Genomic DNA, 109,089 nt, shown 5'->3' with positions numbered 1-109,089 from the left:
GATGTAGCCGGAGAACTTCCTGGGCGCACCGTCCTCCGGGACCATCGAGAAGGTCGCATCGCAGTTCAGATACTCGGCGCGCCCCAACTGTTGCGGATGAGTCAGGTCGATACACACCTCGGTGGGCTCACCGATCTTCTCGGTCGCCTCGAACGACACGACCGACAGTTGTGCCGCGCTATCGGTGCCCGGCACGTCCAAAAAATACTGCTGTCCCCCGGAATCGCTGTCACGCTGGATATAAACGTCTTCGCTTCGTCGTACAGGCTTGCCATATTCTTATCGATCCCCTCAGCTGATCATCACTGCTTCACAACGGTTATGCGCGGCAAATATGCATGTTGCACAAACGATAGTTATTTGGGGAAGTAACGATACGCCCCTTCATCCTTTCGATGAAGGAGCCAAAGCGGTAACGTGGGTTGTCTGTTGTTTTTAATCAAACGCTGACAATCATTAACCATCAATTCTGTTTTTGAGATGTCCGTTATGTCAAGCATTCTGAATCAAGCGATGTTTGAATATCCTGCTGGGATTGACTGGTTGATCCGCAAGCTTGGCGCGCGCGGGATCGAATTGCGCTTCGCCGAGCTGAAGGACCCCGTGCGCGACAAGCTCAGACGCTTCGAAATGATGGATCTGCTTCAGAACGCGCAATTCCATCCGACGATAGGCAGTGCAGTCGACGACCATCTCGGCGACCAAGCAGTCGACACCGGCCCGGCGCCGTCGAACAAAACGTGACCGGCGACGGCAATTCGCTTGCGCCAGCACTCACTGCGCCGCTTGTTGCCACCGCAGGACGGGATGCGTTCCGCCAGCCGGCATCACCCAGGTTCCGGTCGGGCTGAAATCCCAGGTCGGTCCAAAGCTCGACGCCGTGCTCATCTGAGCGGTGCTGAGCCCGTTTGCGGCAGGCGCCGGCGTGCCGCTGTATACGCCCTCGGTCGCGGTGCTGGTCTGCACGTCCCAGAAAACGTTATTCGCGATCGTTCCGCCATTGTTAAGGGCGATGCCCCCCTTGATCTGCGGATACGCGTGCGAGTCCAGCGGCGACGCGGCGAAGGATTCGCTGACCGTACCATTGTTGGTCCCGACGAGGCCGCCGAGGTAAGTCATCGAGGCGACGCCCGTCGCGTAGGATTGCGTGATCGTTCCGTTGTTCGTGGTGACGAGGAGGCCGCCATTGGAACGCGAACCGCCGCTCGCCGCGCCATCCACGAATGACTGGACGATCAGGCCGTTGTTGACGACGGCGAGACCGCCGAGTGCCTCCAGCCCCGTAAAACCCGCACTGCTCGACGAACGCTCGATAGTGCCGTCGTTGCGAGCGACGAAGCCGCCCGCGCCTGATCCGGCAAAGTACTGCACCGATACGCCGGACGTATGCGAGTTCGTGATGAGCCCCTGGTTTACGCCCGCGATGATCCCGACCGGACCCGAGACGGAGCCATTCGCATAGGCGTTCTCGACGCTCAGGTTGCGCACCACGCCCGTCGGACCGATCGTCGCGAACAGTCCGAGGTTGATCTGCGAATCGCCGGCGGCCTGAAGATTCACGCGCCGAATCGCGTGGCCCATGCCGTCGAACTGGCCGGTGAACGCTGCGTTGGCCGGACCGCCGACGCCGTTGAACTGCCTTGCCGTCGTCGAGAAATCGATGTCCTTGGCGAGCGCATACACGCCCGAGAGATCGCTCGACACCTTCTCCATATCCGCCCTGGAACTGATGAGCCGATAAGCGGTGAACTGCGACAGCAGGCCGCTGAATGGCGCGGCAGTCCACGACGGATTGCCGCTCACCGTTCCGGCCGTAAAAGTGCCGTTCATTTCATAGAGCGCGGAAACGACGCCCGTTCCCCGCGACCAGTCGATGGTGCCGCGACTCGCGACGCTGCCGCCGTTATCGATGCCGTGCGAATCGGCGCGCAGGGTCAGATTGCCCGCGCCGGTGTTCGCAAGCGTCGCGAGCGGACCGAGCGTCACGTCATGAAAGGCGTTGAGCGTCAGCGATGCGTCGCCGGTCCAGCGAACGGCCGCGCCGAGGTTGATGTCGCCGCTTGCGCCGTTGGCGCCCGTCGCGTTCACCATGATCGACGTGCCGCCCGACAGATTGCGTGCGAGCGTGGCCGAGTTCAGCGGTCCGGCGTTGAACTCGGGCGCGCTGACGTTCCATAGCGCCGCATCGATCACGGCGTCGTCGAGATGCAGCGTGTTGCCCGTCGTGATCACCGTGCCGCCGTTTCCATTCGCATCCGACGCCTTGACGCTCGAATGCACGTGCGCCGTGCCGCGGTCGGCGACGAGCCACACTTTGCCGTCGCGCGTCTCGGTGCCGGTCGCGCGCACATCGCCGTTGCGGCCGGCGAGCGCGAAGACGTTGCCATCGGCGGCGCGCAGGTCGATCTGCGCGGCCTCGATGCTGCCCTTGTTCACGACATCGCCGCGCGTACCTGGCTGGACGAAGACCTGCGGGCCGCTCGCCGAATCTCTCAGCAACACCTGATTGCCCGTGGCGAGTTCCGCCGATCCCGTCGGCGCATTGATGCTGCCATCGTTCTCGACGAGCTTGCGGGAAATGAGAAAGACGTCGCCGCCGGTCGAACTGATCTTGCCCAGATTGACGACGACGCCATCGCTAGAACCGGCGAGACTGAGCGGACCGCCGCTCATGAAGTTGTCGTTGCCGATGTCGAGCGTCGATGCGACGAAGCGGCCGCCCGTGGTGACGACGCCGCTCGGGCCCACCACGACGCCTTGCGGGTTGATGAGATAAAAGCTGCCCGTGGCAACGAGCTGGCCGTTGATCAGCGAGCGATCGGTGCCGGTGACGCGGCTGAGCGTCGCGCCCGTGCCGTTGTTCACGTTGACGGTGTTGCCGTTGCCGATCGAGAAGCCGCGCCAGTCGATCACGGCGCGCGGCGTGCTCTGCGTGATGTCGACGCCGTTGCTGCGCGTCGCGATCGAACCCGCGCCCGCGATGAACTGCCCGCCTTGAGGAAGCGGTCCGGCTGCGAACGCGCTCGCGCCTGTCGTCGAGAGAAACAGCGCGAGGACGGCAACGCGTATCGACGGGCGGTGCCGGAAGAACAGAGGCTTTGTCGAGCGTGACTGCACGGTCGCAGGATGGTGACGGCATTGCACGAAATATTCCTCCGCATGGTTCTTCCTACATTCTCGGGAACGATGTCTTTCCCTGCCGGGTTCCGAGCAGTATGACCGCATTCGGCGGAGACCGAAAATGCGTCCGCGCGTTCGGAGCCGTTTAGAAATCCGAACGCCCGTGCTGCGAGATTCGGCTGGCATCGATACGGAGCGCCGCGATCACTTCGCTTCGAGCAGCGCTTTCAGCGTGTTCAGATCGCGGAAGACCCATTGGGCATCGGCGGCGAATTTGTCGTCGCTCATTCCCGGCACGCGAAACAGCGTGAACAGCACTTCGGTGCCCGTGCCGTTTGCAACCGTGCGCATCGGCACGCGGACTTCGGTGCCGTCGTGTAATTCGACAACGTGATCGAGTACGCCGAATGCATTGCGTTCAGTGAAGCGAACAATGACCGGACCGTTCTCGCCTTCGAAACGCCACACGGTTCCTTCGTTGCCGAGCGGCTTGCCCAGACCCGATGCCCACCGCGCGAACGACGCAGGCTGCGACATGAACTCATACACGTCCTGCGGACTGCGCTGGATCGAGATGCTGATCGTTTTCGATTCGGCTGGTTGCACCGTGATGTCTCCGTGTATCGCTCGCAACGCGTGGGAAGTGGTCACGATAGCACTACGCGATTAATACACGCCCGCGACGCCCGCCGGCCGATGTTTGAAGCGTCGATGTACCCAATAGTACTGCTCCGGATTTTTCAGGACTTGCGTCTCGAGAAACGCATTCATTCGACGCGTGTCGACCGCATCGCTCCCCGACGGAAAATCCTCCAGTGGCGCGAAGACGGTCAACTTGTATCCGCGGTAATCCGGTAACACCTCGGTCACGAACGGCACCACGCGCGCGCGCCCGAGCCTTGCAAGTCGCGCGACGGAAGTGAGTGTGCAGGCGGGAACGCCAAAGAACGGGACGAACACGGAGTTGTCGATGCCGTGATCCATGTCCGCCGCGAGCATGACGGGCTTGCCCGAGCGCAGTGTCTCGACGATCTTTCGCGCGCTCGTCGAGCGTTCGATCATTTCCGCGCCGAACCTGCTGCGTTGTCGTTTTGCGAGGTCGCACATGCGCACGTTCGACATGCGTGTGTACAACGAGGCGGCAGGCTGGCTCGTCGAGTACACGATGCAGCCGACTTCAATCGCCACGAAGTGAAAGCCCATGAAAATGGTAGGCGGAGCATTCTTGTCGTTGAGGTCGATCGCGCTGTCGATCTCGACGAGCCCTTTCATCGACTGCGCGCTGCCGAACCACTGGATACCTCGTTCGAGATAGCTGCGCACGACATGGCGAAAGTGGTTCCTCGCGAGTTCGTCGTATTCGCGTTCGGTCTTGGTCGGGAAACAGAGGCGCAGATTGACGAGCACGATATGTTTGCGGCGGCTCGGAATCCGGTACAGGGCGGCCCCGAGGCCGCTGCCGAGTCTCGCGACCAGGCCATAAGGAAGCACGGAGAAAAGCCGTAGCAGCGCTACCATGAGCGCAAAACCGATTCGGTCCAAGAGTTTTTCTCCTGACGAACCGTCGAATTGCGCCGCCAGGGGCGCTTTCCGTAGACGGTTCCTGTCGTAGTTGTCGATGCCCGAAACCCGACGTCCTTCCGCGAGTCATGCAGAAGCAGATGAGTAATGGAACCGGGAAATGAGTGGTGGACGCCGGACGGCGATGTGCGCGGGCACACGCACCATTGGCCTGAGTGGAAGCATGCCGATCGTAATTCGTCGGCCTCTTCAGGCTACTACATCTTGCAGGCAGCGGCCATGAAAAATCGTCGGGCCTTGCCTGTCTCGCGATTCGTCTACGATCGCGATTACCCTGATCCGTCAGTCGATAAGGAGACAAGCATGAGCGAGCCGGACCTGAGCACTATCTATCGACGCTACCTCGATTGCCTGAACGAGCGCGACTGGGCGTCGCTCGGTCAGTTTGTCGAGGACGACGTCAGTCACAACGGCCGGCCGATCGGTCTGTTAGGCTATCGCGACATGCTGGAACGGGATGTCTTCGACATCCCCGACTTGCGCTTCGAAATCGAACTGCTCGCGACCGAACCGCCTTTGCTCGCGAGCCGTCTGCGGTTTGACTGCACGCCCCGACACGATTTCCTCGGATTGCGAATCGACGGAAAACGGATCGCCTTCGCGGAGAATGTGTTCTATCTGTTTCGCGGCGCAAAGATCGCGCAGGTTTGGTCGGTGATAGACAAGGCGGCGATCGAAGCGCAATTATAGTCTGCCGCGTCGCGCTCGCCCGTCGCATTCAACTGCTAGCGACAAGCGAAGCACGCGGACGCTGCGGCACACCGTTCCTCGTGAGCGCCGCGAGCGTGAGGATGCTGTTGCACAGTTCGCGCAGCGGCACGGGCTTTACCAGAAAATTCCACACGCGCAGGCGCATCGCCCAGATCGCGATCGACATCGAATTGCGTCCCGCGATCACGAGGACCGGCAGCGCCGGGTGCTCGCGACGCACGCGCGTGAGTGCATCGATGCCCTGCGCGCTCGGCTCGTCGAACTCGAAACAGACGAATGCCGGCATGCGGCTCGCTATCGCGTTCGACACGTCGTCCGGATCGTCGACGAAGTGAATGTCGAATGCACCGTCGAGCGTTTCGGCGAGCGACGCTTCGGCGTGACGCGTCAGGTCCACCCACACGAAACCATAGTACGGCGATGCACTCGCTGGATCGAACGAATGTGACATGAGCGATGTCCTCCGGGCTTTCACGCAGACTTGCCATGCCTGTACTCTGGGCGATCCGGCGCCGGCGAAACACCCCGCTTGGGACGGGGCGAAGCCCCTGCAGGCGAAGGGAGCCGGATGAGGTATCGTGTGACGTGAACCTTGCCGCAAGCGCAAGATCGCAAAACATCATTTCGATTGACCTCACCGCTATGACCATCGCCCTGCACACCTGGAACACGCCGAACGGCCGCAAGATCAGCGTTGCACTTGAAGAAATGGAATTGCCGTACACGGTCAAAACCGTGAACATTTCGAAGGGCGAGCAACACGCGCCCGAGTTCCTGCGAATCAGTCCGAACAACCGCATTCCCGCGATCGTCGATCCGAACGGCCCCGACGGTCAGCCGATCAGCGTCTTCGAATCGGGGGCAATCCTGCTCTATCTCGGCGAGAAGACCGGCCGGTTCCTGCCAGCGAGCCTGCGCGAGCGCGTGCCTGTGCTCGAATGGCTGATGTGGCAGATGGGCGGCTTCGGTCCGATGCCGGGACAGGTGCATCACTTCCGCCTGGTCGAAGCGGAAAGCGACCGGCGCTATGGCCTCAAACGCTATTCGGACGAAACGCGCCGCCTTTATGGCGTGCTGGACCGCCGTCTCGCGGAAGTGGAATACGTGGCGGGCGCGCTGTCGGTCGCGGATTTCGCGATTCTCGGCTGGGCGTGGCGTCATGAGCGTCATCAGGTTTCGCTCGACGATTTCCCGAACGTGAAGCGCTGGTACAAGGCGCTGTTTGAGCGCCCCGGCGTGCAGCGCGGCTTCGGCGTCAAGCTCGACGACGCCTGATCGTAAACCTTCGTTCGCCGGCGTGAGCGCTCAACGCTCCGGGCGCGTGCGCGGCACATCGGCGACGGCCACCAGTTCGCGATCGACGAGTTCGAACTCCAGCGGCTTGTCGGCCGGCATCGACTTTTTCGCGGCGAATTCCTTGCCGGCCTCGCTCAGATAGCGCATCTCGGCTTCGTAGTAGCGCAGGATGGAATCGTCCATGTGGTTCCTTCTTCGATTACAGCGCCACGGCGCGCGCGGGATCGAGCACCGTCAGCTCGCCTTGCAACTGTTCGGCGCGGCGGGCGAGCGCGGGTTTGTCGGCGTCTTTACGCGTCATCGCGGCCTTCAGCACGCGCAGCAGGTGATGTTTCACTTCGAAGGTCAGCGCCGGTTCCCAGCGCGCAAGGCCGAAGTGACCAGTCGCGTCGTTCAGGTCGGTCAAGAGATGCAGCGCGATGTCGGGCTTGCCGCCGTGATCGGCGACGCGCGCCATCAGCCAGCGCTGCAAGAACCGCTGCCGGTCCGACTGGATACCGGGCAGCGTCGCGAGCCACGCGTAAGCCGCGTCGAGCCCCTGACTCGCGAGGAGATCGCGCGCCTGCGCTTCCATCTCGACCCAGCCGTTCGCATCGTCTTCGTCGCCCGACACTGGCAGCGGCGCGAGCGTCTCGCCCGCCTCCAGATCGCGAACCACGGCGTGACGCGCGATCCAGTCGAGCGTGGCGTCGTCGGCGAATGGCGTGCCGTCGCTGTACGCGAGGCGTTCGATGCCGTTCAGACGTTCGAGCAGCAGCGCGAAATCGGTGCGCAGCACGTCGCGCCATTCCGTGTACGGCGCGCCCGCGTGATCGAGCGCGGTGTGCTGGAAGAATTGCAGGTCGAACCAGAGATGATTTGCGCCCTCGGTGAACGCGCCCTCGACGCGCTCCAGCAACTCGTGCCACTGCTTTTGCAGCACGAGGCGCCGAAACTGCTGCCGCAACTCGGCGCGCGGCGCGGGCAGACGCGTACGCGACTGAGCATCGGCGGGCGGCAGATCGTGGACCGTATCCCAGCGCACGCAGCGAATCAGACGCGCGGCGGGCAGATAACCATTGTCCTGCGCGCGCAGATAGTGCGCCATCGTGCGCGTCTGCTCGAGCAGATCGCGCGTCGAGACGATCGGCGCCGCGCCGCCTTGGGCGCTCGAAAGCGGCGCCGCGGGTGCGCTCGACGACGGCTGCACCGGCTGAGTATCCGACTCGAAGCGCGAAATGAGCGGCTGAAGGTTCGGACGCGCGGCTTCGGTCCACTCGCTCGTGCGCGTGACGAGCAGATTGAGCGCCGCCATCGCTCGTTCGAGATCGGCGGGCGTGAACGACGCGTGCGAATCGCCCGAAGCGTCTGCATCGACGCTCGCCAACTGATCGATCATGCGCGACGTCGCGAGCCAGTCGAGCGCGCCCTTCTTCGCTTCGGGACGCGCGGGCAGCAACGCCTCGCCAAAACCTTCGACGAGCGCGGCGGTCAGTTCGAGGCCATCGGCGAAACCCGCCGTTCCGTCCTGCCGGAGCCGAGCGAACGCGTAGTAAGCAGCGAGCCGCAGATCCTTCCCGGTCTCCTTGAGCAACTGCTCGCAGGAGCGCGCGACCAGCGCATCGTCGATGCCGGAGAGCTTCGCGAGTTCGTCCTTGATCGCGAAGAACGCGTCTTCATAGCCCGGATCGCGGCCGATGCCGTTCGCACCGGGAAGCGGCTCCAGCCAGGCGGACCAGGAGCCGATGCGTTCGCGCATCAGATCATCCGGATCGCGCGCGCCGAAAAGTGACTTGAGAAAAGTGGAGAAAAGATTCATTCGAACTCCGACGCGGCGTTGCGCGGCAAGGGCATTGCGGCATGCTTCGCCGCTTCGATTGCCGCTGGGGGCAGCGGCGGCGGATTGGGTCCTTGACCCGGCGCGCCCTTCGCGACGGCGCCGCTCAGGAGGACGCGCGCCGGCAAGGTGAAGTGGCGCAGTTGCAGCGCGCCGAGCGGACCGGCGCCCGCTTCGCGTTGCAACTGCAGTTGCAACGCGAGCGGCTTTTGCGGCGCGCGCGGCAGCGTTTCATCTCTGGAAGTCGCGCGGCTGCTCGACGCCGGATTCGCCTCGGCGACGGACACGATCGTCGCCGACGGATCCGCGCTCCAGTCCTCCCTGACGCTGCGCGGATGAGGCGGTGCGACCAGTGCGCTCGATCACTTCGCGTTGCGCGGTCTGTTCGAAGCGAAACCAGATGCCTTCGCCGGCGGCGACTCGCTTGATGAACGCCAAAGCCGATTCGCTGTACTGCGTCGTGTGCTCGCGACTCTGATACTCCGATGATCTCGGTTGATCGAACGCGGTGACGATGCCCTTGGGAACGGGCGCGCCGGCGCCTTCGCCAAGCGCGCAATCAGTTCCGCAGGCAATCCCGCGCTCACATCGATCGGTTCGATAGCGAACTTCGCCGACTTGCCGAGTTCATCCGCCACGGGAATCGTAGCCCGCGTACTAGTGAACTCGATGGCGAGCCGATACGTCTCGCTGATCGCCTTGCGTCCCTCGAACGCAAAGCGCCGTCCCACGCCTGCATGCGTACATGCAGACAGAACGGCGCTTGTATCAGTTCTTCGCCTTCGGCATCTGCGACACCAGCGACAAACCGATATCCATCCCTTCCACCTGGAAGTGCGGAATGATGAAAAGCTTGATGCGGAAGAAGCCGGGGTTGTCCTCGATGTCTTCCACGGTCACCTTCGCCTCGCGCAGCGGATGCGATGCCTGCAGGTCATCGCCCGGATCGGTCATCTCGGTGACGAGGTTCTTGATCCAGTTGTTCAGTTCCATCTCGAGCAGACGACGGTCCTTGGTCGTGCCGATGTTCTCGCGCTGGATCAGTTTCAGGTAATGCGCGATGCGCGACAGCAGGAAGATGTACGGCAGACGCGCGTTGATGCGGCTGTTCGCGGTCGCTTCCTTCGTGTCGTAGAGCGCGGGCTTCTGCGCCGAGTTCGCCGAGAAAAAGCACGCGAAGTCGTGGTTCTTGTAGAACGACAGCGGAATGAAGCCGAGATTGGCGAACTCGAACTCACGCGTCTCGGGGATCAGCACTTCGGTCGGAATCTTCGGCTGATAGCCGGTGCCGAGGTCATACAGATGCACCGGCAGATCGTCCACTTTGCCGCCCGCCTGCGGCCCGCGAATCTGCACGCACCAGCCGTTTTTGATGAAGCTGTTCACCATGTTCGCAGCAAACGCGAACGACGCATTGACCCACAGATAGCGGTTGTGGTCCGTGCCCTTGACCGCTTCCTGATAGTTGAAGCCGCGCACCGGCGTCGTGTCGGGACCATAGGGCAGACGGCCGAGCACGCGCGGCATCGTCAGGCCGATATAGCGCGCGTCGTCGGTATCGCGGAAGCTCTTCCACTTGATGTACTCCGCGCGATCGAAGTAGTTGCCGATATCCTGGATCGCGGCGACTTCTTCCATCGTCTCCTTGCCGAAGAACTTCGGACCGACCGAGCCCATGAAAGGCATATGCGCCGACGCCGCGACCTTGGAAATATTGCGCAGCAGCGCAATGTCCTGCGGCGAGTTGGCGAACTCGAAGTTCGAGATGATCGAACCGATCGGCTGGCCGCCTGGTGTGTCCTATTCCTGAATGTACGTGTGGCGATACAGGCCGCTCTGGATCACTTCTGGCGTGTCCTCGAAGTCCTGCTGCAGGGCTTCCTTCGAGCAGTCGAGCACTTCGATCCGGATGTTCTTGCGGAAGTCGGTGCGATCGACGAGGAATTTGAGCCCGCGCCACGCCGATTCGATCTGCTGGAACTGTTCCGAATGCATCACCGCATCGAGTTGGCGGCTGATCTTCTGGTCGAGCGTGTCGATATGAAAATCTAGCAGCGACTTGTCGAGACGGTCCACCGGCCGGCTCGCCTCGTCGACCATCTTCAGGAACACGCTCACCGCGCGCGAGAGACGTTCATCGCTCGGCGCTTCAGCGAGCGCATCGTTGTCCTGGAAAGCTTCGAGCGGACGCGCGCTTTCGACGGGTTTCAGGTTGATCTTCTCGAAGAGCGTCGCGTAGACGCTGCGGCCATCCTGCTCGAGCGTGGTCGTGATCGTTTCGGCGGTAGCGGCGCCGGACTGCCGGGTTTCGTTGCGTGCCATGGTCTTCCTGTCTTGCGTGCGTTGTACCTGCTGGATTGAATGAGCGGTGAATGCGCGCTCAGGCATGACCTACCGGCGGCATGCTGCTCGTGCCGATCTTCTCCAGATCCGCACGCAGGCGCTCCGACAACGCCGGGTTCTTGACGATCTTTTCCAGTTCGCGGCGGAACGTGCTGTTGTCGAGCAGATTCGATTTGAGGTCGCGCAGCAGATTGCGCGTGGCGAGCAGCGCCTGCAGCTCGGGAATTTGACGCGCCACCTGTTCAGGCTCGAAGTCCTTCATCGACTTGAAGTTCAGCGCCACGGTGGTGTCCGAGCCGTCACCGGCCAGCGTGTTTTCCACGTTGATCCGGGCCTGCGGATTCAGTTCGGCCAGCACCGCATCGAAGTTGATCTTGTTGACATCGACTTTCTTGCGATCGGCGAGCGCGCCGGTTGCCTGGCCCGCGCTGTAATCGCCCATGACCAGCAGTTTGAGCGGCAACTCGACGCGCTTTTGCGCGCCGCCCGTATGTAGATCCAAAGAGATATTAACGCGGGACTTCGGAATCTCTTTCTGAAAGCTTTCAGACATGGCTTTGCTCTTTCCTATATCGATGGTTTAAACGACACGCAGGCGTCATCATCACGAACCATAGCCGTGCCCAGTGAAAGGACTCAGGTTGTGAGTGATCCGGAAGTCGGCCCGCTTACTTGAATTTATTGTTACGCCCCTTTTTCTTTTATTAGAGCAGGCGTGACAAACGGTCGTCAAGCGCTAAAAATAGAGATTTTATTGAGATGCGTGACGGATTATTTTCGAGATATTGAAGCTGAATAGATGGCCCGCTCTTAAAAGCGGCGCTCAGGCCCGCGCTCCCCTGCAACGCCAACGAATCAATGACAAGACTTCGAGAAAAAAATAGATACGTCTTAAGAATTCTCGGAAGAACGGCCTTTCATCTACGCGCGGGATGATTAACGAGATAAGTTGCGATTCGAGCCGCCTCCATTCGAAATTATCTCAATAATAGACGCGACACTTCGGTTCGTGTTTAATACAACGATTATTCGATAAACCAAAAGATAACCACGAATCGTTATGCGGACTTTCAAGCCGCTTTGGCATGAGGGATTGATTCTCACGCCCCAGCATTTTCAACAGCAGGAACGATGGCTCAATGTCGCGCAACGGCAATTCGCGTCGCTTGCTATTGCCGAGCCCTGGGGAATCATCGAGGTTGAACTCGATGAAGACGCGCTCGCCGCCGGCCGGCTCTCGCTTTCGCGTTTGAAACTGCGCCTGACCGACGGCACGCTGATCGATTCGTCGGCGATGGATGTGCTGTCGTGCCCGCGCGACCTGACGCGCGATCTTCCATCCGACGTGCAAAGCGTGACGATCCTCGCCGCTCTGCCACTTCTGAACGCCGACGGCAGCAACTGCCGCTTCGACGATGAAACGCCGTCGCGCCCGCGCCGCTACTTCCGCGAGTTCGTCGAAGTGCCCGATCTGAACGGCACAGGTGTCGAGGAACGCTCGGTCGAGCGGCACGCGGTGCATCTCCTGTTCGATTTCGAGCCGCACGCGGATCACGTCGTGTGTCCGATCGCTCGGCTGGTGCGCGGCGTGCGGGGTCAGTTCGAGGTCGACCGCGCGTTCGTGCCGCCGTGTCTCACGCTCGCCGCGCATGAACGCCATCAGGAGCGCATCGCGCGGCTCTCGGACATTCTGCTCGCGAAAAGCACGGCGCTTGCCGCCCGGCGCAGCGAACGCGTCGACCAGATCGCCGAGTTCGGTGTCGCCGACGTATCGCTCTTCGGGCTGCTTCACTGTATTCACACGCACTGGCCGAAGCTGGCGTTTCTCGGCACGCATCCGAATCAGCCGCCCGAGCGTCTCTACGACGTGCTCGCCACGCTGGCCGGCGCGTTGATGACCTTTTCGACCGGCACGTCGCTCGCCGCGATCCCGCCGTACGAGCACGCGAAACAGGAAGAAATTTTCAGTGCGCTCGAAGCGCTGATCCGCGATCTGCTCGATGCAATCATTCCGTCGCGCGTCATCCCGATCGGACTCACGCACAAGAGCGCGACCCTCTGGGCCGGTCAGTTCAAGGACGAGTGGCTGCTCGAAGGCGCGGACTACTACCTTTCGGTGTATGCGGCGCTGCCGGCGTTTCAGCTCATCGAACAGATTCCGAAGCTCTGCAAGATCGGTTCGCCCGACGATATCGAGCACATCGTCAATTCGGCGCTCGCGGGCATTCCGCTGAAGGCCGTGCAGCGCGTGCCCGCGGCCATTCCTGTGCGCCTGGAAAACCAGTACTTCGCGCTCGATGCAAGCGATCCGGCGCATGCGCGCATGCTCGCCGCGCGCGCTTGCCAGCTTTATTTGCCGCCGTCGGTGCCGGAAGCGTCGCTCGAACTGTATGCGGTGCTGACGTCATGAGCGAGACAGACACGATGCTCACCGATACCCCGACGATGCGCGCATTGCTGCGCGGTACGGCGCTTCAGGTGTCGCAACTGACGCAGGGTGGAACCAACGAAAACGTGCCCGACTTGCGCCGACGTTGCCTGCAACTGGTCCACGACTTCGACGCTGCCCTGGAAGCCCGGCAGGTTCCACACGACGTAAAGGAAGACGCGATCCATGCGCAATGCGGGCTGCTGGATGAAATGGCGATGAAGTATCTTCCCGCCGACGGACGCTCGCAATGGGATGAATTTCCGCTGCAAGTCGAATGTGCGGGCAACCACAATGCTGGCGAACAGGTGTACGAGCGGCTTGCGGCGCGCATGCGCGAAACGCCGTGCAACCTCGAACTGCTGGAGTGTTACGCCGCTATCCTCGGACTCGGATTCCGCGGGCGCTACGCGCGCGACGAGAACGAACGCGAGCGCGCGGCGCTCATCAAGGCGCTCAATGCGCAGATCGCGAAGGCGCGGCCGGCGCGCCAGCCGACCTTCATCGTCAATAGCGGCGGCAGCAGTCGCTTCGACCGGCTGCGGCAAGTGTCGCCGTGGGCGCTCGCGGGCACCGCGTGCGTCGTCGCGGGGCTGATCTGGTTGGCGTGGCGGCACTCGCTCGACGCGCAACTGGCGCATCTTCTTGCCTCCAAAACGTGATGCGCGACATGAGCTTATTGAGCACCGGCCGTTTCGCGCGGTATCCGTTTTGCACGCTGGTCGCGTTCGCCGCGCTGCTCGCGGCCAGTGTCGTGCTCGCGGTGCTGCCGTTGACCCGCGGCGTCGCGTGGAGCCTGGCGATCGCCGCGTGCGCGACAGGCGCGGCGTTGATCGCGTGGCACACGCTGCGCATGCGGCGCGCGCAGGAGCAGAACGCCGCGACGTTATCGGCGCTCGGCCGGTCCACTGCCCTAAGCAACCTGCCGATCGAACTTCGCGCGCGCATGCCGCTCGTGATCGTGCTCGGCGATGCGCTCGAACGCATCTTCGCGAACGGACGCAACCTGCATGTCGGCGCCGGCGCGATCTGGCTGCGCGCGGACCGGCCGCAGAAACTCGCTGAACTCGCGCTCGCGCTCAAGGCGTGGCGCGGCGATCGTCCGCCAGACGGTGTCGTGCTCACGCTCACGCCCGACGCTCACACGCACGAATCGCTCACGCAGACGCTGCGCGTGCACCGGCAGGCGCTCAGCGACACCGCGCGTCTGCTCTCCACGCCCGTGCCGGGTTATGTCGCTGTTTATCAGCGGCTCACGCAAGACAGCGGCAGTCCGACGCCCGCCGATGCGCAGTGGTTCGGCCTGTCGTCGTCGGCGATGCTGCGTGATGCGCGTTCGTTCGACGCCGTCATGCAAGCCGCCGACGACGCCGCGCGCGAGCAAGTCGGCGAGCGGCCGGAGCGTCGCGCGGCGGGTCTCGCGGCGCTTATCGGCTGGACCTGGCAGGTCGTCAACGACGCATTGCAGGAACGCCGCCAGCCGTCGTCGCCGTGGCCGCTGCACGGGGCAGCATGGATCGACTGCGGTCCGGCTGCGAATGCTGCGTCGCCCTGGCAGGCGCATCTGCGCTCGCTCACGCGTCTGTCCGCTTTGGCGCTCGCCGAATCGCCGGCGCCCTGGCCGCTGCCCGAACCGCTCGTCGATGCCTGTCCGAAGCGTGCTTATGTATCGCCGCTTCTGCGCGGATTCGCCCACGCCATCGCGATTCTCGCCTGCGCCGGCGCGCTCGCGAGCTGGGGCGCGGCGAAGAACAATCAGACGCTGATGACTCAGGTCGACGAGGATCTCGCGCGCTTTGCGAGCCTGCCCGCCGATCACGATGCCGCGCGCCGCCCGGCCCTCGCCGCGCTCACGGCCGACCGCGACCAGCTCGACCGCTACGAGCGCACCGGCGTGCCGCTGCGTCTGGGTTTCGGCATGTATCACGGGGCCGCGCTGCTGCCGCCGCTCAATCGGGCGATCGCGTCGTATCAGCCGCCGCCTCCGCCACCGGCCATCATCACGCTCGACAGCATGTCGCTCTTCGACAGCGGCCGCGCCCAGCTCAAGCCCGGTTCGACCCGCGCGCTCGTCGGCGCGCTGGAGATGATCAAGGCGCATCCGGGCAAGCGAATCCTCGTGGCCGGTCACACCGACAACGTCGGCGACAGCGCGGGCAACCAGCGCCTCTCGGTCGCTCGCGCGGGCGCCGTGCGCGACTGGCTGATGGAAGCCGCCGCGACGCCCGAATCGGCGTTCGCGATCCAGGGCTACGGCGACACGCGCCCGATCGCCGGCAACGACTCGGCCGAAGGCCGCGCGCGTAACCGCCGTGTCGAAATCACGCTCGTTCCGGACGATTCCGGAAACTGAATCCGTCCCGGAGCAGAGGGCTTCGGGGCTTTTGCTGCAACCCACCAAGGAGAAAAAGAAATGGCTATTCCGGCATATATGTGGATCAAGGACGATGGCGGCGCCGACATCAAAGGCTCCGTCACGGTCAATGGCCGCGAAGGAAGCGTCGAGATCGTCGAGTTCGAGCACGGCGTCAACATCCCGACCGACAACAACACCGGCAAGCTGACCGGCACGCGCGTGCACGCGCCGATCACGTTCACGAAGGAAACGGACGCCTCGACGCCGTATCTCTACAAGGCGGTGACGAGCGGCCAGACGCTGAAATCGATCGAGATCAAGTGGTACAAGATCGACGACGCCGGCAAGGAAAAGGAATACTTCAACACGAAGCTGGATAACGTGAAGGTCGTCGCGGTCAAGCCGAAGATGCTCGACATCAAGAACCCGGCGTTCGAGAAGCACAACCACCTCGAAGACATCGAACTGCGTTACGAGAAGATCACCTGGTCGTACAAGGACGGCAACATCATCCACGCCGACAGCTGGAACGAGCGCTCGTAATTCGTTTCCTTCGATGCTGGCACGCGTCCGGTTGAATCCCCTTCAGCCGAGTGCCAGCGCGTTTGTCAGTCCGCCTCGCGGACTGACGCTTCTAATTCCCTCTTCGTCATGACCCAACGCGACCTTTCCCCGTTCCTGCGCCGTCTCAACGATCATTGCGCGCGCGCGCTCGCCGATGCGGCGAGCCTCTGCGAAACGCGCGCTCACCGGGACATCGAGGTCGAGCACTGGCTCATCAAGCTGCTCGAACTCGGCGACGGAGATCTCGTCGCGATCGTGCGCCGCTATGAACTCGACGTCGACGCGATCTGGAGCGGTCTGCTCGCCGCGATCGACCGTTTCCCGCACGAGATGCGCGGCAAGCCGGCTTTGTCGCAACGGCTCGGGACGTGGATTGAAGCAGCGTGGATGCGCGCGTCGCTCGAAGAAGGCGCGACGTCGATCCGCTCGGCTCATCTTTTCGCGGCGCTCGCCGACGCGCCGCATCTTCTGCGCGCGCCCGATGCGTGGCCGCTGCTCTCCGTCTCCGCGACGCAGATCGACCGGCTGCGCGCGGAACTCGACCGCGTGTCGGTGGAAGCGCCGCAGATCGACGGCAACGGCGACCGCGACGAAGTTGTGTCAACTCCGCGTGAGCCGGAACGGCAGGCGCCTAACGTCACGCATCGCAACGAATCCGAAGCACTGCGGCGTTTCACCATCGACATCACGCAAAAGGCGCGTGACGGCAAGATCGACCCTGTATTCGGACGGGACGTCGAGATCCGGCAGATGGTCGATATTCTCGCGCGGCGCCGCAAGAACAATCCGATTCTCGTCGGCGATCCGGGCGTCGGCAAGACCGCACTGGTCGAAGGACTCGCGCTCAGGATCGCGGAAGGCGACGTGCCCACGGCGATTCGCAACGTGAGCGTGCTCACGCTCGACCTCGGTCTTCTGCAAGCGGGCGCGGGCGTCAAGGGCGAATTCGAGCAGCGTCTGAAGAACGTGATCGAAGCCGTCCAGCAATCGACGACGCCGATCCTGCTCTTCATCGACGAAGCGCACACGCTGATCGGCGCGGGCAACACGGCGGGCGGCGCGGATGCCGCGAACCTGCTGAAACCCGCGCTCGCACGCGGCGAGCTGCGCACGATTGCGGCGACGACATGGTCCGAATACAAGCAATACTTCGAGCGCGACGCCGCGCTCGAACGGCGCTTCCAGATGGTCAAGGTCGACGAACCCGACGACGAGCGCGCGTGCCTGATGCTGCGCGGCCTGAAGGAACGCTATGCGTCACACCACGGCGTGCATATCACCGATGCGGCGGTCGGCGCGGCCGTGCGCCTGTCGCGCCGTTATCTGACCGGGCGCCAGTTGCCCGACAAGGCCGTCGATCTGCTCGACACCGCCGCGGCGCGCGTCAGGATGAGCATGGACGCGACGCCGATCGCGATTTCGACCTGCATCGCCGAACGTGCGGCGCTCGACGTCGAACGCACGGCACTCGTCCAGGATCAGGGCGCGACGGCCGCCGACATGAGCGAGCGGCTCGCCGCCATCGACGCGCGCCTCGGGGCGCTCGCGCTCGAACTCGCGCGGCTCGAACGCGAGTACGCCGAGCAGAAGGCCGCGACCGAAACGCTGCTCGCGCGCCGCGAGGAATGGCGCGCGGCCACGGACGAATCGACGCGTCGCGAACTGAAGCAGGCGATCGGGGCCGCGCACGCGATCATCGCGGAACATGGCGTGGACGCGCTGATCCACGCGGAAGTCGACGAAGCGGCGATCGCCCGCGTGATCGCCGACTGGACGGGCGTCCCGGCGGGCAGCCTGCTCTCCGACGAACTGGCGACGCTGCTCGATCTGGAGACGCAACTTGGCCGCGTCGTGGTCGGACAGGACGACGCGCTCGCCGCGCTCGGCAAGAGTCTGCGTGCCGCGAAGGCCGGCCTCAAGTCGGAGGAAGCGCCGCTCGGCGTGTTCCTGCTCGTGGGGCCGTCGGGCGTCGGCAAGACGGAAACCGCGCGCACGCTCGCCGATCTGATGTTCGGCGGCGAGCGCGCGCTCGTCACGATCAATCTGTCCGAGTATCAGGAAGCGCATACCGTGTCGCAACTGAAGGGCTCGCCGCCGGGCTATGTCGGTTACGGGCAAGGCGGTGTGTTGACCGAAGCCGTGCGTCAGCGCCCCTATTCCGTGATCCTGCTCGATGAAGTCGAAAAGGCGCATCGCGATGTGCTGAATCTGTTCTATCAAGTGTTCGATCGCGGGTTCATGCGCGACGGCGAAGGGCGCGTGATCGATTTCCGCAACACCGTGATCCTGATGACGTCGAACCTCGGCAGCGATGAGATCATGGCCGCGACGGACGCGGTCAGCGACGCTGGCGGCGAAGTGACCAATGGCATGCTGATGGAAACCATCCGTCCGTTGCTCGTCGAGCACTTTCAGCCGGCGCTGCTCGCGCGCTTCCAGACGGTCGTTTATCGGCCGCTTTCGGCTGACGCGATGGCGTCGATCGTGCGGATGAAGCTCGACAAGGTGAAGAAGCGCATCGAACGGCGCTTCGACGTGCCGCTCGTCTGCGACGACGCGCTCGTCGCGGAACTCGTGCGCGCCTGCCGTCTGCCGGATTCCGGCGCGCGCAACATCGACAGTCTGCTCGATCAGCAAATCCTGCCGGTGCTCGCGCGCGAACTGCTGGCGCGCGCGGCAAGTCAGCAGAAGAGCGCGGCCGTCCGGCTGTCGTACTCGGATGACGAAGGCATCGCCGTCGAATTCGACGAAGCAGGCAACACGCAATGACGACGGGCCCGTCGCTCTACGACATGCTGCTCGGCCACATCGACGGCATGTCGCTCTACGCTCACGACAACAACACGCTCGAAATCCTGAGCGTGCTGGAAAACGTGAGGCGCATTTTGAACACGCGCGCGGGCACGCTCAAGCATCTGCCGAATTATGGGCTGCCGGATCTGAGCACGATTTATCGAAATCTGCCGGCGTCGGCGCATCAATTGAAGGCGCAGGTGGAAGCGACGCTGCTCATCTACGAGCCGCGCATTCGTGCGATCGATCTCGACGTGCTGCCGCCCGAGAACGGCATGTTGATCAGCCATGAGATGACCTGTCATCTGCGGAAGCACGGCTCGTGCGCTTTGGGACGCACTACGAGCCGCATGGGCGCACAAGGGTGGAATGGCGGCGGCGTGGCGATGCGGAGTGAGCGACGCACTTCGCGTCGCTGCGCCAGGCAACTTCAATGATCTAAACACTTCCTCACACGTATCCGCCCGAACGCCCACGCCGTGTCCCTGCATTGGCGCCGCACCCTCAACCGCGCGTAATATTGAGCACCACGACCCGACCGCCAATATAAAAGCCGAAAAGGGAGACACCATGAGCACCGGCATGTACGAAACAGGCCTCGACAAAACCGCCGCCAACTTCGCGGCCCTGACGCCACTCACGTTCATCGAGCGCACCGCGGCCGTCTATCCGACGCTCCCCGCCATCGTGCACGGCGCCATCCGCCGCAACTGGGCCGAGACCTACGCGCGCGCGCGGCGTCTCGCGTCGGCGTTGAACGCGCGCGGCATCGGCGCGGGCGACACGGTCGCGGCGATGCTCCCGAACATCCCCGAAATGGTGGAGTCGCACTTCGGCATTCCGATGGCGGGCGCCGTGCTCAATACGCTCAACACGCGGCTCGACGCCAATACGCTCGCGTTCATGCTCGCACACGGCGAGGCGAAAGCGGTGTTGATCGACCGCGAATTCTCGGCGGTGATGCGCGAGGCGCTCGCGCAGCTCGACCACCCGCTCCTCGTGATCGACATCGACGACAGCGAATACACCGGAGCGGGCGAGCGCATCGGCGAGATCGACTACGAGAGTCTGCTCGCAAGCGGCGACCCGGCGTCCCCATGGTCGCCGCCGTCGGACGAATGGAACGCGATCTGCCTGAACTACACATCGGGGACAACCGGCAATCCGAAAGGCGTCGTCTATCACCATCGCGGCGCCTACACGAACGCGGTGAGCAACATCCTCGAATGGGACATGCCGAAGCACGCCGTGTACTTGTGGACGCTGCCGATGTTCCATTGCAACGGCTGGTGCTTTCCGTGGACGGTCGCCGCGCGCGCGGGCGTGAACGTGTGCCTGCGCCGCGTCGACGCGAAGGCCATCTTCGACCTGATCCGCAGCGAACGCGTCACGCACTATTGCGGCGCGCCGATCGTGCAGAACCTGCTCGTCAATGCGCCCGATTCGATGAAGGAAGGCATCGCGCATCGCGTGCACGCGATGGTCGCGGGCGCCGCGCCGCCCGCCGCGATGATCGAAGGGATGGAGCGGCTCGGCTTCGAGCTGACGCACGTCTACGGTCTCACCGAAGTGTATGGACCGGCCGCCGTGTGCGCGCAGCAGGACGCGTGGCGCGCGCTCGATATCGGCGAACGTGCGCGCCTGAACGCGCGGCAGGGCGTGCGCTATCACCTGCAGGACGCGGTCTCCGTGCTCGATCCGCTCACGATGCAGCCCGTGACTGCCGACGGCGAGACCATCGGCGAAATCATGTTTCGCGGCAACATCACGATGAAAGGCTATCTGAAGAACGCGGCCGCAACCGAGGAAGCGTTTTGCGGCGGCTGGTTTCATACGGGCGATCTCGCGGTCGCGTATCCCGACGGCTACGTGCGCATCAAGGACCGCAGCAAGGACATCATCATCTCCGGCGGCGAGAACATTTCGAGCATCGAAGTGGAGGACGTGCTGTACCGGCATCCGGCGGTGCTCGCGGTGGCCGTCGTCGCGAAACCGGACGCGCGCTGGGGCGAGACGCCCTGCGCGTTCGTCGAACTCAAGGCGGGCGCCAACGTGAGCGCCGACGACCTGATCGCGCATTGCAAGAAGCATCTCGCGGGCTTCAAGGTGCCGCGCGCGATCGAGTTCTGTGAACTGCCGAAAACGTCGACGGGCAAGATCCAGAAGTTCGAGTTGAGAAAGCGCGCGGGATCGGTGACGGCCATCGACGTCTGACGGAGCGAAGACATGAGCGAAGCACCTTTGATCGTCGAGCGGGACGCATACGGGCTGCCCGGCGTCCTCTGCATCACGCTGAACCGGCCGGGCGCGTTCAATGCGTTGTCGGAAGCAATGCTCGACGCGTTGCAGCGCGCGCTCGATGAAGCGTCGGAGTCGGACGCGCGCGTGGTCGTGATCGCCGGCAGCGGGCGCCCGTTCTGCGCGGGGCATGATCTGAAGGAGATGCGCGCGGCGCCGTCGCTCGACTACTATCGGGCGCTTTTCGCGCGCTGCTCGCAGATGATGCTGACCATCCAGCGCATGCCGCAGCCGGTGATCGCGCGCGTGCACGGCATCGCGACGGCCGCCGGTTGCCAGCTCGTCGCGATGTGCGATCTCGCCGTGGCCGCGAGCGACGCGCGCTTCGCCGCTTCGGGCGTCAACTACGGCCTGTTTTGCGCGACGCCGAGCGTGCCGCTCTCACGCAACCTGTCGCGCAAGGCGGCATTCGAAATGCTCGTGACCGGCGACTTCATCGATGCGAACACCGCCCTCGAACGTGGCCTCGTCAATCGCGTCGCCGAGCCCGATCGACTCGACCATGCCACGCGCGCGCTCGCGGCAAGCATCTGCGACAAGCCGCGCGCGGCGATTGCGGCAGGCAAGGGCCTCTTCTACCGGCAACTCGAAGCGGGCATCGAAAGCGCGTACCAGCTCGCCGGCGAGACGATGGCGTGCAACATGATGGACGACGCCGCGCTCGAAGGCACGCAGGCATTCATCGACAAGCGCGCGCCGAACTGGCGCAAGCCGTGACGGCGCTGCTTAACCCATCGTGAGCACGACCCGAAAGCGCGCCGCGCCGCTCATCATGCGGTCGTAGGCTTCGGGCGCACGCGCAAGCGGGAATTCCTCGATCATCGGCTTCACGCCCGAAAGCGCGCTGAAGTCGAGCGTGTCCTGCGAATCGGCCGACGTCCCCGACGGCCAGCCCTGCACCGAATGCCGCCCCATGATGAACTGGGCGATCGGCACCTCGACCGGCTCCTGTCCGATTCCGACCATGATCATCTTGCCGTTCAGCCCGAGGCCGCCGAGCGCCGCGCTCATCGCCTTGCCGCTCGTCGCCGTCGCGAGGATCACCTTCGCGCCGCCGAGCGCGGTGAGCGATTCGGCGACGTTCTCCGCGCTGCTGTCGATGTAGTGATGCGCGCCCAGTTCGGTTGCGAGCGGCGCCTTGTCCTTGCCGCGCGCGATGGCGACGGTCCGAAAGCCCATCTTCCTCGCGAACTGCACGCCGAGGTGCCCGAGCCCGCCGATGCCGAGAATCGCGACGACCTCGCCCGCGCGCGCTCCGCTGTTGCGCAGCGCGTTGAACGTCGTGATGCCGGCGCAGAGAAGCGGGGCGGCATCGACGTCGGAGAGATCGTCGGGGATACGGGCGAGCGCCTGCACGGGCGCGACCATGTAGTTCGCGTAGCCGCCGTCGTAGCTGATGCCGGGCACTAGCGCGCGCTGGCAAAGCACGAAGTCGCCGCGCCGGCAGTGATCGCAATGGCCGCAGTGACCGCCATGCCAGCCGACGCCCACGCGCTGTCCGACCTTCCACTCGTCGACCTCGTCACCGACCGCATCGACGACGCCCGCGATCTCGTGTCCCGGCACGCGCGGATACTGCAGACCGGGCCACTGGCCTTCCTTGGTCAGCGAATCGCTGTGACAGATGCCGCACGCCTGCACCTTGATCCGAACTTGCCCCGGCCCCGGCTCGGGCACATCGCGCTCGACCAGTTGCAGCGGGCCGCCCGCTTCCGTCACTTCCACGGCTTTCATCTTTGCCATCGCGTGTCTCCGGTGATCGGTGAATTCTGAAATTTACCACCGCGGAGATTTGCAGGCAGCGACCGCTCAGTCGCCCGCCGACTCCACCGGATGCCGTTCCAGCCACGCCCATTCGTCGTCGTCGAAGAGACGCGAGCGCGTGAGAAAGCGCAGGCCCGTGGGCCGTTCCAGCGAAAACATGCCGCCGTTGCCCTTCACGCAATCGATGATCAATTGCGTGTGCTGCCAGTATTCGAATTGCGATTCGCTCATGTAGAACGGCACGCCCGCAATCGTGCCGAGCTTCACGTCCGAGCCGCCGACCATGAACTCGCTGGCCGGAAACATCATCGGCGCGCTGCCGTCGCAGCAGCCGCCCGATTGATGGAACAGCACTTCGCCGTGTTGCGCTCTGAGCTGCTCGATCAACGCGATAGCCGCAGGCGTCGCGATGACTCGCTCGATGTCCTCTTTATTCATGGCGCGATCCTCTTAGACGAGCGGCCGTTCAAGGCCGCTCGCGTCGCTCGAAAAGCTTAGAAGAACCCAAGCGGCTTCTGGCTATAGCTCACCAGCAGGTTTTTCGTCTGCTGATAGTGGTCGAGCATCATCTTGTGATTCTCCCGACCAATACCCGACTGCTTGTAGCCGCCAAACGCCGCATGCGCCGGATACGCGTGATAGCAGTTGGTCCACACGCGTCCCGCCTGAATGTCGCGGCCGAAGCGATACGCACGCGTGCCGTCGCGCGTCCACACGCCTGCGCCCAAGCCGTAGAGCGTGTCGTTGGCGATCTCGAGCGCTTCCTCTTCGTTCTTGAAAGTCGTCACCGAGACCACCGGCCCGAAGATTTCCTCCTGGAAGATGCGCATCTTGTTGTGGCCGCGAAACACGGTCGGCTTCACGTAATAGCCGTTTTGCAATTCGCCGTCGAGTGTATTGCGCTCGCCGCCGATCAGGCACTCCGCACCTTCCTGCTTGCCGAGATCGATGTACGACAGGATCTTTTCCAGTTGCTCCTGCGAGGCCTGCGCACCGATCATCGTCTTCGAATCGAGCGGATGCCCCTGACTGATCGCCGCGACGCGCTTCAACGCGCGCTCCATGAAACGGTCGTAAATCTTCTCCTCGACCAGCACACGCGACGGACACGTGCACACTTCGCCCTGATTGAGCGCGAACATCGCGAAGCCTTCGAGCGCCTTGTCGAAGAAGCTGTCGTCTTCGTTCATCACGTCGGCGAAGAAGATGTTCGGGCTCTTGCCGCCGAGTTCGAGCGTCACCGGAATCAGGTTCTGGCTCGCGTACTGCATGATGAGACGCCCGGTCGTGGTCTCGCCGGTGAAGGCGATCTTCGCGATGCGCTTGTTCGATGCAAGCGGCTTGCCCGCTTCGAGTCCGAAGCCATTGACCACGTTTAGCACGCCGGGCGGCAGCAGATCTTCGATCAGCTCCATCACGACGAGCAGCGACGCCGGCGTCTGCTCGGCCGGCTTGAGCACCACGCAGTTGCCGGCGGCGAGCGCGGGCGCGAGCTTCCAGGTCGCCATCAGGATCGGGAAATTCCACGGGATGATCTGACCGACCACACCGAGCGGCTCGTGGAAGTGATACGCGACGGTGTCGTCGTCGATCTGCGAGAGCGAGCCTTCCTGCGCACGCGCACAACTCGCGAAGTAGCGGAAGTGGTCGATGGCGAGTGGAATGTCGGCGGCCATCGTCTCGCGCAGCGGCTTGCCGTTGTCGATGGTTTCGGCCACCGCGATGCGCGTGAGATTCGCCTCGATGCGGTCCGCGATCTTGTTCAGGATGTTCGCGCGCTCGGTCGCGGAGGTCTTGCCCCACGACGCCTTCGCCTTATGCGCGGCATCGAGTGCGAGTTCGATGTCGGCTTCGCGCGAACGCGGAATCGACGTGAACGGCTCGCCGGTGATGGGCGAAACGTTGTCGAAGTACTCGCCGCCTAACGGCGCGACCCACTTGCCGCCGATGAAATTGCCATATTGCTTCTTGAACGGGTAATCGGTCGTCAGGAACTGCATCTCGGCGTGATTCATGTGTGCTCCTCGCATATCGTTTGAGTGACCGGCCCGGTCTAACCGTGCCGTACCGGCCACCCACGCTTGCGAGTTCCATGCCATCCGCCGCTTGCCGCGCCGGCGCGGGTTGCGCGCGTTAGCACGGCCCGCGCGCTGTCATCTTCTGGCGCAGTGTGTCGAAACGGAACAGGCCATCTTATTCTTCCGTTTTCGCGAGACGCTCGATCATCGCGATGCCCGCAGCCGGATTGAGCGCCTTATATCCGCTGATGACGTAGAGATAGACATCGCGCGGCGTTTCCTTTGTTGGCGACTCCGTGACGGTTTCGAGCCCCTCGGGCACGCCGCCCAACGCCCACACGCGTGCGCGTTCCGTCCACAGATCGAGTTGCTTCTTCGGATAGCCCTGCCGATGCTTCTCCTCGGTGCCCATGATGCGCGCGTAGACGAAAGGCGCCGTCGGGTCCGCGATCTGCGGATACTTCGAATCGCCCGCCATCACGATCGCGACGCCGTACTTGCGTGCGAGCGCGACGAAGGTCTTGTCGCGAAAACTCTCGTGCCGCACTTCGACCGCATGCCGAATCGCGCGGCCTTCGACGCTCTTCGGCAACAACGCGAGGAAGCCCTCAAAGTCCTCGGCGTCGAACTGCTTGGTCGGCGCGAACTGCCAGTTCACGGGTCCGAGCTTGTCCTTCAGTTCCAGCACCCCGCTCGCGAAGAACCGTTCGATCGAGTCGCCTGCCTCCGAGAGCACGCGCCGGTTCGTCGCGAAGCGCGGCGCCTTGAGCGAGAACACGAAATCGTCGGGAGTTTCGTCATGCCATTTCACGAAGCTGGCGGGTTTCTGCGATCCATAGAAAGTGCCGTTAATTTCGATGCTGTTCAGCTGGCGGCTCGCGTATTCGAGTTCGCGCTTTTGCGTGAGCCCTTCTGGATAGAACGTTCCGCGCCACGGCTCGAAGGTCCATCCGCCGATGCCGATTCTGATTTGTGCCTTCTTTTTTCCGGTTGCCATCGATGATCGCTCGCTCAGACATGAGATGCGCTCAAGTTTAAGGAATAGGCGCAACCGTGTCAGCGACGCTTTGGCGCCGTGCTCGCTGTCCTGCGCAAAATTCTCAACTGACTGAAAAACTTAGCGCCCTGCTTAAGCGACGCGCGCGGACACAAGGCCATCAGGCATGACGTTGCCGCCTACGCGCAAGGTGGCATGCGCGATGCTTTGACTCGGATAATCCCTAAACGGACCGCGACGCACCGCAGCGGCCGGGCAAGCCCACGGAGCCGTGCCATGCACAGAACCATCGAACCTCACGATCTCGACCACGTCGATTTATCGCACTATCAGGTGATTCAGGTTTCGGACGGCCACCACAGCGTCGTCATCTGGGAAGGGCCGTTGCCGCTCGGCGATTTGCGAGCGGGCGAAGTGCGCCCGTCGCTCACCGATTCCGCGTCCACGCTGACAATAAGCGTCCCCAATCCGCTCGACGCCGGACGCCGCCGGGACATCTGCCAGCATGTGTGGTCGCGGGTGACGGGGCGGCGGGCGGCCGCGCAAGGTGCGCTCCCGCGCGCGCGGCAAGGTTGAAGGCACGACGCGCGTGTCGAAGACAAAAACGAACGACCGCGCGACAAAAATCTTGGCAGGCAGGACGGAATGACTAAACTCTAGATCAATTCGTTTCGAGCCAGGATTCGCGGATGACCACACGAGCCCACGTGGCGGCGAAGAAGACAAAGCCGCAAACCCGCCCGATCGTCCTCGCTTTGTTCCTTGCCTTCGCGTCATCTGCGTACGCCGAGCGCGTCTGGATCGTCGCCGGACCGAGCGATTCCAGCGTCTCGGGCATCGCGAAGAAGGCCGAACCGCTCTACCGGTCGGTGCCCGATGGCTTCGTCATCCAGACCGCCGACTGCGGCGACAAGCAAAACGCATTCATGTGGGTCGGCGCGACGGCCAACGCCGACAAGCCCGCGCTCGCGGCGCGCCTGCGCATCCGGCAGACCGTGCCCGACGCCTACATGCGGCTCTGCGACGTCCGGCCCGGATCGCTGGTCGCGCTGCGCATGAGCGTCGTCGACCGGTCGATCGGACTCTTGCCCGACAACGCCGCCAACTGGGAGGCGGGCGACCGTCTATCGCTGCTGCGTCCGCTGCCGGACGGGCGCAGTCTCGTCATCGTCCGATATTTCGCCAACGACCCGAGCGATCCGTTCGGCGGCAAACGCGAACGCGTCGTGCTGGTCAACCGCGGCGGCAAGCGCGTCGCGCTGGACAACGACTGCGTCAATCCATCGGACGCGATTGCGCAGCACGGCTATGTCGCCTTCGAGTGCGTGCGGGGCCTCGCCTCGGACAACGTGGTCCACGGCGTCGCGGTCTTCGACGATTCGGGCGCGAAGCTCTTCGAAGCAGGCCGCTGCCGCGATCCGAAGTGGGCCGGCGAGCGGGTGCTAACGTGCGATTCCGAAGTCGTGGACGAAAACGGGCAGTTGCAACTCCGCCGGAAGCGCGTCGCCGTGCCGAGCGGCAAGGAATTGATGTAGCGGAGCGCTGCCTGCAACGATCGGCTCGGTCGTTGCACGAAACTGCCGCTTTTGCTATCGATGACGAAGCGACGAGCGGCCACGGCGCGCCGTTTTGGTTTCCTATAATCGAATCATCGGCGTTCCTGCGGCGGGAGTTCGCGCAGTGCCCGCTCTCGGCCACGCTCCACATTGCGCGGAGGTCTCACATGAAGCTGGAACGCCTCAAACCGGAAGCCACGCCGGAACAGCGGCTCGTCGTGCGCAACAAGTTGCGCGTGCTGCTCGCCGCCATCGGCACGCTCGCCGCGGTGGTCGGCATCGGCATCGCGGTCAACGGATTGCTCGAATTCAACGAGAGAAAAGTGATCATCGGAGCATGCGTGATCGTGTTCTCGACAGTCATGTATATCGTGATGCTCTCCCGGGCCAGCTAGCGCGCGATCCATCATGGCGTGAGGTATTACGGGGCGCAGCGAGGACGCGGATTTCATCTCCGGTTCGCCCGGTTTTCCCGCCGTTATTCATCGAAGAACGCCTTGATTGAGGCACTTTTATCATCAATCGACGCATATCAGGGAAAACGCCAACAGGCATTTCCCTGCCCTTTCGGGCCGGCGCGACGCCGCGACTTTATGTCACAATGCCATATATTTCATACGGTATCGCACCGCCCTTTTCGCCGATTCGATCTCCCAAGATGCGCCCCGTACTCGCTCGCTGGATCGCCAGTTTCGTCCCTTCGCCGGTTGCCGTGAAATGGCCCGAGCGCCTGCGCTCGGGCCTCGGCGCGCTGCTCGGCATCGCCTTCACGGGCGGCTCCATGCTGTTGCTGCTCGGCCCCTCGGCGAACATTCCGCTCCTGGTCGCGCCGATGGGCGCCTCGGCCGTACTGCTCTTCGCGGTGCCGGCCAGTCCGCTCGCGCAACCGTGGTCGATCATCGGCGGGAATCTGGTTTCCGCGACGGTCGGCGTCGCCTGCGCGACCTTGATCGCCGACCCCATCGACGCCGCCGCGCTCGCCGTCGCCATCGCGATCTGCGCGATGTTCGCGCTGCGCTGCGTGCATCCGCCCTCGGGCGCGGTCGCGCTCACCGCCGTGCTGGGCGGCCCGTCGATCCACTCGCTCGGCTTTCGTTTCGTGCTGGAACCCATTGCGCTGCAATCGTTCGCGTTGCTCACGGCGGCGATCGTGTTCCATGCGCTGACGGGCCATCGCTATCCGCACGCCGCCGGACAAAGCGCCGCGAAGGCGCAGGCCGCCGGCCACCCGCCCGCGAATCCGGGCTTCACGCGCGCCGATCTCGACGCCGTGCTCGCGCGGCGCGGCGAATTGCTCGACATCGATCCGGCGGACCTGGAATCGGTCGTCAACGAGGCGCAGATGCGGGCGTACGTCCGCACCTTCGACGAACTGACCTGCGCAGACATCATGTCGCATCCGGTCGCGTCCATCTTCGCGACGACGACGGCCGCCACCGCCTCCGATCTGCTGAGCCGGCGCGCGGTGAAGGCGTTGCCGGTCGTCGATACGACTCAGCGCGTGATCGGCATCGTCACGCGCGCAGACCTGATGCAATACGGTTCCGGCAGCGCGCTCTCGGCCCTGTTCCGCCTGCCGGCGCGCTGGCTCGCGAGCGACGACGAGGCGACCCGCACCGCCGGCGCGCTGATGACAACCGACGTCTGCACGATCACTGCAGCAACGCCCATCACCGAACTCGTGCCGATCTTCGCGAATTTCGGCCATCACCATATTCCGGTGCTCGACGCCGAGGAAAGGCTCGTCGGGATGATCACCCAGGCCGACGTGATCGCAGGCCTCTACCGGCAGACTCAGCAGCAAAGCAGACAGGCCGCCTGAAGCGCACGGCGTCGTCACGGCGCCTCTTCTGCGTCCATTCATATCATGTTGTGATACATTTACCGTTTGCACTTTTCAAGGCATCACGATGAAAGAACTCGTCCGCGCGCCGGCCCGCAGTCTGGCGAAGAAGGACTTCGAACAGCTATCCGAGTTTCGCTATCAGATGCGGCGCTTCGAGCGCTTCTCGGAGAACGCCGCGCAGGGCGAGGGCATCACGCCTTTGCAGTATCTGCTGCTCCTGCATATTCGCGGCTACCCCGGCCGAGACTGGGCAACCGTCGGCGAACTGGCCGAGCGCCTGCAGGCGCAGCATCACGGCGTCGTCGCGCTGGTGTCGCGCTGCGAGGCGCTCGGGCTCGTCAGGCGCCAAGTCAGCGAAACGGATCGCCGGCAGGTGGAAGTGCATCTGGAAAAGCCCGGCGAGAAAGTGCTGGCAAGGCTGGCCGAATTACATCGCGCGGAGTTGAAGTCGCTGCAGGGCGCTTTCCGCGTGCCGCAGATCGATTATTAGACCGCCATGAGCCTCCATTCGACAAAACGCGACTTCGCCGCCAACGCGCGACTTCCCGGCATTTCGGCGCTCGCTGCGCTGATCGGCGGCGTCAGCACGCTCGCGGCGTTCGTGCTGCTCAGCGTCATCCATCTGTTCACGAACCTCTTTTTCTTCGGCAGCTTTTCGTTCGCCGACCGCTCGCCCGCCAGCAACACGCTCGGACTCTGGGTGCTCGTCGTGCCGGTCGCGGGCGGACTCATCGTCGGGCTGATGGCGCGCTACGGCTCGGAAAAGATTCGCGGACACGGCATTCCCGAAGCGATCGAGGCCATTTTGTTCGGCAAGAGCCGGATGTCGCCGAAGGTGGCGGTCTTGAAGCCGCTGTCGTCCGGCATCGTGATCGGCAGCGGCGGGCCGTTCGGCGCCGAAGGTCCGATCATCATGACGGGCGGCGCGCTCGGCTCGCTGATCGCGCAGTGCGTGAAGCTCACGTCGGCCGAGCGCAAGACGCTGCTCGTCGCGGGCGCCGCCGCCGGCATGACCGCGGTGTTCGGCACGCCGGTCGCGGCGGTGCTGCTCGCGGTCGAACTGCTGCTCTTCGAATGGCGTCCGCGCAGTTTCCTGCCGGTCGCGCTGGCGTGCGCGGTCGCGGGCTTCGCGCGGGTCGCGTTTTTCGGACAGGGACCGCTCTTTCCGCTCGTCACCGCGCCGCCGGACGGGCTCTCGCTCGTGTCGTGCGTCGTCGCGGGGTTGCTTTCCGGCGCGCTGGCCTCGGGACTTTCCGCCGCGCTCTACAAGACCGAAGACCTGTTCGGTAAGCTCCCGATCCACTGGATGTGGTGGCCCGCGCTCGGTGGCGTGGTCGTCGGCATCGGCGGATACATCGAGCCGCGCGCGCTCGGCGTCGGCTACGACGTGATCGGCGATTTGCTGCACGGGCACGTCGCGTTGCAGATCGCCGTGGCGATTCTGGCGGTGAAGGCCGTGATGTGGGTCGTCGCGCTCGGCTCGGGGACGTCGGGCGGCGTGCTCGCGCCGCTCCTGATGCTCGGCGCCGGGCTCGGCACGGTGCTCGCGCCCGTGCTGCCGGGCGGCGAACCGGCGCTCTGGCCGCTCGTCTGCATGGCCGCGACGCTCGGCGCCACACTCGGCGCGCCGCTCACCGCGATCGTCTTCGCGTTCGGCCTCACGCACGACGTCAACGCGCTGCTGCCGCTGCTCGCCGCGACGCTCGTCGCGCACGGCTTCGCGACCGTCGTCATAAAGCGCTCGATCATGACCGAGAAGATCGCGCGGCGCGGTTATCACATTTATCGGGAATACGGCGTCGATCCGCTCGAACGGCATCACGTGGACGAGGTGATGTCGACGGCGGTTCAGACGATCGACGCTGACCTCACGGTCCGCGACGCGCTCGCGCAATACTTCGACGCGGGTCAGACGCATCGCGCGTATCCGGCGGTGCGCGATGGCGCGGTGCTGGGCATCGTCGAGCGCGGCATGCTCGACGACGATCCCGATGCCACCGTCGCCGATTTGCTGCGTGGCCGGACACCGGTCGTCGCGCTGCCGCACGAGAACTGCCGGCTCGTCGCGACCCGGCTCGCCGTGCACGGACTGGAGCGGCTGCCGGTCGTCGCGGACAACGGCACGCGACGTCTGGTTGGCATCGTGGCGCGCAGCGATCTCGTCAAGCCGTCGCTCGCTCACTTCGACGAGGAACACAAACGCGAGCGGTTCCGGCGCATCGCCGTGCCGGCGCTCGCTCGCCGCAGACGCTTCCCGCGCGCCTGAGCGGGAAGAACGCCACGCCCTTTCGGGCGGATGCGGCGCTTGATGCGCCGCAAGACAAGCTGTCCGTGCTTTTTGTCCGCGACGCGACTACCCTCTTGTCAGCCGCGCGCGGCATTCAACGCACGAATCGACGTGCGTCCCGGATTTAACTTCCGTGCCTGCCGCGCGTGGGGATTTCCCTCCTTTACGCGCGACCGACCGTGGTATTAAATAAATCAACTTGATTTATTTAATCAGAAAGCCAACGGTCCAGACCCGGAGGAACCGCGTGAGAAGTCCCCACATCGGCCAGGGCAGCAATTCGGCCAACGTGCGTCGCTATAACGAGCGCCTGCTGTTGCAGGCGCTGCGCCGCACTGAGCCCGCCTCGAAAGCCGACCTCGCGCGCCACGCGAATCTGACCAGCACGGCGGTCGGCAGCATCATCGAGTCGCTGAACAAGGCGGGCCTGATCGAATTTTCGGGACGGCGCCTCGACGGCCAGCGCGGCCAGCCCGCCTCGCTCATCAAGCTCGATCCACGCGGCGCGTTCGGTATCGGCGTGCGGCTCAATCGCACGAGTCTCGAAACCGTGCTGGTCAATTTCGCCGGTGCCGTGCTGGCGCGCGCTTCCTACGACATGGTGCTGCCGCATCCGGACGAAGTCCTCGCGATCCTTCAGCGCGACATCGAAACACTGCTGAAGCACCTGAGCCCGGGCGAGCGCGAACGGCTCGCGGGTGTCGGCCTCGCGCAACCCTTCAATCTCGGCAGCTGGCTGCGCGAACTCGGCTTGCCGACCGACACCTTCCGCGCCTGGGACGAAATCAACTTCCCCGCCGAACTCGGCCGCGCGCTGGGGCTGCCGGTGTTCAACGAAAACGACGGCAACTCGGCCGCCATCGCCGAACTGTTCTACGGCTACGGCCGCCATTGCGACGACTTCATCTATCTGTTCCTCGGCTCGGCGATCGGCGCGGGAATCGCGGTCGACGGCGACTGTCTGCGCGGCGTGTCCGGCAACGCGGGCGACATCGCCGTGATGCCGGTCGCGCCGAGCCGCCTGCCGTCGGCGCCGCAACCGGCCAGGCAATGGGACATCCTGATCTCGCGCGCGTCGCTGAACGCGCTCGCGCGGCACCTTCGCTACTGCGGCGAGGCGGTCGAAACGCGTGCCGATCTCGAAGCCTGCATCGCGCGTCGCGTTCCGGCGATCGACGAGTGGATCGACGATTGCGTCGACGCCCTCGCGCCGGCGCTGCGTTCGATGCTTTGCGTGCTCGACGTGCCGGTGGTCGTGCTCGACGCCGACGTGGACGCGGGCCTGCTCGACACGCTGATCGAACGTCTGCGCGCCACGATGGCGGCCAACGCGCCCGAATCGCGCGGTGTGCCGGTGCTCGCACGCGGCTCGTTCGGCCGCGACGCGGGCGCGATCGGCGCGGCCACGCTGCCGATGTTCTTCAATTTTTCTCCGCGCGCGGGGATTCTCAAGGGCGCCGGCGCCCATACGAACGAGGTGAGTCATGTCCAGTCCTGAGTCGAGGTCCGATGCGAGGCCCGATGCACGGCCCGCGCTGCTCGAAATGCGCGGCATCAGCAAAACGTTTCCGGGGGTCCGCGCGCTCGACAACGTGCGCCTCACGGTGCATCCGGGCGAAGTGCACTCGCTGATGGGCGAAAACGGCGCCGGCAAATCGACGCTGATGAAGATCCTGTCGGGCGCCTATCAGGCCGACGCGGGCGGGCAGATCCTGATCGAAGGCAAGACGGTCGTGATCGACGGGCCGCTCGCCGCCAAAGACCTCGGCATCGCGGTGATCTACCAGGAACTGAGCCTCGCGCCGAATCTCTCGGTGGCGGAAAACATCCACGCGGGACGCGAACTGCGGCGCGGCCTCGGCCTCGTCGACCGGCCCGCGATGGAGCGCGGCTGCGAGGACGTGCTCAAGCGCCTCGGCGCCACGTTCAAGCCGCATACGCTCGTCGGCGATTTGTCGATTGCCGAGCAGCAGCTGGTCGAGATCGCCCGCGCGGTGCACGCGAAAGCGCGCATCCTCGTGATGGACGAACCGACGACGCCGCTTTCGTCGCGCGAAACCGACCGTCTCTTCGAGCTAATCCGCCAGTTGCGCCAGGAAGGTCTCGCGATCATCTACATCAGTCACCGGATGGCGGAGATCTATGAACTGTCCGACCGCGTGTCGGTGCTGCGCGACGGCGGCTACGTCGGCACGCTCGAACGCGCGGACCTGTCGGCGGAAAGCCTCGTGAAGATGATGGTCGGACGCGACATCTCCGGCTTCTACAAGAAGGAACACGCGCCTTACGATCCGGGCAAAATCGTGCTCCAGGTGCGCGACGTCGCCGACGCGGGACGCGTGCGCGGCTGCAGCCTCGACCTGCATTCGGGCGAAGTGCTCGGCATCGCGGGACTGGTCGGCGCCGGGCGCACCGAGCTCGCGCGGCTCATCTACGGCGCGGAGCCGCGCACGCGCGGCGAGATCACCGTCGACGGCAAGAAGCTCAACCCGCGCACACCGCGCGACTCGATCGATGCCGGCCTCGTCTATCTCACCGAAGACCGCAAGGGCCAGGGCCTTTTTCTCGACATGAGCGTGCGCGACAACATCAACGTGTCGGTCGCGGGACGCGACGCCCGCATGGGCGTGCTCGATCTGGCGCGCGGCGCGACGCGCGCACGCGATGCGATCTCCTCGCTGACGATCCGCGTGCCGAGCCCGAAAGTGAACGCGGGCGCGCTCTCCGGCGGCAACCAGCAGAAGGTGCTGCTCTCGCGGCTGCTCGAAACCAAGCCGCGCGTGCTGATCCTCGACGAACCGACGCGCGGCGTCGACATCGGCGCGAAGTCGGAGATTTATCGAATCATCAACGAACTGGCGAAGACCGGCGTCGGCATCATCATCATTTCGAGCGAACTGCCGGAAGTGATCGGCACAGCGGACCGCGTGCTCGTCATGCGCGAAGGCGAACTGGCCGGCGAACTCGGCGGCTACAGCGGCAAACCGATCACGCAGGAAGCGATCATCGAACTCGCCACCGGGTCACGCCCGGCGCTCGGCGAGGCAGCCTGACACACACACAGCGGCACACATAGAGACATCTTCGGAGGACGACATGAGCAAGACCATCAAGCATGAGGGCGACGCGCCCGGCATCGCGGAGGGACAGAGCCCGTCCCAGCGGCAATCGCGCATCGAGCACAAGGAGCGCATGCAGACGCTGATGCGCACGGCCGGCATGCTGCCCGTGCTGATTTTGCTGTGCATCGCGTTCGGCGTCGTGACCGATGGCTTCTTCAGCCTGCAGAACATGTCGATCGTCGCGCAGCAGGCCGCGATCAACGTTGTGCTCGCGGCGGGCATGACCTTCGTGATCCTGACGGGCGGCATCGACCTGTCGGTGGGGTCGGTGCTGGCGGCGTCCGCGGTGACCGCGCTCATCGCGTCGAACATTCCGGGCTGGGGCTGGCTCGGCATTCCGGCGGCGCTCGCCGTGGGGCTCGTGTTCGGCCTCGTCAACGGCGCGCTGATCGCGCTCTTGCGGCTGCCGCCGTTCATCGTCACGCTCGGCTCGCTGACCGCGGTCCGCGGCATCGCGCGCCTCATCGGCCACGATACGACGATCTTCAACCCGCAACTTTCGTTCGCGTTCATCGGCAACGACACGGTGCTGGGCGTGCCCTGGCTCGTGATCATCGCGATCGCCGTGGTGATCGTGTCGTGGTTCATCCTGCGACGCACGGTGCTCGGCCTGCGCATCTATTCGGTCGGCGGCAATCCGGAAGCGGCGCGCCTGTCGGGCATCAAGGTGTGGGGCATCCAGATGTTCGTCTATGCTGCATCGGGCGTGCTCGCCGGACTGGGCGCGGTGATGTCGGCGGCGCGGCTCTATGCGGCGAACGGCTTGCAGCTCGGCCAGTCATACGAACTCGATGCGATCGCCGCGGTCATTCTCGGCGGCACGAGCTTCGTGGGCGGCGTCGGGTCGATCGTCGGGACGCTGGTGGGCGCGCTGATCATCGCGGTGCTGACCAACGGCCTCGTGCTGCTCGGCGTGTCGGACATCTGGCAGTACATCATCAAGGGCCTCGTCATCATCGGCGCGGTGGCACTCGACCGCTATCGCCAGCGCGGCTCGGCACGCACGTAATCCAAACGCTTTTTTACCTGCACGGCGGCGTGCGGGAACATGCAGGTCCGCTTGTTCCCGCCAACACCAATGGACCACCTGGAGACATAAAAATGTTCAAGCAAAAAGTCGCATATGCGAGCATCGCGCTGGCCCTCTCGTGCGGCCTCGCCGTTCCGGCACACGCGGCCGACAAGGAACTGAAGTCGGTCGGCATTACGGTCGGCTCGCTCGGCAATCCGTACTTCGTGACCATTTCGAAGGGCGCCGAAGCGAAGGCCAAGCAGATCAATCCGAACGTGAAAGTGCAGGCGGTGTCGGCGGATTACGACATGAACAAGCAGTTCACGCAGATCGACAACTTCATCTCGGCGCACGTCGACCTCATCCTGCTGAACGCCGCCGACCCGAAGGCGATCGAGCCGGCGGTGAAGAAGGCGCGCGCGGCGGGCATCGTGGTGATCGCCGTCGACGTCGCCGCCGCCGGCGCCGATGCGACCGTGCAGACGAACAACGTGCAGGCGGGGCAGCTCGCGTGCGACTTCCTGTCGAAGAAGATCAACGGCAAAGGCAACGTGGTGATCGAAAACGGGCCGCAGGTGTCGGCCGTGATCGACCGCGTGAAGGGCTGCAAGGAAGTGCTCGCGAAGTCGCCGGGCATCAAGATCCTCTCCGAGGATCAGGACGCGAAAGGCTCGCGTGAAGGCGGCATGAACGCGATGCAGGGTTATCTCACGCGCTTCCCGAAGATCGACGGACTGTTCGCGATCAACGATCCGCAAGCGGTGGGCAGCGATCTGGCGGCCAAGCAACTGCATCGCAAGGATATGGTGATCACGTCGGTGGACGGCGCGCCCGACATCGAAACGGCGCTCAAAAGCGATACGCTGATCCAGGCATCGGCGAGCCAGGACCCGTGGAAGATGGCGCAGACGGCGGTGGAAGTGGGGTATGGAATCATGAACGGCAAGAAACCGGCTGATCCGATGATCCAGATGCCGTCGACGCTGATTACGCGCGAGAACGTGGGGAGTTACAAGGGGTGGTCGTCGGCGCGGTAAGCGATCCGTCCAGCCGCCCGAAAGCGCTCGCCGTAACGGCGAGCGCTTTTGTTATGTCCAAAGCCGCGCCACCTCCCCTTGCGCGCCGCCCACCGGATCGCGCTCCGGAAACGGCAGCGCTTCCATCCTGCGAAGCTCGTCGTCATCGAGCGCATCGCGCCGGATGTCCCACTGTTGTCCAGGCGGATACGCGCCCACCACCTGGAAGCGGCCTTCGCTCGCGAGCAGGCAGTGCCCGGTCCCGGCGGGCAGCACGAGCGCGTCGCCCGCCTGCACGCCGATGATCCGTCCCCCCGGCCCGCCAATGATGAGTTGCGCGCGCCCGGTCGCAATGCCGAGCGCTTCATGCGCGGTCGAATGGTAGTGGTGGTAGTCGAAAACGCTGTCGCGCCATTGCGGCGGCCAGCCGTTGTGGGCGAACAACGCCTCGAAGCGCTCGGCGCCGCCGGACTGGCCGCCGTCGATCACGCCGCGGTAAAGCAGCACCGGCAGACGCCGGTTGTTCGGCACCCAGCCGTTTCGGTCGAGCATGAAGGGTTCACAACGCGAATCGACCGCATGCAGATGTTCCGTTTCGTAAGTCATCGGTTTTCTCCTGAAGCCTTCTGACAATTACGCAAACCCCGTTCCTGTCGCGCACCTGCATCGGGCAATTTCCCGTCACCCGCTTCGTTTGCCTCCGTGCGAAAATTCGAAGGTTCGGCCGTCACGGGCCGGCCGCGTTCGGGGCAGCGCGGCCGTCGCGTTCGAGCGAGCGGTTCAGGACGGCAGCAACGCCAAGCGTGTCGAGGAGAAACGCGTCGATGAAACCAGACAACCAGATGAGGAACGCGGGACCGGCCGGCGCCACCGCGAGCTTTCTCGCGGGCGGCGGCGAGATGGGCGCGCTGATCCGCGCGCACGACTGGAACGCGACGCCGCTCGGCGTCCCCGAAACCTGGCCGCAAAGCCTGAAGACGGCCATCCGCATCATGCTGACTTCGCGCCAGCCGATCTGGATCGGCTGGGGCCGCGACCTCATCTTTTTCTACAACGACCCTTACAAGTCGATCATCGGAGGCAAGCACCCGGCCGCGCTTGGACAGCCGACCGAAGTCGTCTGGCGCGAAATCTGGTCCGACATCGCGCCGTTGCTCGCGACCGCGCTGGCGGGCGTCGAAGGCACGTTCGTCGAGCAGAAGCTGCTCATCATGGAGCGCAACGGCTTCCCCGAGGAGACGTACTACACGTTCTCCTACAGCCCGGTTCCCGACGACGACGGCAGCATCGGCGGCATCATCTGCGCGAACAGCGACGACACCGCGCGCGTCCTCGGCGAACGGCAACTGACGCTGCTGCGCGAACTCGCCGCCGCAACGCCCGACGCGCACACATGGCGCGAGGCGTGCTCGCTCGCCACTCGTGCGCTCGCGACCAATCCGCACGACCTGCCCTTCGCGCTGCTCTACACCGCCGAGCCGGGCGAAGCGCACGTCTCGCTCGTCTGCGCGAGCGGCATCGGCACGGACCATCCGGCGGCGCCCGCGTCGATGGACGCGAGCGCCGCGCCGCCCTGGCCCTTCGACGAAGCGTTGCGCACCCAGTCGCCCGTGCTCGTCGACGATCTCGCGGCGAAGTTCGGCGCCGCGCTTCCGACCGGCGCCTGGACCATCCCGCCACGCCAGGCGCTCGTGCTGCCGATCCTCGCCGCGGGCGAAACGGGCCGCGCGGGCGTGCTGATCGCGGCGCTCAACCCCTGCCGTCTCTTCGACGACGGCTACCGCGCGTTCATGAATCTGGTCGCCGGTCAGATCGGCGCGGCGATCGGCTATGCGCACGCCTACGAGGAAGAGCGGCGCCGCGCCGAAGCGCTCTCGGAAATCGACCGCGCGAAGACCGCGTTCTTTTCCAACATCAGCCACGAATTCCGCACGCCGCTCACGCTGATGCTCGGCCCGCTCGAAGAACTGCTCGCGAAGCCGGACACGCCCGGCAGCACGGATCGCGAACTGGTCGAACTCACGCATCGCAACGGCTTGCGGCTGCTGAAGCTCGTCAACGCGCTGCTCGATTTCTCGCGCATCGAAGCGGGCCGCATGCAGATCCACAAGCAGCCCACGGACATCGGCGCATTCACCGCCGATCTCGCGTCGCTCTTTCGTTCGGCGATCGAGTCGGCGGGCATGCAGCTCGTGATCGATCTCGACGACGAAGGCGGCCGTCCCATCGTCGATCTGGATCGCGAGATGTGGGAAAAGGTCGTGATGAACCTGCTCTCGAACGCGTACAAGTTCACGTTCGCGGGCGCGATCACGGTCGCCATGAGGAAGACGGCCGACGGCGGCGTCGAAGTGAGCGTGGCGGATACGGGCATCGGCGTCGCGGAGGACGAACTGCCGCGCCTCTTCGAGCGCTTTCACCGCGTCGCGGGCGCGAAGGGACGCTCGGTCGAAGGCAGCGGCATCGGGCTCGCGATGGTGCAGGAACTGGTGCGGCTGCATGGCGGCACGATCGACGTCGAGAGCCGGCCCGGCGCCGGTTCGCGCTTCGCCGTCACGCTGCCGCAGGGCGCGCCGGGCGCGGCCCACGCCGATTCCACCGCCGCGACGAGCCGCAACGCGCAGGCCTACGTCGACGCCGCCGTGCGCTGGAATCCGGAAGCGGCCGAAAGCGTCGCCGCGGACGCCGCTGCGGCCCCGCAGGCGAACGAGGCGGCGCCCGCGCGCGTGCTCGTCGTCGACGACAACGCCGACCTGCGCGATTACATGAAGCGCATTCTGAGCGCGGCGGGCCATCGGGTCGAGCTCGCCGTCGATGGTGAGGCGGCGCTCGAGGCCGCGCGCGCGACGCAGCCGGAGATCGTCGTGTCGGACGTGATGATGCCGCGCCTCGACGGCTTCGGCCTGTTGCGCGAGCTGCGCGCGGACGCGCGGTTGCGCGAGACGCCGGTCCTGCTGTTGTCGGCGCGCGCGGGCGAGGAGGCGCGCGTGAGCGGCCTCGAATCCGGCGCCGACGACTATCTGACGAAACCCTTTTCCGCGCGCGAATTGCTCGCGCGCGTCGCGAGCAATCTGCAACTCGCGCGGCTGCGGCGCGAAACGGAGCAGAAGCTGCGCGAGGATTCGCGCACGCTCGAAGTGCTGAATCGCGTGGGTCAGGCGGTGGCCGCCGAACTCGATCTGAACCGCGCCGTGCAGACCGTCACCGATGCCGCGACCGAGCTGACCGGCGCCGCGTTCGGTTCGTTCTTCTACAACGTGCTCGACGAAGCGGGCGGCAGCTACATGCTGTACACGCTCTCGGGCGTGCCGAAAGATGCCTTCTCGAAGTTCCCGATGCCGCGCAACACGGCCGTCTTCGCGCCGACCTTCGAAGGCGCCGGCATCGTCCGCTCCGACGACATCACGACAGACCCGCGCTACGGCCACAACGCGCCGCACCGCGGCATGCCGCACGGACATCTCGCGGTGCGCAGCTATCTCGCCGCACCGGTCGTCTCGCGCAATGGCGAAGTGCTCGGCGGCCTCTTCTTCGGCCATCCGGAGCCCGGAATATTCACCGAGCGCGCGGAGAGGATCGTCGTCGGGATTGCGGCGCAGGCCGCCATCGCGATCGACAACGCGCGTCTTTATCAGGCCGCGCAAAACGAGATTGCCGAACGCACGAAGACGCAGGACGCGCTGCGCGATCTGAACGAAACACTCGAGCGCCGTGTGATCGAAGCCGTCGCGGACCGCGACCGTCTCTGGGAACTGAGCGAGGATCTGCTCGTCGTCGCGGGGCTCGACGGCAGGCTGCAACGCGTGAGCCCGTCGTGGTCGCGCCTGCTCGGACACAATCCCGCGTGGCTGCTCACGCGCTCGTACCTCGACCTCGTGCATCCCGACGACATTCCCGCCGTGCGCGAGCATCTCGAACGGCTGCGCGCGAACGGCGCGCCGGTGCGGCACGAAAGCCGCCTGCGCCGCATCGATCATTCGTGGCGCTGGGTCGCGTGGACGCTGTCGATCGATCCTTCGACGGAGCGCATCCACGGCGTCGGACGCGATGTCACGTCCGATCGCGAAACCACCGAAGCGCTGCGTCACGCCGAAGAGGCGCTGCGCATGGCGCAGAAGATGGAGGCGATCGGCAAGCTGACGGGCGGCGTCGCGCACGATTTCAACAACCTGCTGCAGGTGATCGGCGGCAATTTGCAACTGCTCGCGAAGGACGTCGCGGGGTCGGACAAGCCCGAGCAGCGCGTGCGCAACGCGCTCGCGGGCGTGGCGCGCGGCGCGAATCTCGCGTCGCAACTGCTCGCATTCGGCAGGCGCCAGCCGCTCGCGCCGAAGGTCGTGAATCTCGGGCGCTTCGTGCGCGGCCTCGACGACATGTTCCGCCGCGCGCTCGGCGATGGCATCGAAATCGAGACGATCGTCTCGGGCGGGTTGTGGAATACGCTCGTCGATCCGTTCCAGGTGGAGAACGCGCTGCTCAATCTCGCGATCAACGCCCGCGACGCGATGAGCGGCCACGGTCGCCTGACGATCGAAGCAGGCAACGCCGCGCTCGACGACGCCTACGCGAAGCGCAACGCCGACGTGATTCCCGGCCAGTATGTGATGCTGGCCGTCACGGATACGGGCTCGGGCATGTCGCCGGAAGTGCGCGAGCGCGTGTTCGAACCGTTCTTCACGACCAAGCCCGAAGGTCAGGGAACGGGCCTGGGACTCTCGATGGTCTACGGCTTCGTCAAGCAGTCGGGTGGGCATGTGAAGGTCTATAGCGAGCCCGACCACGGCACGACGATCCGCATCTATCTGCCGCGCGTGCGTCAGGAAGAAGACCTGGAGACGAATGTCGACGCCGGGCCCGCGAAGGGCGGCACGGAGACGATCCTCGTCGCAGAGGACGACGAGGAAGTGCGCACGACGGTCGTCGAATTGCTGTCGGACCTCGGCTACCGCGTACTGCGGGCAAAAGATGCGCAGAGTGCGCTGGCGATCGTCGAGAGCGGCGTGCCGATCGACCTGCTGTTCACCGACGTCGTGATGCCCGGGCCGCTGCGCAGCACCGAACTCGCGCGCAAGACGCGCGAGCGGCTGCCGACGGTGGCCGTGCTGTTCACCTCGGGCTATACGGACAACGCCATCGTGCATTCGGGCCGGCTCGACGAGGGCATCGAGCTGCTCAGCAAGCCTTACACGCACGAAGCGCTCGCACGCAAGGTGCGCCATGTGCTGACGATTACGCGTCAGCAACTCGCGCAAGCGTCGCCCGTGGCGGACGAAACCGGGCAAGGAAGCACACTTTTCGCGCCCGACAGCTTGCGCGGCCTGCGCATTCTGCTCGTCGAAGACGACGACCTCGTGCGCGCGAGCACCGCCGAGTTGCTCGCGACGTTCGGGCTGAACATCGTCGAGGCAAACTCGGAGACCGAAGCGATGCGCATTCTGGGCAGTCAGGCCATCGACGTGATGCTGACCGACATCGGCCTCGGCAGCGCTTCGGGAATCGATCTCGCGATCGCGGCACGCCGGCTCGATGCGACGCTCGGCGTGATTTTCATCAGCGGCCGGGATCTGGTGCTGGCGCCCGACGAGCGGCAGGCGCTCGCAGGCGCGCAGCACTTGCGCAAGCCGTATGACCCGCGCGACCTGATCGATGCGCTGAAAGCCTGCGTGCGGGCAGGTTGATCGCCGGTTGATTGTCAGGCGAATGCATGCCGCGCCGCCGGCGGCGTTTCATCGGCGCTGGAGCCGCCGGTTTCGCCTTTAGTGCGAGAAGTCGCTTGCATGGAGCACGATCGGCGCACGCCTGTCGCGCAGCATTTTTCGCTCGACGGCGGCCGCGATTCGTTTGCGCCCGTCCATGTAGGCCTTCAGGAGCCGGGCGTCGGTCGCGCCGACGGGCGTCCAGAAGTGCTCTTCGAGCGCGTCCCGCGTGATCGCGCACTGGACCGTTTCGCCGTGCGCGACCGCCATGAAAAGGACCATTTTTCCGTCTGACGAGACGCTTGCCTCTGCCGTAAGTGTGCTTTCCATGATCGCGCTTCATGTCTGCCGACCGGCGCCGGACCATCCGGACGCCTCGCGTCGAATCTGCTCACAGCGAAATAATAGCGCCCAAACGCAATCGGCGCCGGCACGCCTTCTTGCAACGACGCCGCCGGTCATTGTAGGGGCCGCGACAATGCCGGAGTGCGATGCGCAAGCTTAATCGCATAAGCCTGCGAATGAATAAGCGGTTCACTTCAATACGTCGGCGGATGGCTAGCATACGGCTAGCGTCATATGATCCGCCGAATCCGATAAAGCTTTCGCTTGCCCTGCCCTAGCGCTTATCGTCTTTAAACGGACCCGTGCGATCCAAAACGACAACGCCTCATACGGAATTTTCCTGCTTTTAGTAACTTTGCTTGTTCGATGCGGCCAAAACCTTCGCTAAACCCGCTAAAGATGGCATAGTGCGAGCAATACCTTCTTTAGGAGATAAATATGGCCTCACTCGATCAGCTTTACCAACGAATAGCGCGTCTACAAAAGCAAGCAGAAAGCATCGTTGCAAAGAAGGCTCAATCGGTACTCGATGACATCCGCGCAATGATGGAACGCCACGGCTTGACCACCGCCGATATCGAAGCGCATGGGACGAAAGGCAAGGCTACGCGCAAGACCGCGTCCAGGAAGACTCGTGTAGCCGCGAAGAGCAAGGTTCAGGGCAAGCTGCCGCCCAAGTACATGAACCCCAAGACCGGCGAAACGTGGAGCGGGCATGCGCGTCCTCCTGCGTGGATCAAGGACGTGAAGGATCGCACCAAGTTCCTGATCGATGGCGCTGCGGGCCAAGCGGCCCCGTCAGCCAAAAAGCCGGCGGCCAAGAAAGCCTCGGCGAAGAAGACCCAGGCCGCGAGTCGCAAGACAGCGGCGAAGAAGTCTGCGACGGGTGTCAAGGCAGCCGCCAAACGCAAGGGTGTCGCGTCGACCAAGACCGCGACACGCCGCCTGCGTGCAAAGCCGGTGGTTGTCGACGGAGCGGCTGAACAGGCGCCTGCCGCCGCCGCTTGACGAAGCGTGGTCGAGTCTTGCCGAGGGTGTCCGCGGCAAGACGTCGGGTGTTTAAGCCAAGCGTGATGCTTAAGGAGCCCAAGTCATCGGATGGCGGCATTCGCACGCAAGCAAGCGTGACGCGCCTTTGAAGTGACAACTCCACGAAGTCGAAGCCATCGGCGATTAAGAAAGCAACATGATCGCTCGCGGTTTCACGACATCCGAAAACGCAATCGATGACTTCGTTCCAGTCCTTGCCCTTGCCCCTGCCGTCAGGCTGCCCTGCGGACCTTGCCGTGTGGCGCATCGACATCGCGCTCGACGCTCCATTCGACGATTCAACTTTCCCCTCTCTCTCGGACACCGAACGTTCGCGCGCGCGCTCGTTTCATCGACGTGAGGATGCCTTGCGTTTCGCCACCGTCCGCGCGGCATTGCGCGAAATCCTGGCCGACGCGACGGGCCTGAGCGCAGCCGACGTCGCCATCGTAGAAGGCCGGAACCGCCGCCCGGCGCTAGGGCTGGCAAGCCAACACGCGCGCGAACCGGCCATCGATTTCAACGTCTCGCACTCGGGCGCGCATGGCCTGATCGCGCTGGCATCGGGAAAGCGGGTCGGCGTGGATATTGAACAATGCGCCATTCATTTCGACTGGCGCACCGTCGCGGACATCGCGCTGAGTCCCAGCGAACGCGCGCATATCGAGCGGCTCGAACGCGCCGCGCAGAACGCCGCGTTCTACGAGATCTGGGTAATGAAGGAGGCGGTTTTGAAGGCCCACGGCGCCGGGCTGACGGAAGGCATGCAGCACGTTTCGACGCTCGGCGGGCCGCGCGAAGGCATCGCCATCGGCGACGCCTTCCTGCAAACCGCCACGCTTGCCGCACCGCCGGGTTATGCGGCTGCGCTCGCGTGGTCGGCCTGACGCATCAGAACCTGAAGTCGCTGAAGAACTTCTCGCGTTCGATCACGGTAAGCGCCGCGCGCTTGTGCGGGAAGTCAAATTCCTTGAGCGTATAAAAGCCCATGCGATGCATGTACGCGATGTGCCGCACGTGATCGACGCGCGGTTCGCCGACGAGCCGCTCGGTGCGCGGATCGTCGACGAACATGTAGTGCAGCACGCCGCTCCACCATGCCTTGAGCTTGCCGGCGCTCTGGAATTGCGGATCGCCGATCAAAAGATGCAGGCCGCGATCGAAATCGCCCGCGTCGTAGAACGGGCCGAGCCGGTCCTCCTTTGCCCAATAAAATTCGAAATAGCCGAAGGGCTTTCCGTCGAAATAACCGATCATCGGATGCATGTGCGGATCGTCGCGACGCTCGGCCAGATACGCCTTGTGTTCGGCGCGCGTGCCCTTCTGGTCCCAGAAGTACGCGACGCGATCCAGGTTCTGCCACTCGCTGAAGACGTCGGCGTCCGCTTCCGGATCGGCGGTACGCAAGCTGAATGTCATCCCGATCTGCGGGAAGAAGCGCTCGTAGATCGTGCCTTCGGCGTTGCCCGGCCGCACGGGATGACGCCGGCCGTTCGTCTCGGTGTAACGCAGCGGCGTGTCGCCCGACGCGCGCGCTTTGAGCCACGGGCGCGGCAGCTGCCAGAACGTCCTGCGCGAAGTCGTGACGAGCAGTTCTCCGTCTTGCTGCGCGGCCCGGTCGATCACGCCTTCGGCCTTCGCGCGCGCGACGAATGCGTCGATGGTTTGAGCGTCGGCGCTTGCAAGCGGCATCGCGAGCGTCGCACGCTGGCGGTCGGTCTCGCCGCAAAACAGCTCGGCGAGCGCGGGCAGAAGCGCGTCGGGCGCGAGGTCCGGCCGCCACACAGCAAGCGTGCGATCGGGCGGTTCGATGACGGCGCAAGCCGCCGTCATCTCGGGATCGAAGCGAATGTTCATCGTCATGTCTCCGGCGTGTGGCTGGGTGGTGGAAGGCGCGATCGTCAGATCGACGCTTTCACGAAACTCTCGGCCATCGTGGCGAGCCCGCCTTCCAGCGCGGGAAAAAGGCTTTGCTGGAAATTGTTCCAGCGCAGTTCGAGGATCGTGTCGTTCACGTCGATGGGCGTTGCCAGCACATCGAAGATGACTTCGCCCGAATCGATGCCGTTGTCGACGTAATGGAACGACGCGCCCGTCCGGTCGACGGGCGGCACCGGGCGCGTCTCGCCGGTCGTCCAGTCGACGACCTTGCGGCCGCGCGCGCCATGCAGCGCATCGAGCGTCGCGTAGGCGCCGCGCCGTTCGTAGCGCGAGCCGAGCCGCGTCACGCCCGGATGGATATTCGCGATCCGCCGATGAAACGGCGCACCTGGCCGTACCAGTTCATCGAGAATCACGAGCAGGCCGTCGAGCACGACGAAATCCGCATCGAGTTCGACCAGCTTCGCGAGCAGGCGCCGCTCGAACGCGCTCTTTTGCGCCGGACGCTCGGACGAATCCAGCGGCAACCGCCGGTAGGTCGAAGGAATCGCGTGCAGCAGACTCGTCACCGGCCGGCCCTCTACCGCGAGATGCGGCGGATGGATCCACGGCTTGCCCGGCTGGCAAGCGAAACCGTATTCGCCGAGCTTCGCGCGGTCCGTGGCCGATCCTTCGTCGTCGTCGTAGATGACGCCTTCCAGAGAATAGGATTCGCCGAGTTCCGTCTCGTTGAGCTGCTCGACGAGGAATTCGAGCGGCGATTTCATGTAACGCAGGCCGCCTTTGTATTCGATGTCCTGTCCCGCCCGATCGGCGGCGGCGTTACGCAGGGACAGGATGTAGACCAGTTTTATCTTCGTCATGGATGAAGGTGCGTAGGGTGAGCGCGTCACCAGTTGTAGCGGGCGCTGGCGATCACGGTGCGCGGATTGCCGTAGAAGCACGCCGAGGTCGACTGGCAACCTGTCACGAAGGTGCGATCGAAAATATTCGAAGCGTTCACGGCAAAGCGCCAGTGACGCATGTCGTAGTGAACGGCCGCGTCGTACACCGTGTAGCTCGGCACGTAGAGCGAGTTGTCGGCGGCGCCGGCGAGGCCGCTCTGATAGCGGATGCCCGCGCCGAATCCCAGGCCTTCGAGCGGACCCGCGTGCCAGGTCCAGTCGGCCCAGAGCGACGCCATCTGGTGCGGCAGCGGAATCGAGACCGGCCACTTGTCAAGCGTGACGTCGTTCGCGCGGATGTTCTTCACGTCCTGATACACGTAGGCGGCGATCACCGAGAAGTTGCGCGTCACGTTGCCGACCGCGCTCAGTTCGATGCCGCGCGAGCGCACTTCGCCGGTCTGCACGGAGAACGTGCCGGTCGGGTCGGTGGGATCGGGCGTGAGGACGTTCGTCTGGTTGATCTGGTAGATCGCCGCGTTGAGCATCAGGTTCTTGCCCGCCGGCTGCCAGCGCAGGCCCGCCTCGATCTGCCTGCCTTTGGTCGGCGCGGGCAGACCGCCGTCGGCCATCTTCACGCCGATGATCGGATTGAACGACGTCGAATAGCTGATGTACGGCGAGAGCCCGTAATCGCCCAGATAAGTCAGTCCGACGCGCCCGGTGAACGCGCTGTCGTTCTGCTTCTGCTGCGTGCCGCGGATGACGTCATCCTGCTTCGTATCGCTCCAGTCCTCGCGACCGCCGATCGTCAGCATCCAGCGGTTCCACTTGATCTGATCCTGCGCGTAGAGGCCGAAGGAATCGAGCGTCGAGCGCGTGTTGGTCTGGCCGAACGAACCCGGGCCGCTGAAGATCGCGGTCGACACTGGCGTATAGACCGGGTTGTACATGTTGAGGCTCGGCCCCTGCGCGAGCCATTCGCTGTCGGTCGAATTCTGGCGGTTGTACTCGAAGCCGAGCAGGACCGTATGCTCGACCGGCCCGGTGCCGAAGCGCGCCTGCGCCTGGTTGTCGATGTCGAAGCGGCTGTAGTTCGGCTGGAAGAGCCCGGCATAGCGCGCGAGCGTCTGCTCGGTCGGATCGCTCGGATCGAGGCCGGCGCCCCAGACCGCGCCGTTGTCGAGCGAGAGATGCATCCAGCGCGTGTTCTGGCGGAATGTCCAGACCGGATCGAACTTGTGCTCGAACTGATAGCCGACCGACCACTCCTTCTTCCGATAGTACGAATAGGTCGGGTCGCCGGTGTACAGGTTCTCCGAGATCCGGCCGTTCGGATTGGGCAGCACGGTGCCTTCGGCGGGCAGGAAGTTGTTCGACGCGTCGCCCCAGTCCTGCAGATAGCTCGCGGCCACCGTCAGCGACGTGCTCGCGTTCGGCTGCCACCTGACTGACGGCGCGATCGAAAAACGCTGTTCCGCGTGCGGCCCGGTGAGCGAATTGCCGTCGCGACCGACCGCGAGCACGCGATACGACAGCGTGCCGTCCTTATCGATCGTGTCGCCGATATCGAACTGCACCTGCTTTCGCGCATAGTTGCCGAGCTGCATGCCGACTTCGCGGATACGCTCGCCGTTCGCAAGCTTGCTCTGCACGTCGACGATCGCGCCCGGATCGCCCTGGCCGTACAGCACGGAAGTCGGCCCGCGCAGGATCGTGATGCTGTCGATCATGTACGGATCGACGCGCCAGCTCGCCAGATTGAGTGTGTTCGGCACCTGCAGGCCGTCGACGAACACGGTCGGCGTGAAGCCGCGCAGCGCCGAATACCAGTCGGAGCGCACGTCCGCGCCATACGACGAGAAGCCCGGAATGTAGCGCAGCGCTTCGTTGATGCTGGTCGCGCCAGTTTCCTCGATCTGCGCCGACGTAACGACGTTGATGGTCTGCGGAATTTCGTTGATCGGCGTATCGGTTTTTGTGCCCGTGCTGCTGCGGCGCGCAACGAGACCGACCGTGCCGTCGCCCTCGGCGGCCGCGTTGACCCTGACCGCGGGTAGCGTGGCTTCTTGCGTAGTCGCTTGTGGTGCTTCCTGCGCCAGCGCGCGATCCATCGCGGCGGCGCAGAACGCCACGCCCGCCGCCGCCGCGATCGCGGTCCGGCGCATCCCTGTTCCCCACATCATTATTGTTCTCTCCAGGCTGCATGCGGCCAGCGGCCGCTATCTCATCGACAACATCAAAGAGCGAAGGCCACGCGGCCGCCGCTCACCCCGTTCTTTTTCGTATCCGCCGGCTGGCCGCCGGCGTGCTTGTCCGCCGCCTGTTGCGCGAGCGACGCGACGATCTCGTCCGAGCGCATCGCCAGCACCGAGAGCAAGGTGTCCGACAGTCCGTGGCTGTCCTCGCAGCAGCCTTGCAGGTAGATGCGCGGCTTGAACTGCGCGGGCGTCGCGAGCCGGTAGTCGCGGCCGACGCTCTGCGTGGCGAGCGCGTCGCCGAGATGCGGCGCAAGGCCCTCAAGCAGCGCGAGATGCGTGTCCCGCCGATAACCCGTCGCGAGCACGAGCGCATCGAAGCGCTCGGCGCGCGCGTGGCCGCTCAGACGATCGCGCATCGTCAGTTCGATCTGACCGTTCGCCGTGCGCACGGCGCCTTCGATGGCGGTGTTCGCCAGCAGGCGATGCCGCACGTCATCGGAGACCGTCTGCAAGTACAGCATTTCGTAGATCTGCTCGATCAGCGGACGATCGACGACCGCGTAGTTCGTATCGCGGAACCCTTCGATCAGCGCGCGCCTAGCGTCCTGCGACTGCGAATACACGACGTCGGTATAGGCCGGGCTGAAGATTTCGTTGACGAACGGTGTGTCGTCGGCGGGCTTGAGCGCGCTCGACCGGATGACGAGGCTCGCATCGACGTGGGGAAAGCGGCGCGCGAGATCGGCGAACACTTCCGCCGCGCTCTGTCCCGCACCGATCACGGCGACGCGCTTCGCGCCGCCATCCGGCTTGCCGACCACACGCTCGATCGAATTCAGATAGCCCGACGAATGAATCACGTTATGCGGCCCGAGCGCCGCGAACGCCTCCGGCACCTGCGCCGCGCCGCCGATGCCGACCGACAGCGCGCGTGTCACCCGCTGCCACTCGCGTCCCTCGCCATCTTGCGACAGGACGCGCAACGCGGCGATCTCGCCGCTCGCGCCCGCTTCCATGACCGGCTCGATCGCGGTGACGGTCTGGCCGTAGTGGACGCGCTCCTCGAACGCATCCGCGACCCAGTTCAGGTAGTCGTGAAACTCGACGCGGGTCGGATAGAAGTTCTTCAGGTTCACGAATTCGTTCAGGCGGCCGCGCTCGAACAGGTAGTTGATGAACGTGAAGCGGCTGGTCGGGTCGCGCTGCGTGACGAGGTCCTTCAGGAAGGAAATCTGCATCCGGCAATCGTCGAGCAACATGCCGCGATGCCAGCCGAATTCCGCCTGCCGCTCGACGAAGCAATGCGCGAGATTCGCCGTGCCCGCCTCTTCGGCAAGCCGCACGGCAAGCGATAGATTCGACGGCCCGAAGCCGATGCCGATCAGATCGAATACTGTTTCTCTCTTCATGTCTCAGGTCTCTGTCAGGTGTCTCAGGAGTTATTGGTTGATGGCCGGCACGTCGCGCGTCCCGTCCGCGAGAAGCTTCTGGTGAGCGAGCCGCCTGCCGAGGCCGGCGAAATGCGGCGCCGCGAAGACATCGTCGATCGCGATGGCGAAGCCCGCCTTGTGCGCCGCATCGACGAAGCGCACGACGTCGAACGACGTGGCGCCTGCTTCGAACAGATCGTCGTGAAGGGACGGGTTTGTGTCCTCGAAGAGATCGCACCAGAGCGCCGCGAGCGCTTCGGCCGTATGCACGGCGTCGGCTTCGTCGGCTTTGTCGGGAAGCGGCGCTGGCTCGTCTGCTGTCGCGACGAAGCGCGCCTCGGCCGCGCCGAGCGCTTCATGCGGCGCATCGACGAACTGCGCGACGGCCTGCAGATAGCGCTCGGCCAGCGCCTCGGCGAAGACGCTGTCGACCCGTTCGTTCGCATACGAGAACGCGCCGGTCACGCGCCCGTCCGGATGCTCGACGATGTCGAGTTCCAGCTCGAACACCACGCGATGCCGCACGTCGTTGAACTCGCCGAGCGCGAGGCCCGCCCAGTCGCGGCCGGCAGCGCCTGTCGGGCGCAGATAGTTGAACATCACCTGAAAGAGCGGATTGCCGCCGCCCGTGCGCGGCGCACCGAGCGCGGCGACGACCTCGGCAAACGGCACGTCCGCGTGCGCGTAGGCGGCGAGCGCGGCGTCGCGCACGGCGTTGAGGATCGCCGCCGGCGAATCCTCGCGCGCGATTCGCGTGCGCACGACGACCGCGTTGATGAAAAGCCCGAACGCATGGCGCGCGGCGTCGCCCGTCAGTTCGCGCGTCGAGGCGAGCACGCCGACGGGCTGGTCGTCCGCGCCCGTCGTCCGATAGAGCGCGAGGTTGAGCGCGGCGTGCAGGAGCATCGGCAGCGTCGCGTGCGCGTCGAGCGAGATCGCGCGGGCGCGGCGCACGAGCGCGTCGTCGAATTCGAACGCGATGCGGCTCGCGGACCATCGGGGCTTCGCAGCGCGACCGGCCGCCGGCGCTGGCAACGCGGTCGCGGGCAGGTCCGTGAGCGCCTCGCGCCAGAACGCGAGCCGCGCGGGCGGCGCCGTCGCGGGCAGCACCGGAAGGTCGGCGGACGGCGTCGGCTTTGCCAGCGCGGCGCCGGATGCCAGCTCGACATAGGTCGCGCGAATGTCGTCGAGCCAGAGATCGATCGAATGCCCGTCCGACACGATGTGATGCACGACGAGCGAAAGCACGTGATCGTCGTCGGCCAGGCGGATCAGGCGCGCGCGCCAGAGCGGCGTCGCGGCACCCAGATCGAACGGGGCGAGAGCGTCGTCGTCGGTGAGTTCCGTCGCGTGTGCGAGACGTGCGGCTTCGTCGCGCTCGGCAGACAAATCGACGACCGTCAGTTCGAACGGCGCGACCGGCGCGATGCGCTGGCCCGGCAACGATCCGGCGCGCTCGACGAAGCGCGTTCGCAAAGCCGGATGACGCGCGGCGGCCTGCGCGAACCCTTCGCGCAGCGCATCGGCGGCGAGCGGACCGCGCAGCCGCAGCGCGACCGGAATGTTGTACGCGGCGCTCGCAGGCTGCGCGCGCCAGAGGAACCACAAGCCGAGTTGCGCGGCGGAGAGCGGCAGGACGCCTTGCGCGTCGGGCACGAGCGCGGGCATCGCTGCATCCGGCGCGATTTCGCTCGCCTGCGAGCGCGCCACGCGCTGCGCGTAAAGCGCCAGCACCGGCGCTTCGAACAGCGTGCGCACGGGCACGTCGCGCCCGACTTCTTCCGCGACGCGCGTCGCCACGCGCACGGCCGCGAGCGAATGCCCGCCGAGTTCGAAGAAATGATCCGCGCGGCCGACGCGGCCGATATCGAGCACATCGCGCCAGATTTTGGCGAGCGCCGCTTCCGTGCCAGGCGCGGGCGCCTCGTACACGCGCTCGCGGCGCGCGGGCGCCGGCAACGCCGCGCGGTCGACCTTGCTGTTCGCGTTGCGCGGCAACGCGTCGAGCACGACGATATGCGCGGGCACCATGTAGTCGGGCAGCGTGCGGCGCAGATGCGCGTCGAGTTCGGCGGCATCGGCTGCGTTGCCGCTTTTCGCGCGCTCGCGCGCCGCGTCGGTCAGCTCCACATACGCGACGAGCGCCGCCTGCGCGCCCTTGCCGTGCACGACAGCGACGGCTTCGCGCACGTCGTCGTGGGCCGCCAGTTGCGCCTCGATCTCGCCGAGCTCGATGCGCAGCCCGCGCAGCTTCACCTGATGATCGACACGTCCGATGAAGTCGAACACGCCGTCCGCGCGCCGCCTGACGAGATCGCCGGTGCGATACAGACGCGCGCCCGGCACGCCGTATGGATCGGGCACGAAGCGCTCGGCGGTCATGGCGGGCCGGTCGAGATAGCCGCGCGCGACGCCGACGCCCTCGCCGCCCAGATACAACTCGCCCGTCACGCCGACGGGCAGCGGATGGAGCCGCGCGTCGAGCACGTGCGCCGTGCGCGCGCCGACCAGCGTGCCGATCGGCAGATAGGCGCTGTCGGCGAGTGTCGCGGGATCGTCGCCGGGATGGAACATCCAGAGCATCGGCGTGATGACGGTCTCGGTCGGCCCGTAGCCGTTGACGATGCGCGCGTTCGGGAACGCGCGGCGCATCAGCGCGAACGCTTCGCGCGAGGTCGCTTCGCCGCCGACGGTGAGCGAGCGCAGCGTCGGCGGCGCGCCGTGCGCGAGCGCCCATTCGGCGAGTTGCGTCGCGCAGCCGGGCGGGACGTAGGTCATCGTCACGCCCTCGCGCGCCATCAGGCGGCAGGTCAGCGCGGGCGGCCAGAGCGTGTCGGCGGTAATCGTGACCGCCGCGCCCGAGATGTACTGCGAGAACCAGCCTTCGTGCGCGCCGTCGAAATTGACCGACTGGAACAGCAGGAACACGTCGTTCTCGGTTGCGCCATAGCGCTCGGCGATCGCGACGCAATGCAGCGCGAACGAGCCATGATCGACGATCACGCCCTTCGGCTTGCCCGTCGAACCCGACGTGTAGATGGCGTAAGCAGCCTGCGTCGGCGCGACGGCGGGGAGGTCGACGGCGGACGTGGCGTCGTCGTCGAAGAGGCGTTCGTCGTCGATGAGCCAGACGCGCGCGTTGTCGGGCACGGGCAGCGCAGCGAGGCTCGTGCGCTCGGTGACGATATGGACGATGCGGGCGTCGTCGAGAATTTGCGCGAGGCGTTCGCGCGGATGGCTCGGGTCGAGCGGCACGAACGCGCCGCCCGACTTCAGCGCGGCGATCAATCCGACGAGCAGATCGACCGAGCGTCCGAGCGCCACGCCGACGCGCATTTCGGCGCTCACACCCGCATCGACGAGACGCTGCGCGATGCGCGTCGCGCGCGCATCGACTTCGCCGCGCGTGAGCGAGCGGTCGCTATCCGCGACGCCGCGCGCCTCCGGCCGCGCCCGCGCGTGCCGCGCGATGCGCTCGTGCACCGGCACGAACGCCGGCACGTCGGCGGGCGCGTTGCGGTTCCACGCATCGAGCTGCACGCGTTCGTCGTGCGGCAGCCATTGCAGATCGCCGACGAGTGCCTCGGGCGCATCGAGCGCATTTACCAGCAGTTCGACAAAGCGCGTCGCGAGCCGCGCGACAGCGTCGGCGTCGAAGAGATCGAGCGCGTAAATGAAGGCCGCGTCGATCGAACCGTCCGCGCGCTCCTCGAAATTCGCGGTGAGATCGAACTTCGCGAACGGCGTGCCGGACGGCAGTTCGGTCGCGCGGACGTCAGCAAACGACGGCAGCGCACGCCGCGCGCCGAACGCGGCCATCACCTGAAACAGCGGATGATGACTCGCGCTGCGCACGACGCCGAGCGCCTCGACGACCTGCTCGAACGGCACGTCCTGATGCGATTGCGCGTCGATGAGCGTCTGCTGGGCCGCATCGACCAGCGTCGCGAACGGCGCGTTCGAATCCACGCGCGTCGCGAGCGTCAGCGTGTTGACGAAAAAGCCGATCAGGCCCGCGGTCTCGCCGCGCTCCCGGTTCGCGGACGGCACGCCGATCTGGATAGGCGATTCGCCCGACGCGCGCGCGAGCAGCGCGTCGAGCGTGGCGAGCAAGACGGCGAACGGCGTCGCGCGCCGCGCGTTGGCGAACGCCCGCACGCGGACGGCGAGCCCGGCGTCGAGCGTGAAGACGTGGCGCGCGCCGCGTGCGCTGCGCTGCGCGGGACGCGGCGCGGCGCCGGGCAGCATCAGCACGTCGCGCGCGGGGTCGAGTTGCGCGCGCCAGAATTCGAGCTGGCGGTCGCGCTCGCCCGCGTCGAGCCAGCGGCGCTGCCAAAGCGCGTAGTCGGCGTACTGAATCGGCAGCGGCGCGAGCGAAACGGCCTCGCCCTTCGCATACGCGCGATAGAACGACGCCAGTTCCGCCAGCGCGATGTCGGCGGACCAGCCGTCCGAGACGATGTGATGCGTCGTGAGCGAAAGCCAGTGCGTCGTCGCGTCGAGGCGGATCAGGTGCGCGCGCATCAACGGCGCGTGCGCGAGGTCGAAGGGCCGCGCTTCGTCGGCGAGCGCGAGTGCGCTCGCGCGCGCCTCACGCGCGGACGCCGGCAACTGGCTCACATCCACGGCATGCCACGCACAGCGCATCGGCGCGTGGACCGTTTGCAGCACGCCGTCGGCGCCCTCCGCGAACGTCGTGCGCAGCGCCTCGTGACGCGCGATCAGCGCATCGCACGAGGCGCGCAGCGCGTGGGCGTCGAGCGCGCCGGTCAGCCGCATCCGCTCGGTGATGTGATACGCCGCCGGCTCGTCGATCATGCGCGCGTGCAGCCACAGCCGCGTCTGCGCGAACGAGGCCGGCACGCTCGCGGCGCGCTCGGCGCGCGGCGGAATCGGCAGCAGGCAAAAGTCGATGCCCGCTTCGTCGAGCCTCGTCAGGAACACCTTGCGTTGCGGCTCGGGCAACTGCGCGAAGCGCGTCGCGAGCGTCAGCAGGTCGGGTTTTGCAGTCGTCATCGTCCGTCCTAATCCATTTCCAGTTCGCCGAGCAGCGCGTCGATCGCACTCGCGGTGTCTTGCGCGCGCTTGCCGCCGCATTCCGCCAGCGCCCGGTCGATGGCCGCGGCGCAGCGCTCGAGCGTGCGTTCGTCGAAGAGCGCGCGCAGCGGCAGCATCAGCGACCAGTGCAGGTTCGCCTGCGCGTTGGCCTGCGTGGCGAGCAGCGAATGGCCGCCGAGCGCGAAGAAATCGTCGTCGCGGCTCACTGTTTCGACGCGCAGCACGCGCTGCCAGATCGCGGCGAGTTCGCGTTCGGTCGGCGTGCGCGGCGCATCGACCGTCTTCGTTTCGCGCGACGGCGCGGGCAACGCATTGCGATCGCACTTGCCGTTCGGCGTGACGGGCAGCGCGTCCAGTTCGACCAGCTGCGCGGGCACCATGTACGCGGGCAATTGCGCACGCAGCGCGGCGAAGAGCGCCGGAACGTCGAGCGCGCTCTGCGCACCGCGCGCGACGTAGCCAATCAGTTGCTCCTCGCGCACGATCACGACCGCGTCGTGAACGCCTTCGGCCGCGCGCAGCAACGCTTCGATTTCGCCGGGTTCGATGCGCTGGCCGCGCAGCTTCACTTGCGTGTCGATCCGGCCGAGGTAGTCGAGCGCGCCGTCGCTGCGCCGGCGCGCCAGATCGCCCGTGCGATAAAGACGCGCGCCCGGCACGAACGGGTCCGGCATGAAGCGCTCGGCGGTCAGCGCGGCGCGGCCGAGATAACCGCGCGCGAGTCCCACGCCGCCGAGATACAGCTCGCCCGTCGCGCCCGGCGGCACCGGATGCAGCGCTGCATCGAGCACATGCAGCTGGAGATTCGCGATCGGATGGCCGATGGGCAACGAGGCCGCGTCGGCATCGCTCGCGTCGCAGGTCCAGTGCGACACGTCGATGGCCGCTTCGGTCGGGCCGTAGAGGTTGTACAGGCGCGCGTTCGGCAGCACGGTTGCGACGCGCGCGGCCAGTTCGGGCGCGAGCGCCTCGCCGCTCGCGACGATCCGCTCGATGCTCGCGCAGCGCGCGGCGGCGCCGAACTCGTCGAGATGCGCGACGAACGCCGCCAGCATCGACGGCACGAAATGCAGCGTGGTCACGCGCTGCGCCTCGATGACGGCGACGAGACGCGCCGGGTCGCGGTGATCGCCCGGTGCCGCGATGGCGAGCTTCGCGCCCGTTGCGAGCGGCCAGACGAACTCCCACACCGAGACGTCGAAACCGAACGGCGTCTTGTGCAGCACGACGTCGTCGTTCGTCAGCCGGTAGGCGTCCTGCATCCACGCGATGCGGTTCGCCAGCGCGCCGTGCGTGTTGCCCGCGCCTTTCGGCTTGCCGGTCGAACCGGACGTGTAGATCAGGTAGGCAAGCTGCTGCGCGTTCACGTCGATGGGCGCGTCGAGCGTCGCGCCGCTTCGCATCAGATCGTCGATATCGAAGACGCGCACGTCCTCGCGGGGCGTCGCCGCTTCCACGCGCGGGCGCACATGCGGCTGCGTCAGGACGACGGCGGGCTTCGCGTCGCCGAGCAGGTAGGCGATCCGCTCCGCCGGATAATCCGGATCGATCGGCAGATAGGCCGCGCCCGCCTTCAACACGCCGAAGAGCGCGACGACCATCTCGAACGAGCGCTCGACGCAGAGCGCCACCGCCGTGTCCGGCTTCACGCCGAGCGCGACGAGCGCGGCCGCGACGCGGTCCGCGTGCGCATCGAGTTCGGCGTAGCGCATCTGCTGCACGGCGCCGCTGGCGTCGATGAATTCGAGCGCGACGGCTTGCGGCGTGGCCCGCGCGGCTTGTTCGAACTGTCGATGCAGCGCGGCTTGCTGCGCGGCGGGCCATTCGCGCGCGGTCGCGTTGTAGCGCCCGGCGTCAGCGGTCGCGAGGGAGATCGTGCCGAGCGGCGCGTCGGGGTTCGCGACGAACGCATCGAGACACGCCGCCAGCGCGCGATGCAGCACGGCCACGCGCGTTTCGTCGATACGCATGGCGTCGTAACCGTAGTCGATCGTCATCGCGTCACCGGCTTCGATCACGAGCGTCAGCGCGAAGTCGGTCGCTTCGATGTTGCGCAAATCGCGCATCTTCAGCGCGCGCTCGTCGCGGCCCGCCCACGCTTCGTCGACCGGATAGTTTTCGAAGACGACGAGCGTGTCGAACAGCGCGCCGCCGCCCTGCCCCGCCCAGCGCTGGATTTCCGCGAGCGGCGTATGCGCGTGCTCGGCCGCGGCCGCGTTGTCGCTCTGCAATTCGCGCAGCCACGCGCTCGCCGCGCGCTGCGGCAGCGGCGCCGTGATGACCGGCAGCGTATTGATGAACAGCCCGAGCACGGCATCCGCGTCGGGCAGCGAATCCGGACGGCCCGCCACCGTCGCGCCGAACGCGACCGACAGCCGATGCGTCGCGCGTTGCAGCGCGAGCGCCCATGCGCCCTGCACCAGCGTGTTGACCGTCACGCGCAGACGGCGGGCGGTGTCGGTTACGCGGGCGAGCGTCGCGGCGTCGATGGTCGCGCGCCAGGTGCGGTTCTGCGCCTGCGACGCATCCGCGTCGCGTTGTGCGACGAGCGTCGGTTCGTCGAGGCGCGCGAGGCGTTCGAGCCAGAACGCCTCGTCGGCGTCGGTATCGCGGGCGGCCAGCCACGCGATGAAGTCGCGATAGCGCGTCTTCGCGGGCAGCGCGAACGGCTGCGCGCGCGGCGGCTCGATGTAGTCGCGCAGCACCTCGGCGAACAGCCGCGCCGTGCTCCAGCCGTCGAGCAGCAAATGATGCCGCGTCCAGACGAGACGCCATGCGTCGTCCGTCAGGCGGATCAGCGTGACGCGCATCAGCGGCGGCGCGGCAAGGTCGAAGCCCTGCGCGCGGTCGGCAGCGAGCCAGGTGTCGAGCGCTGTCGAAAGATCGGTTTGCCGGTCGCGCCAGTCGAGCACCTCGAACGGCATGCGCGCCTGCCGGTGGACGATCTGCATCGGCGCGGCTTCGTCGGGCGTGAAGCCGGTGCGCAGGATGTCGTGGCGCGGCACGGCGGCATCGAACGCGGCGTGCAGACGCTCGACATCCGGCGCGACGAGCGTCGCCACGAGCTGGTTCACATACGTGGACTGCTCCGGCGCGAAGAGCGAATGGAACAGGATGCCCTGCTGCATCGGCGAGAGCGGATAAATGTCGTCGATGACGCGCAGGTCGAGCGGCACGCGCTCCAGCGCGGCCTGCGTCAGACCGGCCTTGCGGGCGAGCGGATAGTCGCCCGGCGTGGCGCCGGCGCCAGCCTTCGCGAGACGCGCGGCGCACGCCGCCGCGATCTCGCCGAGCGCCTTCGCGAAGCGCGCGGCCAGCGCTTCGATCGTCGCGCGGTCGAACTGCGTCGCGGCATAGACCCAATGCAGCTTCAGCGTGCGCGGGCCGTCGGCGTCGAGATAGGCGTGAATCGCGAGCGCATTGCCGAGCGGCCCTTCAGGGTCGCGCTCGCAGCCAGCACCGCCGAAGCGCGGCACGAGCGCGGCGTCGCGCGGCGCATCGAACTGGCCGAGATAGTTGAACGTCACGCGCGGCCGCGTCACGCGAGACAGCGCGGCGCGCGTCGCGTCGTCGCCGTAATGGCGCAGCACGCCGAAGCCGAGGCCCTTGTGCGGCACCGCGCGCAACGCGTCCTTGACGGCCGCGAGCGTGCCGGCAGGCAAAGCCTCGACGGGCAGCGCCACCGGAAAGTGGCTCGTCAGCCAGCCGGGCGTGCGGCTCGCGTCGACGTCGTCGAAGAGCGCTTCGCGGCCGTGCCCTTCGAGTTCGAGACGGCACGCGCCGCGCTTGGCATGCGCGCCGAGCGCATGCGCGAGCGCCGCGATCAGCAATTCGACGGTCTGCGTCCGGTACGCCGCGTTCGCCTCGCTAAGCGCGGCGCGCGTGAGATCGACGCCGAGCGTCTGTTCGACGACCGCCGCGTCGGCGTTGGTCGCCGGCGCTTGCGGATGGTCGAGCGGGAGGTCGTCGCCTTCTGCGAGCGACGTCCAATAAGACGATTCGTGCGCAAACGGCGACTGCGGATCGCGCGCCGCGCGGGCGAGCCGCGCGGCCCAGTCCTGTACACGGGTGCCCGTTGGCGAGAGACGCACGGAACGTCGCTCGCAGGCGGCGCGGTAGGCGCTGTCGAGGTCGTCGAGCAGCACGCGCCACGACACGCCATCCACGATCAAATGATGCATCGCGAGATACAGCTTCGTGCACCCGTCCGGCAGCGCCGCCGCCAGCGCGCAGACGAGCGGGCCGCGCGTGATGTCGAGCGTGCGCTGCAAGACGTCGAACTGCGCGAGCGCGTCGGCTTCGTCGCGTGCGCTGACTGCCGTCAGCGGCAGCGTCTCGAACGGCTTTGGCACCTGAACGACGCGCCACGTATCGCTGAATTCGAAGCGCTGACTAAAGACGTCGTGATGCATGAGGAGCGCGTCGAACGCGCGCGCGAAGGCATCGAGGTCGAACGGCGCCGCCGTATCGAATTCGATCGACTGGTTCCAGTGACCGCGCTTCGGCACGTCGAGCGCGAAGAAGCGCAGTTGAGCCGGCGTGAGCGTCGTCGATTCAGCCGTTTTCGACACGGCCGGCGCGCGCGGCGCCGCCACATCCGTCGACGTGGCGACGAGCGCGAGTTGCGCGATGGTCGGACCGTCGAAGAGCTGCTTCGGCGTGAAGCGAAGACCGCGCTTGCGCAGCCGCGCGATCACCTGAAGCACGAGAATCGAGTCGCCACCGAGTTCGAAGAAATCGTCGTCGCGGCCGACCTGCTCCGCCTTCAGCACGTCCTTCCAGACCGCCGCGATCGCTTCCTCGGACGCGCCGCGCGGCGCATCACCGGACGACCGGACGGACGCGGGCGCCGCCGCGATCGCGCGCAACGCGGCGCGGTCAATCTTGCCGTTGGCCGTCACGGGCAGCGCATCCAGCGTGACGAGCACGGCCGGCACCATGTAATCCGGCAGACGCTCGGCGAGCGCTTCGCGCAACGTCGCATCGTTCTGGCCTTGAGCCTTCAGCGTCACGAACGAGGCGAGGTGCAGGCGGCCGTCGTCTTGTTCGAGCGCGAGCGTTTCCGCCTGCGCGACGCCGTCGATGCCGCAGAGCGCCGCGCTCACCTCGCCCGGTTCGACGCGATAGCCGCGAATCTTGACCTGATCGTCGAGCCGGCCGAGAAACGCGATGCGCCGGTCCGCGAGGAGCCGCACGCGGTCGCCCGTGCGATAAAGCCGCTCGCCGTGGGCGAACGGATGCGGCACGAAGCGCTCGGCCGTCGCCGCCGGGCGTCCGACGTAACCGCGCGCGACGCCCGGACCGCCCAGGCACAGTTCGCCGATGCCGCCCGGCGGCACGCACGCGCCGTTCGCGTCGAGTACCAGCGCGCAGGCATTGGGCAATGGACGTCCGAGCGGCACGCCTCGCGCGCCGCGTTCTTCATGTGCGAGCGTGGACGTATCGCAGGTCAGCGCGCCGACGGTGGCCTCGGTCGGACCGTAGTGATTGATGACGCGGCAGCCCGGCTTGAGCGCCGCGACACGATCGACGAGCGTCCACGGCAGCAGCTCGCCGCCCGTCACGAGCGCGTGCGACGGCAGCACGTCGGCGGGATGCTGGGCTTCCAGCAGCGCATGAAGGTGACTCGGCACGATCTTCAGCACGCCGATGTCGCGTGCACGCATCTCGGCGGCGAACTGGTCGGGATCGAACGCGCAACGCGCGGGCAGCAGATGCAGCGTGCGCCCCGAGCAGAGCGCGCCGAAGAGCGTCGTGTGACCGAGATCGGCGGCGACGGTCGAGACCATCGCCATCGACGCGCCGGGCGCGAACGCGAGTTCGTCGAGCAGGCCCTGCACGTAATCGGCGAGCGCGCGATGCGAGACCGCGACGCCCTTCGGCGTGCCCGTCGAACCGGACGTGAAGATGACATACGCGCACTGTTCCGGCGACATCGGCACGCGGCGCGCGGCGGCGTTCGCGAGCGACGCGTCGTGGGCGAGCGAATCGACGTCCAGTCGCTGCGCGTCGCCCAGCGCGGCCGGCGCGCTGTCGCGCGCGATCAGCGCCCAGCGCGCGCCGCACGCTTTGACCGCGGCATCGAGCCGCGCGGACGGCATCGCGGGATCGAGTGGCACCACGCAGGCGCCGGACTTCAGCACGCCGAGCAACGCGACCACGAACCGCGCCGACCGTTCGATGCACACGACCGCCGCCGCTTCGGCCCGCGCGCCGCGCTGGATGAGCGCCAGTGCGACGCGGTTCGAGGCGTCGTCGAGTTCGGCGAACGTGAATTGCGTCGTGGCGTCGGCGAGGGCGGTCTTGTGCGGCGTCGCGCCCGCATGCTGCGCGAAGAGCGCGAGCACGTCGTGCGCCGCGAACGGCAACGCGCGGCCCTGCCGGGCTTCGCGGTACGCACTTGCATCGGCGCAATCGAGCAGCGCGACGGGGCGCTGCGGATCGCGCACGGCATCGGCGACGAGCGTCGCGAAGCTCGCCAGCCACGCTTCGGCGGTCGGCGTGTCGATGCAGTCGAGCGCATGGGCCGCGACGAGTTCGATGCCGCGCGGATCGTCGGTGAAGTCGAGCGCGAAATCGAAGCGCGCGGCGAGATCGGGGCCCGGCGTCGCGACCGCCGACGCCCCCGGCAACGCCGCCTTCAGTTCGGCGTCGAACTGCTGCGCGAATTTGACCCGCAACCATTCGTCGCGGCGCCTGACGGGCGGTTTCACCGCGTCGAGCACCTGATCGAACGGCACGTCCTGATGCGCGAACGCGTCGAGCGACGTGGCGCGCACCGCATCGACGAGCGTGGCAAACGGCTCGCGCGGCGCGATCCGCGCGCGCAACGCGAGCGTGTTCAGAAAGAGGCCGATGAGCGGCGCGGTCTCGGGCCGCTGACGATGCGCCACCGGCACCGCGACAGCGAAATCGTTTGCGCCCGTCAGGCGATAAAGCCACGCGTCGAAGGCGGCGAGCAGCACGGTGAACGGCGACGCATGGGCGCGTCGCGCGAGATCGCGAATGGCCGCCGACGTATCGGCGGGAAGGCGCAGCGAGACGCGTCCCCCGCGATGATCGCGCGCGTCCGGACGCGCGCGGTCGCCGGGCAGCGCGAGCGCTTCAGGCGCCGCGCGAAGCGCCTCGCGCCAGTACGCGAGTTGGCGCTCGCCTTCCTCGCCCGCGACGAGTTCGCGTTGCCACTGCGCGTAGTCTGCGTACTGGATCGGCAGCGCGGGCAGCGACGGTTCGCGTGCCGCCATGCTTGCCGTGTAGGCCACGGCGAGTTCCTCGAACACGAGTCGCGAGCTGTAACCATCGGTGATCGTGTGATGTGCGGTGAGCATCAGACGATGCGAATCGTCCGCGAAGGCGACGAGCGTCGCGCGCAGCAATGGTCCTTTCGACAGGTCGAAGGGCGCGCTCGCGTGTTCAGCGGCAAGTTCGTCCGCCTGCCGGTTGTGCAGATCGGCGAATGCGATCTTCACCGGCAAGCGCGCATGAATGCGCTGCACGACGACGCCCTCGTCGCTTTCGACGAGCGTCGTGCGCCATGCTTCATGCCGCTCGATCACGCAGTCGAGCGCGCGTTGCAGCGCGTCGGCATCGAGCGCGCCGCGAATGTCCCAGTGGCCGGCGATGTGATACGCCGCGCCCGCGTCGCGGGTCTGCGCGAGCACCCAGAAGCGCTGCTGCGCAAACGACGCGGGACGATCGACGAAATCCGCTTCACCGCGTGGCTTCGCGGACGATGCGATCCGGAGCGACGCTTCTTCCTTGTCGCTGCGATCGATCAGCGCGGCGAGATCGGCCATCGACGGGTCGTCGAACAGGACGTCGAGCCGCAGGTTCACGCGCCAGTCGATGCGGATCGCCGCCTGCAACTGCATCGCCGCGAGCGAATCGCCGCCGCGTTCGAAGAAGCGATCCGCGCGGCCGAGCGGCGCCGGTTCGTTCAGGATGCGCTGCCAGCATTGCGCGAGGCGGCGCTCGGTATCGGTGTGCGGCGGCACGTAGTTCGCCGCGCACGCCGATGCAGCCTGTAACGCTTGCGTCTTCAGCGCGTCGCGGTCGAGCTTGCCGTTCAGCGTGTACGGCAGGCGATCGAGCCGCACGAATCGATGCGGCTGCCACGCGTCGGGCAAACGCGCGGCGAGATACGCCTTCAACGCCGCTTCGTCCCACGCATCGGCCGCGACGCACGCGATGAGTTGCGTGCGGCCACCGGACGATTCGGCGAGCACGGCGGCATCGCGCACCGCGGGATGCGCACGCAGACACGCCGCGATCTCCGCCGGCTCGACGCGCACGCCGCGAATCTGCACCTGATCGTCGAGTCGGCCGAGATAGTCGAACGCGCCGTCGGCGCGTGCGCGCGCGAGATCGCCCGTGCGATAGATGCGCGCGCCCGGCTCGCCCGACGCATCGGGCACGAAGCGCTCGGCCGTCAGCGCGGCGCGGCCGTGATAGCCGCGCGCAATGCAGGCGCCGCCGAGCAGCAGTTCGCCTTCTTCGGCTTGCCGCTGCGTCGTGTCGAGCCGCACCACGCGCGGGCCGATCGGCTGTCCGATGGGCAGCGCGGCGTAGGCGTCGTCATCGGCGAGATCGGGTGTCACGCCCGGTTCGACCGGCCACAACATCGGCGAAATGACGGCCTCGGTCGGCCCGTAGCCGTTCACGAGACGCACCGCCGGGAACACGCGGCGCACGTTCGCGAACGCTTCGCGCGACAGCGCTTCGCCGCCGAACGCCAGCACCCGCAGCGACGCGGGTACGCCGAGCCGCTCGACAACCGTCGCGAACTCGCGCAGATACGCCGGCGGGAACGCCGCGATGCTCACGCACTCGCGCTCGATCAAGGCGCGCGCCGCATCGGGCGCAAAGGGCGGCGCCTCGCTGATGACGATCCGCGCGCCCATCGCGAGCGGCGCGAGCCAGCATTCGTGCGCCGCGTCGAAGTTGACCGACGCGAAATGCAGCAGGCAATCGTCCGGCCGGATCGGCAGCGCGGCGGCGAGTGCGTCGCAATGTGCGGCAAGCGGACCGTGCTCGACGACGACCGCCTTCGGCGTGCCCGTCGAACCCGACGTGTAGATCATGTAAGCCGCGGCGCGCGGATGAACGTCCGGTTGCGTGAAAGGCAGCGCGGATGCGTCGGCATCGTCGGGCACTGTGAAGCACTGCGCGAAGCGCGCGTGCTGCGTGGCATCGGCGGATGCATCGACGATACCGTGCACGAGACCCGCGTCCTTCGCGATCCAGTCGAGACGCGCGGCCGGATGACGCGGATCGAGCGGCACGAAGACGCCGCCCGCCTTCATCACGGCGAGCAACGCGACGAACAAATCGCACGAACGCTCGACGCACACGCCGACGCGCACCTCCGTCGTCACGCCCGCTGCAAGGAGACGCGCGGCAAGCCGTGCAGCGCGGGCATCAAGTTCGCCGCGCGAAAGACGTGCTTCGGCATTCGAACCGAACGCCAGCGCGGGCGCATCGGGACAAAGACGCGCGAGCGCCTGGATACGGAGGTGCAATGCAGTCGGAAAACGCGTCATGAACATGAAGTCCTTCGGATCTGGCTCGGCCAATACGCAGCGCCGCAGGAATTGCGGCTTCATTTGGGATGACGAATCGCGCGAAAAAATTTTTACCGCTTTTTTCGCGCTATCCCGCGCAAGCCCATGACAGCGCGATTTCGGCGTGCTATCCGCGTCGTCTTCGACGAAGTGCTAAACATTCGCCGCGCCCAAACGTCTATCGAGAAGGAGGCGCATTCCGCGCCCGCTCTTTCCTTCCAGTGACCCATTGCCGATGACCGTTGCCCACGAGCGTTCCGACGCCCCGTCTTCCTCCCGTCGCGCCGCGCCGCCCAAGCCCGCGGCGCGCCTGATCCTCGCGCTGCTGCAGCGCTCGCGCGGCGCGTTCGCCTTCGCGCTCACCGCGTGCGTGCTGAACGGCATCGCGAGCGTGATGCTCGTCGCGACGCTCAATCGCGCGCTCTCGCAGCCCTCGTCCGCCGACAGCGCGCTCGCCTGGCGCTTCGCGCTCTGCGCGATCGTCGCGCTCATGACGCGCGTGATTTCCGGCGTGCTGTTCGCGCGTCTGTCGCAGGACACGATGGCGCAGTTGCGCGAGCACGTCGCGCGGCGGGTGGCGGCGGCGGAACTGCGCGACGTCGAGCGCATCGGCGCGGCGCCCGTGCAGTCGGTGCTCACCGACGACGCCACCAACGTCTCGATGCTCTTCTTCGCGCTGCCGAACATCGTGATGCACGGTTCGATCGTGTTCGGCTGCCTCGGCTATCTCGCGTGGCTGTCGTGGCCGGTGTGCCTGCTCGCGCTCACGGCGATCGTCACCGGTTCGCTCGGCTATCACACCGGCGACAAGCGCGCGATCGCCTCGCTCGAAGCGGCGGGCAAGGCGCAGGACAAGCTCTTCGGCTACCTCGGCGCGCTGTTCGCGGGCGCGAAGGAACTGAAGCTGCATCGGGCGCGTTCGCAACAGTTCGTCGAGGGACAACTGGGCGTGGCGATCGGCGAGGTGCGCGACCATCGACGCCGCGCGTTCAGCGCGTATGCGGTCGGTGTCGGCTGGATCATCTTTCTGTTCTACGGGTTTCTCGGCGCGGCCGCGTTCTGGCCGTCGCTCGGCGTGCGCGCCGATACACCCGCGGCCGCCGGCTACGTGATCGTGTTCCTGTTCATGCTCGTGCCGCTCGACGGCCTGCTCAACAACCTGCCGACCGTGAATGCGGCGCGCGTGTCGCTCGACCGGATCGAGAAGGTGATGAGCGAATTCGGCGACGTCGCTGCGATACCGCCGACGCCGGCCGAAGCGCGCGCCGCGCATGCGCCCTTCTCGACGCTCACGCTGCGCGGCGTCACGCATTCGTATTTTCATGAGCGCGACGAACGCATGTTCCGCATCGGTCCCGTCGATCTGACGTTCCAGCCGGGGGAACTGGTGTTCATCGTCGGCGGAAACGGCAGCGGCAAGACCACGCTCGCGAAGGTGCTGACGGGTCTCTACGAGCCGGAAGGCGGCGTGATCGAAGTCGATGGAACGCCGGTCGGGCCGAATGAGCGCGCCGCGTATCGCGAGCGCTTCACGGCGGTGTTCAACGACTTTCACCTCTTCGATGCGCTGCTCGGCATCGTCGATCCGGACGACGCGTCGCACGCGGACGCCGACGCGCGGGCCAATGCGCTCGTCGCGAAGCTCGCGCTCGATCACAAGGTGCAGGTGGTGGACGGCGCGTTCTCGACGCGCGCGCTATCGACGGGGCAGCGAAAGCGCCTCGCGCTCGTGATTGCGTATCTGGAAGACCGGCCGCTCTATCTCTTCGACGAATGGGCCGCCGACCAGGACCCGGCGTTCAAGGCGGTGTTCTACGAACAACTGCTGCCGGAATTGCGCGCGCGGGGCAAGACGGTGATCGTCATCACCCACGACGACCGCTATTTCCGGCTCGCCGACCGCGTGCTCAAACTGGAGAACGGCAAGGTGGTGAACGAAACGTTCGGTGCTGGGGCGAGGCTGGCGGTGATGGGCGAAGCGGGGAACGGGACGGTGGGATGAATTGGTGAGGTGAACGAGGAGAAAGCCGCCTGGAATGGCGGCTTTTTTGTTTGCTTGGGGTACTACCTGCCTTTGGCCGCCGGCAATGCCAGCAACTGGTCGGTGATCATATCCGCCAGACGCAATGCCGACATCGGTCCGCCAAAGCCCCAGATATTCGGCTCGACGAGCGATACGCGCCCTTCCCTTCGCGCGGGCACGAAGCGCCAGACGGGCGAATCGAGTTTTGCGTCGACCGGCACGTTCGCGCCCGTCGCCGTGACGAACAACACCGCGACATCCGGCCGCTTCAGAAAATCCGCCGACGTCAGATAGACCGTGCCCTCTCGCGTCGGCGTGGACGGCCAGAGTTTCACGCCCAGCGCGCGCGCCACGCCCGCCGCCGTGCTGTTGCCGGTGTAGGCCCAGTAGCGGTCCGGCAGGCCGAGTTCCTGCAACAGCGCGAACTGCGCACCTTTTCGTCCGGCGGCGGCGAGGCGCTCGGCGTCGCGGGCGAGACCCGCGTCGAGTTTCGCCTCGACCGCGCGCGCTGCCGTCTCGCGTCCGGTGAGACAAGCCATCGTGCGGAAGATGGTGCGCGTCCAGTCGAGCTGGGTCGCCGCCGGGTCGCCCTTTCCGACGTCCGGGCTGAACTGGAAAAGCACCGTGGGCGCGATGCGGTCGAGCGCGTCGAAGATCGGCGCATGCCGATAGCCCACGCCGACGATCAGATCGGGCCGCGTCGCGGCAATCGCTTCGAGGCTCGGTTCCTGGCGCGTGCCGACTTCCTGCACGCCCTTGAAGCGCGCGCTGTCGTAGCCGATCCAGCCGGCGTAATACTGCGGATCGACGACGCCGACCGGCGTCACGTCGAGCGCGGCGAGATCCTCGGCGAACATGAATTCGAGCACGACGATGCGCTTCGGCTTTACCGGCATCGTCCGGCTGGATTGCGACACCGTCGGGTTGCTCCCAAGCGGCGTGCATTCGCGCGTGTTCTGCGCGGATCGCGCGACGGCTTCAGCCGCATGCACGCGGCCGCTCGCGAGCGCGGCGCAAGCAAGCGCGATCGCAATGCCCGCATGCGCCGCGCGTTTCATCGGATGGCGTCCTGCAGCGCGAGTTCGTCGTCGCGCATCGTCAGCAGTAACGGGCAGCTTGCGCACAGTTGCGTCTCTCCTGGAATCTCATAGCGCACGCAGCACACGCGGCGCGCGCGAAACGGGCTAGGCAGCAGCGCGGAGCGCGGCGTCGTTTCGCGCACCGGCATGCGCAGCGGATTGGGTTCGCCTGCGGCATCGACGGGACCGAAGAGCCACGCGGCGTCGTCGTCGCGCATGCCGGGCGGCGGCGGACACTGGCCGAGCAGATAGTCGAGCAGATTGCCGACGTTGCTCCACAGCACGCGCGGTGCGATCTTCGTCATGCCCGCGAGCGTCCCGATCACGCCATGCAGATGCGCGATCAGTCCGGCGTAGCGGAGCGCGGGATCGTCGACGGGATCTTTCAGCGCATCGGCGGGAAAGTGAAGCGCGGCCGGCATGCCCGCGCGCAGGACGAGCTGCGCACGCTCGGGCGACATGTCGAGCGGACGGCGCAGCAGCCGCGCCGCGACGAAACCCGCCGGCGCGGCGAGCCCGAAGTAATACTTGCTCCACTGCGACAGCAGCGCGCGCGCGTGCAATTCAGCGTCGCCGCCATAGTGGCCGGTCATCGCAGCGAGCAACGCGTCGCGATGATCGCCGAGCGACGACAGCGGGATGCGCACGGCATCGTCGACGGCTTCGGCGGCGGCTTCGGGCACGCCGAGCCACACATGTTCGAGGTAAGGCGCGATCGCTTCCGGCGCGAAATCCGCGAGACTTCGCGCCGCGCGCGCTGGCGCGTCGTTCATCGTGCGCTCCGCTGGTCGCGCCGGGTTTCCATCACCAAAAGCGCGAGCAGATACGGCGCGCCGATCAACGCGGTCAACACGCCCGCCGGAATCTCGCGTGGGGCGAGCAGCGTGCGCGCCGCGACATCCGCCGCCGCCAGCACGAGCGCGCCGAGCGCCGCCGCGAGCCAGAGGCGCGTGCCGTGCGTGCGCGCGCCGAGCATGCGCGCGAGATGCGGCGCCATCAGTCCGATAAAGCCGACCGGCCCGACCGCCGCCACCGCCGCGCACGCCGCGAGCGTCGCCACGGTCAGGACGAGCGGACGCAACACGGCGACCGGCAGTCCGAGCGCGACGGCCCGATCGTCGCCGAGCGCGAGCAGATCGAGCGGACGTGCAAGCAGCACGAACACCGGCAGCGCCAGCACGCACCACGGCACGAGCATCGCGACTTCGCCCCAACTGCGTCCATACGTCCCGCCGATCAGCCACACGACAAAGCGCGCCGGCTGCACGCTTTGCTGCGTGATGAGCCATTGCGCGAGCGTCGTCCAGAGCGTGCCGATCACGATGCCCGTCAACGCGACCGCGAGCGGCGCGTACTGGTGCCGCCGATTGAACAGCAGCGTGAGGACGAGCGTTGTGCCGCCGCCCGCGAGCGCGGCAACGGCGAGCATCGAATGACCGGCGAGCGGCCAGATCATCAGCACGACGAGCGTCGCGAGACCGGCGCCCTGCGTCACACCGAGCACTTCCGGCCCGGCGAGCGGATTGCGCACGATGGTCTGCATCAGCACGCCGCTCGCCGCCAGCAGCGCGCCCGCGAGCAACGCGCACAAGAGACGCGGCACGCGCAGGTCGAAGAGCATGCGCGCGACGTCGTCGCGATGGTCGAGCATCGCGAGCCAGCGGCCGGGACCGATCCACGTTGCGCCGAGCGACGCGCCCGCCGCCACCAGCGCCCCGCCCGCCGCGAGCAGGATCATGGCGAGCGCCGGCCACGGCAGCGCGGCGAGCGCCCGGACGATGCGCGTGCCGCCCACCGCCGAGGCGCGCTCCTGTCCGGCATGCAGCACGCCCGACCACGCTGCGCCGCTGCGGATCATCGCGAGCATCAGCGGCGTGCCGATGAACGCGATCGCGACGCCCGTCGACAAGGTCGAATCGAGGTCGAGGGCAAGCACGGCGCTGTCGGTTGCCAGAACCAGTGCGCCGCCCGCGAGCGCCGCGAGCGGCACGAGCGCGCCGAGCTTCGACGCCTTTGCGCCGCGCACTTGTCGCAGGAGGTTCGGCGCGATCAGGCCGACGTAGGACAGCGGCCCGGCGATGCTCACCGCGACGCTCGCAAAACCAACCGCGACCGTCATCGCGGCGAGGCGCGTCGCGTCGACGCGCACGCCGGCAGCGGCGGCTGCGTCGTCGCCGAGCGCGAGCGGATCGAGCGGCCGGATCACGAACGGCAGCGCGACGAGCGGCACGACGAGCCAGCCGAGCGCGGTCTTCAGACCCGCGGCGCCCGGTTGATATAGGCTGCCGCTCGCCCACAGCGAAGCGCCGACGACCGTCTGTTCGAAGAACGCGAGCAAGAGCGTCGTGATCGCGGAAAAGAGCAGCATGCAGACGCTGCCCGCAAGCACGAGCCTGAGCGGCGTCGCGCGCCAGCCGCCCGCCGCGGCCGCGACGCAGCCCGCCGCGCCGAGGCCGCAGACGAAAAGCAGCGGCACCGAAGCGGCGCCCACGAGCGACGGCGCGATCATCGCGGCGACGAGGCCGAGTTGCGCGCCGCCCGTGATCCCGAGCAGGTCGGGCGATGCGAGCGGATTGCGGGTCATCGACTGGAAGAGCGCGCCGGCCACCGCGAGACATCCGCCCGCTACGAGCGCCGCCGCGATGCGCGGCGCGTTCAGGTCGAAGAGAAAGATGCCGGCGAGCTGCCTCGCATCGGTGCCGGCGGGCGCGGCGAGCCAGGCGTGAATGTCGGGCGCGAGGCGCAGCGCCGCCAGCGCCGCGATCAGCAGGACGAGCGCCGCGCCCAGCGCGCCCACGCGATTCGGCGCGGCGGCAACCGGCACGTCGCGGCGCAGGCGGCGCCGTGTGGCGAGCGTCGTCATGCGGCTTTGTCCGATTCTTCTGCGATCAGCGCTTCGCCTCGCGCGGGCGCGCCGTCGTAGGCCGGGACGCACATCGGCGCGCCCGTCTGCGGATGCGCGATTCGCAGCATCGGCACGCCGAAGGTGTCCTGCAAATGCTGCGGGTCGAGCATCGCTTCGGGCGAACCCTGCGCGACGATGCGCCCTGCGCGCATCAGCACGATGTCGTCGCTGAAAGCCGCCGCCTGATTCAGGTCGTGCAGCACCCAGACGATCGTCAGGCCGCGCTCGCGGTTCAGGCGCCGCAGTTCGCGCAGGATGTCGAGCTGATGATGAATATCGAGATAAGTCGTCGGTTCGTCGAGGAGCACGATCGGCGCCTGTTGCGCGAGCGCCATCGCGATCCACGCGCGCTGCCGCTCGCCGCCCGAGAGGGCCGCGACGTCGCGCGACGCGTCCGTCGCGAGACCGCTGGCGTGAAGTGCTTCGTCGATGGCCGCGTGGTCCGCGCGCGTCAGCCCGCGCAGCCAGCCGCCGTGCGCATAGCGCCCGTAGGCCACGAGTTCGCGCACGGTCAGGCCCGCCGGGATCTGGTTGAACTGCGCGAGCATCGTGAGCGTGCGCGCGAGCGCGCGCCGTCGCAGACTTCCGAGCGGCGCGCCGTTCACGTCGACCTGCCCCGAGCGCGCGGGCTGCAATCCGGCGAGCGTGCGCAATAGCGTGCTCTTGCCGCAGCCGTTCGGACCGCACAGCGCGGTGATGCGCCCGCCCGCGATCTGCAGGTCGAGCGAATCGAGCACGACGTTGTCGCGATAACCGACCGTGAGCGCACGGGCGGCGAGTGCGGCGCGAACCGTCATCGTTGCGCCGTCCCGTCGCGCTCCGGCTGCTCCCGATAGCTCTTCGCCATCGCGACGACGACCTTGCGCGGACCGTCGAACGGATCGCGCGCATGCGCGGTGAGCATGTTGTCGAGCATCAGCACGTCGCCGGTGAGCCACGGAAACACGACCCGCTCCTGATCCAGCACGCCGCGGATTTCGGCGAGCGCATCGGCTTCGAGCGGTTCGCCGTCGCCGTAGTACACATTGCGCGGCACGTTTTCCAGACCGACCGCATCGACGAGCGCTTCTTGCATGTCGTCGTCGAGCGCGGACAGGTGAAAAAGGTTCGCCTGATTGAACCAGACCATGTCGCCGGTGCGCGGATGGCGCGCCACCGCCTGGCATCGCTCCTCGGTGCGCAGCAGCAACTCGCCGTCGTCGCTTTCGCGCCACGCGCACGCGATACCGCGCGCCGCGCAGATGCGCTCGACGTCGCGTGGATCGGCCGAGCCGAACGCGTGCTCCCACGGCAAATCCAGACCCTGCCCGAAGTTGCGCACGTAGCGCAGTTCGCGCTTCGCGAAACGCGCGACGAGCGCGGGATCGAGCGCGCGATAGATCGCGCGGCTGTCGGCGATCGGCGTCGCGCCGCCCGAGCGCGCGGCGAGCGCGCAATGAAACCAGATGCGCATCGGCCACTCGCGCGTGTACGACTGCTCGTTGTGCAGCGGAATCGAGCGGTGCGGCGGATATTCGGTCGACGTGTAGACGGCGCCCTCGACCTTGCTGCGCGGCGTCGATGCGAATTCGTAGCCGACCAGCGGATCGCCGAACGAGGCGGCAAAGCGCTGGAACGCCTCGATCGACTCGACGCGAAAGCCGGTGAACAGCACGCCGCCGGCGCGTTCGAGCGTATCGCCGACGATCGCCTGGAGAAGCGGCGCTGCTTCGTCAAGCGACAGATCCGCGCCCGCGCGCGGCGCGACGACGGTCGGCAAGCCGGGCTCGATGCGCAGGTCGGCGAGCGCGGGCGGCGCGACGGAAAGTGGGGTCATGCGAAGTCCTCGTGCGGAATCGTTTGCGCGACGGGTTGGCTGGTCGGCCGCGACCGTCAGGACGCGCGGGTGTTGTGCGCGGCGTCGTCCATATAGCGGCGCAGGCTCGCGGGACGCATGTCGGTCCAGGCGGTTTCGATGTACGCGAGGCAATCGGCCTTCGGGCCGCGCACGCCCGCTTCGCGCCAGCCCGCTGGGATGGCACGGAACGTCGGCCAGATCGAGTACTGCTCTTCGTCGTTGACGACGACGGTGTAGACGAGATCGTCCGCTTCGTTTGCGGCGACTGCGGTCGTAGATGGCTGGGCCTGAGTCATGGTCGGTGGTGTGGTCGGTGTGAAATCAACGGGAGCGGCTACGCGAACTGAAGCGCCGCCTTCATCGAATAGACGTCTGGCGCGCGCGCTTTTTTACCGGCGACGGGCGCGGCCGCCGAGGAACGCGGGACAGGCGACGTTGCGGTCGCAGGCGTCGATGCAGTCGGCGCAATGTTTTTGCGCGTCGCGGACCATGAAATGGACGAGCGTCTGCGACACGTTCAGCGCTCGCGCCGTGCTTTGCAGCGTTTCCTCGGAGAGCCGCACCATCTCGAACGCGGTCCGGCTTCGCGCCGGCAATTGCGCGAGTGCGTCGCAGACTCGGCGCAGCGTATCGCGCGCCTGCACTTTCGCTTCGGGCGTGAGTTCCTGCGAGGGCACGTCGAGGCCGGCTTGCTCGTCGGCGCGATAGGTGTTTTCGAGACTTTGCCGGCGACAGGCGTCGATCGACGCGTTGCGCACCATGCGCGCGATGTAGCCCATTGGCTGGCGCACCGAATCTTGCTCGGCGAAATCGATGAGCTGGACGAAGACGTCGTGGACCACGTCCTCCGCCCGGCTCGCGCAACCGACATAACCGCGCGCCACGTTCACGAGCATCTGCCGGTTCGCAATCGCGACCTCGAGCAGGGACGGCTCGGCTTTCGGCGACGCCTTGACCGGAGCCGGGCCCCAGAATTCGCGCCGCGCGGTGATGAGCGGCGGTCGCGGTGAAGCGGCTGGACGTTTCGAAGGTGCCAACGGGGCGCGCATCTGAGACATGAAGTTGCTCCTCAGTCGTAGGACAATCCGCAACTTAACGTAAACGCGAATCATTCTCAACTTTGGCGCGGTGGGCACGGGTTTGGACGTGCGTGCTTCATGTGGGTGGCGGGCGTGGTGCGTTGCGAAAGCGCGCGATTAGGCTTGTTTGGGGCGCGTGTGCTTTGCTAGTCGGGCGTCAGCGTCGGGTCGGGCTGCTTGTGCTGCACGGTCGGTGCCAGCGCGGCTGACGAGTATTGTTTGCGGCTGGTCAGCGAGACTTGCCGGGGTGTCGCGAAGCCGCGACTCTTTGCGTGATGTGATTGCGGCGGGCTCGGCCGGCGAGGTGCTCGACATTTAGATGCCGTGCCGGCATGAGGCTGTGGTCTGGCCTTGAAGCGAACAATGTAATGAAAACGACAAATACCGTGTCGATTGCGACAATATTTCGGGCGGGTCCGGAAATCGTCAACGCGGCATCAAAACTGAACGCGGAAAACGCGCCCGCCGGCACGGTATCGTGAAACATGTTTAGAGATCGCGTCTAACTAACTGATTTTTCGCCGTTTATAGAGTTTTATGAAAAATATCGGTTGTTTCACGGGTGGCTCGGAAGCGCAGGTTTAGCGCTTGTCGGAGGTTTCGAACGTGCCGCGTCGGGTGGGCTCGAATCTGAGCGCCGACGCAGTAGCGGAATTCCACCCGAATTCATTGTGCGTGTGCAAACTCGGCCAGCAGATGGCGTGTTTACGGCGGACGCGAGGCAAAATCCTGCGTCAGCGACGTGACGCCTCCGCATCACCGCCGCAACAACACTTCAGAGTTTACTTGAGGTTTACCGGTTCGACGTTTATTCTTCGGTTTGCAGCATCTTCCACACAAACCGAAGAATTATTTGCTTACCCAGGCCCGCCAGTGACTGCGAATTCCATGCTAAGCGCTCGGCTTCCCGAAGTCGACCAATCCGTTTCGATAGAAACGCTCTTGGGAGTGGCTGCCCAAGCCACTGACATTCTTAACCAGATTCGCGATGCGATGCTGGAACCGTATCCGCGAAAGAGTGCGCCGACCTATACCAGCTCGCAGGTCGCGTCGCTTTGCGGCCTGGACAAGCAGCGCTTCCAGTATCTCACCACCAAGGGCGAACTGCCGCCGGGAACGTCGAAGGGCGCCGGTCGGAGCAAGGAATTCACGTTGGCGGAAACGCTGACATGGGTTCACGCCACGTCCGAGCGACCAAGGCGGCCTCAGGGTAAACGCGGACGCATCGTGACGGTCGCCAACTTCAAGGGCGGCGTGGCGAAAACAACGACCGCCGTCTCGGCCGCGCAGGCGCTGACGCTCCTCGGCCGCCGGGTACTCGTTATCGACTGCGATCCACAGGGCACGACCACACAACTGTGCGGTTGGGCGCCCGACGCCGAGATCTCCGACGACCAGACCCTGTTGCCGCTCATCTATGGCGACCAGTCGACGTTACATTACGCCGTGCAGGAGACCTACTGGCACAACCTCGACCTGATTCCGGCGTCCTCGTCGCTGTTCGACGCGGAGTTTGAGATCCCTGCGAAGGTTCTCAACGACAGCACGTTCGAGTTCTGGGAAATCGTGCGCAAGGGACTGATGCCGCTTGCTGCGGAATACGACGTCATCGTCATCGATACGCCGCCCGCGCTCAGCTACCTCACGATCAACGCGCTCCTCGCATCCGACGCGATTCTGCTCCCCTGCCCGCCCGAGGCGCTCGACTTCGCCAGTTCGACGCAGTTCTGGCACTTGTTCGCCGACATCGCCAAGAAACTACCCGGCGTGCTGGAGCAAAAACGCTTCGACTTCGTTAACGTCATCATGACGAAGGCCAAGTCCGACGACGTGTCGCGCGTTGTTCGCGGGTGGCTGCAGAAGGCCTATGGGGACCGAGTGCTGCCTTTCGAGATCCCCGAATCGACCGTTCCGAAGGGCGCATCGGCACAGCTTTCCACGGTGTACGACCTTTCGAAACCGGATGGAAGCACGGCGGCGTACAACCGTTTCAAGGAACCGCTCGATCGGCTGGCGGAGCATCTGGACGCACAGTTCGTCCGCTCGTGGAATCAATCGGAGGATTAAATGGGCATCGGGGACAGACTACTCGCCAAGACGGCGAACATCGGATCCAGGCCAGCGGAGTCTGCTTCGCAGAAGTCAAACGACTCCGAGCCGCGGACATCGCCGGGCCGGTTGATGGACGCGCAGAACCGCATCAACTCCGCGCACGCCCGGATCAAGGAACTGGAATCGCAACTCGAGGAGAAGGCGGCGCTCGAGGTCAGCCTTGATTCGCTTGTCGAGGTGAACGGACGCCGCCGCAAGCTGACGCCGGAGCAGTTCCAGGAACTCAAGAACAACCTGGCGCAGCACGCGCTCGCGACACCGATCCTGGTGCGCGCCCTTCCGGATGATCGGTTCGAAATCGTTGCCGGCCACAATCGTGCGGCGGCTTATCGCGAATTGGGTCGCAAAAGCATTCGGGCGAATATCGCGTCGATCGACGAAGGCGAAATCGAGTTCGCGGCGTTCTTCTCGAATCTGCTCTCGCCGTCGCTCACCGACTTCGAAAAGTACTGGAACTTCAAACGGCTGCAAGAGATATCTGGCTTATCGCGTGCGGAGATTTCGGAAAGCGCGGGCTTGAGCAAAAGTCACGTGACGCGAATTTTTTCATTCGACGCGCTGCCTGACGCCGCGAAGGCCGCGCTTACTGAAAAGCCGGAGAGACTGGGAAGCAACGCCGCACAGAAGCTCGCAGCGCTGGCGGAGTCCGGGAAAACGGAAAAGGTCGTCGAGGCCATCCGCAGACTCGTGGACGACGAGAGCTTCACGCAAGATCGAGCGGTAGCGCTTGCAACTGAAAAACCTCGCGCAACGACGACGGCGCCAACCGTCATCAAGCGGGGAAAGCGGAAGGTCTGCGAAGTGTCGGCGCGCAGTGGCGTTGTCGGCGTTCGATTTTTTGAAAAGGACGCGGCGGCAGCCGAGCTGTGGGCCCGACGCATCAGTGACTTCATCAATCAATCCCTCGTTGACGCCGCGGACGACTGAGTGCCTAGTAGATTTTTTAATGAAATCAGTGACTTAGAAAACACCCTACGCAGTACAGAATTCGAACCTAGTAGAGTTCTCTTAAGAATCAACAAGTTACGAAAACCTACCAAAGGTTAGCCATGTAGCCAAACCCGCTTCAGAAAGACAAAAGCCTTCGGCGCCAACCGAAGGCTTTTGAATATCGGGCTTAACTGTCGTTCGCCCGTTACGCTTCCCGACGCCAATCGGGTCACGAGTGCACACCTCGAAGTGTAGCGAATAGCGTTCGCCAGTCAAGCGTTTGACTTCCATTTTTTCAGAAATGGACGGCTGGACATGCTTATCGCGCAACTTCCCGTTGCTGGCGAGGACGATGATCGTCTTCGCGCAACCAACTCGAACAATTCGACCGAAGATCACGCGGCCCTCCAAGAGTACGCCTGCGATCGATCGAACCTTCCGTGGATCATTTTCCGCGCCGCTCACCGCGCGAATCACATCGCCGCGCTGCCCGCTCGTTCGCGATCGTTGCTCGCAGCCTTGGCGCGTACCGTCGACGCAAACCGCCCTTTCGCAGCCATCTTCGCTCGCCGTGAGCTTCTCACCGGTCGCGCGCTGCAATCGATGCGTACCTTCTATCGCAGTCTCGAAGACCTCGAATGCGAAGGCTTCATTACTCGCCCGCCTCAAAAACGGCACGGAGAAGCTGGCCTATTCGGGCGTGCGTACCTCCATCTCACAGAGAAAGCGGCTGCGCTGCTAGGGCTTGTCGAGGAACCGGCCGCGCCTAGGGAGCCACTGGCGGCGACCGCGGCCGCTCAGGCCGTTAGCGCTTCGGCGGGCCTTTCTTTGCGGCCGCCGTGTGCCAGCGTGGCAGACGGCGCTATATATAAGGATCTAAACCCTACTACTCAAAAGAGACAACCAGCGAGCCTTCCCACGGACCTTCAACGGTTGTTGGGCTTGGGTTTTCATCAATTTTTGATTTTCAAACTGATGCGTGAAGCGCGCCTGCAATCGAAACGGCTGTCCGATGTCGTCGAAGTCACTTGGGACCATCTGAAGCACGCTCAGCATCCGGTCAGTTATCTCCGTGCTCTGCTGCGCTCGCCGGTCGACTTCACCCATCAGATTCGCGCGAAAGTGGCTGCACGTGTCGAAGTCGAGCGGGCGCACGCGAAAGCCGAGCACATCAAAGCCGAGGTTCAGCACCATGCCGGCGGAACGTTCTTCGACAGCTCCAACGAAAGGCGCTTCGTGCTTTCCGCAGACGGAACCGAGATAACCGTCCGTCACTACCGCGAACTGAAGCCGCGCGTGCGCACCGGGAACTGGGCGGGAGAATTCGTTGCCGCGCTCGAAGGAGGCGTTCTTAAACCTGCGACACTGCAACGCGAAGCTGCCTTCGCGTCCAAACTCGCGTCGACCGAAGAGGGCCAGTCGGTCAGGCATGAACCACCCAAGCCGGTCCGCACAGCTGCGGTCGCCCAAAGCTTGAGCGATATGAAGCGTTTGCTGCGGCAGGTATGCGTCGGCCAACGATCGCCCGCGAGACTGACGTGAAGGAGCTTGTGATCGTCGAGGCGCCGGCAACGTACCCGCTCCAAATCGACATTTACCCAACGACACCGCGGTCGCGCCAATTCGCGCTAATGCCGCGGGCCCTCTGTAACTGGAGCCACGTCAAGTACGAATTCACCTTGGTGACGAGGCTGAGTGATTTACGGCATCCCGGAAATTTCCAGACATGGGCCAGCCAAAAGACTACATTGAATGCAGACGGTTTGATTTCGAGGCCACTCGCCGGGGTCTAGTGTCCCAAATCACTACTAAGTTATACGAAATAAACCTTCAAGATAAATAGCGCTAAAGCACTGATTTCCATGGAACTCAAGCCGGGCTGCGTCCGTCGAATCTCGCGATCACCTCTCCAACATTGCAACCCGAAGCCAAGTTCTACGATCCTCCTTGAAGGATCCTTCGCCGCGCCCAAGCTAAGGCGTCAGAACCATGCAATGATGACTTTCAAAAGCGCCCAATGCGCAAGACCAACCCCAGAGCGACCACATGATGAAGTTCTACTACCACCCGTCGCCGAATCCGGCGAAAGTCGCGCTGATGCTCGAGGAAACCGGCTTGCGGTACGAGCTCGTGCCCGTCGACACGCGTAAGGGCGAGCAGCACGCCGCCGCCTTCACAGCGATCAACCCGAACGCGAAGACTCCGGCACTCGTTGACGGCGAAGCGGTGGTTTTCGACAGCAACGCGATTCTGCTTTATCTTGCCGAGAAAACGGGTCGCTTTCTCGCGGTTGATATTCCTGAGCAACGCGCGCAGATGTATTCCTGGCTGATGTTCGTCGCGACGGGGATCGGTCCCTATTCGGGCCAGGCCGTTCACTTCAAGCACTTCGCGCCTGCGCCGAAGGAATACGCGGTGAATCGGTACGATTTCGAAGCATGGCGTCACTGGAACATACTTGATGCAAGGCTCGCCCGGCAGCCCTATATGCTGGGTGACGACTACACCATCGTCGATATGGCGGTGTGGGGTTGGGCCCGCGTCGTGCCGTTCGTTCTCGGCGCCGACGCCTGTGACAAATTGCCCTACGTAAAGCGTCTTTTCGACGAAATCAACCTCCGCCCGGCGGCCGTTCGTGCCGAAGCACTTCGTACGGCGCATCAGTTCAAGACCGAGATGGACGAGGCCGCTCGCCGTGAGTTGTTCCCGCAAAACGCGCGATTAGATGCGTAGCCTTTCAAGTAGCTCGGAGGCCGGATCAAATAGCCCGGTAAGTTCGCCCGCCCGGCGCACTGGATTAACTTTTTACTTGCTGCGACGCAGCAACTGTTGCTATAATTAAAGGTTGCGCGTTTTTGCGTATGGTTTCAAACCGGCTCGCCCGATTGCGCGGGCCGCGTTCTTTGCTCGTTGCGATCCTGGAAGTCGAGGGGCGCCTCGCGCCGTGATGTCGGCGCAAGAGGCGTGACGTCTGTAGCAGTTGCCCGCGCCAGTGCGTGGGGCGGCTGCGAGAGGCGGCGCCCAGCCCCCACAGCCGATGGTCTCGTCATCGCCGAGCAAACCTGTCGAGGAGAAAGTATGGCAAGTTTTGATCGGGAAGATTCAGGGCTGGAAGTCGTCGTGTCCGCGCGGAAAACACCGGCCCGGCGCGCTTCGAAAGGGAAGGCCGCCGCCGCCCTTCCGGTGCTGGACGCAGCGTCCACCGCACTGCAGGACGAAGAGCGGCAGCGTCAGATGCGCGCGCTCATTCAATTGGGGAAAGAGCGCGGCTACCTGACGCACGCGGAAATCAACGATCACTTGCCCGACAATTTCGCGCAGACCGCTGCGATCGAAACGATTGTCAGCACGTTCAATGACATGGGCGTGGCAGTCTACGAACAGGCACCCGACGCCGAAACGTTGCTCCTGAACGATGCCGCGCCGGCCGCCGTGTCGGACGATCAGGCCGACGAGGAAGCCGAAGTCGCGTTGTCGACGGTCGACTCCGAATTCGGTCGCACGACCGACCCGGTGCGCATGTACATGCGCGAAATGGGCGCAACCGAACTCCTCACGCGCGCGGGCGAAATCGCGATCGCGAAGCGTATCGAAGACGGCCTCCACGAAATGATTCAGGCGATCGCCGCGTGCCCGTCGACCGTTGCAACGCTGCTTGCCAACGCGGCACAGGTCGAATCGGGCGAAATGCGCATCGACGAACTCGTCGACGGCCTGAACGAGCAGGGTGACGAAGAAGAACTGTCGGCAGCCGATTCGACGCCGAGCGCCGAGATCGACACCGACGCGTCCGACAGCGACGACTCTGACAGCGACAGCGATGACAGCGACCTCGAAGGCGCCGATTCGGGCAAGGCAAACGAAGCGCGCCTGAAGCAGCTGACGAGCGACAGTCTCGCGATCTTCGCGCGCGTTCGCGAACTCTTCGAGCAAATGCCGGCCGCAAACGCCACGCCGGAAAAGGGCGCCGCCGCGTTCGCCCGCGTGCGCGAAGAAATTCAGCGCGAACTCGCGCCGATCCGCTTCACCGCGCGCACGATCGACCGCCTGTGTGCCGACGTGCAGCAGCAAGTCGCGCAGGTGCGTGCCGTCGAGCGTCGCATTCTCCAGATCGCTGTGGACCGTTGCGGCATGCCGCGCGAGAAATTCGTCGAATCGTTCCCGGGTCACGAGACCGATCTGAACTGGACCACGAAGGCCGCGTCGGCGACGGGCTCGCGCGAATACGGCGCGTCGCTCGAACGCAGTCTGCCCGCGATCCAGGCGGAACAGCAAAAGCTGATCGACATCGAGGCGAGCGTCTCGCTGCCGCTTCAGCAACTGAAAAAGATCAACCGTCAGATGACGGCCGCCGAAGCGAAGATGCGTCAGGCGAAGCGCGAAATGATCGAGGCGAATCTGCGTCTCGTGATTTCGATCGCGAAGAAGTACGTGAACCGCGGCATGCAGTTCCTCGACCTGATTCAGGAAGGCAACATCGGTCTGATGAAGGCCGTCGACAAGTTCGAGTACCGGCGCGGCTGGAAGTTTTCGACTTACGCGACGTGGTGGGTTCGTCAGGCGGTCACGCGTTCGCTCGCCGATCAGGCGCGCACGATCCGCGTGCCGGTGCACATGATCGAGACGATCAACAAGCTCAACCGCATCTCGCGCGAAATCCTGCAGCAAACCGGGCAGGAAGCGCATCCGGCCGTGCTGGCCGAGCGCATGGAAATGCCGGAAGAGAAGATTCGCGGCATCCTGAAGATCGCGAAGCAGCCGGTGTCGCTCGAAACGCCGGTCGGCGAGGATGCGGACGCTACGCTCGGCGACATGATCGAGGATTCGAGCGCGGCATCGCCGGCGGATGCCGCCGTGCACGCGAACATGCGCGCCGCTATCGACGACGCGCTCAACGCGCTGTCGCCGCGCGAGGCGAAAGTGCTGCGCATGCGTTTCGGTATCGATACGGCGTCGGATTACACGCTCGAAGAACTCGGCAAGCAATTCGACGTGACGCGCGAGCGTATCCGCCAGATCGAAAGCAAGGCGATGCGCAAGCTCATGCATCCGAGCCGCGCCGACAAGCTGCGTCCCTTCCTCGATCGTTGATTTACGCTGGCGCGCAGGACGCGGCGCCAGTGTCAGCAGTCTCCCGCTCGTGAGCCGACCCGGCGCTCACGAGCGTTTCTCCCCGATTCAAATCCCGTTTTCGTCGCGCGCTAAAAAGCGCGCGGTGGACCGGCACGTCCTGTCATTCCAGCATTTTGCGGTCGACGTTGCTCGACACCGTGGGCGTCGAGCATGACTCGAGCGCCGTGATCGCCTTTTTCGCGAGCGCCATGGTTTCGTCGCAAGCGGGACGGTCGCGGAAAATCGCGCATCCGCCGCCTGCGTTCACCTTCGACAACGCCCGTCGCACGCGATCGAGCGCGGCGTTCGCTGATCCGGCGTCGGAAATGAGCGCTGCGATGTTGAACGCGCTTCCGGAAGCCGTTTCCACCCAGTTCGGGCACGCGGCTTCCGCCTGCGCCAACCCGGAGAACACGAGCGCGAAGAGACCGGCGAACCAGAACCAGTGATGCCGCGAATCAGGGGAAAAGGGTTTCATGATCATCCCCGCTACGAGAGTGCAGTGGCGCCTGCCGATCAAGTTCGCGCGGGCGCGCCGCGAAGCCCGGCGAACTGGCTAAGTACCAGCAAACCGCGTGACCGCAAGCGACATGAACGCCAATGGGCACCGCGATCACCGTGGATGTTGTCCACAGTTCCTGTTGGCAAGCTTGTGGATATCCTGCCTGAGAGTTCGCCAAGGCACTGATGCGAAAGAAGTTTCGCCGCACGAACGATCGGTTGGCAGCAACGCGGAGCCGCGTGTCGGACGAAGCGATTCGATACAAGCATGCATCCATGCAACCCACGGTAGCGATTCAAAAAGAGCGACGCAAGCGCGAACGCGACATCGGTAGGTGCGCAACACCGGCACGTTTCTGACCGATGCCGAGGTCGAGGCCGCATTTCCGGCCTTGCCAAAACAGGTGCACGAACACTTCACGCCGGACTTCGTGCGCAAGAAGGGGAAGCCCGCGCCGCGCAGTGGGTGGCTCACCATTCACGACGATGCAAATCGGGCGGGAGCGCTCAGTGATCACGATGTGAAGGCGCAGCGTCGCATCCATAGACGCGCCCGACAGCGGTGTTCTCACGATGACAACGCGATTCAACGCATCGCGCGACGCGCTCAGTTGCGTGTCGGAATATCGAGCGCCCGCACGACGGCCGGCCGCGCGAGAAACGCGTCGAGCACGCGCGTGACGTTCGGAAACCCGGCGATGCCGACCAGTTCGCCCGCCTCATAGAAGCCGCCGAGATTGCGCACCCACGGAAAGACGGCCATGTCGGCGATGGTGTAGTCGTCGCCCATGATCCACTCGCGGCCGACGAGACGCTGTTCGAGCACATTGAGCAGCCGCTTCGATTCCGCGACGTAGCGGTCGCGCGGGCGCTTGTCCTCGTAGTCCTTGCCGGCGAACTTGTGAAAGAAGCCGACCTGCCCGAACATCGGGCCGATGCCGCCCATCTGGAACATCAGCCACTGGATCGTCTCGTAGCGGCGCGCGACCTCCTGCGGCATGAACTGGCCGGTCTTGTCGGCGAGATAGATCAGGATCGCGCCCGATTCGAAGAGCGCCAGCGGCTTGCCGTCGGGGCCATCGGGATCGAGGATCGCAGGAATCTTGTTGTTCGGGCTCACCGACAAAAACTCGGGCGTCATCTGATCGTTCGCGTCGAAGCGCACCAGATGCGGCTCGTAGGGCAGGCCAGTTTCTTCAAGCATCGCCGATACCTTGACGCCGTTCGGCGTCGGCAGCGAATAGAGCTGGAGAACCTCGGGTTGCAGGGCAGGCCACTTCTTCGTGACAAGAAAGTCGGAAAGATCGTTCATCGGGTCCTCGGGCTATGAAGGGCGTGCGGCATGTCGTGCGTGCCGCAAGGTCGTCCAATATAAACACTCCGGCCGCGCTTGTCTTTTCGCGCGTTCGCCGTGCGCGACACATGTATTCATCTAGACGTCTCGCCAGCGTCACCGGCACGTCATCTTGCGTTCCTAGAATCTCCCGAAGTTTCAACGCGTTTAGACGCCATTTCGAGGAAATCATGGATGCAATTCGCATCGAGCGTCTTTCGAAGACGTTCGGCAATGGCCGCAAGGCACTCGACGCCATCGACCTGAAAGTGGGCGTGGGCGAAATGGTCGCGCTGATCGGCGCATCGGGCTCGGGCAAGTCGACGCTGCTGCGCCATATCGCGGGCTTTACCGCGCCCGATCTCGAGCCGTCGCACATCACGCTCCTCGGGCGGCCGATCCAGCAGAACGGCCGGATCGTGCGCGAAGTGCGACGCATCCGGCGCGACGTCGCGTTCGTGTTCCAGCAGTTCAATCTCGTCGGGCGGCTCAGCGTGCGGACCAACGTGCTGATCGGCGCGCTCTCGCGCGTGCCGCTGTGGCGGCGTCTCACCGGGCGCTTTCCGGCGGTCGAACGCGAACTCGCGATGCAGTCGCTTGCGGCGATGGGGATCGGCGAGCACGCGAACGAGCGCGCGAGCACGCTCTCGGGCGGCCAGCAGCAACGCGCCGCGCTGGCGCGGGCGCTGGTTCAACGCGCGCGCATCGTGCTCGCCGACGAGCCGATCGCGTCGCTCGATCCCGAGTCGTCGCGTCGCGTGATGGACCTGCTGCGCTCGCTCAACGAGGACCACGGGCTGACGGTCGTCGTGTCGCTGCATCAGATCGATGTCGCGATGAAGTATTGCGCGCGCACGGTTGCGTTGCGCGACGGCCGTGTCGTCTTCGACGGCCCGACCGAGCATCTGACGCCGGCCGTCTTGCGCGATTTGTACGGCGCGGCGGCGGACGAACTGCTGACCGATGCCGAAGCCGCCGCGCGCGACGCCGCCTGGGAAAGCGCGCGCCGCGCGGAGCGCGTTCAATCGCGCAGCCATGAGGCGTCCGCGCATTCCGCCGCGTTCGCCTCGGCGGCCTCGGCCGCCAGTTCCTGATTCGATTTCCGCCTTCTCACAGGACCTCATCCCATGAAAACGTTCCGCCATTTCCTCGCCGGCGCGGCGCTTGCCGCTTCGTTCGTCTCGCATGCCGCCTACGCCGAGACGCTCAACTTCGGCATCATCTCCACGGATTCCTCGTCGGCGCTCAAGCAACGCTGGCAACCGCTCATCGACGACCTCAACAAGCAGACCGGACTCGACGTCAAGGCGTTCTTCGCGACCGACTACGCGGGCATCATCGAAGCGATGCGCTTCAACAAGGTACAGATCGGCTTCTTCGGCAACGCGTCGGCGATTGAAGCCGTCGATCGTTCGGATGGCGAAGTATTCGCGAAGGTGAAGTACAAGAGCGGCGAGGCAGGCTACTATTCGCTCCTGATCACGAACGTGAACAGCAAGTGGAAGAGCGTCGATCAGGTGCTGAAAAACAGCCGCGACATCAATCTCGGTTTCGGCGATCCGAACTCGACGTCAGGCACGCTCGTCCCGTCGTACTACCTGCTGGCGAAGAACGGGCTGTCCGCGAAGACATCGTTCAAGAGCGTGCTGCCGTCGAGCCATGAAGCGAACATGCTCGCGGTGGTCAACGACAAGATCGATGTCGCGACCAACAATACCGACATGCTCGACACGCTTAAGGCGCAGCACCCGGACCGGTACAAGGAAGTGCGCGTGCTGTGGAAGTCGCCGCTGATTCCTTCGGACCCGCTCGTGTGGCGCCGCGACTTGCCGCAGTCGACCAAGGACAAGCTGCGCAGCTTCTTCGATCATTACGCCGAGAAGGACCCGCGCGAGCAGGCGATCATGCATGCGATCTCGGGCTATTCGGGCTTCGCCGACTCGTCGGATGCGCAGCTCGTGCCGATTCGTCAGATGGCGCTGTTCCAGAAGAAGGAGCAGGTGCAGAACGACGCGCGCATGTCCGACGCCGATAAAAAGGCGCAACTCGCGGCGCTCGACCGGAAGCTCTCCGAACTCGACATCGTGGCGGCCAAGTGATGAATCCCGTCGATGCATCGCGGCTAGGGAATCCGTCAGCGGCTGGCGCAGGCAAGCGAAGCTGGGCGTCGATGCTCGGCTGGATCGCGCTCGTTGCGGTGCTCGGCCTGTCGTGGCAAAGCGCGGACATGCGCCCGCTCGATCTGCTACGCGATACCGGCAACATGGTGCGCTTCGGCCGCGACTTCTTCCCGCCCGACTTCACCGAATGGCGCGTGTACCTGCACGAGATGATCGTGACGCTCGCGGTCGCCATCTGGGGCACGGCGCTCGCGCTCGTGTGCGCCGTGCCCTGCGGGCTGCTTTCGGCGCAGAACATCGCGCCCGTGTGGATCGCGCAGCCCGTGCGCCGCATGATGGACGCGTGCCGCGCGATCAACGAGATGGTGTTCGCGATGCTCTTCATCGTCGCGGTCGGGCTCGGGCCGTTCGCCGGCGTGCTCGCGCTGTGGGTCCACACGACCGGCGTGCTCGCGAAACTCTTCGCCGAAGCGGTCGAAGCCATCGACGCCCGGCCCGCCGAAGGCGTGCGCGCGACCGGCGCGAGCAGTCTCGATGAGATCGTCTACGGCGTGCTGCCGCAAGTCATGCCGCTGTGGATTTCTTTCGCGCTGTATCGCTTCGAATCGAACGTGCGCTCGGCGATGGTGGTGGGCATGGTGGGCGCGGGCGGCATCGGCGTGGTGCTGTACGAGGCGATCCGCTCGTTCAACTACGCGCAGACCGCGGCCGTGATGCTGATGGTGATCGTCATCGTCTCGCTGATCGATCTCGGCTCCGCGTGGGTGCGGGAGCGCGTCATCTGACGCGGCGAAGGGCGGCGTTCATTGCGCCGCGCCGATCGTCTCCAGCAGCCGGCGACCCGCGTCCGCGAGCAGGCCCGAGTTGTCGATCGTGATGAAATGCGCTGCGTCGGGCAGCACGAGGGAAGGGCGTCTCGCGAGCCGCGCCTCGATCTGGCGCGCGTCCTCGCGTCCGCGCCGGGCGAGCCGCGCGGCAAGCACGGAAGGACTCGCGTCGATCTGCACGAACTGCGCGCCCGGATAACGCGCGAGCGCCGCGTGGGCATGCTGACGCGAGCCGTTCACGACCACCGGCATGCCGCGTTCGAGCCACAGGTCGATTTCGATGCCCACGCCGTAGCGCAACCCGTGGCTTTCCCAATGCAACGCGAACAGTCCGCGCGCAAGGCGCATGGCGAATTCGTCGGGCGTGAGGGCGATGTGATTTTCGCCATCCGATACCGGGCGCGTGATGTATCGATGCGAAAACATCACGCGTGCGCCGATGCGCTCGCGTGCGAAGCCGAGCAGCGAGTCCTTGCCCGCGCCCGACGGGCCCATCACGTAGATCAACCGCGCGCCGTTTGCTTGGCTCATGCCGGGTCCTGTGAAGTGTCGAAGGGAAGGCGCTGCCATAACATGAAGGGCGCGCCCGGTTGCGGTTCTGCGAAGAGCGCGGCGCCATGCAGCGGCAGCGCGCCGAGAGTTTCGACGCGCTCCGTCCAGTGCGACGCGATGGCTTGCCGCGCGCGGGCGTCGTCGAGGGAATCGGATAGCGTCATGTGAAAGCGATATTCGTCGAGCACATACGGGTAGCCCCATTCGCGCAGCATGGCGATCTGCTGCGCGCTCATGCCCTCGACGATGCGGCGTTCGCGCTCGGCCTCGGACGGCATCGCCCGTAACGGACGAAGCGCGTGAAGCGCGCTGGCGGCGATGTCGCGCACGGCCTGGTCATCGTGCGTGGCCGAAGGACGCAGCGCGACGAAGCGGCCCATTTCGGCAGGCGCGACCGTCATCGAAAATGGCTCGATGCGGCTCGCCCATTCGCGCGCGGCCGCGAGCACGTCGAGCGGCGTCGCGCCTTCGGCGCACCGGAAGGGCGCGACGAGCGTCGCGTGCCAGCCGTAGCGACGCGGCGCGCGGGTCAGGCCGCGCACGTCGAGGCCGAGCGCCGCGAGTTCGGGCGGCGCCGGCGGATGGAACACGCGCGCGTTCTCCGGATCGCGCCCGAGCCACTCGCAGCCCGCGCGCCACCAGGGCGAGTTCGCAGGCGGCGCGTAATAGAGCGCGATGCGCGCGTTGGGGCCCACGACGGCGAGCCGGGCGACCTCGCTCATGCGTCGTGCTCGACCATCAGTTGCACGCGGTCGGCGGCGAAATGGGTGATGCCGTATTTGATCGGCACGCCGGTTTCGTCGACGTCGACGTTCTCGACCCACATCACCGGCTGCTGGCGATTGATCTGCAAACGCCGCGCGACCTCCGACGAAGGCAGCACGCTGCCGATGCGGCTCCACTTGCGCGTGTAGTCGACGACGCCGTATTCCGCCAGCGCCGCCGTGATGCCGCCTGTGGATTCGATCGTCGCGGGCAGGTCGGCGAAGCGCGCGGCCGGATACCAGTTGCGCGCATAGGTGATCGGCACGCCGTCGGAATCGTGGCGCGACTCGATCTGATAGACGAGCGCGCCCGTGAGGATGTTGAGCGCCTTGGCGACCGTCGGATCGGCCTTGGTTTTGTCGGCGGATAGCACGACGCCCGCGCTCGTATGATGCTGCTGTTGCAGGTTTTCGGTGAAGCGCGTGCGCTTGCCGATCCGGTAGTCGATCGCACCGGGCTGCACGAACGTGCCGCGCCCTTGCTCGACGCTGACGAGGCCCGTCGCCGCGAGCCGCAGCATCGCGCGGCGCACGGTATGACGGTTCACGTCGAAACGCCGCGCGAGTTCCGCCTCGCTCGGCAGGCGGCCTTCGTCGCCGAAGCCGTGCGCCGCGATTTCCGCCGAGAGTATCTGCTCGATCTGGCGCCAGACGGCGACGCCCGCGCCGCGCTCGACCCCTGTCCCTGGCGCCGCGTTTTCGTTGGATGTCATGTGGGTGTCATTCCTCTCGGTTTGAATAACGTCTTGCACATTGTAGTGCGCCACCCGTGATGAAAATATGAAACGGGCGCATGTCGGATGATCTACCTATCCGCATGTGGAAACGTCTAGACGACCAGATGAAACAAAGGGTATGGTAAACGAATTCGAACGCATGTTGAACCAGCGTCACCCACGACGAGGAAAGCGATGAAAACGTCTGCACAGCCGCCGCACGCGGCTGGCCGAATGGAGCGGCGCGAATGGATGGCGGTGCTGGCGCGCGCGCCGCGCGAGCAGTTGAAGGACGCGCTCGATGCCGCGCTCGAAGCGGCGCCGCCCGCGTTCGACTGGTTGCGCGCGCCGGAGATCGGGCTCGCGATGGTGCGCGGGCGCATCGGCGGAACGGGCGATGCGTTCAATCTCGGCGAAGTCACGGTGACGCGCGCGACGCTGCGTCTGCGCATGGAAGACGGCAGCGCGCCGGTTGGCTTCGCGGTGCACATGGGACGGGACAAGGAACGCGCGACACTCGCCGCGCTCGTCGACGCGCTGTTGCAGGTGCCCGCCTTGGAGGCGCGTCTGCGTGAGCGCGTGATCGCACCGCTTGCGGCGCGCGTCGCCGAACGCCGTGCTGACAAGGAGGCGCAGGCCGCCCGCACGAAGGTCGAATTTTTCACGATGGTGAGGGGAGACTGATGCACGCAGTCAATGGGACGAATCGAACGGATCGAACGGATCGCATGAGCATCGACATGGCGTCGCTGTTGCCGGGCTTTCGCGACGTCGTGCACGATTCGCAGGCGGTCTTTCGCGCGCTGCTCGACGCGCTTGCGCGGCCGGGCAGCATCGTGTCGATCGACGCGGCGCTCGGAGAAAACGCGTCGCGCGCCCGCGTTCAGCGGGCGGTGTTCGCGTCGTTGCTCGCACTCGCCGATTATTCGACGCCCGTGTATCTGCACGACGACGACCGCGCGCTTGGCGATGCCGTGCGCTTTCACACCGGCGCGCCGCTGACCGCCGATCGCGCGCAGGCGGTCTTCGCTTACCTGAACGACGCACGCACGATGCCGTCGCTCGATTCCTTCGCGGCCGGTGAACCGGAGTCGCCGGAAAGCGCGGCGACGCTCTTCATCCAGGTCGATTCGCTCGACGCAGGCAGGCCGCTCACGTGGCGCGGCCCGGGTATCCGCGAAGCGCGCACGGTCGCCATCGACGGCCTGCCGCCGCGCTTCTGGCACGAACGCGCCGCGCTCGCAGCGCTCTTTCCGTGCGGCATCGATTGCTACTTCGCCGCCGGCGGATCGCTCGTCGGATTGCCGCGCACGACTCACGTGGAGGTGGACTGATGTACGTCGCTGTCAAAGGCGGAGAACGGGCCATCGAGCGCTCGTGGGACTTGCTCGCCTCGAAGCGTCGCGGCGAACCGTCGGTGCCCGAACTCTCAGTCGCGCAGATTCGCGAGCAGTTGCGCCTCGCCGTCGCGCGCGTGATGAGCGAAGGCTCGGTCTACGACGAAGAACTCGCCGCGCTCGCGATCAAGCAGGCCGCGGGCGATCTGGTCGAAGCGATCTTCCTGTTGCGCGCCTATCGCACGACGCTGCCGCGTTTCGGCTACACGCTGCCGCTGGATACCGAGGCGATGTCCATCGAGCGGCGGATTTCCGCTGCGTTCAAGGACATTCCCGGCGGCCAGATGCTCGGCGGCACTTACGATTACACGCAGCGTCTGCTCGACTTCACGCTGCTCGCGCAAGGCGCCGATACGTCCCGCACCGAGCCGGCCGCTGCGGTTCAGATACAGGCAGAGCCCATGCCGCGCGTGCTCGCGATGCTCGACAAGGAAGGCCTGATCGAGCAGGAAGCGCCGTCGCCCGATGCAGCCGAACCCGGCGATCTCTCGCGCGAACCGCTGACGTTCCCCGTCGATCGCACGACTCGCCTGCAGAATCTCGCGCGCGCCGATGAGGGCTTCCTGCTCGCGATCGGCTATGCGACGCAGCGCGGCTATGCGCACAGCCATCCGTTCGCGGGGGAGATTCGCAACGGCGAAGTCGCGGTGGAGATTGACATCGACGAACTCGGCTTCGCGGTCGACATCGGCGATATCGAAGTGACCGAGTGCCAGATGATCAACCAGTTCGCGGGCAGCGGCGACGTGCCGCCGACGTTCACGCAAGGCTACGGGCTCGCGTTCGGCCACTCGGAGCGAAAAGCGATGGCGATGGCGCTCGTCGACCGCGCGCTGCGTGCGGAGGAACTCGGCGAGACGGTCGGATCGCCGACGCAGGACCCGGAATTCGTGCTGTATCACAGCGACAACGTCGAAGCGTCGGGTTTCGTGCAGCATCTGAAGTTGCCGCACTATGTCGATTTCCAGTCGGAGCTGGAGTTGCTGCGGCGCCTGCGCTCGGAACACAGCAAACATGAGGAGAAGGCAGCATGAACGCGCGCCAGAACGAACTGGCCGAAGGCTATAACTTCGCCTACCTCGACGAGCAGACCAAGCGCATGATCCGGCGCTCGCTTTTGAAGGCGGTCGCGGTGCCCGGCTACCAGGTGCCGTTCGCGTCGCGCGAAATGCCGCTGCCTTACGGCTGGGGCACGGGCGGGTTGCAGGTGACATCCGCGATCATCGGCCGCGACGATACGCTCAAGGTGATCGACCAGGGCTCCGACGAAACGACGAACGCGGTCAACATCCGGCGCTTCTTCGCGCGCACCGCAGGCGTGGCGACCACCACGCGCACCGCCGATGCCACCATCGTGCAGACGCGCCACCGCATTCCCGAGACGCCGCTCACCGACGCGCAGATCATCGTTTATCAGGTGCCGATGCCCGAGCCGCTCTACAAGCTCGAACCGCGCGTGATGGAGTGCCGCAAGCTGCACTCGCTCGCCGACTACGGTCTCATCAACGTGAAATACTATGAGGATATCGTGCAGCACGGCAGCATCGCGACGACCTACGATTACCCCGTGCTCGTCAACGACCGCTATCTGACATCGCCTTCGCCGATCCCCAAATTCGACAACCCGAAGATGCACATGAACCCCGCTTTGCAACTGTTCGGCGCGGGCCGCGAACGACGCATCTACGCGATCCCGCCGTACACGAAAGTGAAGAGCCTCGATTTCGAAGATCACCCGTTCAGCGTGCAGCACTGGGATCACGAATGCGCGCTGTGCGGCTCGCGTGAAAGCTTCCTCGATGAAATGATCGTCGACGATGCGGGCAAGCGCATGTTCGTCTGCTCCGACAGCGACTATTGCCACGGCCGCCGCGATGAAGTGGAGAGCAAGCCATGACACCGCTCCTCACCGCACGCGGCCTCACCAAACGCTACGACGGCCGTGGCGGCTGCATCGACATCGATCTCGATCTGTATCCCGGCGAAGTGCTGTGCATCGTCGGGGAATCGGGCTCGGGTAAATCCACGCTGCTCAACGCACTCGCGCTGCGCACGCCATCGCACGCGCGCACGCTGCGCTATCGCACCAAAGACGCGGAAACGCTCGACCTGATCGCGCTGCCCGAAGCGCGGCGGCGGCTTCTCTCGCGCACCGAATGGGGCTTCGTGCATCAGAACGCACGCGATGGACTGCGTCACGGCGTGTCGGCGGGCGCGAACATCGGCGAACCGCTGATGGCGATCGGCGCGCGCCACTACGGCAAGTTGCGCGAGACGGCATCGGACTGGATGACGCGCGTCGAACTCGACGCCGCGCGCATCGACGAACTGCCTTCCGCGTTCTCCGGCGGAATGCAGCAGCGCCTGCAGATCGCGCGCAATCTCGTCACCGGTCCGCGCCTCGTGTTCATGGACGAACCGACCGCCGGCCTCGACGTCTCCGTGCAGGCGCGTCTGCTCGACCTCTTGCGCACGCTCACGAGCAAGCTGCATCTCGCCGCGCTGATCGTGACGCACGATATCGGGGTGGCGCGTCTGCTCGCGCATCGGCTGATGGTGATGAAGGACGGCCGCGTGGTCGAGAGCGGCCTCACGGACCAAGTGCTCGACGATCCGCAACATCCCTATACGCAGACGCTGGTCGCGTCCGTGCTGCCCGTCTGAGGTGCGACGAATGAACGCCAATACCGATTTCTCACACGAACTCGCCTTCGCCGAAAACACGGCGCTGATGCTGCGCGCCCGCGACATCACCAAGCGCTTCACGCTCCATCAGCAGGGCGGCGTGCGCATCGCGGCGTTGCACGGCGTATCGCTCGACGTCTCGCGCGGCGAGTGCGTCGTGCTTGCCGGGCCTTCGGGCGCGGGCAAGAGCACGCTGCTGCGCTGCATGTACGGCAACTATCTCGCGACGAGCGGTTCCATCGCGATCCGCGACGACAGCCGTCCCGCGCATCATGTCTCGCTGACGGACGCCGCGCCGCACGACGTGATCCGCCTGCGCACGACGACGATGGGCTATGTCAGCCAGTTTTTGCGCGCGATCCCGCGCGTGTCGTCGCTCGATCTGGTGAGCGAGCCGCTGATCTCGCGCGGTGTCGGCGAAGAGGAGGCGCGCGCGCGTGCGTGCGCGCTGCTCGAACGGCTCAACGTACCCCGCCGGCTCTGGATGCTCGCGCCCGCGACGTTCTCCGGCGGCGAACAGCAGCGCGTGAATATCGCGCGCGGGCTGATCGCCGAGCAGCCGCTTTTGCTGCTCGACGAACCGACCGCTTCACTCGATGCGGAAAACCGCGACGTGGTCGCGGGCCTGATCGTCGAGGCGCGGGAGAAGGGCGCGGCGATCGTCGGCATCTTCCACGACGAGGACACGCGCGAGCGCGTCGCGACCCGAACCGTCAGGCTCGAAGCGCTGCCTGCGCAAGTCGAATACAACACCGGAGTCTTTCAGACATGCTGATCAGCAATGCGCGCATCGTGACGCGCGACGAAGAATTCATCGGCGTGGTGCGCATCGAGGATGGCCGCATCGCGGAGGTCGCGCCGGGCGGCACGTCGGCGCGCGACGCGGAGGACTGGAACGGCGATTACCTGCTGCCCGGACTCGTCGAGCTGCACACCGACAACATCGAAAAGCATCTCGCGCCGCGCCCCGGCGTGCTGTGGAATCACGAAGCGGCCATTCTGGTGCACGACGCGCAGGTGGCGGCGGCGGGCATCACGACCGTCTTCGATGCGCTCGGCATCGGCTCGCGCCAGGACAGCCTGCGCGAGCGCGACATCCAGACGAATTGCGCGCGGTCGATCGGCAGCTTCACGCAGCGCGGCTTGTTGCGCGCCGATCACTTCCTGCATCTGCGTTGCGAAGTGGCGACGCCCGATGTCGTCGAGATCTTCGACTCGTTGAGCGCGCATCCGCTCCTGCAACTCGCGTCGGTGATGGATCACACGCCGGGACAGCGACAGTGGCACGATCCGGTGCAGTGGCGCCGCTATCAGGAGCGCAACGGCAAGATGACCGACGAGCGCGCGAACCAGGTCGTCGAAACGCTCACCGCCGACCAGCGCCGCTTCGCCGCGCTGCATCGCGAGCAGATCGTCTCGCGTTGCAAGTCGCTCGGCGTGGCGCTCGCGAGCCATGACGACACGCTCGTTGAGCACGTCGAGGAAGCCGCGCGCGACGGCATCGTGCTCTCCGAATTTCCGACCACGCGCGCGGCGGCGCAAGCGGCGCACGCGCACGGCATCGCGACGATCATGGGCGCGCCGAACGTCGTGCGCGGCGGCTCGCATTCGGGCAACGTGTCGGCGCTCTCGCTCGCGCAGGAAGGATTGCTCGACATCCTGTCGTCGGATTACGTGCCGTCATCTCTCCTGATCGGCGCGTTCGAACTCGTCGAGAAGGCCGGCTGGACGCTGCCGCGCGCGATCGCGACGGTTTCGTCGGTGCCCGCGCGCGCAGCGGGCCTGACCGACCGCGGCGCCATCGCACCGGGACTGCGCGCTGACTTCGTGCGGGTGGTCGCCGCGGGTGCGTTGCCGGTGCCGCGAGCCACGTTCCGGCGCGGTGAGCGCGTGAGCTGACGACGTGTGAGCGGCGCGCCATGCGGCGTGTGCAATCCGGCTACGACGCCATTGCAAAAAGGGACTGAGGTTTGCCGTACAGACGTCGGGCCGGCAAACGCGGGAAGCTGAAGATACCCGCCCGGCTCGCGTCATCGGCAAACCGTCCGGGCGAGTCTCGCGCCAGGTCCCGGCGCCGTTTCCGTCGTTGTTCGATGATGGAAACTGGCGCGCTTATTGCATCGATCCTGACGCCTCGTTTCGTCAGAAAACGTTCGACGCATAGCCGCCATGAATCAGGGCCTCACTTTCCTCGCGGGCGCGCTCGTCGTGGCGACCTTCCCGGTTGCCGCCTACGGGCACGCGCTTGATCGTCCGCTCGACTGCAAGTCGAACGCGCACACGTTCATCGCACCGCTCGTCAGCGCGCAATTCATCGAAGCGACGCCGATGCGCGTCGAAGCAAACTCCGTCAATGCGTTCCGGCCGACGCGCGGCAGCGACCTCACCGCGTTCGGCTATCGCGTGTACGCGGTGCTCGGCTACGAGCGCGGCGACGCGATGTTCAAGCAGGGCACCGGTCAGCCGTTGACCGAGTCGGCGTATGGCGTCGTGGTGCAGGGCCCGGCCGAGACGGTCGAGGAGCGCGTGCGCGCGGCGGGCAGCGACGCCGTCGTGCATCAGGTGGTGCCGCTCGTGCTCACGGCCGTGTTCTGCGGCAAGCGGTAGAGGTCATCTGCGTGTGAAGCGCGCTCGGGTTTGGTAATGTCGGGTCTTTGGCACCACGGTGCGCACCCCTGGAGACTTCGGCAATGACTGACGCAAGCAACAAGAACCCACAAAACTCACGCATCGCAATCGTCACGGGCGCGGGCAGCGGCATCGGCCGGGCGGCGGCGCTCGCGCTGCTCGGCGACGGCTGGCGCGTCGCGCTCGTCGGGCGCCGGCCGGAACCGCTCGAAGCGGTCGTCGCCGAAGCGGCCGCAGAAGACCGCGCGGTCGCGTTTCCAACCGATGTCGCCGATCCGGACGCGGTCTCGCGTCTGTTCGCCTCCGTGGTCGAGCGCTTCGGCCGGCTCGATCTGCTGTTCAACAACGCCGGCGTCGGCAACCCGCCCGGCCCGTTCGAGGACTGGACGCCCGAGCAGTGGAAGGGCGTCGTCGACATCAATCTGAACGGCATGTTCTATTGCATCCAGAACGCGTTTCGCGTGATGCGCGCGCAGGACCCGATGGGCGGGCGCATCATCAACAATGGTTCGATTTCGGCGCACGCACCGCGTCCGAATTCGCTCGCCTACACGGCGACCAAGCACGCCGTCGCCGGACTGACGAAAACGGCTTCGCTCGACGGCCGCAAGTACGACATCGCGGTCGGCCAGATCGACGTCGGCAATGCGAAGACGGAACTGTCGCAGCGCATGGAGAAGGGCGTGCCGCAGGCGAACGGCGAGATCAAGCCCGAGCCGATGATGGATGTGCGCGTCGTCGGGCAGTCGGTGCTGTACATGGCAAATCTGCCGCTCGAAGCCAACGTGCTGTTTCACACGGTCATGGCGACCAAGATGCCGTTCGTCGGCCGGGGATGAGGCGCGTGCTTATTCCGTCTTGTACCAGACCCGGATGCCCGAATACCAGTGACTGACGCTGGTGTCGTCGCCGGCGCCGAACGTCGAGAGGCTCTCGACGTTCAGCACGTCGATGCCGTGCTCCGCGATCCACTGGTTCGCCCGCGCAACAAGCGCGGCGCCGTTCTCGTAGACGTTCCCCTTGATCAGGTGATGTTGCACCACCTGCCGCTCGAAGTCCTCGAACGCGATCTTCGTCATCGTTGTCTCCAGTTATCAGGCACGCATCGGCGATGACCCGAGTCTATCAAAGGCTTGGCGCGCTTTACGCATGCGAAAGCTTTCGCATGAATTAAACGCGTGCTGCGGTGCGGTAAGCCCCAAGTCTCGCGCACTCGGATACAGTAGGAGTCCGTTCCGGACGATGAATGCGGGCAACCGAGGCGCTCGACAGAAGCGCCCGCGCCGCGCCGGAAAAGGAGACACCAAGGAGAGCACGATGGACATGCGGCAACGCAAGCACATCGAGGCGGTCGTCGAAGCCACGACGCGCAATGCGCCGATGGTCGCGGCGCGCACGCACGAGGCGATCATCGAATCGTCGTGGCGGCGCTGCGTGCATCAGTACGGACTCGACCCGTCGCGGATGCAGGAGGCGCGCATCCTGCCGCAGACGCGGCTGCGCGAGCACCAGCAGCGCATCGACGACTTCGCGCGCATCGCCCGCCACGGCCTGCAGACGCTGTACAGCCAGGTGGCCGGTCTCGGCTACGTCGTGCTGCTGACCGACGCGCAAGGCGTGACCGTCGACTATCTCGGCGACGCCAACGCCGACGCGAGCCTGCGCCGCGCCGGCCTCTATCTCGGCGCGCAATGGAGCGAGAACGGCGCGGGCACCTGCGCGGTCGGCACCGCGCTCGCGACCGGTCAGGCGCTGACGGTCCATCAGGTCGATCACTTCGACGCCACGCACATTCCGCTCACCTGCACTGCCGCGCCGCTGTTCGATTCGCTCGGCAGCCTGACCGCGATCCTCGACATTTCCGCGCTGACCTCACCGCAGGCGCGCGACAGCCAGAGCCTCGCGCTGCAACTGGTGCGCATCTACGCGAGCCACATCGAGAACGCCAACTTCCTGCGCGCACACCGTCAGGACTGGATTCTCAAGCTGAACGCGGCGCCGGAATTCCTCGATGTCGATCCCGATTTCCTGATCGCGCTCGATGCGAGCGGACGCGTCGTCGGGCACAACCGGCGCGCGCACGAAATGTTGGCGGCCGAGCACGGCCTGCGCGACGCACCGCTGCCTTCGCTGATCGGCACGGCGTTCGAGACGCTGTTCGACGCGCGGCTCGACGACCTCGGGCGCTTCGTCTACTCGCGTCCGAGCGAACTGCGCGCGCTCCCACTCGCGAAGAGCGGCGCGCTCCTGTACTTAAGTGTGATGCCGCCCGCGCCGCTCTGGCAGCCGGGCGCGGCGTCCAAGGGCGGTGCGCCCGCTGCGCATGCCGCGAAGATTCCACCACCGCTCGCCGCGCTTTCGGGCGGCGATGCCGCGCTCGACCGTCAACTGGAACGCGCGGCGAAGCTCGTCGATTCGCCGATCAACCTGCTCATCAACGGCGAGACCGGCTCGGGCAAGGAATATTTCGCGAAGGCGCTGCATCAGTCGAGCGCGCGACGCGGCGGGCCGTTCGTCGCGGTCAACTGCGCGGCGATTCCGGAGACGCTGATCGAGAGCGAACTGTTCGGCCATCTGCCGAACAGTTTTTCGGGCGCGGGGCCGAAGGGCAAGCGCGGGCTGATCCAGGAAGCCGACGGCGGCACGCTTTTCCTCGACGAAATCGGCGACATGCCGCGCGAACTGCAGTCGCGCCTCTTGCGGGTGCTGGCGGAGGGCGAAGTGCTGGCGATCGGCGCGTCGCGGCCGGTGTCGGTCGACGTTCGCGTGATTTCCGCGACGCATCATCCGCTCGACGAACTGGTGAGCGGCGGACGTTTTCGCGAAGACCTCTACTACCGGCTGAACGGTGCGCGCTTCACGCTGCCGCCGCTGCGCGAGCGCAGCGACCTCGACTGGCTGATCCAGAAGCTTCTCGCAGAAGCGCCGGGCGGGAAGGTCGCACTTTCGCCATCGGCGCGCGACAGGCTGCATCGGCATCGTTGGCCGGGGAATCTGCGCGAACTGTGCAATGCGCTGCGCTATGCGCGCGCGGTGTGCTCGGACGGGCATATCGGCGTCGATGATCTGCCGGAGAACTTCGCTGATCCAGTGGCGCCGCCATTGCCGGCGGTCAACGTGCTGAGGGCGTCCGAGGCGGAGTTCGATTCGCACCTGCTGCCGCCCGAAGGCATGCTGCTGATGCAGTACTTGCGCGCGGCGAGCTGGAACTTGAGCGCGGTGGCGCGGCAGATCGGCGTGAGCCGGATGACGCTGTATCGACGCATGGCGCGGTTCGGGATTCGTTCGCCTAATCAGCGCGATGGTGGATCGCACTGACGCCGTTACGCCTGTACTCCTCCCGATACACCTGCCGCTGTGACACCTGTCACAGCGGCGTCTTCAGCAAGCCCGATTTCTTCGGGTAATCCCTCGACTTTCCCGCCATTGAGCGCCGATAAGCGATTGGCATACCCCTTGCCTTGTAAAGCCGCAAACAAAACCGCAACCAGTTGCATGGGACCAGAGTAGGCGCATGGGATCAGAGTAGGCGCATGGGATCAGAGTAGGCGCATGGGATCAGAGTAGGCGCTAAAGCGCCAACTCTGATCGACAGCGCCAACTCTGATCGACAGCGCCAACTTTGATCGACAGCGCCAACTCTGGTCGACAGGAGACACGCATGCGCAACCCCGCGCCGCTACGGCCGCCGCTCGTCGGCATCATCGCGAATCCGATTTCCGCGCGCGACATTCGTCGCGTGATCGCGAACGCGAGCAGCCTGCAACTCGCCGACCGCGTCAACATCGTCCTGCGGCTCCTGAGCGCGCTGGCGGCGTGCGGCATCGAGCGCGTCATGATGATGCCCGACCGCGAAGGCCTCAAGGTCATGCTCGAACGCCATCTGTCGCGACGTCAGGGTCCGGACGCCGCGCTCGCCGCCGTCGACTGGCTCGACATGCCCGTGACCGCCCGCGTCGACGATACCTTCCGCGCCGCGCAACTGATGCGCGAGGCGGGCGTCGCGGCCATCGTCGTGCTCGGCGGCGACGGCACGCATCGCGCGGTCGTGCGCGAGTGCGGCGCGGTGCCGGTCGCGGGCCTCTCGACCGGCACGAACAACGCCTTCCCCGAAATGCGTGAGCCGACCATTGCCGGACTCGCCGCCGGTCTCTATGCCGCGGGCCGCATCCCGTCGACCGACGCGCTCGTCCACAACAAGCGGCTCGACATCGAAATCCGCGACGCGCACGGCAACGTGCGCCGCGACATCGCGCTCGTCGATGCCGTCATCTCGCACGAGCATTTCATCGGCGCCCGCGCGTTGTGGAAGATCGACACGCTCGCCGCCGTCTACGTGTCCTACGCCGATCCGCAGGCGATCGGGCTCTCCGCGATCGCCGGACTCCTCGAACCCGTCGGACGCCACGATCCGGGCGGCCTCGCCGTCGAACTCGCCGCGCCGGGTGAAGGCGAATTCGATCTCTGCGCGCCGATCGCGCCCGGCCTGATGTGCGCCGTGCCGATCGCGAGCTGGCAGCGTCTTCGCGATGGCGTCGCGCAACGCGTGCGCCAGCGCTCCGGCATCGTCGCGCTCGACGGCGAACGCGAGCTGGCCTTCTCCGCGAGCGACGAAGTCACCGTCACGCTGCGCGAAGGCGCGTTCGCGAGCATCGACGTCGCTGCGTGCATGCGGTATGCCGCGCGCGCCGGACTGATGCGCCAGCTCGCGCGCGTTCAGTCGTAACCGTTTTTGTGCCCCACCACTTCCAACGAAGGAGACAGACATGACAGTCGGTTCAACGCAGCAGGACGCAGGCGCGCTGCCGCTCGGCAAGGAGGAGCTGCTGAGCGTCTATCGGAAGATGCGCACGATCCGCGATTTCGAGGAGCGCCTGCACGTGGACTTCGGTCGCGGCGACATCCCCGGTTTCGTCCATCTCTATGCCGGCGAGGAAGCGGCCGGCGTCGGCATCATGCATCACCTGAACGACGGCGACCGCATCGCGAGCACGCATCGCGGACACGGCCACTGCATCGCGAAGGGCGTCGATCCCGTCGCGATGATGAAGGAGATCTACGGCAAGAAGGGCGGCTCGTGCAACGGCAAGGGCGGGTCGATGCACATCGCGGACTTGTCGAAGGGAATGATGGGCGCGAACGGCATCCTCGGCGCGGGTGCGCCGCTCATCTGCGGCGCGGCGCTCGCAGCCAAGTTTCGCGGCAAGGGCGAAGTCGGCATCACGTTCGCGGGCGACGGCGCGTCGAACCAGGGCACGTTCCTCGAAAGCCTGAACCTGGCGGCCGTATGGAACCTGCCGGTGATCTTCGTCATCGAGAACAACGGCTACGCGGAATCGACGTCGCGCGAGTACGGCACGGCGGTGGACAGCTACGTCGATCGCGCGGCGGGCTTCGGCATTCCCGGCGTGACGGTCGACGGCACCGACTTCTTCGCCGTCCACGAAGCAGCGGGCGAAGTGATCCGGCGCGCGCGCGAAGGCGGCGGACCGGCGCTGCTCGAATGCAAGATGATCCGCTTCTACGGCCACTTCGAAGGCGACGCGCAGACCTATCGCGCGCCCGGCGAACTCGACGATATCCGCTCGAACAAGGATTGCCTGAAGAAGTTCGCGCACACGGTCACGCAGGCGGAAGTGATCACGCGCGCGGAACTCGATGCGATCGACCGTGACGTCGCCGTGCTGATCGAGCGCGCGGTGCAGGAAGCGAAGGATGCGCCGCAGCCGAGCGCCGCCGATCTGCTCACCGACGTGTACGTCAGCTACTGAACCCACGGCAAAGAGGAAACCATCATGGCCCGCAAACTGAGCATGAAGATGGCGATCAACGAAGCACTCGATCAGGAAATGACCCGCGACCCGAGCGTGATCGTGCTCGGCGAGGATATCGTCGGCGGAGCAGGCGCCGACGGCGAAAAGGACGCATGGGGCGGCGTGCTCGGCGTGACGAAAGGACTGTACGCCAAGCACGGCGACCGCCTGCTCGACACGCCGCTCTCCGAATCCGCCTACGTGGGCGCGGCGATCGGCGCGGCTGCGTGCGGCATGCGGCCGGTGGCGGAACTGATGTTCATCGACTTCATGGGCGTCTGCTTCGACCAGATCTTCAATCAGGCCGCCAAGTTCCGCTACATGTTCGGCGGCAAGGCCGAAACGCCCGTCGTGATCCGCGCGATGGTGGGCGCCGGCTTTCGCGCGGCCGCGCAGCACAGCCAGATGCTCACGCCGCTCTTCACGCACATTCCGGGGCTGAAGGTCGTCTGTCCTTCCACGCCTTACGACACCAAAGGCCTCCTGATTCAGGCGATCCGCGACAACGATCCGGTGATCTTCTGCGAGCACAAGAACCTGTACGGTTTCGAAGGCGAAGTGCCCGAAAGCTCCTACGCGATTCCGTTCGGCGAAGCGAACATCGTGCGCGACGGCAAAGATGTGTCGATCGTCACTTACGGCCTCATGGTGCATCGCGCGCTCGAAGCGGCGGCGATGCTCGCGAAGGAAGGCATCGAAGCGGAAATCGTGGACTTGCGCACGCTTTCGCCGCTCGACATGGACACCGTGCTGGAATCGGTCGAGAACACGGGACGGCTCGTCGTCGTCGATGAAGCGAGTCCGCGCTGCAATATCGCCACCGACATTTCGGCGCAGGTCGCGCAGCAGGCGTTCGGCGCGCTGAAGGCGGCCATCGAAATGGTCGCGCCGCCGCATACGCCGGTGCCGTTCTCGCCGACGCTCGAAGACCTGTACATCCCGAGCGCCGCGCACATCGCGGACGCCGCGCGCAAGACGATGAAGGGAGGCAAACACTGATGGCCGAGATCACTCCGATCGTCATGCCGAAGTGGGGCCTTTCGATGAAGGAAGGCACGGTGAACGCGTGGCTCGTCGACGAAGGGGCGCAGATCAGCGTCGGCCTGCCGATTCTCGACGTGGAAACCGACAAGATCGCCAACGCGGTCGAGGCGCCCGACGCGGGCACGTTGCGCCGCAAGGTCGCGCAGGCGGGCGAAGTGCTGCCGGTGAAGGCGCTGCTCGGCGTGCTCGCGCCCGCCGAAGTGAGCGACGCCGACATCGACGCCTACGTGGCGGGCTACGTGACGCCCGTCGACGAAGAAGGCGCCGACGACGAAGCCGCCGCCGCGTATCACTTCGTCGAAGTCGATGGCATCCGCGTGCGATACGCGAGCCGCGGCGAGGGCGACAAAACCGTGCTCTTCATCCACGGTTTCGGTGGCGATCTCGACAACTGGCTGTTCAATCTCGACGCCATCGCCGAGAAGAACAAGGTCGTCGCGCTCGATCTGCCCGCGCACGGCCAGTCGACGCCCAAACTGCCCGGCACGACGCTCGAAGACCTCGCGCAGTTCGTGTTGCGCTTCATGGACACGCTCGACATCGAAACGGCGCATCTCGTCGGCCATTCGATGGGCGGCGGGGTCGCCGCGCAGATGGCCGTCGACGCGCCCGCGCGCGTGCTGTCCGTCGCGCTGATCTCGCCCGCGGGGCTGGGCGAGGAGGTCAACAACGCCTATACCGAGGGCTTCGTCAGCGCGCAGTCACGGCGCGACCTGAAACCGGTGGTCGAACTGCTCTTCGCCGATCCGGGGCTCGTCAGCCGCCAGATGCTCGACGACCTGCTGAAGTACAAGCGGCTCGACGGCGTCAGCGAAGCGCTGGGGGCGCTCGGCGCCAGTCTTTTCGCGAACGGCAGGCAGGGCGAGCAGCCCGGCGCGAAGCTCGCGGCAACGGGCAAGCGGGTGCTCGTCGTGTGGGGCGGGCAGGACCGGATCATTCCCGCCGCGCACGCCGGGAACGCGCCGGCGGGCGCGACCGTCAAGGTCTTCGACGACGCCGGTCACATGAGCCAGATGGAAAAAGCCAACGACGTCAATGCGCTGCTGAAACAGCATCTGGCGGGCTGATCGCGCTGAACGGACGGACACGGCACGCCGCCGTGTCCGTCGCTTTTCTTTGGCCGGCCGTCGTGCGCCGGCGCGCAAAGACCACGGCCGCATCGCGCGGTTCTTCGTTACCATGTTCGATGTATCGGGCGAGCGGCCCAGGCCGCTCGCCCCTTCGCCATTTCGCATCTCGTTCATTCGCCGCGCTTTTCGTCCGACCGATGCCCTTCGAAATCGTCAAACCCGCCGCCACTTCCGGCAATCCGCTCGACGCCGAAGAAGCGCTGCTTGCGCATGCGGCTGCGGGACGCGCGGTGGCGCATCTGTGGGAGGCGCCGGTTTCGCTCGTCGTGCCGCGCAGCTATCAGCGCTACGCCACGCTCGACGCGGCCCGCGACGCCTTCGCGCAGCGTGGCTGTCCGGTATGGCTGCGCCTGTCGGGCGGCGGACTGGTGCCGCAGGGGCCGGGCATCCTGAACCTGAGCCTCGCGTATCCGCTCGCGGGCACGATCGGCACGATGGCCGACGCCGTCTACCTGCATCTCTGCGCGATTCTGGCCGGCGCGCTGCACGGGCTCGGCATCGAGACGAACTGGCGGGAAGTGGAAGGCTCCTTTTGCGACGGCCGCTTCAACCTCGCATGGGGGCCCGCCGGCGATGCGCGCAAGATCGCCGGCACTGCGCAATACTGGCGGCGCGTGCCGCAGGCCGCGGGCACGCGCGACGAGCCGCTTTACGCGGTGCTGGCTCACGCCGTATTGCTTGTCGATGCCGATCCGCTCGAAATCAACCGGCGCGCCAACGACTTCGAATCGCTGATCGGCAGCGGCCGGCACTACGAAGCCGACAAGGTGGTGAGCGTCGCGGACGCGCTCGGGCGCCAAGGCACTTCCGACGATGCGGACCTTCGCGCGCGCGTGGCCCGTGCGCTCGAAGCGGCGGTGGTCGCCGCGTCGCCGCCGCGGGTTCCATCGACTTGATGACGTCTTGATGCGCTAACGGCTTGTTCACCTGCCTGGAGATCCGCCTTGTCGCTCAGCCGAGTATCGAACGGGTTCTTCTTCGCGCTCTGGGTTGCGGTCTGCTCGGCCGCGCCGGAGTTCATCTGGCAGGGAATGTTGTCGGTCTTCGGCCACTTCACGCTGCGCGATGCCGCCGCGGCGCTCCTCATCGGCCTGATTCTCGCGTTTTTCGTCGAACCGCTGATCGAGCGGCTGCGCACCCTGAGCCTCACGCCCGCGCACGCGAGCAAGAGCCCGGCGTTCGCCGCCTGCACGGCGATCGGCTTCGCGGTGGCGGCCGTCTGCGTGCACGAGGCGATCACCGTTTCGATCGCGGCGAACCATACCAACGAGCAGGCCGCGGTGAACCTGACGAACGCGATCTCGCAAGCGCTCGAATGGGCCGCGACGCCCTTCGCGATCACGGTCGCGTGGCTCTCGGCGCGCGCGCGGCCGTGGATCGCGTGGAGCGTCGCGCTCGTGGCGGCGCTGGTGGCCGTGGTGTCCGGCATCGTGTTCGAGTGGGGGATGCTCGTCATCGTGACGAGCGCGTTGCCGGGCATCCTCATTCTCGTCGCGGGCATGTTCGCGGTGCGCGGGAGCTGGGATCACCACACGTTCCGGCGCTGCGCGCGCGTGACGGCGGTGACGGCGATCGCGTGGCTCGTCGTGACGGGGGTGGTGCAGGCGGGACTGTCGCTCGCGCACATACAGCGCTTCGAAATCTACGACCTGAGCGAGTACTGGATCGACTTCCGGTTCTATCTGGGCTGGGTGGTCGGGCTTGTAGTCGCGCCGGATTTCGTGGGCGCCCCGAGGACGCGGGCGTCGAACGACGCGTGGCGCGGCAGGCGCTGAGGCGGGCGAACCGCCGCGCGCACGCGATCGCGCGCGATCGGAAACCGAGCGCCGACGCCGAACGCGCCCGTCAGCTCGAAGGCGGCGGAGGCGGCGGCATTCCCGGCGGCGGTGGCGGCGGAGGCGGCGCATACGCACGGGCGCCCGGCGTCGAGATCAACCGCCCGCTGACCGGCACACGGTCTCCGGCTGCATACATGCATTGCAGGTACGCGTAGTCGTAGCGCCGCTGCACTTCGTATCCCGCGCCCTGAGCGTTGCCGAAACCGACGAGGCTCCCCGCGAGCAAACCCGCCCCCGCGCCGACCGCCGCGCCCGCGCCGCCATTGAACGCCGCCCCGGCCGCCGCGCCGAGCGCAGTGCCGACCGCCGCGCTGCCGACGGCGCTAGTCGTCGCCGCCTGGTCGGCGGTTACGCCGCCCACCTGCATGTACGCGAACTGGCGGCACGCGCCGTCGTCGGCGCGGAACTGGTCGAAGGTCTTGCCGGTGCCGGGGAGCGCCATGACGCTTGGCGTCGTCGGCAGGACAGTGCACGCGCTGACGCACGTCAGCGTGGCGAGTAGTGCGATGGTTGAACGGTTCATGTTGCCGGGGCGATGCACGCGATGCGTCAATTGGAAGGGGCGGGTTGCGGCGCGACTTCGCGCCATCCGCCGGGGCACTGTTTTACGTAGGGGTAATAGGCGCGGGATGCGTCGCAGTAGTACCAGGACCCGCTCGACTGCGCGGAACCCGCGACCGGCTGCCCCTGTTCGACATAGGCTTGCGGCGCGGCCGGCACCGCGACGACGGGCGGCGGCGGATAGTAATAGTACGGAACGGGCGCGACCGGATAGAAAAGCGGCCCGCCGATGAATACGCCGACATGTCCGCCCGCATTCGCCGATCCGCAGGCGAACGCGACGGCCAGAACCGGCAGCGCGGCGAAAATTCTCAGGGATGGCACGGCGATCTCCTCGTTCGGCGTGTTGCGCCGTCAGCCTCGAAGTGGAGCATTTATGCACTTACGGGAGAACGGCCAGCGGCGAGCACCGCATGCTGCAACGCTATGCCGATTGCGCCTGAAATTCAATGACAGGCGCCCGCGCGATTTTTTCGGCGCGTTACGCGGGAGAGGAATTGCAAGGATGGTGAAGCGCGATTGTCCGCACGCGAATCAGGCCAGCAGCGACACCGCCTTGACCTGCGCCCACACCCGCGCGCCGACGTGCAAACCGAGGTGATCCGACGAATAGCGCGTGATGCGCGAGAGGAGCGGCGTGCCGTCGATGTCGAGCCGCACCGTCATCTGCGCGGGGTCCGCGGCCGCTTCCATCGCGACGACGGTCGCAGGCAGCACGTTGAGCACGCTCGTGTCGCTCGCCGCGCTCGACGCGAGGCTCACGTCGCGCGCCCGGACGACGATGCGCATCGGCCGGCCCGCCGGCAACGCCGCATGCACGACCCGCAGCGACGCGCCCGCGCCCGGCAAATCGAGCGTCAGGAGCCCGTAGGTTGCATCGTGAGCGCCGACTACGCCTTCGATCACGACCGACGCGTCGTCGGCCATCGTGATCGGCAGGTCGAGGCGCGCGAGCGTTTCCGCGATCGGGCCGCTCGCGAGCGCGCGGCCGTTCTCCAGCAGCACGAGATGGTCGGCGAGCCGCGCCACTTCCTCGGGCGCGTGGCTGACGTAGAGGATCGGGGTGTCGAGCTCGTCGTGCAGCCGTTCGAGATACGGCAGGATTTCGAGCTTGCGCTTCTGGTCGAGCGACGCGAGCGGCTCGTCGAGCAACAAGAGACGCGGACTCGTGAGCAGCGCACGCGCGATCCCGACGCGCTGCTTCTCGCCGCCCGACAGACCCGCCGGCATGCGATCGAGCAGATGGCCGATCCCGAGCAACTCGGCGGCCTGCGCGAGGTCGACGCGGCGCGCCGTCGCGGGCACGCGGCTCATGCCGTAGCGCAGATTGCGCTCGACGGTCAGGTGCGGGAACAGGCTCGCCTCCTGGAAGACGTAGCCGAGCGGACGCTTGTGCGTCGGCAGGACGATGCCTTTCGCGGTGTCGAGCCACGTTTCGCCGTTGACGCACAGACGTCCGCGCGCCGGCCGCGTCAGGCCGGCGAGGCAGCGCAGCACCGTCGTCTTCCCGGAGCCCGAATGGCCGAAGAGCGCCGTGACGCCGCGTCCGGGCAGACGCAGGTCGACGTCGAGCGTGAAGCCGCCCTGTTCGACCAGAAAGCGCGCCTCGATGCCGGGTTCGGCGGCATCACGGGCGCGGGCGGCGGCGCTGGTTCGCGTGAAGAGAGAAGCGTCAGACATAAGCGGAAGGCGTGCGCCGGGTCGAATAAAGCGCGAGAAGCACGAGAAACGAGAACACGACCATGCCGCCCGCGAGCCAGTGCGCCTGCGCGTATTCGAGCGCCTCGACGTGATCGAAAATCTGCACCGACACCACGCGCGTGCGTCCCGGAATATTGCCGCCGATCATCAGCACGACGCCGAACTCGCCGACCGTGTGCGCGAAACCGAGAATCGTCGCCGTCACGATGCCCGGGCGCGCGAGCGGCAGCACCACCGAGAAGAAGCAGTCCCAAGGGCTCGCGCGGAGCGTCGCGGCGGCTTCGAGCGGACGCTCGCCGATGGCTTCGAACGCGTTCTGCAACGGTTGCACGACGAACGGCATCGAATAAAGCACCGAGCCGACGACGAGCCCCGCGAACGTGAACGGCAAAAGACCCCAGCCGAGCGATTGCGTCAATTGCCCGACATGGCCGTTCGGCCCCATCGCGACGAGCAGATAGAAGCCGATGACGGTCGGCGGCAGCACGAGCGGCAGCGCGACGATCGCGCCGACCGGGCCCTTGAGGCGAGAGCGCGTGCGCGCGAGCCACCACGCGAGCGGCGTGCCGACGATCAGCAGCATCAGCGTCGCGAGCGAGGCGAGCTGGACCGTGAGCCAGATCGCTTCGAAGTCGGCAGCGGTGAGCGGCATGGTGCTGAGATTACAGCTGGTAGCCGTAGGACTTGATGACGGCGGCGGCCTTCGGCCCCTTCAGATAGTCGATGAATTGCTTCGCGACCGGATTGTCCTTCCCCTTGTTCAGGATCACGGCGTCCTGCTTGATCGGCTCATGCAGCGAAGCCGGCACGATCCACGCCGATCCGCTCGTGATCTTGCCGTTCTTGTAGATCTGCGACAGCGCGACGAAGCCGAGTTCGGCGTTGCCCGTCGCGATGAACTGCTGCGCCTGCGAGATGTTCTGCCCTTCGACGATCTTCGATGCCACCGCCTGCGCGAGTCCGAGCTTGTCGAGCGCCTGCGTCGCGGCGAGGCCGTAGGGCGCGGTTTTGGGGTTCGCGATCGCGAGGTGCGTGAATTCGTTTTTCTTCAGCACGTCGCCGTTCGAATCGACATAGCCTTCTTTCGCCGACCAGAGCGCAAGCGCGCCCGTCGCATACGTGAAGCGGCTGCCCGGCACCGTCATGCCTTCGGTTTCGAGCTTGGCGGGCGTGGAATCGTCGGCGGCGAGGAAGACTTCGAAGGGCGCGCCGTTCTTGATCTGCGCGTAGAACTGGCCGGTCGCGCCGAACGACGCGACCACCTTGTTGCCGGTGTCCTTTTCGAAGTCGGCTGCGATTGCCTGCACGGGCGCCGTGAAGTTGGCCGCCACGGCGACCTGCACCTCGCCGGCAAAGCCTGCGCTCGACGCAAGGGCGGACACGGCGACAACCAA

Annotated in this window: 90 protein-coding genes and 3 pseudogenes; 50 read left to right on the top strand and 43 right to left on the bottom strand. The window is 65.8% G+C overall.

Annotated elements, in window-relative coordinates; genetic code table 11:
* A partial coding sequence (locus QCE48_RS22155) for a hypothetical protein (RefSeq protein ID WP_309794309.1) occupies positions 1–195 on the bottom strand: 195 nt, incomplete at its 3' end.
* A gap of 348 nt (positions 196–543) precedes the next feature.
* Here QCE48_RS22155 and QCE48_RS22150 point away from each other — a divergent pair.
* A pseudogene (locus QCE48_RS22150) lies at positions 544–744 on the top strand (hypothetical protein); the annotation flags it as partial.
* A gap of 30 nt (positions 745–774) precedes the next feature.
* Here the strand turns inward: QCE48_RS22150 and QCE48_RS22145 are convergent.
* The 3 genes from QCE48_RS22145 to QCE48_RS22135 all read right to left on the bottom strand — a co-directional run bounded on the left by QCE48_RS22145 (position 775) and on the right by QCE48_RS22135 (position 4,662).
* Positions 775–3,144: a filamentous hemagglutinin N-terminal domain-containing protein gene (locus QCE48_RS22145; RefSeq protein WP_309784112.1), complete on the bottom strand. Its 2,370-nt coding sequence runs from the start codon at positions 3,142–3,144 to the stop codon at positions 775–777.
* A 180-nt stretch (positions 3,145–3,324) separates the two neighbouring features.
* Positions 3,325–3,726, bottom strand: a complete 402-nt coding sequence (locus QCE48_RS22140; RefSeq protein WP_309784111.1) for an SRPBCC family protein — start codon at positions 3,724–3,726, stop codon at positions 3,325–3,327.
* A gap of 60 nt (positions 3,727–3,786) precedes the next feature.
* Positions 3,787–4,662 (bottom strand): lipid A biosynthesis lauroyl acyltransferase, encoded by an 876-nt coding sequence (locus tag QCE48_RS22135; RefSeq protein WP_309784110.1) that lies wholly within the window; start codon positions 4,660–4,662, stop codon positions 3,787–3,789.
* A gap of 342 nt (positions 4,663–5,004) precedes the next feature.
* Between QCE48_RS22135 and QCE48_RS22130 the strand changes: the two genes are divergently transcribed.
* Entirely contained in the window at positions 5,005–5,391 is a 387-nt protein-coding gene (locus QCE48_RS22130) for an ester cyclase (RefSeq protein ID WP_309785049.1), read from the top strand.
* A 28-nt stretch (positions 5,392–5,419) separates the two neighbouring features.
* On the opposite strand, the gene QCE48_RS22125 is transcribed toward QCE48_RS22130, so the two are convergent.
* On the bottom strand, positions 5,420–5,863 hold the full coding sequence (locus QCE48_RS22125; protein ID WP_309784109.1) for a response regulator: 444 nt from the start codon (positions 5,861–5,863) through the stop codon (positions 5,420–5,422).
* 191 nt (positions 5,864–6,054) lie between these two features.
* Here QCE48_RS22125 and QCE48_RS22120 point away from each other — a divergent pair, with 191 nt between their 5' ends.
* Entirely contained in the window at positions 6,055–6,687 is a 633-nt protein-coding gene (locus QCE48_RS22120; protein WP_309784108.1) for a glutathione S-transferase family protein, read from the top strand.
* A 30-nt stretch (positions 6,688–6,717) separates the two neighbouring features.
* Here the strand turns inward: QCE48_RS22120 and QCE48_RS22115 are convergent, their stop codons facing one another.
* The 6 genes and pseudogenes from QCE48_RS22115 to tssB form a co-directional block, all read right to left on the bottom strand.
* Positions 6,718–6,891 (bottom strand): type VI secretion system baseplate subunit TssF, encoded by a 174-nt coding sequence (locus tag QCE48_RS22115; protein WP_309784107.1) that lies wholly within the window; start codon positions 6,889–6,891, stop codon positions 6,718–6,720.
* A 16-nt stretch (positions 6,892–6,907) separates the two neighbouring features.
* Positions 6,908–8,506 (bottom strand): type VI secretion system protein TssA, encoded by a 1,599-nt coding sequence (gene tssA, locus QCE48_RS22110; RefSeq protein ID WP_309784105.1) that lies wholly within the window; start codon positions 8,504–8,506, stop codon positions 6,908–6,910.
* Positions 8,503–8,811 carry a hypothetical protein gene (locus tag QCE48_RS22105; RefSeq protein ID WP_309784104.1) on the bottom strand — a complete coding sequence of 103 codons (309 nt, stop codon included), beginning with the start codon at positions 8,809–8,811 and terminating at the stop codon, positions 8,503–8,505. The genes tssA and QCE48_RS22105 overlap by 4 nt, the downstream gene beginning before the upstream one ends.
* On the bottom strand, positions 8,756–9,040 hold the full coding sequence (locus QCE48_RS22100) for a contractile injection system protein, VgrG/Pvc8 family (RefSeq protein WP_309785048.1): 285 nt from the start codon (positions 9,038–9,040) through the stop codon (positions 8,756–8,758). The genes QCE48_RS22105 and QCE48_RS22100 overlap by 56 nt, the downstream gene beginning before the upstream one ends.
* Before the next feature lie 252 nt (positions 9,041–9,292).
* Positions 9,293–10,846, bottom strand: a pseudogene (gene tssC / locus QCE48_RS22095) (type VI secretion system contractile sheath large subunit).
* A 58-nt stretch (positions 10,847–10,904) separates the two neighbouring features.
* On the bottom strand, positions 10,905–11,420 hold the full coding sequence (gene tssB / locus QCE48_RS22090) for a type VI secretion system contractile sheath small subunit (RefSeq protein WP_087630127.1): 516 nt from the start codon (positions 11,418–11,420) through the stop codon (positions 10,905–10,907).
* Between the two features lie 507 nt (positions 11,421–11,927).
* Here tssB and tssK point away from each other — a divergent pair.
* The 8 genes and pseudogenes from tssK (at position 11,928) to QCE48_RS22050 (ending at position 22,023) form a co-directional block, all read left to right on the top strand.
* The gene (gene tssK / locus QCE48_RS22085; RefSeq protein WP_309784103.1) at positions 11,928–13,277 is read left to right on the top strand and encodes a type VI secretion system baseplate subunit TssK; all 1,350 of its coding nucleotides are present in this window, start codon (positions 11,928–11,930) and stop codon (positions 13,275–13,277) included.
* The gene (locus tag QCE48_RS22080) at positions 13,274–13,957 is read left to right on the top strand and encodes a DotU family type IV/VI secretion system protein (RefSeq protein WP_309784102.1); all 684 of its coding nucleotides are present in this window, start codon (positions 13,274–13,276) and stop codon (positions 13,955–13,957) included. The genes tssK and QCE48_RS22080 overlap by 4 nt, the downstream gene beginning before the upstream one ends.
* A gap of 8 nt (positions 13,958–13,965) precedes the next feature.
* A complete protein-coding gene (locus QCE48_RS22075; RefSeq protein ID WP_309784101.1) occupies positions 13,966–15,648 on the top strand; it encodes an OmpA family protein in 1,683 nt (560 codons plus the stop codon).
* A gap of 60 nt (positions 15,649–15,708) precedes the next feature.
* Positions 15,709–16,194, top strand: a complete 486-nt coding sequence (locus QCE48_RS22070) for an Hcp family type VI secretion system effector (protein ID WP_309784100.1) — start codon at positions 15,709–15,711, stop codon at positions 16,192–16,194.
* Between the two features lie 108 nt (positions 16,195–16,302).
* Complete coding sequence (tssH, locus tag QCE48_RS22065) at positions 16,303–18,984, top strand: type VI secretion system ATPase TssH (protein WP_309784099.1); 2,682 nt, start codon at positions 16,303–16,305, stop codon at positions 18,982–18,984.
* Positions 18,981–19,405: pseudogene (tssE, locus tag QCE48_RS22060) on the top strand (type VI secretion system baseplate subunit TssE). The gene tssH and the pseudogene tssE overlap by 4 nt, the downstream one beginning before the upstream one ends.
* Positions 19,406–19,578: 173 nt before the next feature.
* Entirely contained in the window at positions 19,579–21,222 is a 1,644-nt protein-coding gene (locus tag QCE48_RS22055; protein ID WP_309784098.1) for an acyl-CoA synthetase, read from the top strand.
* Between the two features lie 12 nt (positions 21,223–21,234).
* Complete coding sequence (locus QCE48_RS22050) at positions 21,235–22,023, top strand: enoyl-CoA hydratase (RefSeq protein WP_309784097.1); 789 nt, start codon at positions 21,235–21,237, stop codon at positions 22,021–22,023.
* A gap of 9 nt (positions 22,024–22,032) precedes the next feature.
* Here QCE48_RS22050 and QCE48_RS22045 read toward each other — a convergent pair whose 3' ends face one another.
* The 4 genes from QCE48_RS22045 to QCE48_RS22030 form a co-directional block, all read right to left on the bottom strand.
* Positions 22,033–23,049 carry an alcohol dehydrogenase gene (locus QCE48_RS22045; protein WP_309784095.1) on the bottom strand — a complete coding sequence of 339 codons (1,017 nt, stop codon included), beginning with the start codon at positions 23,047–23,049 and terminating at the stop codon, positions 22,033–22,035.
* Between the two features lie 66 nt (positions 23,050–23,115).
* On the bottom strand, positions 23,116–23,508 hold the full coding sequence (locus tag QCE48_RS22040; RefSeq protein ID WP_309784094.1) for a DUF779 domain-containing protein: 393 nt from the start codon (positions 23,506–23,508) through the stop codon (positions 23,116–23,118).
* Between the two features lie 56 nt (positions 23,509–23,564).
* The gene (gene adh, locus QCE48_RS22035; RefSeq protein ID WP_309784093.1) at positions 23,565–25,085 is read right to left on the bottom strand and encodes an aldehyde dehydrogenase; all 1,521 of its coding nucleotides are present in this window, start codon (positions 25,083–25,085) and stop codon (positions 23,565–23,567) included.
* A gap of 178 nt (positions 25,086–25,263) precedes the next feature.
* Positions 25,264–26,085 carry a DUF72 domain-containing protein gene (locus QCE48_RS22030; protein ID WP_309784092.1) on the bottom strand — a complete coding sequence of 274 codons (822 nt, stop codon included), beginning with the start codon at positions 26,083–26,085 and terminating at the stop codon, positions 25,264–25,266.
* A gap of 276 nt (positions 26,086–26,361) precedes the next feature.
* Between QCE48_RS22030 and QCE48_RS22025 the strand changes: the two genes are divergently transcribed.
* The 10 genes from QCE48_RS22025 (at position 26,362) to QCE48_RS21980 (ending at position 36,945) form a co-directional block, all read left to right on the top strand.
* On the top strand, positions 26,362–26,661 hold the full coding sequence (locus QCE48_RS22025) for a hypothetical protein (protein ID WP_309784091.1): 300 nt from the start codon (positions 26,362–26,364) through the stop codon (positions 26,659–26,661).
* 113 nt (positions 26,662–26,774) lie between these two features.
* On the top strand, positions 26,775–27,620 hold the full coding sequence (locus QCE48_RS22020) for a hypothetical protein (RefSeq protein WP_309784090.1): 846 nt from the start codon (positions 26,775–26,777) through the stop codon (positions 27,618–27,620).
* Positions 27,621–27,808: 188 nt separating this feature from the next.
* Complete coding sequence (locus QCE48_RS22015) at positions 27,809–28,036, top strand: DUF2964 family protein (protein WP_309784089.1); 228 nt, start codon at positions 27,809–27,811, stop codon at positions 28,034–28,036.
* Between the two features lie 263 nt (positions 28,037–28,299).
* Entirely contained in the window at positions 28,300–29,463 is a 1,164-nt protein-coding gene (locus QCE48_RS22010) for an HPP family protein (protein WP_309784088.1), read from the top strand.
* A gap of 88 nt (positions 29,464–29,551) precedes the next feature.
* Positions 29,552–29,977, top strand: a complete 426-nt coding sequence (locus QCE48_RS22005; protein ID WP_116561347.1) for a MarR family winged helix-turn-helix transcriptional regulator — start codon at positions 29,552–29,554, stop codon at positions 29,975–29,977.
* A 6-nt stretch (positions 29,978–29,983) separates the two neighbouring features.
* The gene (locus tag QCE48_RS22000) at positions 29,984–31,753 is read left to right on the top strand and encodes a chloride channel protein (protein WP_309784087.1); all 1,770 of its coding nucleotides are present in this window, start codon (positions 29,984–29,986) and stop codon (positions 31,751–31,753) included.
* Between the two features lie 268 nt (positions 31,754–32,021).
* Positions 32,022–33,272 (top strand): ROK family transcriptional regulator, encoded by a 1,251-nt coding sequence (locus QCE48_RS21995; RefSeq protein ID WP_309784086.1) that lies wholly within the window; start codon positions 32,022–32,024, stop codon positions 33,270–33,272.
* Positions 33,259–34,827: a sugar ABC transporter ATP-binding protein gene (locus QCE48_RS21990; RefSeq protein ID WP_309784085.1), complete on the top strand. Its 1,569-nt coding sequence runs from the start codon at positions 33,259–33,261 to the stop codon at positions 34,825–34,827. Before QCE48_RS21995 ends, QCE48_RS21990 begins: the two co-directional genes overlap by 14 nt.
* A gap of 43 nt (positions 34,828–34,870) precedes the next feature.
* On the top strand, positions 34,871–35,905 hold the full coding sequence (locus QCE48_RS21985) for an ABC transporter permease subunit (protein WP_309784084.1): 1,035 nt from the start codon (positions 34,871–34,873) through the stop codon (positions 35,903–35,905).
* A gap of 92 nt (positions 35,906–35,997) precedes the next feature.
* On the top strand, positions 35,998–36,945 hold the full coding sequence (locus QCE48_RS21980) for an ABC transporter substrate-binding protein (RefSeq protein WP_309784083.1): 948 nt from the start codon (positions 35,998–36,000) through the stop codon (positions 36,943–36,945).
* Between the two features lie 51 nt (positions 36,946–36,996).
* Here the strand turns inward: QCE48_RS21980 and QCE48_RS21975 are convergent, their stop codons facing one another.
* Positions 36,997–37,530: a cupin gene (locus QCE48_RS21975; RefSeq protein WP_309784082.1), complete on the bottom strand. Its 534-nt coding sequence runs from the start codon at positions 37,528–37,530 to the stop codon at positions 36,997–36,999.
* A gap of 218 nt (positions 37,531–37,748) precedes the next feature.
* On the opposite strand from QCE48_RS21975, the gene QCE48_RS21970 reads away from it, so the two are divergent.
* The gene (locus QCE48_RS21970; protein ID WP_309784081.1) at positions 37,749–42,602 is read left to right on the top strand and encodes a response regulator; all 4,854 of its coding nucleotides are present in this window, start codon (positions 37,749–37,751) and stop codon (positions 42,600–42,602) included.
* Positions 42,603–42,680: 78 nt separating this feature from the next.
* On the opposite strand, the gene QCE48_RS21965 is transcribed toward QCE48_RS21970, so the two are convergent.
* A complete protein-coding gene (locus QCE48_RS21965) occupies positions 42,681–42,950 on the bottom strand; it encodes a DUF1488 family protein (protein WP_087630148.1) in 270 nt (89 codons plus the stop codon).
* 453 nt (positions 42,951–43,403) lie between these two features.
* Here QCE48_RS21965 and QCE48_RS21960 point away from each other — a divergent pair, with 453 nt between their 5' ends.
* Positions 43,404–43,973, top strand: coding sequence for an H-NS histone family protein (locus tag QCE48_RS21960; protein WP_309784080.1), 570 nt, complete (start codon positions 43,404–43,406; stop codon positions 43,971–43,973).
* Between the two features lie 278 nt (positions 43,974–44,251).
* Entirely contained in the window at positions 44,252–44,881 is a 630-nt protein-coding gene (locus QCE48_RS21955; RefSeq protein ID WP_309784078.1) for a 4'-phosphopantetheinyl transferase superfamily protein, read from the top strand.
* A gap of 4 nt (positions 44,882–44,885) precedes the next feature.
* Here QCE48_RS21955 and QCE48_RS21950 read toward each other — a convergent pair whose 3' ends face one another.
* From QCE48_RS21950 to QCE48_RS21925, 6 genes are read right to left on the bottom strand one after another with little or no spacing between them, the layout of a single operon-like run.
* Entirely contained in the window at positions 44,886–45,851 is a 966-nt protein-coding gene (locus tag QCE48_RS21950; RefSeq protein WP_404982403.1) for a GNAT family N-acetyltransferase, read from the bottom strand.
* Between the two features lie 44 nt (positions 45,852–45,895).
* Positions 45,896–46,738 carry a N(5)-hydroxyornithine transformylase PvdF gene (locus QCE48_RS21945; protein WP_309784077.1) on the bottom strand — a complete coding sequence of 281 codons (843 nt, stop codon included), beginning with the start codon at positions 46,736–46,738 and terminating at the stop codon, positions 45,896–45,898.
* 26 nt (positions 46,739–46,764) lie between these two features.
* Complete coding sequence (locus QCE48_RS21940; protein WP_309784076.1) at positions 46,765–48,945, bottom strand: TonB-dependent siderophore receptor; 2,181 nt, start codon at positions 48,943–48,945, stop codon at positions 46,765–46,767.
* A gap of 53 nt (positions 48,946–48,998) precedes the next feature.
* The gene (locus QCE48_RS21935; protein WP_309784073.1) at positions 48,999–50,369 is read right to left on the bottom strand and encodes a lysine N(6)-hydroxylase/L-ornithine N(5)-oxygenase family protein; all 1,371 of its coding nucleotides are present in this window, start codon (positions 50,367–50,369) and stop codon (positions 48,999–49,001) included.
* A 30-nt stretch (positions 50,370–50,399) separates the two neighbouring features.
* Positions 50,400–55,406, bottom strand: a complete 5,007-nt coding sequence (locus tag QCE48_RS21930; RefSeq protein WP_309784072.1) for a non-ribosomal peptide synthetase — start codon at positions 55,404–55,406, stop codon at positions 50,400–50,402.
* 8 nt (positions 55,407–55,414) lie between these two features.
* A complete protein-coding gene (locus tag QCE48_RS21925; RefSeq protein WP_309784071.1) occupies positions 55,415–64,987 on the bottom strand; it encodes a non-ribosomal peptide synthetase in 9,573 nt (3,190 codons plus the stop codon).
* Here QCE48_RS21925 and QCE48_RS21920 point away from each other — a divergent pair.
* Both QCE48_RS21920 and QCE48_RS21915 read left to right on the top strand, forming a co-directional pair.
* Positions 64,986–65,117 (top strand): hypothetical protein, encoded by a 132-nt coding sequence (locus tag QCE48_RS21920; protein WP_309794301.1) that lies wholly within the window; start codon positions 64,986–64,988, stop codon positions 65,115–65,117. The genes QCE48_RS21925 and QCE48_RS21920 overlap by 2 nt on opposite strands.
* Before the next feature lie 126 nt (positions 65,118–65,243).
* Complete coding sequence (locus QCE48_RS21915) at positions 65,244–67,010, top strand: cyclic peptide export ABC transporter (RefSeq protein ID WP_309784070.1); 1,767 nt, start codon at positions 65,244–65,246, stop codon at positions 67,008–67,010.
* Between the two features lie 62 nt (positions 67,011–67,072).
* On the opposite strand, the gene QCE48_RS21910 is transcribed toward QCE48_RS21915, so the two are convergent.
* The 8 genes from QCE48_RS21910 to QCE48_RS21875 all read right to left on the bottom strand — a co-directional run bounded on the left by QCE48_RS21910 (position 67,073) and on the right by QCE48_RS21875 (position 74,418).
* On the bottom strand, positions 67,073–68,089 hold the full coding sequence (locus tag QCE48_RS21910) for an iron-siderophore ABC transporter substrate-binding protein (protein WP_309784069.1): 1,017 nt from the start codon (positions 68,087–68,089) through the stop codon (positions 67,073–67,075).
* Positions 68,086–68,883 carry a siderophore-iron reductase FhuF gene (gene fhuF, locus QCE48_RS21905; RefSeq protein WP_309784067.1) on the bottom strand — a complete coding sequence of 266 codons (798 nt, stop codon included), beginning with the start codon at positions 68,881–68,883 and terminating at the stop codon, positions 68,086–68,088. Before fhuF ends, QCE48_RS21910 begins: the two co-directional genes overlap by 4 nt.
* Positions 68,880–70,973: a Fe(3+)-hydroxamate ABC transporter permease FhuB gene (gene fhuB, locus QCE48_RS21900; protein ID WP_309784065.1), complete on the bottom strand. Its 2,094-nt coding sequence runs from the start codon at positions 70,971–70,973 to the stop codon at positions 68,880–68,882. Before fhuB ends, fhuF begins: the two co-directional genes overlap by 4 nt.
* Complete coding sequence (locus QCE48_RS21895; protein ID WP_309784062.1) at positions 70,970–71,812, bottom strand: ABC transporter ATP-binding protein; 843 nt, start codon at positions 71,810–71,812, stop codon at positions 70,970–70,972. Before QCE48_RS21895 ends, fhuB begins: the two co-directional genes overlap by 4 nt.
* The gene (locus tag QCE48_RS21890) at positions 71,809–72,831 is read right to left on the bottom strand and encodes a TauD/TfdA family dioxygenase (protein WP_309784061.1); all 1,023 of its coding nucleotides are present in this window, start codon (positions 72,829–72,831) and stop codon (positions 71,809–71,811) included. Before QCE48_RS21890 ends, QCE48_RS21895 begins: the two co-directional genes overlap by 4 nt.
* A 56-nt stretch (positions 72,832–72,887) precedes the next feature.
* Positions 72,888–73,148, bottom strand: coding sequence for an MbtH family NRPS accessory protein (locus QCE48_RS21885; RefSeq protein ID WP_309784060.1), 261 nt, complete (start codon positions 73,146–73,148; stop codon positions 72,888–72,890).
* Between the two features lie 93 nt (positions 73,149–73,241).
* Entirely contained in the window at positions 73,242–73,910 is a 669-nt protein-coding gene (locus QCE48_RS21880; RefSeq protein WP_309784059.1) for an RNA polymerase factor sigma-70, read from the bottom strand.
* A 250-nt stretch (positions 73,911–74,160) separates the two neighbouring features.
* A complete protein-coding gene (locus QCE48_RS21875; RefSeq protein ID WP_309784058.1) occupies positions 74,161–74,418 on the bottom strand; it encodes a hypothetical protein in 258 nt (85 codons plus the stop codon).
* Between the two features lie 401 nt (positions 74,419–74,819).
* On the opposite strand from QCE48_RS21875, the gene QCE48_RS21870 reads away from it, so the two are divergent.
* The 5 genes from QCE48_RS21870 to rpoD all read left to right on the top strand — a co-directional run bounded on the left by QCE48_RS21870 (position 74,820) and on the right by rpoD (position 82,064).
* Positions 74,820–75,998, top strand: coding sequence for an AAA family ATPase (locus QCE48_RS21870; protein WP_309785046.1), 1,179 nt, complete (start codon positions 74,820–74,822; stop codon positions 75,996–75,998).
* A complete protein-coding gene (locus tag QCE48_RS21865; protein ID WP_309784057.1) occupies positions 75,999–76,970 on the top strand; it encodes a ParB/RepB/Spo0J family partition protein in 972 nt (323 codons plus the stop codon).
* A 318-nt stretch (positions 76,971–77,288) separates the two neighbouring features.
* Complete coding sequence (locus QCE48_RS21860) at positions 77,289–78,515, top strand: replication protein O (RefSeq protein WP_309784056.1); 1,227 nt, start codon at positions 77,289–77,291, stop codon at positions 78,513–78,515.
* Between the two features lie 504 nt (positions 78,516–79,019).
* Complete coding sequence (locus QCE48_RS21855) at positions 79,020–79,706, top strand: glutathione S-transferase N-terminal domain-containing protein (RefSeq protein ID WP_309784055.1); 687 nt, start codon at positions 79,020–79,022, stop codon at positions 79,704–79,706.
* 345 nt (positions 79,707–80,051) lie between these two features.
* Positions 80,052–82,064: an RNA polymerase sigma factor RpoD gene (rpoD, locus tag QCE48_RS21850; protein ID WP_309784054.1), complete on the top strand. Its 2,013-nt coding sequence runs from the start codon at positions 80,052–80,054 to the stop codon at positions 82,062–82,064.
* A 142-nt stretch (positions 82,065–82,206) separates the two neighbouring features.
* Here the strand turns inward: rpoD and QCE48_RS21845 are convergent, their stop codons facing one another.
* The 3 genes from QCE48_RS21845 to QCE48_RS21835 form a co-directional block, all read right to left on the bottom strand.
* The gene (locus QCE48_RS21845; protein WP_309784053.1) at positions 82,207–82,563 is read right to left on the bottom strand and encodes a hypothetical protein; all 357 of its coding nucleotides are present in this window, start codon (positions 82,561–82,563) and stop codon (positions 82,207–82,209) included.
* A 319-nt stretch (positions 82,564–82,882) separates the two neighbouring features.
* Positions 82,883–83,131 (bottom strand): hypothetical protein, encoded by a 249-nt coding sequence (locus QCE48_RS21840; protein ID WP_309784052.1) that lies wholly within the window; start codon positions 83,129–83,131, stop codon positions 82,883–82,885.
* 62 nt (positions 83,132–83,193) lie between these two features.
* Positions 83,194–83,898, bottom strand: coding sequence for a glutathione binding-like protein (locus QCE48_RS21835; RefSeq protein WP_309784051.1), 705 nt, complete (start codon positions 83,896–83,898; stop codon positions 83,194–83,196).
* Positions 83,899–84,110: 212 nt separating this feature from the next.
* On the opposite strand from QCE48_RS21835, the gene phnC reads away from it, so the two are divergent.
* From phnC to phnE, 3 genes are read left to right on the top strand one after another with little or no spacing between them, the layout of a single operon-like run.
* Positions 84,111–85,013 carry a phosphonate ABC transporter ATP-binding protein gene (gene phnC / locus QCE48_RS21830; RefSeq protein WP_309784050.1) on the top strand — a complete coding sequence of 301 codons (903 nt, stop codon included), beginning with the start codon at positions 84,111–84,113 and terminating at the stop codon, positions 85,011–85,013.
* A 33-nt stretch (positions 85,014–85,046) separates the two neighbouring features.
* Positions 85,047–86,018: a phosphonate ABC transporter substrate-binding protein gene (gene phnD, locus QCE48_RS21825; protein ID WP_309784049.1), complete on the top strand. Its 972-nt coding sequence runs from the start codon at positions 85,047–85,049 to the stop codon at positions 86,016–86,018.
* Positions 86,018–86,824 (top strand): phosphonate ABC transporter, permease protein PhnE, encoded by an 807-nt coding sequence (phnE, locus tag QCE48_RS21820; RefSeq protein ID WP_404982395.1) that lies wholly within the window; start codon positions 86,018–86,020, stop codon positions 86,822–86,824. The genes phnD and phnE overlap by 1 nt, the downstream gene beginning before the upstream one ends.
* 18 nt (positions 86,825–86,842) lie before the next feature.
* Here phnE and phnN read toward each other — a convergent pair whose 3' ends face one another.
* Genes phnN through phnF form a run of 3 tightly spaced genes read right to left on the bottom strand, consistent with a single transcriptional unit; the run spans position 86,843 to position 88,895 of the window.
* The gene (gene phnN / locus QCE48_RS21815) at positions 86,843–87,397 is read right to left on the bottom strand and encodes a phosphonate metabolism protein/1,5-bisphosphokinase (PRPP-forming) PhnN (protein WP_309784048.1); all 555 of its coding nucleotides are present in this window, start codon (positions 87,395–87,397) and stop codon (positions 86,843–86,845) included.
* On the bottom strand, positions 87,394–88,140 hold the full coding sequence (locus QCE48_RS21810) for a DUF1045 domain-containing protein (RefSeq protein ID WP_309784047.1): 747 nt from the start codon (positions 88,138–88,140) through the stop codon (positions 87,394–87,396). Before QCE48_RS21810 ends, phnN begins: the two co-directional genes overlap by 4 nt.
* Positions 88,137–88,895: a phosphonate metabolism transcriptional regulator PhnF gene (gene phnF / locus QCE48_RS21805; RefSeq protein WP_309784046.1), complete on the bottom strand. Its 759-nt coding sequence runs from the start codon at positions 88,893–88,895 to the stop codon at positions 88,137–88,139. Before phnF ends, QCE48_RS21810 begins: the two co-directional genes overlap by 4 nt.
* A 198-nt stretch (positions 88,896–89,093) precedes the next feature.
* On the opposite strand from phnF, the gene phnG reads away from it, so the two are divergent.
* The 9 genes from phnG to QCE48_RS21760 all read left to right on the top strand — a co-directional run bounded on the left by phnG (position 89,094) and on the right by QCE48_RS21760 (position 96,447).
* Positions 89,094–89,582, top strand: coding sequence for a phosphonate C-P lyase system protein PhnG (gene phnG / locus QCE48_RS21800; protein ID WP_309784045.1), 489 nt, complete (start codon positions 89,094–89,096; stop codon positions 89,580–89,582).
* Between the two features lie 44 nt (positions 89,583–89,626).
* Complete coding sequence (phnH, locus tag QCE48_RS21795) at positions 89,627–90,232, top strand: phosphonate C-P lyase system protein PhnH (RefSeq protein WP_309784044.1); 606 nt, start codon at positions 89,627–89,629, stop codon at positions 90,230–90,232.
* Positions 90,232–91,329 carry a carbon-phosphorus lyase complex subunit PhnI gene (locus QCE48_RS21790; protein ID WP_309784043.1) on the top strand — a complete coding sequence of 366 codons (1,098 nt, stop codon included), beginning with the start codon at positions 90,232–90,234 and terminating at the stop codon, positions 91,327–91,329. Before phnH ends, QCE48_RS21790 begins: the two co-directional genes overlap by 1 nt.
* Positions 91,326–92,192 carry an alpha-D-ribose 1-methylphosphonate 5-phosphate C-P-lyase PhnJ gene (locus tag QCE48_RS21785; protein WP_309784042.1) on the top strand — a complete coding sequence of 289 codons (867 nt, stop codon included), beginning with the start codon at positions 91,326–91,328 and terminating at the stop codon, positions 92,190–92,192. Before QCE48_RS21790 ends, QCE48_RS21785 begins: the two co-directional genes overlap by 4 nt.
* Positions 92,189–92,959 (top strand): phosphonate C-P lyase system protein PhnK, encoded by a 771-nt coding sequence (gene phnK / locus QCE48_RS21780; protein ID WP_309784041.1) that lies wholly within the window; start codon positions 92,189–92,191, stop codon positions 92,957–92,959. The genes QCE48_RS21785 and phnK overlap by 4 nt, the downstream gene beginning before the upstream one ends.
* Positions 92,960–92,969: 10 nt before the next feature.
* Positions 92,970–93,755 (top strand): phosphonate C-P lyase system protein PhnL, encoded by a 786-nt coding sequence (gene phnL, locus QCE48_RS21775; protein ID WP_309784040.1) that lies wholly within the window; start codon positions 92,970–92,972, stop codon positions 93,753–93,755.
* Positions 93,749–94,879, top strand: coding sequence for an alpha-D-ribose 1-methylphosphonate 5-triphosphate diphosphatase (locus QCE48_RS21770; RefSeq protein WP_309784039.1), 1,131 nt, complete (start codon positions 93,749–93,751; stop codon positions 94,877–94,879). The genes phnL and QCE48_RS21770 overlap by 7 nt, the downstream gene beginning before the upstream one ends.
* A gap of 270 nt (positions 94,880–95,149) precedes the next feature.
* Positions 95,150–95,587, top strand: coding sequence for a hypothetical protein (locus QCE48_RS21765; protein ID WP_309784038.1), 438 nt, complete (start codon positions 95,150–95,152; stop codon positions 95,585–95,587).
* A gap of 83 nt (positions 95,588–95,670) precedes the next feature.
* Positions 95,671–96,447 (top strand): SDR family oxidoreductase, encoded by a 777-nt coding sequence (locus QCE48_RS21760; RefSeq protein WP_309784037.1) that lies wholly within the window; start codon positions 95,671–95,673, stop codon positions 96,445–96,447.
* A 9-nt stretch (positions 96,448–96,456) separates the two neighbouring features.
* Here QCE48_RS21760 and QCE48_RS21755 read toward each other — a convergent pair whose 3' ends face one another.
* Positions 96,457–96,687, bottom strand: coding sequence for a hypothetical protein (locus tag QCE48_RS21755; protein ID WP_309784036.1), 231 nt, complete (start codon positions 96,685–96,687; stop codon positions 96,457–96,459).
* A gap of 238 nt (positions 96,688–96,925) precedes the next feature.
* On the opposite strand from QCE48_RS21755, the gene QCE48_RS21750 reads away from it, so the two are divergent.
* The 7 genes from QCE48_RS21750 to QCE48_RS21720 all read left to right on the top strand — a co-directional run bounded on the left by QCE48_RS21750 (position 96,926) and on the right by QCE48_RS21720 (position 105,370).
* Positions 96,926–98,926, top strand: a complete 2,001-nt coding sequence (locus tag QCE48_RS21750; protein WP_309784035.1) for a sigma-54-dependent Fis family transcriptional regulator — start codon at positions 96,926–96,928, stop codon at positions 98,924–98,926.
* Between the two features lie 343 nt (positions 98,927–99,269).
* A complete protein-coding gene (locus tag QCE48_RS21745) occupies positions 99,270–100,334 on the top strand; it encodes an NAD(+)/NADH kinase (protein WP_309784034.1) in 1,065 nt (354 codons plus the stop codon).
* Positions 100,335–100,374: 40 nt separating this feature from the next.
* Entirely contained in the window at positions 100,375–101,379 is a 1,005-nt protein-coding gene (locus QCE48_RS21740; RefSeq protein WP_309784033.1) for a thiamine pyrophosphate-dependent dehydrogenase E1 component subunit alpha, read from the top strand.
* Positions 101,380–101,403: 24 nt separating this feature from the next.
* The gene (locus tag QCE48_RS21735; RefSeq protein ID WP_309784032.1) at positions 101,404–102,420 is read left to right on the top strand and encodes an alpha-ketoacid dehydrogenase subunit beta; all 1,017 of its coding nucleotides are present in this window, start codon (positions 101,404–101,406) and stop codon (positions 102,418–102,420) included.
* Entirely contained in the window at positions 102,420–103,532 is a 1,113-nt protein-coding gene (locus QCE48_RS21730) for an acetoin dehydrogenase dihydrolipoyllysine-residue acetyltransferase subunit (protein WP_309784031.1), read from the top strand. The genes QCE48_RS21735 and QCE48_RS21730 overlap by 1 nt, the downstream gene beginning before the upstream one ends.
* A gap of 200 nt (positions 103,533–103,732) precedes the next feature.
* A complete protein-coding gene (locus QCE48_RS21725) occupies positions 103,733–104,491 on the top strand; it encodes a lipoyl protein ligase domain-containing protein (protein ID WP_309784030.1) in 759 nt (252 codons plus the stop codon).
* Between the two features lie 48 nt (positions 104,492–104,539).
* On the top strand, positions 104,540–105,370 hold the full coding sequence (locus QCE48_RS21720) for a hypothetical protein (protein ID WP_309784029.1): 831 nt from the start codon (positions 104,540–104,542) through the stop codon (positions 105,368–105,370).
* Positions 105,371–105,440: 70 nt separating this feature from the next.
* Here the strand turns inward: QCE48_RS21720 and QCE48_RS21715 are convergent, their stop codons facing one another.
* From QCE48_RS21715 to modA, 5 genes are all read right to left on the bottom strand, one after another.
* Positions 105,441–105,956, bottom strand: a complete 516-nt coding sequence (locus QCE48_RS21715) for a hypothetical protein (protein WP_309784028.1) — start codon at positions 105,954–105,956, stop codon at positions 105,441–105,443.
* A gap of 26 nt (positions 105,957–105,982) precedes the next feature.
* Positions 105,983–106,318: a hypothetical protein gene (locus QCE48_RS21710; RefSeq protein ID WP_404982387.1), complete on the bottom strand. Its 336-nt coding sequence runs from the start codon at positions 106,316–106,318 to the stop codon at positions 105,983–105,985.
* Positions 106,319–106,528: 210 nt separating this feature from the next.
* Entirely contained in the window at positions 106,529–107,674 is a 1,146-nt protein-coding gene (modC, locus tag QCE48_RS21705; RefSeq protein ID WP_309784027.1) for a molybdenum ABC transporter ATP-binding protein, read from the bottom strand.
* Positions 107,667–108,347, bottom strand: a complete 681-nt coding sequence (gene modB, locus QCE48_RS21700; protein ID WP_309784026.1) for a molybdate ABC transporter permease subunit — start codon at positions 108,345–108,347, stop codon at positions 107,667–107,669. The genes modC and modB overlap by 8 nt, the downstream gene beginning before the upstream one ends.
* Positions 108,348–108,357: 10 nt before the next feature.
* Positions 108,358–109,089, bottom strand: coding sequence for a molybdate ABC transporter substrate-binding protein (modA, locus tag QCE48_RS21695; RefSeq protein WP_309785043.1), 732 nt, complete (start codon positions 109,087–109,089; stop codon positions 108,358–108,360).

It is taken from the genome of Caballeronia sp. LZ024, assembly GCF_031451455.1.
GTDB lineage: Bacteria > Pseudomonadota > Gammaproteobacteria > Burkholderiales > Burkholderiaceae > Caballeronia > Caballeronia telluris.
This window is presented reverse-complemented; position numbering and strand designations above follow the sequence as displayed.

Bases quoted from the DNA above. Each gene is read 5' to 3' on its own strand.
- QCE48_RS21730 (WP_309784031.1), top strand. From the start codon at position 102,420: ATGGCCGAGATCACTCCGATCGTCATGCCGAAGTGGGGCCTTTCGATG.
- phnG (WP_309784045.1), top strand. From the start codon at position 89,094: ATGAAAACGTCTGCACAGCCGCCGCACGCGGCTGGCCGAATGGAGCGG.
- QCE48_RS22045 (WP_309784095.1), bottom strand. From the start codon at position 23,049: ATGGCAAAGATGAAAGCCGTGGAAGTGACGGAAGCGGGCGGCCCGCTG.
- phnE (WP_404982395.1), top strand. From the start codon at position 86,018: ATGAATCCCGTCGATGCATCGCGGCTAGGGAATCCGTCAGCGGCTGGC.
- QCE48_RS21755 (WP_309784036.1), bottom strand. From the start codon at position 96,687: ATGACGAAGATCGCGTTCGAGGACTTCGAGCGGCAGGTGGTGCAACAT.
- fhuF (WP_309784067.1), bottom strand. From the start codon at position 68,883: ATGAACGACGCGCCAGCGCGCGCGGCGCGAAGTCTCGCGGATTTCGCG.
- tssK (WP_309784103.1), top strand. From the start codon at position 11,928: ATGCGGACTTTCAAGCCGCTTTGGCATGAGGGATTGATTCTCACGCCC.
- QCE48_RS21760 (WP_309784037.1), top strand. From the start codon at position 95,671: ATGACTGACGCAAGCAACAAGAACCCACAAAACTCACGCATCGCAATC.
- QCE48_RS22030 (WP_309784092.1), bottom strand. From the start codon at position 26,085: ATGGCAACCGGAAAAAAGAAGGCACAAATCAGAATCGGCATCGGCGGA.
- QCE48_RS21980 (WP_309784083.1), top strand. From the start codon at position 35,998: ATGTTCAAGCAAAAAGTCGCATATGCGAGCATCGCGCTGGCCCTCTCG.
- modC (WP_309784027.1), bottom strand. From the start codon at position 107,674: ATGTCTGACGCTTCTCTCTTCACGCGAACCAGCGCCGCCGCCCGCGCC.
- QCE48_RS21865 (WP_309784057.1), top strand. From the start codon at position 75,999: ATGGGCATCGGGGACAGACTACTCGCCAAGACGGCGAACATCGGATCC.
- QCE48_RS21840 (WP_309784052.1), bottom strand. From the start codon at position 83,131: ATGGATGCGACGCTGCGCCTTCACATCGTGATCACTGAGCGCTCCCGC.
- QCE48_RS22020 (WP_309784090.1), top strand. From the start codon at position 26,775: ATGACCACACGAGCCCACGTGGCGGCGAAGAAGACAAAGCCGCAAACC.
- tssB (WP_087630127.1), bottom strand. From the start codon at position 11,420: ATGTCTGAAAGCTTTCAGAAAGAGATTCCGAAGTCCCGCGTTAATATC.
- QCE48_RS22000 (WP_309784087.1), top strand. From the start codon at position 29,984: ATGAGCCTCCATTCGACAAAACGCGACTTCGCCGCCAACGCGCGACTT.
- phnC (WP_309784050.1), top strand. From the start codon at position 84,111: ATGGATGCAATTCGCATCGAGCGTCTTTCGAAGACGTTCGGCAATGGC.
- QCE48_RS21855 (WP_309784055.1), top strand. From the start codon at position 79,020: ATGATGAAGTTCTACTACCACCCGTCGCCGAATCCGGCGAAAGTCGCG.
- fhuB (WP_309784065.1), bottom strand. From the start codon at position 70,973: ATGACGACGCTCGCCACACGGCGCCGCCTGCGCCGCGACGTGCCGGTT.
- QCE48_RS21735 (WP_309784032.1), top strand. From the start codon at position 101,404: ATGGCCCGCAAACTGAGCATGAAGATGGCGATCAACGAAGCACTCGAT.
- QCE48_RS22050 (WP_309784097.1), top strand. From the start codon at position 21,235: ATGAGCGAAGCACCTTTGATCGTCGAGCGGGACGCATACGGGCTGCCC.
- QCE48_RS22040 (WP_309784094.1), bottom strand. From the start codon at position 23,508: ATGAATAAAGAGGACATCGAGCGAGTCATCGCGACGCCTGCGGCTATC.
- QCE48_RS21985 (WP_309784084.1), top strand. From the start codon at position 34,871: ATGAGCAAGACCATCAAGCATGAGGGCGACGCGCCCGGCATCGCGGAG.
- QCE48_RS22015 (WP_309784089.1), top strand. From the start codon at position 27,809: ATGAAGCTGGAACGCCTCAAACCGGAAGCCACGCCGGAACAGCGGCTC.
- QCE48_RS21880 (WP_309784059.1), bottom strand. From the start codon at position 73,910: ATGTCTCAGATGCGCGCCCCGTTGGCACCTTCGAAACGTCCAGCCGCT.
- QCE48_RS21785 (WP_309784042.1), top strand. From the start codon at position 91,326: ATGAACGCGCGCCAGAACGAACTGGCCGAAGGCTATAACTTCGCCTAC.
- QCE48_RS21895 (WP_309784062.1), bottom strand. From the start codon at position 71,812: ATGACGGTTCGCGCCGCACTCGCCGCCCGTGCGCTCACGGTCGGTTAT.
- QCE48_RS21745 (WP_309784034.1), top strand. From the start codon at position 99,270: ATGCGCAACCCCGCGCCGCTACGGCCGCCGCTCGTCGGCATCATCGCG.
- phnF (WP_309784046.1), bottom strand. From the start codon at position 88,895: ATGACATCCAACGAAAACGCGGCGCCAGGGACAGGGGTCGAGCGCGGC.
- QCE48_RS21810 (WP_309784047.1), bottom strand. From the start codon at position 88,140: ATGAGCGAGGTCGCCCGGCTCGCCGTCGTGGGCCCCAACGCGCGCATC.
- QCE48_RS22010 (WP_309784088.1), top strand. From the start codon at position 28,300: ATGCGCCCCGTACTCGCTCGCTGGATCGCCAGTTTCGTCCCTTCGCCG.
- QCE48_RS22080 (WP_309784102.1), top strand. From the start codon at position 13,274: ATGAGCGAGACAGACACGATGCTCACCGATACCCCGACGATGCGCGCA.
- QCE48_RS21950 (WP_404982403.1), bottom strand. From the start codon at position 45,851: ATGAACATTCGCTTCGATCCCGAGATGACGGCGGCTTGCGCCGTCATC.
- QCE48_RS21965 (WP_087630148.1), bottom strand. From the start codon at position 42,950: ATGGAAAGCACACTTACGGCAGAGGCAAGCGTCTCGTCAGACGGAAAA.
- phnL (WP_309784040.1), top strand. From the start codon at position 92,970: ATGAACGCCAATACCGATTTCTCACACGAACTCGCCTTCGCCGAAAAC.
- QCE48_RS22120 (WP_309784108.1), top strand. From the start codon at position 6,055: ATGACCATCGCCCTGCACACCTGGAACACGCCGAACGGCCGCAAGATC.
- QCE48_RS21910 (WP_309784069.1), bottom strand. From the start codon at position 68,089: ATGAAACGCGCGGCGCATGCGGGCATTGCGATCGCGCTTGCTTGCGCC.
- QCE48_RS21970 (WP_309784081.1), top strand. From the start codon at position 37,749: ATGAAACCAGACAACCAGATGAGGAACGCGGGACCGGCCGGCGCCACC.
- QCE48_RS21940 (WP_309784076.1), bottom strand. From the start codon at position 48,945: ATGATGTGGGGAACAGGGATGCGCCGGACCGCGATCGCGGCGGCGGCG.
- QCE48_RS21715 (WP_309784028.1), bottom strand. From the start codon at position 105,956: ATGAACCGTTCAACCATCGCACTACTCGCCACGCTGACGTGCGTCAGC.
- phnN (WP_309784048.1), bottom strand. From the start codon at position 87,397: ATGAGCCAAGCAAACGGCGCGCGGTTGATCTACGTGATGGGCCCGTCG.
- QCE48_RS21790 (WP_309784043.1), top strand. From the start codon at position 90,232: ATGTACGTCGCTGTCAAAGGCGGAGAACGGGCCATCGAGCGCTCGTGG.
- QCE48_RS22005 (WP_116561347.1), top strand. From the start codon at position 29,552: ATGAAAGAACTCGTCCGCGCGCCGGCCCGCAGTCTGGCGAAGAAGGAC.
- QCE48_RS21890 (WP_309784061.1), bottom strand. From the start codon at position 72,831: ATGACCCCACTTTCCGTCGCGCCGCCCGCGCTCGCCGACCTGCGCATC.
- QCE48_RS21765 (WP_309784038.1), top strand. From the start codon at position 95,150: ATGAATCAGGGCCTCACTTTCCTCGCGGGCGCGCTCGTCGTGGCGACC.
- QCE48_RS21750 (WP_309784035.1), top strand. From the start codon at position 96,926: ATGGACATGCGGCAACGCAAGCACATCGAGGCGGTCGTCGAAGCCACG.
- QCE48_RS21870 (WP_309785046.1), top strand. From the start codon at position 74,820: ATGCTAAGCGCTCGGCTTCCCGAAGTCGACCAATCCGTTTCGATAGAA.
- QCE48_RS21845 (WP_309784053.1), bottom strand. From the start codon at position 82,563: ATGAAACCCTTTTCCCCTGATTCGCGGCATCACTGGTTCTGGTTCGCC.
- QCE48_RS21990 (WP_309784085.1), top strand. From the start codon at position 33,259: ATGTCCAGTCCTGAGTCGAGGTCCGATGCGAGGCCCGATGCACGGCCC.
- QCE48_RS22130 (WP_309785049.1), top strand. From the start codon at position 5,005: ATGAGCGAGCCGGACCTGAGCACTATCTATCGACGCTACCTCGATTGC.
- QCE48_RS22115 (WP_309784107.1), bottom strand. From the start codon at position 6,891: ATGGACGATTCCATCCTGCGCTACTACGAAGCCGAGATGCGCTATCTG.
- QCE48_RS21885 (WP_309784060.1), bottom strand. From the start codon at position 73,148: ATGACTCAGGCCCAGCCATCTACGACCGCAGTCGCCGCAAACGAAGCG.
- QCE48_RS21860 (WP_309784056.1), top strand. From the start codon at position 77,289: ATGCTTATCGCGCAACTTCCCGTTGCTGGCGAGGACGATGATCGTCTT.
- QCE48_RS21925 (WP_309784071.1), bottom strand. From the start codon at position 64,987: ATGACGCGTTTTCCGACTGCATTGCACCTCCGTATCCAGGCGCTCGCG.
- QCE48_RS21915 (WP_309784070.1), top strand. From the start codon at position 65,244: ATGACCGTTGCCCACGAGCGTTCCGACGCCCCGTCTTCCTCCCGTCGC.
- QCE48_RS22125 (WP_309784109.1), bottom strand. From the start codon at position 5,863: ATGTCACATTCGTTCGATCCAGCGAGTGCATCGCCGTACTATGGTTTC.
- QCE48_RS21725 (WP_309784030.1), top strand. From the start codon at position 103,733: ATGCCCTTCGAAATCGTCAAACCCGCCGCCACTTCCGGCAATCCGCTC.
- phnH (WP_309784044.1), top strand. From the start codon at position 89,627: ATGAGCATCGACATGGCGTCGCTGTTGCCGGGCTTTCGCGACGTCGTG.
- QCE48_RS21770 (WP_309784039.1), top strand. From the start codon at position 93,749: ATGCTGATCAGCAATGCGCGCATCGTGACGCGCGACGAAGAATTCATC.
- QCE48_RS21920 (WP_309794301.1), top strand. From the start codon at position 64,986: ATGAACATGAAGTCCTTCGGATCTGGCTCGGCCAATACGCAGCGCCGC.
- QCE48_RS21975 (WP_309784082.1), bottom strand. From the start codon at position 37,530: ATGACTTACGAAACGGAACATCTGCATGCGGTCGATTCGCGTTGTGAA.
- adh (WP_309784093.1), bottom strand. From the start codon at position 25,085: ATGAATCACGCCGAGATGCAGTTCCTGACGACCGATTACCCGTTCAAG.
- modB (WP_309784026.1), bottom strand. From the start codon at position 108,347: ATGCCGCTCACCGCTGCCGACTTCGAAGCGATCTGGCTCACGGTCCAG.
- tssA (WP_309784105.1), bottom strand. From the start codon at position 8,506: ATGAATCTTTTCTCCACTTTTCTCAAGTCACTTTTCGGCGCGCGCGAT.
- QCE48_RS21945 (WP_309784077.1), bottom strand. From the start codon at position 46,738: ATGACGAAGATAAAACTGGTCTACATCCTGTCCCTGCGTAACGCCGCC.
- phnD (WP_309784049.1), top strand. From the start codon at position 85,047: ATGAAAACGTTCCGCCATTTCCTCGCCGGCGCGGCGCTTGCCGCTTCG.
- QCE48_RS22025 (WP_309784091.1), top strand. From the start codon at position 26,362: ATGCACAGAACCATCGAACCTCACGATCTCGACCACGTCGATTTATCG.
- QCE48_RS22075 (WP_309784101.1), top strand. From the start codon at position 13,966: ATGAGCTTATTGAGCACCGGCCGTTTCGCGCGGTATCCGTTTTGCACG.
- rpoD (WP_309784054.1), top strand. From the start codon at position 80,052: ATGGCAAGTTTTGATCGGGAAGATTCAGGGCTGGAAGTCGTCGTGTCC.
- tssH (WP_309784099.1), top strand. From the start codon at position 16,303: ATGACCCAACGCGACCTTTCCCCGTTCCTGCGCCGTCTCAACGATCAT.
- QCE48_RS21960 (WP_309784080.1), top strand. From the start codon at position 43,404: ATGGCCTCACTCGATCAGCTTTACCAACGAATAGCGCGTCTACAAAAG.
- phnK (WP_309784041.1), top strand. From the start codon at position 92,189: ATGACACCGCTCCTCACCGCACGCGGCCTCACCAAACGCTACGACGGC.
- QCE48_RS21875 (WP_309784058.1), bottom strand. From the start codon at position 74,418: ATGTTTCACGATACCGTGCCGGCGGGCGCGTTTTCCGCGTTCAGTTTT.
- QCE48_RS22055 (WP_309784098.1), top strand. From the start codon at position 19,579: ATGAGCACCGGCATGTACGAAACAGGCCTCGACAAAACCGCCGCCAAC.
- QCE48_RS21935 (WP_309784073.1), bottom strand. From the start codon at position 50,369: ATGAAGAGAGAAACAGTATTCGATCTGATCGGCATCGGCTTCGGGCCG.
- QCE48_RS21930 (WP_309784072.1), bottom strand. From the start codon at position 55,406: ATGACGACTGCAAAACCCGACCTGCTGACGCTCGCGACGCGCTTCGCG.
- QCE48_RS22070 (WP_309784100.1), top strand. From the start codon at position 15,709: ATGGCTATTCCGGCATATATGTGGATCAAGGACGATGGCGGCGCCGAC.
- QCE48_RS21835 (WP_309784051.1), bottom strand. From the start codon at position 83,898: ATGAACGATCTTTCCGACTTTCTTGTCACGAAGAAGTGGCCTGCCCTG.
- QCE48_RS21740 (WP_309784033.1), top strand. From the start codon at position 100,375: ATGACAGTCGGTTCAACGCAGCAGGACGCAGGCGCGCTGCCGCTCGGC.